Origin of the sequence: Amycolatopsis sp. NPDC004079 (assembly GCF_040610415.1) — a bacterium.
GTDB classification, from domain to species: domain Bacteria; phylum Actinomycetota; class Actinomycetes; order Mycobacteriales; family Pseudonocardiaceae; genus Amycolatopsis; species Amycolatopsis halotolerans.
In genome coordinates this window covers 1-115,343 of the sequence record NZ_JBEXMH010000008.1, presented here as the reverse complement: position 1 = coordinate 115,343, position 115,343 = coordinate 1, and the positions used below count along the sequence as shown (strand labels likewise).

96 protein-coding genes and 1 riboswitch (1 of these 97 running past the window's edge) are annotated in these 115,343 nt (G+C 69.8%); of the genes, 36 read left to right on the top strand and 60 right to left on the bottom strand.

Annotation, left to right across the window (positions count from 1 at the left end; all coding sequences use genetic code 11):
* From ABZX37_RS11580 to ABZX37_RS11570, 3 genes are all read right to left on the bottom strand, one after another.
* A protein-coding gene (locus tag ABZX37_RS11580; RefSeq protein WP_354738464.1) for an acyclic terpene utilization AtuA family protein crosses the window boundary here: on the bottom strand, window positions 1-630 show its start. It extends 1,065 nt beyond the left edge of the window; the window shows 630 of its 1,695 coding nt (coding positions 1-630); the start codon lies at window positions 628-630; its stop codon lies off the left edge, out of view.
* Complete coding sequence (locus tag ABZX37_RS11575) at window positions 627-1,418, bottom strand: TIGR03084 family metal-binding protein (RefSeq protein ID WP_354738463.1); 792 nt, start codon at window positions 1,416-1,418, stop codon at window positions 627-629. Before ABZX37_RS11575 ends, ABZX37_RS11580 begins: the two co-directional genes overlap by 4 nt.
* A 162-nt stretch (window positions 1,419-1,580) precedes the next feature.
* Entirely contained in the window at window positions 1,581-1,946 is a 366-nt protein-coding gene (locus tag ABZX37_RS11570; protein WP_354738461.1) for a VOC family protein, read from the bottom strand.
* Window positions 1,947-2,026: 80 nt separating this feature from the next.
* Between ABZX37_RS11570 and ABZX37_RS11565 the strand changes: the two genes are divergently transcribed.
* The 8 genes from ABZX37_RS11565 (at window position 2,027) to ABZX37_RS11530 (ending at window position 14,817) form a co-directional block, all read left to right on the top strand.
* Entirely contained in the window at window positions 2,027-2,860 is an 834-nt protein-coding gene (locus tag ABZX37_RS11565) for an enoyl-CoA hydratase-related protein (protein ID WP_354738459.1), read from the top strand.
* Window positions 2,857-3,468: an acetoacetate decarboxylase family protein gene (locus ABZX37_RS11560; protein WP_354738457.1), complete on the top strand. Its 612-nt coding sequence runs from the start codon at window positions 2,857-2,859 to the stop codon at window positions 3,466-3,468. Before ABZX37_RS11565 ends, ABZX37_RS11560 begins: the two co-directional genes overlap by 4 nt.
* Window positions 3,469-3,684: 216 nt before the next feature.
* Window positions 3,685-6,660 carry a ribonucleoside-diphosphate reductase subunit alpha gene (locus ABZX37_RS11555; RefSeq protein ID WP_354738455.1) on the top strand — a complete coding sequence of 992 codons (2,976 nt, stop codon included), beginning with the start codon at window positions 3,685-3,687 and terminating at the stop codon, window positions 6,658-6,660.
* Window positions 6,661-6,674: 14 nt separating this feature from the next.
* The gene (locus ABZX37_RS11550) at window positions 6,675-7,748 is read left to right on the top strand and encodes a ribonucleotide-diphosphate reductase subunit beta (protein ID WP_344267107.1); all 1,074 of its coding nucleotides are present in this window, start codon (window positions 6,675-6,677) and stop codon (window positions 7,746-7,748) included.
* A 214-nt stretch (window positions 7,749-7,962) separates the two neighbouring features.
* Window positions 7,963-8,110: riboswitch (cobalamin riboswitch) on the top strand.
* A 120-nt stretch (window positions 8,111-8,230) separates the two neighbouring features.
* The gene (gene metE, locus ABZX37_RS11545) at window positions 8,231-10,495 is read left to right on the top strand and encodes a 5-methyltetrahydropteroyltriglutamate--homocysteine S-methyltransferase (protein WP_354738453.1); all 2,265 of its coding nucleotides are present in this window, start codon (window positions 8,231-8,233) and stop codon (window positions 10,493-10,495) included.
* A gap of 144 nt (window positions 10,496-10,639) precedes the next feature.
* Window positions 10,640-12,190, top strand: a complete 1,551-nt coding sequence (locus ABZX37_RS11540) for a cytochrome P450 (protein WP_354738451.1) — start codon at window positions 10,640-10,642, stop codon at window positions 12,188-12,190.
* A gap of 247 nt (window positions 12,191-12,437) precedes the next feature.
* Window positions 12,438-14,291 carry a diguanylate cyclase gene (locus ABZX37_RS11535; protein ID WP_354738449.1) on the top strand — a complete coding sequence of 618 codons (1,854 nt, stop codon included), beginning with the start codon at window positions 12,438-12,440 and terminating at the stop codon, window positions 14,289-14,291.
* A 67-nt stretch (window positions 14,292-14,358) separates the two neighbouring features.
* On the top strand, window positions 14,359-14,817 hold the full coding sequence (locus ABZX37_RS11530; protein ID WP_354738447.1) for a peroxiredoxin: 459 nt from the start codon (window positions 14,359-14,361) through the stop codon (window positions 14,815-14,817).
* Here the strand turns inward: ABZX37_RS11530 and ABZX37_RS11525 are convergent.
* Together ABZX37_RS11525 and ABZX37_RS11520 are read right to left on the bottom strand one after the other, a co-directional pair.
* On the bottom strand, window positions 14,762-15,514 hold the full coding sequence (locus ABZX37_RS11525; protein ID WP_354738445.1) for a hypothetical protein: 753 nt from the start codon (window positions 15,512-15,514) through the stop codon (window positions 14,762-14,764). The two genes, ABZX37_RS11530 and ABZX37_RS11525, sit on opposite strands and share 56 nt — an antisense overlap.
* A gap of 231 nt (window positions 15,515-15,745) precedes the next feature.
* Window positions 15,746-19,249, bottom strand: coding sequence for an ALF repeat-containing protein (locus ABZX37_RS11520; RefSeq protein ID WP_354738443.1), 3,504 nt, complete (start codon window positions 19,247-19,249; stop codon window positions 15,746-15,748).
* Window positions 19,250-19,582: 333 nt separating this feature from the next.
* Between ABZX37_RS11520 and ABZX37_RS11515 the strand changes: the two genes are divergently transcribed.
* Together ABZX37_RS11515 and ABZX37_RS11510 are read left to right on the top strand one after the other, a co-directional pair.
* Entirely contained in the window at window positions 19,583-20,098 is a 516-nt protein-coding gene (locus ABZX37_RS11515; RefSeq protein WP_354738442.1) for a hypothetical protein, read from the top strand.
* Window positions 20,099-20,192: 94 nt separating this feature from the next.
* Window positions 20,193-21,797, top strand: a complete 1,605-nt coding sequence (locus ABZX37_RS11510; RefSeq protein WP_354738440.1) for a tachylectin-related carbohydrate-binding protein — start codon at window positions 20,193-20,195, stop codon at window positions 21,795-21,797.
* 132 nt (window positions 21,798-21,929) lie between these two features.
* Here ABZX37_RS11510 and ABZX37_RS11505 read toward each other — a convergent pair whose 3' ends face one another.
* From ABZX37_RS11505 to ABZX37_RS11490, 4 genes are all read right to left on the bottom strand, one after another.
* Complete coding sequence (locus tag ABZX37_RS11505; RefSeq protein WP_354738438.1) at window positions 21,930-22,451, bottom strand: GNAT family N-acetyltransferase; 522 nt, start codon at window positions 22,449-22,451, stop codon at window positions 21,930-21,932.
* 74 nt (window positions 22,452-22,525) lie between these two features.
* The gene (locus ABZX37_RS11500) at window positions 22,526-23,716 is read right to left on the bottom strand and encodes an LCP family protein (RefSeq protein WP_354738436.1); all 1,191 of its coding nucleotides are present in this window, start codon (window positions 23,714-23,716) and stop codon (window positions 22,526-22,528) included.
* A gap of 110 nt (window positions 23,717-23,826) precedes the next feature.
* Window positions 23,827-25,080 carry a cyclopropane-fatty-acyl-phospholipid synthase family protein gene (locus ABZX37_RS11495; protein ID WP_354738434.1) on the bottom strand — a complete coding sequence of 418 codons (1,254 nt, stop codon included), beginning with the start codon at window positions 25,078-25,080 and terminating at the stop codon, window positions 23,827-23,829.
* 89 nt (window positions 25,081-25,169) lie between these two features.
* On the bottom strand, window positions 25,170-25,895 hold the full coding sequence (locus ABZX37_RS11490) for an alpha/beta fold hydrolase (RefSeq protein WP_354738679.1): 726 nt from the start codon (window positions 25,893-25,895) through the stop codon (window positions 25,170-25,172).
* A gap of 81 nt (window positions 25,896-25,976) precedes the next feature.
* On the opposite strand from ABZX37_RS11490, the gene ABZX37_RS11485 reads away from it, so the two are divergent.
* A complete protein-coding gene (locus tag ABZX37_RS11485) occupies window positions 25,977-26,705 on the top strand; it encodes a sugar isomerase domain-containing protein (RefSeq protein WP_354738432.1) in 729 nt (242 codons plus the stop codon).
* A 94-nt stretch (window positions 26,706-26,799) separates the two neighbouring features.
* Here ABZX37_RS11485 and ABZX37_RS11480 read toward each other — a convergent pair whose 3' ends face one another.
* On the bottom strand, window positions 26,800-28,665 hold the full coding sequence (locus ABZX37_RS11480) for an ABC transporter ATP-binding protein (protein WP_354738430.1): 1,866 nt from the start codon (window positions 28,663-28,665) through the stop codon (window positions 26,800-26,802).
* A 245-nt stretch (window positions 28,666-28,910) separates the two neighbouring features.
* Between ABZX37_RS11480 and ABZX37_RS11475 the strand changes: the two genes are divergently transcribed.
* Window positions 28,911-30,221: a glycosyltransferase 87 family protein gene (locus tag ABZX37_RS11475; RefSeq protein WP_354738677.1), complete on the top strand. Its 1,311-nt coding sequence runs from the start codon at window positions 28,911-28,913 to the stop codon at window positions 30,219-30,221.
* Here ABZX37_RS11475 and ABZX37_RS11470 read toward each other — a convergent pair.
* The 8 genes from ABZX37_RS11470 to dgt all read right to left on the bottom strand — a co-directional run bounded on the left by ABZX37_RS11470 (window position 30,208) and on the right by dgt (window position 39,297).
* Window positions 30,208-30,417: a helix-turn-helix domain-containing protein gene (locus ABZX37_RS11470; protein WP_003071237.1), complete on the bottom strand. Its 210-nt coding sequence runs from the start codon at window positions 30,415-30,417 to the stop codon at window positions 30,208-30,210. The genes ABZX37_RS11475 and ABZX37_RS11470 overlap by 14 nt on opposite strands.
* Before the next feature lie 179 nt (window positions 30,418-30,596).
* Complete coding sequence (locus tag ABZX37_RS11465; RefSeq protein ID WP_354738428.1) at window positions 30,597-32,225, bottom strand: ABC-F family ATP-binding cassette domain-containing protein; 1,629 nt, start codon at window positions 32,223-32,225, stop codon at window positions 30,597-30,599.
* 167 nt (window positions 32,226-32,392) lie between these two features.
* On the bottom strand, window positions 32,393-33,070 hold the full coding sequence (locus ABZX37_RS11460) for an acVLRF1 family peptidyl-tRNA hydrolase (protein ID WP_354738426.1): 678 nt from the start codon (window positions 33,068-33,070) through the stop codon (window positions 32,393-32,395).
* Between the two features lie 50 nt (window positions 33,071-33,120).
* Entirely contained in the window at window positions 33,121-35,928 is a 2,808-nt protein-coding gene (locus ABZX37_RS11455; RefSeq protein ID WP_354738424.1) for a S8 family serine peptidase, read from the bottom strand.
* 268 nt (window positions 35,929-36,196) lie between these two features.
* Window positions 36,197-36,907, bottom strand: a complete 711-nt coding sequence (locus tag ABZX37_RS11450; protein WP_354738422.1) for a barstar family protein — start codon at window positions 36,905-36,907, stop codon at window positions 36,197-36,199.
* Between the two features lie 46 nt (window positions 36,908-36,953).
* Window positions 36,954-37,181, bottom strand: coding sequence for a hypothetical protein (locus ABZX37_RS11445; protein WP_354738420.1), 228 nt, complete (start codon window positions 37,179-37,181; stop codon window positions 36,954-36,956).
* Between the two features lie 21 nt (window positions 37,182-37,202).
* Complete coding sequence (locus ABZX37_RS11440; RefSeq protein ID WP_354738418.1) at window positions 37,203-37,694, bottom strand: GNAT family N-acetyltransferase; 492 nt, start codon at window positions 37,692-37,694, stop codon at window positions 37,203-37,205.
* 40 nt (window positions 37,695-37,734) lie between these two features.
* A complete protein-coding gene (dgt, locus tag ABZX37_RS11435; protein WP_354738416.1) occupies window positions 37,735-39,297 on the bottom strand; it encodes a dGTP triphosphohydrolase in 1,563 nt (520 codons plus the stop codon).
* A gap of 38 nt (window positions 39,298-39,335) precedes the next feature.
* On the opposite strand from dgt, the gene ABZX37_RS11430 reads away from it, so the two are divergent.
* Together ABZX37_RS11430 and ABZX37_RS11425 are read left to right on the top strand one after the other, a co-directional pair.
* Window positions 39,336-40,442, top strand: coding sequence for a lycopene cyclase family protein (locus tag ABZX37_RS11430; RefSeq protein WP_354738414.1), 1,107 nt, complete (start codon window positions 39,336-39,338; stop codon window positions 40,440-40,442).
* A 144-nt stretch (window positions 40,443-40,586) separates the two neighbouring features.
* On the top strand, window positions 40,587-42,266 hold the full coding sequence (locus ABZX37_RS11425; protein WP_354738412.1) for a GGDEF domain-containing protein: 1,680 nt from the start codon (window positions 40,587-40,589) through the stop codon (window positions 42,264-42,266).
* On the opposite strand, the gene ABZX37_RS11420 is transcribed toward ABZX37_RS11425, so the two are convergent.
* Window positions 42,250-42,894 carry a response regulator transcription factor gene (locus tag ABZX37_RS11420; RefSeq protein ID WP_354738410.1) on the bottom strand — a complete coding sequence of 215 codons (645 nt, stop codon included), beginning with the start codon at window positions 42,892-42,894 and terminating at the stop codon, window positions 42,250-42,252. The two genes, ABZX37_RS11425 and ABZX37_RS11420, sit on opposite strands and share 17 nt — an antisense overlap.
* Window positions 42,891-44,090, bottom strand: coding sequence for a histidine kinase (locus ABZX37_RS11415; protein WP_354738408.1), 1,200 nt, complete (start codon window positions 44,088-44,090; stop codon window positions 42,891-42,893). Before ABZX37_RS11415 ends, ABZX37_RS11420 begins: the two co-directional genes overlap by 4 nt.
* An 83-nt stretch (window positions 44,091-44,173) precedes the next feature.
* Here ABZX37_RS11415 and ABZX37_RS11410 point away from each other — a divergent pair, with 83 nt between their 5' ends.
* Window positions 44,174-44,899 carry a methyltransferase domain-containing protein gene (locus tag ABZX37_RS11410; protein WP_354738406.1) on the top strand — a complete coding sequence of 242 codons (726 nt, stop codon included), beginning with the start codon at window positions 44,174-44,176 and terminating at the stop codon, window positions 44,897-44,899.
* A gap of 54 nt (window positions 44,900-44,953) precedes the next feature.
* Here ABZX37_RS11410 and ABZX37_RS11405 read toward each other — a convergent pair whose 3' ends face one another.
* Complete coding sequence (locus ABZX37_RS11405; protein ID WP_354738404.1) at window positions 44,954-45,496, bottom strand: snapalysin family zinc-dependent metalloprotease; 543 nt, start codon at window positions 45,494-45,496, stop codon at window positions 44,954-44,956.
* A 171-nt stretch (window positions 45,497-45,667) separates the two neighbouring features.
* Here ABZX37_RS11405 and ABZX37_RS11400 point away from each other — a divergent pair, with 171 nt between their 5' ends.
* Window positions 45,668-47,599: an AarF/UbiB family protein gene (locus ABZX37_RS11400; RefSeq protein ID WP_354738402.1), complete on the top strand. Its 1,932-nt coding sequence runs from the start codon at window positions 45,668-45,670 to the stop codon at window positions 47,597-47,599.
* Here the strand turns inward: ABZX37_RS11400 and lepB (ABZX37_RS11395) are convergent.
* From lepB (ABZX37_RS11395) to ABZX37_RS11350, 10 genes are all read right to left on the bottom strand, one after another.
* Window positions 47,514-48,284: a signal peptidase I gene (gene lepB, locus ABZX37_RS11395; RefSeq protein WP_354738400.1), complete on the bottom strand. Its 771-nt coding sequence runs from the start codon at window positions 48,282-48,284 to the stop codon at window positions 47,514-47,516. The genes ABZX37_RS11400 and lepB (ABZX37_RS11395) overlap by 86 nt on opposite strands.
* Window positions 48,285-48,384: 100 nt before the next feature.
* Complete coding sequence (lepB, locus tag ABZX37_RS11390) at window positions 48,385-49,248, bottom strand: signal peptidase I (protein ID WP_354738398.1); 864 nt, start codon at window positions 49,246-49,248, stop codon at window positions 48,385-48,387.
* A gap of 29 nt (window positions 49,249-49,277) precedes the next feature.
* Window positions 49,278-49,703 carry a hypothetical protein gene (locus ABZX37_RS11385; RefSeq protein ID WP_354738396.1) on the bottom strand — a complete coding sequence of 142 codons (426 nt, stop codon included), beginning with the start codon at window positions 49,701-49,703 and terminating at the stop codon, window positions 49,278-49,280.
* Between the two features lie 127 nt (window positions 49,704-49,830).
* The gene (locus ABZX37_RS11380; RefSeq protein ID WP_354738395.1) at window positions 49,831-50,229 is read right to left on the bottom strand and encodes a metal-sulfur cluster assembly factor; all 399 of its coding nucleotides are present in this window, start codon (window positions 50,227-50,229) and stop codon (window positions 49,831-49,833) included.
* Window positions 50,226-50,675, bottom strand: a complete 450-nt coding sequence (sufU, locus tag ABZX37_RS11375) for a Fe-S cluster assembly sulfur transfer protein SufU (protein ID WP_354738393.1) — start codon at window positions 50,673-50,675, stop codon at window positions 50,226-50,228. The genes ABZX37_RS11380 and sufU overlap by 4 nt, the downstream gene beginning before the upstream one ends.
* Window positions 50,672-51,973: a cysteine desulfurase gene (locus ABZX37_RS11370; RefSeq protein WP_354738391.1), complete on the bottom strand. Its 1,302-nt coding sequence runs from the start codon at window positions 51,971-51,973 to the stop codon at window positions 50,672-50,674. Before ABZX37_RS11370 ends, sufU begins: the two co-directional genes overlap by 4 nt.
* 49 nt (window positions 51,974-52,022) lie before the next feature.
* On the bottom strand, window positions 52,023-52,793 hold the full coding sequence (gene sufC / locus ABZX37_RS11365; protein WP_354738389.1) for a Fe-S cluster assembly ATPase SufC: 771 nt from the start codon (window positions 52,791-52,793) through the stop codon (window positions 52,023-52,025).
* 33 nt (window positions 52,794-52,826) lie between these two features.
* Entirely contained in the window at window positions 52,827-53,999 is a 1,173-nt protein-coding gene (gene sufD, locus ABZX37_RS11360; RefSeq protein WP_354738387.1) for a Fe-S cluster assembly protein SufD, read from the bottom strand.
* Window positions 54,000-55,448, bottom strand: a complete 1,449-nt coding sequence (gene sufB / locus ABZX37_RS11355) for a Fe-S cluster assembly protein SufB (RefSeq protein WP_354738385.1) — start codon at window positions 55,446-55,448, stop codon at window positions 54,000-54,002.
* Complete coding sequence (locus tag ABZX37_RS11350) at window positions 55,445-56,221, bottom strand: metalloregulator ArsR/SmtB family transcription factor (protein ID WP_354738675.1); 777 nt, start codon at window positions 56,219-56,221, stop codon at window positions 55,445-55,447. Before ABZX37_RS11350 ends, sufB begins: the two co-directional genes overlap by 4 nt.
* Before the next feature lie 381 nt (window positions 56,222-56,602).
* Here ABZX37_RS11350 and mptB point away from each other — a divergent pair, with 381 nt between their 5' ends.
* The 5 genes from mptB to ABZX37_RS11325 all read left to right on the top strand — a co-directional run bounded on the left by mptB (window position 56,603) and on the right by ABZX37_RS11325 (window position 62,115).
* Window positions 56,603-58,231, top strand: a complete 1,629-nt coding sequence (mptB, locus tag ABZX37_RS11345; protein WP_354738673.1) for a polyprenol phosphomannose-dependent alpha 1,6 mannosyltransferase MptB — start codon at window positions 56,603-56,605, stop codon at window positions 58,229-58,231.
* Between the two features lie 6 nt (window positions 58,232-58,237).
* Window positions 58,238-59,164 (top strand): ABC transporter ATP-binding protein, encoded by a 927-nt coding sequence (locus ABZX37_RS11340; protein WP_009075909.1) that lies wholly within the window; start codon window positions 58,238-58,240, stop codon window positions 59,162-59,164.
* A complete protein-coding gene (locus ABZX37_RS11335; protein WP_354738383.1) occupies window positions 59,161-59,949 on the top strand; it encodes an ABC transporter permease in 789 nt (262 codons plus the stop codon). Before ABZX37_RS11340 ends, ABZX37_RS11335 begins: the two co-directional genes overlap by 4 nt.
* Before the next feature lie 148 nt (window positions 59,950-60,097).
* A complete protein-coding gene (locus tag ABZX37_RS11330; protein ID WP_354738381.1) occupies window positions 60,098-61,069 on the top strand; it encodes a COX15/CtaA family protein in 972 nt (323 codons plus the stop codon).
* A gap of 104 nt (window positions 61,070-61,173) precedes the next feature.
* Complete coding sequence (locus ABZX37_RS11325) at window positions 61,174-62,115, top strand: acyl-CoA desaturase (RefSeq protein WP_354738379.1); 942 nt, start codon at window positions 61,174-61,176, stop codon at window positions 62,113-62,115.
* On the opposite strand, the gene ABZX37_RS11320 is transcribed toward ABZX37_RS11325, so the two are convergent.
* Both ABZX37_RS11320 and ABZX37_RS11315 read right to left on the bottom strand, forming a co-directional pair.
* Window positions 62,112-62,975 carry a hypothetical protein gene (locus ABZX37_RS11320; RefSeq protein ID WP_354738377.1) on the bottom strand — a complete coding sequence of 288 codons (864 nt, stop codon included), beginning with the start codon at window positions 62,973-62,975 and terminating at the stop codon, window positions 62,112-62,114. The two genes, ABZX37_RS11325 and ABZX37_RS11320, sit on opposite strands and share 4 nt — an antisense overlap.
* Window positions 62,972-63,289: a hypothetical protein gene (locus ABZX37_RS11315; protein WP_354738376.1), complete on the bottom strand. Its 318-nt coding sequence runs from the start codon at window positions 63,287-63,289 to the stop codon at window positions 62,972-62,974. Before ABZX37_RS11315 ends, ABZX37_RS11320 begins: the two co-directional genes overlap by 4 nt.
* A gap of 92 nt (window positions 63,290-63,381) precedes the next feature.
* Between ABZX37_RS11315 and ABZX37_RS11310 the strand changes: the two genes are divergently transcribed.
* Complete coding sequence (locus ABZX37_RS11310) at window positions 63,382-64,353, top strand: quinone oxidoreductase (protein ID WP_354738374.1); 972 nt, start codon at window positions 63,382-63,384, stop codon at window positions 64,351-64,353.
* A gap of 123 nt (window positions 64,354-64,476) precedes the next feature.
* On the opposite strand, the gene ABZX37_RS11305 is transcribed toward ABZX37_RS11310, so the two are convergent.
* From ABZX37_RS11305 to ABZX37_RS11295, 3 genes are all read right to left on the bottom strand, one after another.
* A complete protein-coding gene (locus ABZX37_RS11305; RefSeq protein ID WP_354738372.1) occupies window positions 64,477-64,983 on the bottom strand; it encodes an FKBP-type peptidyl-prolyl cis-trans isomerase in 507 nt (168 codons plus the stop codon).
* A gap of 9 nt (window positions 64,984-64,992) precedes the next feature.
* Window positions 64,993-67,242 carry an AAA family ATPase gene (locus ABZX37_RS11300; protein WP_354738370.1) on the bottom strand — a complete coding sequence of 750 codons (2,250 nt, stop codon included), beginning with the start codon at window positions 67,240-67,242 and terminating at the stop codon, window positions 64,993-64,995.
* 173 nt (window positions 67,243-67,415) lie between these two features.
* Window positions 67,416-68,396: a heme o synthase gene (locus tag ABZX37_RS11295; RefSeq protein WP_354738368.1), complete on the bottom strand. Its 981-nt coding sequence runs from the start codon at window positions 68,394-68,396 to the stop codon at window positions 67,416-67,418.
* Window positions 68,397-68,824: 428 nt separating this feature from the next.
* On the opposite strand from ABZX37_RS11295, the gene tkt reads away from it, so the two are divergent.
* From tkt to pgl, 6 genes are read left to right on the top strand one after another with little or no spacing between them, the layout of a single operon-like run.
* Window positions 68,825-70,924 carry a transketolase gene (tkt, locus tag ABZX37_RS11290; protein ID WP_354738366.1) on the top strand — a complete coding sequence of 700 codons (2,100 nt, stop codon included), beginning with the start codon at window positions 68,825-68,827 and terminating at the stop codon, window positions 70,922-70,924.
* An 18-nt stretch (window positions 70,925-70,942) separates the two neighbouring features.
* Complete coding sequence (gene tal, locus ABZX37_RS11285) at window positions 70,943-72,052, top strand: transaldolase (protein ID WP_354738364.1); 1,110 nt, start codon at window positions 70,943-70,945, stop codon at window positions 72,050-72,052.
* Between the two features lie 10 nt (window positions 72,053-72,062).
* Window positions 72,063-73,682 carry a glucose-6-phosphate isomerase gene (locus ABZX37_RS11280; protein WP_354738362.1) on the top strand — a complete coding sequence of 540 codons (1,620 nt, stop codon included), beginning with the start codon at window positions 72,063-72,065 and terminating at the stop codon, window positions 73,680-73,682.
* On the top strand, window positions 73,679-75,208 hold the full coding sequence (zwf, locus tag ABZX37_RS11275) for a glucose-6-phosphate dehydrogenase (RefSeq protein ID WP_354738360.1): 1,530 nt from the start codon (window positions 73,679-73,681) through the stop codon (window positions 75,206-75,208). Before ABZX37_RS11280 ends, zwf begins: the two co-directional genes overlap by 4 nt.
* Window positions 75,205-76,227 (top strand): glucose-6-phosphate dehydrogenase assembly protein OpcA, encoded by a 1,023-nt coding sequence (gene opcA, locus ABZX37_RS11270; protein WP_354738358.1) that lies wholly within the window; start codon window positions 75,205-75,207, stop codon window positions 76,225-76,227. The genes zwf and opcA overlap by 4 nt, the downstream gene beginning before the upstream one ends.
* Window positions 76,224-76,997, top strand: coding sequence for a 6-phosphogluconolactonase (pgl, locus tag ABZX37_RS11265; RefSeq protein ID WP_354738356.1), 774 nt, complete (start codon window positions 76,224-76,226; stop codon window positions 76,995-76,997). The genes opcA and pgl overlap by 4 nt, the downstream gene beginning before the upstream one ends.
* 187 nt (window positions 76,998-77,184) lie before the next feature.
* On the opposite strand, the gene ABZX37_RS11260 is transcribed toward pgl, so the two are convergent.
* Window positions 77,185-77,844: a GntR family transcriptional regulator gene (locus tag ABZX37_RS11260; RefSeq protein ID WP_354738671.1), complete on the bottom strand. Its 660-nt coding sequence runs from the start codon at window positions 77,842-77,844 to the stop codon at window positions 77,185-77,187.
* Window positions 77,845-77,934: 90 nt separating this feature from the next.
* On the opposite strand from ABZX37_RS11260, the gene ABZX37_RS11255 reads away from it, so the two are divergent.
* Together ABZX37_RS11255 and ABZX37_RS11250 are read left to right on the top strand one after the other, a co-directional pair.
* Window positions 77,935-78,474, top strand: a complete 540-nt coding sequence (locus ABZX37_RS11255; RefSeq protein ID WP_354738354.1) for a YbhB/YbcL family Raf kinase inhibitor-like protein — start codon at window positions 77,935-77,937, stop codon at window positions 78,472-78,474.
* Window positions 78,475-78,909: 435 nt separating this feature from the next.
* On the top strand, window positions 78,910-80,112 hold the full coding sequence (locus tag ABZX37_RS11250; RefSeq protein ID WP_354738352.1) for a histidine kinase: 1,203 nt from the start codon (window positions 78,910-78,912) through the stop codon (window positions 80,110-80,112).
* A 677-nt stretch (window positions 80,113-80,789) separates the two neighbouring features.
* On the opposite strand, the gene ABZX37_RS11245 is transcribed toward ABZX37_RS11250, so the two are convergent.
* From ABZX37_RS11245 to ABZX37_RS11215, 7 genes are all read right to left on the bottom strand, one after another.
* Window positions 80,790-81,134: an RNA polymerase-binding protein RbpA gene (locus ABZX37_RS11245; RefSeq protein ID WP_116206838.1), complete on the bottom strand. Its 345-nt coding sequence runs from the start codon at window positions 81,132-81,134 to the stop codon at window positions 80,790-80,792.
* A gap of 76 nt (window positions 81,135-81,210) precedes the next feature.
* Window positions 81,211-81,441, bottom strand: a complete 231-nt coding sequence (gene secG, locus ABZX37_RS11240) for a preprotein translocase subunit SecG (protein ID WP_354738350.1) — start codon at window positions 81,439-81,441, stop codon at window positions 81,211-81,213.
* A 134-nt stretch (window positions 81,442-81,575) separates the two neighbouring features.
* Window positions 81,576-82,361 (bottom strand): triose-phosphate isomerase, encoded by a 786-nt coding sequence (gene tpiA / locus ABZX37_RS11235; protein ID WP_354738348.1) that lies wholly within the window; start codon window positions 82,359-82,361, stop codon window positions 81,576-81,578.
* Complete coding sequence (locus ABZX37_RS11230) at window positions 82,362-83,576, bottom strand: phosphoglycerate kinase (protein ID WP_354738346.1); 1,215 nt, start codon at window positions 83,574-83,576, stop codon at window positions 82,362-82,364. It abuts the gene before it with no gap.
* Window positions 83,577-83,581: 5 nt separating this feature from the next.
* Entirely contained in the window at window positions 83,582-84,583 is a 1,002-nt protein-coding gene (gene gap, locus ABZX37_RS11225; RefSeq protein ID WP_354738344.1) for a type I glyceraldehyde-3-phosphate dehydrogenase, read from the bottom strand.
* A 1,229-nt stretch (window positions 84,584-85,812) separates the two neighbouring features.
* Window positions 85,813-87,093, bottom strand: coding sequence for a winged helix DNA-binding domain-containing protein (locus ABZX37_RS11220; protein WP_354738669.1), 1,281 nt, complete (start codon window positions 87,091-87,093; stop codon window positions 85,813-85,815).
* A gap of 54 nt (window positions 87,094-87,147) precedes the next feature.
* A complete protein-coding gene (locus tag ABZX37_RS11215; RefSeq protein WP_354738342.1) occupies window positions 87,148-88,044 on the bottom strand; it encodes a LysR family transcriptional regulator in 897 nt (298 codons plus the stop codon).
* A 112-nt stretch (window positions 88,045-88,156) separates the two neighbouring features.
* On the opposite strand from ABZX37_RS11215, the gene ABZX37_RS11210 reads away from it, so the two are divergent.
* Window positions 88,157-89,137, top strand: coding sequence for a YncE family protein (locus ABZX37_RS11210; RefSeq protein ID WP_354738340.1), 981 nt, complete (start codon window positions 88,157-88,159; stop codon window positions 89,135-89,137).
* Between the two features lie 48 nt (window positions 89,138-89,185).
* Here the strand turns inward: ABZX37_RS11210 and ABZX37_RS11205 are convergent, their stop codons facing one another.
* The 3 genes from ABZX37_RS11205 to ABZX37_RS11195 are packed head-to-tail and all read right to left on the bottom strand — an operon-like array spanning window position 89,186 to window position 95,937.
* Window positions 89,186-93,658 (bottom strand): hypothetical protein, encoded by a 4,473-nt coding sequence (locus ABZX37_RS11205; RefSeq protein ID WP_354738338.1) that lies wholly within the window; start codon window positions 93,656-93,658, stop codon window positions 89,186-89,188.
* Window positions 93,659-93,670: 12 nt separating this feature from the next.
* The gene (locus tag ABZX37_RS11200) at window positions 93,671-94,474 is read right to left on the bottom strand and encodes a hypothetical protein (protein WP_354738336.1); all 804 of its coding nucleotides are present in this window, start codon (window positions 94,472-94,474) and stop codon (window positions 93,671-93,673) included.
* The gene (locus ABZX37_RS11195) at window positions 94,474-95,937 is read right to left on the bottom strand and encodes a hypothetical protein (protein WP_354738667.1); all 1,464 of its coding nucleotides are present in this window, start codon (window positions 95,935-95,937) and stop codon (window positions 94,474-94,476) included. Before ABZX37_RS11195 ends, ABZX37_RS11200 begins: the two co-directional genes overlap by 1 nt.
* A 77-nt stretch (window positions 95,938-96,014) precedes the next feature.
* On the opposite strand from ABZX37_RS11195, the gene ABZX37_RS11190 reads away from it, so the two are divergent.
* Both ABZX37_RS11190 and ABZX37_RS11185 read left to right on the top strand, forming a co-directional pair.
* Complete coding sequence (locus ABZX37_RS11190) at window positions 96,015-96,455, top strand: PPOX class F420-dependent oxidoreductase (RefSeq protein WP_354738334.1); 441 nt, start codon at window positions 96,015-96,017, stop codon at window positions 96,453-96,455.
* 183 nt (window positions 96,456-96,638) lie between these two features.
* Window positions 96,639-98,714: a PQQ-dependent sugar dehydrogenase gene (locus tag ABZX37_RS11185; protein ID WP_354738326.1), complete on the top strand. Its 2,076-nt coding sequence runs from the start codon at window positions 96,639-96,641 to the stop codon at window positions 98,712-98,714.
* Between the two features lie 55 nt (window positions 98,715-98,769).
* Here the strand turns inward: ABZX37_RS11185 and ABZX37_RS11180 are convergent, their stop codons facing one another.
* The 5 genes from ABZX37_RS11180 to uvrC all read right to left on the bottom strand — a co-directional run bounded on the left by ABZX37_RS11180 (window position 98,770) and on the right by uvrC (window position 105,123).
* Window positions 98,770-99,747 carry an LLM class flavin-dependent oxidoreductase gene (locus tag ABZX37_RS11180; RefSeq protein WP_354738324.1) on the bottom strand — a complete coding sequence of 326 codons (978 nt, stop codon included), beginning with the start codon at window positions 99,745-99,747 and terminating at the stop codon, window positions 98,770-98,772.
* 445 nt (window positions 99,748-100,192) lie between these two features.
* A complete protein-coding gene (whiA, locus tag ABZX37_RS11175) occupies window positions 100,193-101,182 on the bottom strand; it encodes a DNA-binding protein WhiA (RefSeq protein ID WP_093574335.1) in 990 nt (329 codons plus the stop codon).
* A 36-nt stretch (window positions 101,183-101,218) separates the two neighbouring features.
* Window positions 101,219-102,181 carry a uridine diphosphate-N-acetylglucosamine-binding protein YvcK gene (yvcK, locus tag ABZX37_RS11170; protein ID WP_354738665.1) on the bottom strand — a complete coding sequence of 321 codons (963 nt, stop codon included), beginning with the start codon at window positions 102,179-102,181 and terminating at the stop codon, window positions 101,219-101,221.
* 1 nt (window position 102,182) lies between these two features.
* Window positions 102,183-103,040 carry an RNase adapter RapZ gene (gene rapZ / locus ABZX37_RS11165; protein ID WP_020658140.1) on the bottom strand — a complete coding sequence of 286 codons (858 nt, stop codon included), beginning with the start codon at window positions 103,038-103,040 and terminating at the stop codon, window positions 102,183-102,185.
* A 52-nt stretch (window positions 103,041-103,092) separates the two neighbouring features.
* Window positions 103,093-105,123 (bottom strand): excinuclease ABC subunit UvrC, encoded by a 2,031-nt coding sequence (uvrC, locus tag ABZX37_RS11160; protein WP_354738322.1) that lies wholly within the window; start codon window positions 105,121-105,123, stop codon window positions 103,093-103,095.
* A gap of 189 nt (window positions 105,124-105,312) precedes the next feature.
* On the opposite strand from uvrC, the gene ABZX37_RS11155 reads away from it, so the two are divergent.
* Window positions 105,313-106,104 (top strand): exodeoxyribonuclease III, encoded by a 792-nt coding sequence (locus tag ABZX37_RS11155; protein WP_354738320.1) that lies wholly within the window; start codon window positions 105,313-105,315, stop codon window positions 106,102-106,104.
* A 4-nt stretch (window positions 106,105-106,108) separates the two neighbouring features.
* On the opposite strand, the gene ABZX37_RS11150 is transcribed toward ABZX37_RS11155, so the two are convergent.
* The 5 genes from ABZX37_RS11150 to rpe form a co-directional block, all read right to left on the bottom strand.
* The gene (locus ABZX37_RS11150; protein WP_354738318.1) at window positions 106,109-106,555 is read right to left on the bottom strand and encodes a PH domain-containing protein; all 447 of its coding nucleotides are present in this window, start codon (window positions 106,553-106,555) and stop codon (window positions 106,109-106,111) included.
* A gap of 5 nt (window positions 106,556-106,560) precedes the next feature.
* Window positions 106,561-107,067 carry a 6,7-dimethyl-8-ribityllumazine synthase gene (ribH, locus tag ABZX37_RS11145; RefSeq protein ID WP_067579223.1) on the bottom strand — a complete coding sequence of 169 codons (507 nt, stop codon included), beginning with the start codon at window positions 107,065-107,067 and terminating at the stop codon, window positions 106,561-106,563.
* Window positions 107,064-108,335 carry a bifunctional 3,4-dihydroxy-2-butanone-4-phosphate synthase/GTP cyclohydrolase II gene (locus ABZX37_RS11140; RefSeq protein ID WP_354738663.1) on the bottom strand — a complete coding sequence of 424 codons (1,272 nt, stop codon included), beginning with the start codon at window positions 108,333-108,335 and terminating at the stop codon, window positions 107,064-107,066. The genes ribH and ABZX37_RS11140 overlap by 4 nt, the downstream gene beginning before the upstream one ends.
* Window positions 108,336-108,428: 93 nt before the next feature.
* Window positions 108,429-109,034 carry a riboflavin synthase gene (locus tag ABZX37_RS11135; protein WP_344267282.1) on the bottom strand — a complete coding sequence of 202 codons (606 nt, stop codon included), beginning with the start codon at window positions 109,032-109,034 and terminating at the stop codon, window positions 108,429-108,431.
* An 83-nt stretch (window positions 109,035-109,117) separates the two neighbouring features.
* Entirely contained in the window at window positions 109,118-109,801 is a 684-nt protein-coding gene (gene rpe, locus ABZX37_RS11130; protein WP_354738315.1) for a ribulose-phosphate 3-epimerase, read from the bottom strand.
* Window positions 109,802-109,970: 169 nt separating this feature from the next.
* Here rpe and phoA point away from each other — a divergent pair, with 169 nt between their 5' ends.
* Window positions 109,971-111,374, top strand: coding sequence for an alkaline phosphatase (gene phoA / locus ABZX37_RS11125; protein WP_354738313.1), 1,404 nt, complete (start codon window positions 109,971-109,973; stop codon window positions 111,372-111,374).
* Between the two features lie 66 nt (window positions 111,375-111,440).
* Here the strand turns inward: phoA and ABZX37_RS11120 are convergent, their stop codons facing one another.
* The 3 genes from ABZX37_RS11120 to fmt are packed head-to-tail and all read right to left on the bottom strand — an operon-like array spanning window position 111,441 to window position 114,291.
* Entirely contained in the window at window positions 111,441-111,947 is a 507-nt protein-coding gene (locus ABZX37_RS11120) for a flavoprotein (RefSeq protein WP_354738311.1), read from the bottom strand.
* Window positions 111,944-113,368: a transcription antitermination factor NusB gene (locus tag ABZX37_RS11115; protein ID WP_354738309.1), complete on the bottom strand. Its 1,425-nt coding sequence runs from the start codon at window positions 113,366-113,368 to the stop codon at window positions 111,944-111,946. Before ABZX37_RS11115 ends, ABZX37_RS11120 begins: the two co-directional genes overlap by 4 nt.
* A complete protein-coding gene (gene fmt, locus ABZX37_RS11110; protein ID WP_354738308.1) occupies window positions 113,365-114,291 on the bottom strand; it encodes a methionyl-tRNA formyltransferase in 927 nt (308 codons plus the stop codon). Before fmt ends, ABZX37_RS11115 begins: the two co-directional genes overlap by 4 nt.
* Before the next feature lie 125 nt (window positions 114,292-114,416).
* Between fmt and ABZX37_RS11105 the strand changes: the two genes are divergently transcribed.
* Window positions 114,417-114,875: a GatB/YqeY domain-containing protein gene (locus ABZX37_RS11105; protein WP_354738306.1), complete on the top strand. Its 459-nt coding sequence runs from the start codon at window positions 114,417-114,419 to the stop codon at window positions 114,873-114,875.
* Window positions 114,876-115,343: the final 468 nt, after the last annotated feature.

Sequence of the window (115,343 nt, the reverse complement as noted above, 5' to 3'; positions counted from 1 at the left end):
GATCGGCTGTTCGCGGAAGAACGAGTAGTTGCCGCCGGTCGCCTGCGCGCCGCATTCGATGACGTGGCCCGCCGCGACCGCTCCGGCGAGCGCGTCGTAGTCGTCACGGGCCCAGCCGAAGTGCGCCGCCGCCGGTCCGACGATCACCGACGCGTCCGTGACCCGCCCGGTCACCACCACGTCCGCACCGGCCTTGAGGCATTCCGCGATCCCCCAAGCGCCGAGATAAGCGTTGGCAGTCAACGGATTCTCGAAGCCGAACTCATCCGCACGCGCGATCAGGTCGTCGCCCTCGACGTGCGCGACGCGGACGTCGAGACCGAGCTTCGCGGCCAGTTCCCGCAACGCGTCCGCGAGCCCGGCCGGGTTGAGCCCGCCCGCGTTCGCGACGATCCGGACGCCTTTTTCCTTAGCCAGCCCGAGGTTCTCCTCCATCTGCCGGAGGAACGTCTTGGCGTAGCCGCGCGCCGGGTCCTTCATCCGGTCGCGGCCGAGGATCAGCATGGTCAGCTCGGCGAGATAGTCGCCGGTCAGGACGTCGAGCGGGCCGCCGGTCAGCATTTCCCGCACGGCGGAGAAGCGGTCGCCGTAGAACCCGGACGCGTTCCCGACGCGCAACGGCGCGCTCACGCGAACTGCCCCGGCTCGCGCCCCGCTCCGGGCGGCCCGGCGAACGCCTGCGCGATGCCCAGCCACTCCTCGACATCCGCGCCCGTCGCGACCAAGTCAGTGTCCGCCGGATGCCGCCGCTGCGTCGCGACCAGGCAGAAGTCGAGCGCGCTGCCGGTCAGCCGCTGCTCCGCGTCCTCCGGCCCGAACGCCCACGTGCTGCCGTCCGGCGCGGTCAGTTCGACCCGGAATTCCTCGGTCGGCGGCGCGAGCGAGTGAAGTTTGTACGCGAAATCGCGAGTCCGCGTGCCGAACCGGGCGATGTGCCACAGCCGTTCGGTGGGCTCGCGCGTGACGCCGAGCGCGTCGGCGATGTCCTGACCGTGCGCCCAGGTTTCCATCATCCGCGCACTCGCCATGGACGCCGCGCTCATCGGCGGGCCGTACCAAGGAAGCTTCTGCCCCTCCGGCACCGCAGCCAGCGCCTCGGCCAATGCGGCCCGGCCCTCGCGCCACTGCGCCAGCAGCTCGTCCGGGGGCGCCTCAGCCCCCTCTTCGGCACCCGCGTCGACGTAGTTTTCGCCGATGCTCAACAGGTTCTCGACCTCGGACTGCCAGTCCTGCGGCCGGCTCGCGGAGATCAGCGATTTGCCGTCGGTCCACGCCAGGTGCGCGACCTGATGCGCGACGCTCCAGCCGGGCGCCGGCGTCGGCCGCGCCCACCCGTCGGCGGGCAACCCGGCGACCAGGTCGTCGACCGCCTGCGATTCGGCCGCGAGATCCCGGAGGATCCCCGCGAGATCAGCCATTCCTGCGCCTCCCTGCGTTCGCCGCACCACCTCGTGCGGACCCAGCGTGGACCCTGGCCCCGGAAAAATCAAGCGCGCCTGATTGTTTTTGCCCCGGCCGCGTGCCGTGAAGGACTCCATAGGGGAATCAGATTCCCTCAAGGAGTCCTTCACGGACCTCAGTCAGCCGTGCGCGGTGTCGATGACGCAGAACCGGTTGCCTTCCGGATCCGCCAGGACCACGAAGTCCGGATCCGCTGGATAGTGCGGCCAATCCACCCGCCTCGCCCCCAGCCCCACCAACCGCTCGACCTCCGCCGCCTGGTCCGCGGCATCCCCGGCGTACAGGTCCAGGTGCACCCGCGGCACCTCCTGCACCGGCGCCGAACTCCGCTGGAACGCCACCCCCGGCCCCGCGCCGTCAGGAGGCAACAGCACCACGAAATCCGTCGCGTCATCCCGCCGCGCGTACCCCAGCGCGTCGCTCCAGAACGAAACCGCGCGCTCCATGTCCTCGACTCCCAGCACCGCCGTGCCCACCTTCAGCATGATCCGAGCATGCCCAGCCACGACCGCCCCACCGTTATTGACACATTGAAAACAAGGCTCCGGCGCCCTACCTTCCTCCCATGGACTCCTACGCGGAGATCGCCTACGAGGTCGCGGGCAAGGTCGCGACCGTCCTGCTCGACCGGCCCGAGGCCCGCAACGGCTACACGACCCGGATGGCCGACGAACTCGCCCGCGCGCTCGACCGCGCCGACCGGGACGAGGACGTCCGCGCGGTCGTGCTCGGGACCGCCGGCAGGGACTTCTCCGTCGGAGCCGATCTCTCGTCCGGCGGGTTCGACTTCGGCGACCGTCCGCCGGACGACTGGCAGGAACCCGCGGGCCGCGTCTCGAAGCGGATCTTCACCATGAACAAGCCGGTGCTCGCCGCGTTGCGCGGGGCGTCGGTCGGCGCGGGGATCACCATCACGCTGTCCTGCGACTACCGGTTCGCCTCGACCGACTCCAAGTTCGGCTTCGTCTTCACCCGCCGCGGGATCTACCCCGAGGGCGCGTCAGCGTGGTTCCTCCCCCGGCTCGTCGGGATGGGCGCGGCCGTCGACTGGATGGTCAGCGGACGGCTCTTCGGACCCGACGAAGCGCTCCAAGCCGGTCTCGTCCACCAGATCCACGACCCCGAAGACGTGCTGAGCCAGGCCCAGGCGAAGGCGCGGGAAATCGCCGAGACCACCGCACCGGTGGCAGTCGCGGTCACCCGCCAGCTGCTCTACCGGATGGTCTCGGCCCCGTCGCCGTTCGACGTCCACCAGGTGGACTCGAAGCTCATCTCCCAACTGGGCTCGAACCCCGACGCCGTCGAAGGCATCGCCTCGTTCTTCCAGAAACGCCCGCCGCAGTTCCCGTTGCGCGTGGACCGAGATCTGCCGCCGTACCTGCCGTGGACCGGCGAATGACCGAGTACCCGCCCGAACCGTGGCACCTCGCCGCCGACGCCTGCATCTCGATCTGGCGAGTGCCGGTCGACGAGCTGCCCGCGCTGCCCGACGGTGCCGAGCCGCTGCTCCTCGGCAACCAAGCCGCCGTCTTCACCGCCTGGATCGACTACCTCGCCTCTGGTCAGCTGAGCTACCACGAACTCCTCTCCTGCGTCGCCGTCCGCGGCCGCGGGCTCGCCGCGTCGATCACCGACATCTGGGTCGACAGCGAGGTCTCGCGCGCGGGCGGGCGCGAGCTATGGGGCATCCCCAAGGAACTCGCGGCCTTCACCTTCACCGGCGGGCGCACCTTCACCGCCGCGACCTCCGACGACTGGATCGCCACCGCTGCCTTCACCCCGCGCGTCGGGCTCCCGATCGCACTCCCGGTACGCTTCGAGATCGCTCAAACCCGAAACGGCAGCCCGCTGCGTACCCCGGTCGAGTGGCGCGGGAAACCCCGCGCGGCGGCCGCCGACTGGTCGGTCAACCCGGCCGGACCACTGGCCTGCCTGGCCGGGAAACGGCCCGTGGCCAGTGCGGCACTGGGCGCCACGAAGCTCCGCTTCGGATCTTGCCCTCGGTGATCGGATAACCCGCCAGGGTGAGAGTGACACGCCATACCTTGGGGCGCGTGCGAGCCTGAACCCCAAGATGTAGTCTCTGGGAACCGGCAGCCCCCAGCGACGGGGAGACCGCTTGACGAGGGCGGCCGGGCTGTTTCGACGAAACCGCAGCGCATGGCCTTGACCGGCTGTGTGCCGCTCGAACGCGCCCATTTCGAGGAACTGTTGGAGACACGCATGTCAGTGGAAACCGGTCAGCGGCCGCCGTCGGCGGCGGAGGGGGCCCCGAGCGCGGTCCGCGTGATCCGGCGGGACGGAAGCGTCTCGCCCTTCGACGCGGGCAAGATCTCGGTGGCGCTGACCAAGGCCTTCCTCGCGGTCGAGGGCGGCGACGCCGCCGCGTCCTCCCGCGTGCACCACGTGGTCGCGGAGCTGACCGGGCAGGTCGAGGCGGCGCTGCTGCGCCACACCGGCCCGGAGACCGCGCTGCACATCGAGCAGATCCAGGACCAGGTCGAACTCGCCCTGATGCGCGGCGGGCACCACAAGGTCGCCCGCGCCTACGTCCTCTACCGCGACGAGCGTTCGAAGGCCCGCGAGGCCGCCGCGCCGGCGTCGACCGAGGTCGCGCTGAGCGTCAAGAGCGCCGACGGAACGCTCCGCCCGCTCGACTGGGCGCGCGTTTCGCACGTCGTCGGCGAGGCCGTCGCCGGGCTCGAGGACGTGTCCGCCGAGCCGGTGCTGGCCGAGGCCAAGCGCAACCTCTACGACGGCATCACCGCCGACGAGCTCGCGCTCGCGCAGATCATGGCCGCGCGCGTGCTCGTCGAGCAGGAGCCGAACTACTCGTTCGTGTCCGCCCGGCTGCTGCTGGACAAGCTGCGCGGCGAAGCGCTGAGCTACCTCGCGCGGAAGCCGCGTCAGGCCAGCCAGGACGAGATGGCCGGCGAATACCCGGCGTACTTCCGCGCCTACCTGCGCCGCGCGGTCGAGCTGGAACTGGTCGACGGCGAACTGCTGGGCTTCGACCTGGACAAGATCACCGCCGCCATTCACGCCGAGCGCGACCTCGACTTCGGCTTCCTCGGCCTGCAGACGCTGTACGACCGGTACTTCCAGCACCACAACGGCGTGCGGTTCGAGCTGCCGCAGGCGTTCTTCATGCGCGTCGCGATGGGCCTGGCGATCCGCGAGGACGACCGCGAAGCCCGCGCCATCGAGTTCTACGAACTGCTGTCGACGTTCCACTTCATGGCGTCCACCCCGACGCTGTTCAACAGCGGCACCAACCGCGCGCAGCTGTCGTCCTGCTTCCTGACCACTGTGGACGACGACCTGGACTCGATCTTCCAGGCGTACAAGAACAACGCGCTGCTGGCCAAGTACTCGGGCGGCCTCGGCAACGACTGGACCCCGGTCCGCGGCCTCGGCGCGCACATCAAGGGCACCAACGGCCAGTCCCAGGGCGTCGTGCCGTTCCTGAAGATCGCCAACGACACCGCGGTCGCGGTCAACCAGGGCGGCAAGCGCAAGGGCGCGGCCTGCGCGTACCTGGAGACCTGGCACGTCGACATCGAGGAATTCCTCGACCTGCGCAAGAACACCGGCGACGACCGGCGGCGCACGCACGACATGAACACCGCCAACTGGGTCCCGGACGAGTTCCTGCGCCGCGTCGAGGCGAACGCCGAGTGGACGCTGTTCTCGCCGAACGAGACGCCGGACCTGCACGACCTCTACGGCAACGCGTTCGCGCAGCGCTACCGCGAGTACGAGGCGGCCGCCGCGCGCGGCGAGATCAAGGTGTTCCGCAAGGTCCGCGCGGTCGAACTGTGGCGGCGGATGCTGACCATGCTGTTCGAGACCGGCCACCCGTGGATCACCTTCAAGGACCCGTGCAACCTGCGCTCGCCGCAGCAGCACGTCGGCGTCGTGCACTCGTCCAACCTGTGCACCGAGATCACGCTGAACACGAACACCGAAGAGGTCGCGGTCTGCAACCTCGGCTCGGTGAACCTGCTCAAGCACGTCACCCCTGAAGGGCTCGACACCGAGCGGCTCGAGAAGACCGTGCGCACCGCGGTGCGCATGCTCGACAACGTGATCGACATCAACTTCTACACGATCCCGGAGGCGCGGCGTTCCAACCTGCGCCACCGTCCGGTCGGCCTGGGCATCATGGGCTTCCAGGACGCGCTGTTCGAGCTGGGCGTGCCGTTCGCGTCCGCCGACGCGGTGAAGTTCGCCGACACTTCGATGGAGCACCTCTCCTACTACGCGATCTCGGCCTCGACCGATCTCGCGCAGGAGCGCGGCCAGTACCAGACGTTCGAGGGTTCCTTGTGGAGCAAGGGAATCCTGCCGATCGACTCGATGCAGCTGCTCATCGACGCCCGCCAGGGCGACGGCCTCGACGTCGACACCTCGACGACGCTGGACTGGGCCCCGCTGCGCGAGCGCGTCAAGACCGTCGGCATGCGCAACTCCAACGTGATGGCGATCGCGCCGACCGCGACGATCTCCAACATCTCGGGCGTCGGCCAGTCGATCGAGCCGCTGTTCCAGAACCTGTACGTCAAGTCGAACATGTCCGGCGACTTCACCGTCGTCAACCCGCACCTGGTCAAGAGCCTCAAGGCGCGCGGCCTGTGGGACGAGGTCATGGTCAGCGACCTGAAGTACTTCGACGGCAGCCTCGGCCAGATCGACCGCGTTCCGGACGACCTCAAAGCGCTGTACGCGACGGCCTTCGAGATCGAGTCGAAGTGGATCGTGGACGCCGGTTCGGTGCGGCAGAAGTGGATCGACCAGGCGCAGTCGCTGAACCTGTACATCGCGGCGCCGAGCGGGCGCAAGCTCGACGAGCTGTACCGCTACGCCTGGCACAAGGGCCTCAAGACCACGTACTACCTGCGGGCGCAGTCCGCGACGCACGTGGAGAAGAGCACCCTGCGCGGCACCGACGGCAAGCTGAACGCCGTCTCCGCCACTCCGGCCCCGGCCGCTCCGGCTGCCGCCGCCCCCGCCGCGGCTCCCGCTGCCACGCCGTCGCCGTCGCCGTCCGCCGCGGTTCCGGCCGTCTCCCCCGCACCGTCGCCTGCCGCGGCTGTTCCCGCGGAGCCGAAGGAGATGCCGAAGACCGACGTCGACTTCGTCGCCACCGAGGGCGCTGCCTGCCGGATCGACGACCCCGACTGCGAAGCCTGCCAGTAAGGAATCCCTGAACCATGACGAACGTGGAAACGACGGACGCGACCGGCCTCGGCGAGATCGAGGTCGGCGCGGCCCGGATCAACGTCGACGACAAGCGCATGATCAACGCGCGGGCCGACGTCAACCAGCTGCTGCCGATGAAGTACCGGTGGGCGTGGGACAAGTACCTCGCGGCGTGCAACAACCACTGGATGCCGACCGAGGTCGCGATGCAGGCCGACATCGCGCTGTGGAAGTCGCCGGACGGCCTCACCGAGGACGAGCGGCAGATGCTCAAGCGCAACCTCGGCTTCTTCGCGACGGCGGAGTCGTTGGTGGCCAACAACATCGTGCTCGCGGTGTACCGGCAGATCACCAACCCGGAGTGCCGCCAGTACCTGCTGCGCCAGGCCTTCGAGGAGGCCGTGCACACGCACACCTTCCAGTACATCTGCGAAAGCCTCGGCCTGGTCGAGGGCGAGCTGTTCAACATGTACCGCGAGGTCCCGTCCATTTCGGACAAGGACGCGTGGGCGCTGAAGTACACGCAGAACCTGGAAAACCCGGACTTCGAAACCGGCACGCCGGAAGCCGACCAGGCGTTCCTGCGCGACCTCGTGGCGTTCTACGTGATCTTCGAGGGCATGTGGTTCTACACCGGTTTCGCGCAGATCCTGTCGCTGGGCCGCCGGAACAAGATGGTCGGCATCGCCGAGCAGTACCAGTACATCCTGCGCGACGAGTCGATCCACCTGAACTTCGGCATCGACTGCATCAACCAGATCAAGATCGAGAACCCGCACCTGTGGACCGAGGAGTTCCAGGCCGAGATCCGCGGGATGCTGCAGGACGCGTGCGAACTGGAGGTCAAGTACGCCCGCGACACCATGCCGCGCGGCATGCTCGGCCTGTCGGCTGACCTGTGCGAGCAGTACATGCACTTCATCACCGACCGCCGCGCCCAGCAGATCGGCCTGACCCCGATCTACGGCGAGAACGAAAACCCGTTCCCCTGGATGTCGGAGGCGATGGACTTGAAGAAGGAGAAGAACTTCTTCGAGACCCGCGTCATCGAGTACCAGTCCGGCGGAGCGCTCGACTGGGACTGATCCCGAACCGCTGAAACTCGGCCACGCTCTGGTTCGCCAGGGCGTGGCCGAGCCGCGTTCTGGCAAGCCGCGCTCAGAGCACCGTGACGATCCCGCACTTCGGGACGCCCGCCCGGATTGTGCCGCGCACCGGCCGCAACCGCTAAGCTCGGTCCCGCCACTGGTTCGCCTGTGCGGGGCCGAGCTTTTTCGCGCGGCCCCGCACCGGCGAGGCAACAGGGAACCCGGTGCGATTCCGGGACTGCCCCGCAGCGGTAAGTGGGAACGAAAGCTGTCACCGCGAACGCGGTAAAGCACTGGGCACCAGCCCGGGAAGCGACAGCCAGTAGGCACGAGCGCCACGCCCACGAGTCCGAATACCTGCCAATGGCACGCACGCCGACGGCGTGCGTGAGTCCGGGCCTCGCGGGAAAGGGCACCGACCGAAGCACAGCGTTTGCGCGTGCCCGGACTCTTCCGGCGAGCACGTGAGGATGCATGCTGTGAACACGATCGGCACCACAGTTCTCGGTTACCCGCGCATCGGCCCAGCCAGGGAGCTGAAGCGAGCCCTCGAGGCCTACTGGGCAGGCACCACCACCGAGGAAGAACTCCAGACCACCGCCCGACGACTGCGCGAACAAACCTGGACAACCCTGCGCGACCAAGGCCTGGACTCAATCCCCTCCAGCACCTTCTCCTTCTACGACCAGGTACTGGACACCACCGCCCTCTTCGGCGCGCTGCCGGAACGCTTCACCCGCCTAGGGCTCTCCCCCCTGGACACCTACTTCGCCGCCGCTCGCGGGGTCCCAGACGCCCCCGCGCTGGAAATGACGAAGTGGTTCGACACCAACTACCACTACCTCGTCCCGGAACTGGGCCCGAGCTCCCGGTTCGCCCTCACCGGCACCGCCCCGATCGACGAGGTACGCGAAGCCCGCGCCCTAGGCATCACCCCGCGCCCGGTGCTCGTCGGCCCGGTCACCTTCCTGGTGCTGGCCAAGGCAACCGAGCCCGGATTCAGCCCGCTGGAACTGCTGGACGAACTGCTGCCCGCATACGCCGAACTGCTGAGCGAACTGGCCGACGAAGGCGTCGAGTGGGTCCAGTTGGACGAACCAGCATTCGCCGCAGACAGGACGACCTCGGAGTTCAACGCCCTCACCCGCGCATACCACTGGCTGGCCAAGGAAAAGCATCGCCCCAAGCTGCTGGTAGCCGGGTACTTCGGCGGACTGGGCCGAGCGCTGGGCGTACTGGCCCGCTCCCCCATCGAAGCGTTGGCCGTCGATCTGGTAACCGATGCATCCTTTGTAGACAAAGCAGCAGCAGAAGGAGCGTTGCGAGACAAGGAAGTCCTCGCCGGAATCGTGGACGGCCGAAACATCTGGCGCACCGACCCCGACGTAGCACTGGCCCGCGCCGCACAACTAAAAGCCACCGCGGCACACGTAAGCGTATCGACGTCGTGCTCCCTCCTGCACGTCCCTTACGACGTGGGAGCAGAGACAGATTTCAACCCACGCGTGAAGAACTGGCTAGCCTTCGCACAACAGAAGGTGGATGAGGTCGTCCTGCTCGGCCGAGTGTTGAACGGCGAGAACGTCGACCTCAACCCGGCGCGGGCCGCCGTCGCCGACCGAGCCAGTGCTGAGGAGCTCAACGACGCCGACGTCCGGGCGCGCGTCGCAGCACTCCAACCGGAAGACACCGTCCGCATCCCGTACCTAGAACGCGCTGCAGCACAACAAGAATCCCTGAACCTCCCCCCGCTCCCCACCACCACCATCGGCTCTTTCCCGCAAACCAGCGAGGTCCGCCGAGCCCGGGCCGCCCACCGCACAGGCAAACTCGACGACAACGCCTACCGCACCGCGATGCGTACCGAAATCGACCGCGCAGTGCGTTTGCAGGAAGACCTAGGCCTGGACGTCCTCGTCCACGGCGAACCGGAACGCAACGACATGGTCCAGTACTTCGCCGAACAACTCACCGGATTCGCCACGACCGACTTCGGCTGGGTCCAGTCGTACGGATCCCGATGCGTCCGCCCGCCGATCCTGTTCGGCGACGTTTCCCGCCCGAACCCCATGACCGTCGAATGGACCCAGTACGCGCAAAGCCGCACCGACCGTCCGGTGAAAGGCATGCTGACCGGCCCAGTGACAATCCTGGCCTGGTCATTCGTCCGCGACGACCAACCACTGACCGACACCGCACGCCAAGTCGCGCTGGCAGTCCGGGACGAGGTCGCCGACCTGGAAGCCGCCGGAATCCGCGTCGTGCAAGTCGACGAACCAGCATTGCGCGAACTGCTCCCGCTACACGCGGCGGACCGCGAGGCGTACTTCGACTGGGCCGTGCCCGCGTTCCGCCTGGCCACCTCAGGCGCGGCGGCAACCACCCAGATCCACACCCACATGTGCTACTCGGAATTCGGCGACGTACTACCCGCGATCGACGCCCTCGACGCCGACGTCACCAGCATCGAAGCCGCTCGCTCAAAGATGGAAGTCCTCGCCGACCTGAACGACGCAGGCTTCGCCCGCGGCGTCGGCCCCGGCGTATACGACATCCACTCACCACGCGTGCCGGACCAGAACGAACTGACCAGCCTGGTGCGCACAGCACTCAGCGCAGTTCCGACGGAACGCCTGTGGATCAACCCGGACTGCGGCCTCAAGACCCGCGGCTACGCCGAGGTCGAGCCAGCACTGCGACACCTGGTCGACGCAGCCCGGGAACTGCGCGCCGAACCTCGCTGACCCCGCCGGTGCCGGGCGGCGAAAGACCAGCCGCCCGGCACCGCCCCGAGGATCACCCGAACGGCAGCCCCGCAAGGTATTGTCATGTTGTCAATAACAGGGGACCGTGGACGCGACCGATACCCTTGCCGGGAGGTGGTCGTCATGGCGGACGTGACCGGAAAAGCGGGAATCCCGACGACTGGCGGCGCGCTCGGCCGGGCCGCCCGAGTAGGTCCCGACGCGCTCGGCACCCTCGCGCACGCCGGGAGCGACGGCGTCACCCGGCTCTCGGAGAACCTGCGCGGCCGGATGCCGCCGCTGACCGCGATCCCGTTGCCGCGCAAGGTGGACGAACGCTGGCTCGGCGCGCGCTGGCCGGTCCGCGAACTCGCGGCTCCCCCGGCGGGCAGCGGCCTGAAGCCCATCCTCGGCGACGACGGACCGCCGTTGATCGGCCACACGCTCGACGGGATGAGGTTCGGTCTCGACTTCAGCCTGCGCCGCTTCGAGCAGTTCGGCCCGGTGTCGTGGATGGGCGTGTTCGGCCAGCGGATCGTCACGCTGTCCGGGGCCGACGCCACGCAGGCCGCGCTCGTGAACAAGGACAAGGCGTTTTCCCAAGAGGGCTGGAAGTTCTTCATCGAGCGGTTCTTCGAGCGCGGGCTCATGCTGCTCGATTTCGGCGAGCACCACCTGCACCGCCGGATCATGCAGGAGGCCTTCACCCGCGACCGGCTCCGCGGCTATGTCGCGCAGATGGGCCCGGCGTTGCGCGAAGGCGTCGCGGCGCTGCCGTCCGGCCGTCCCCAGTTGTATTGGGCGTTCAAACAGCTGACGCTGGACGTCGCGACGCAGGTTTTCATGGGCATGCGCTCCGCCGCCGACGCCGAGCGCATCAACCGCGCGTTCGTGGCCGCTGTGCGCGCCGGTACCGCTGTGGTGCGATATCCGGTGCCTGGCGGTCGCTGGGCCGCGGGTTTGCGCGGCAGGCGGGCGCTGGAGCGCTATTTCGGCGAGAATCTGGCGGCGAAGCGCGACGCGGACGGCGACGACCTGTTCTCCGCGCTCTGCCACGCGGCCTCCGAGGACGGCGACCGGTTCAGCGACGCCGACATCGTCAACCACATGATCTTCCTGATGATGGCCGCGCACGACACGACCACCATCACCGCCAGCGCGATGGCCTACTACCTCGCGAAACACCCGGAATGGCAGGAGCGCGCCCGCGAGGAGTCGCTGCGCCTCGGCGACGACCTGCCGGACCTCGACGCGCTGGAAAGCCTCGAAACGCTGGATCTGGTCATGAAGGAGGCGCTGCGGCTGCGCGCGCCGGTGCCGTCGCTGGCCCGGAAGACCACAAAGGACACTGCCGTCCTCGGCCACTACCTGCCGGAAGGCACGATGGTCGCGGTTTCGCCGACGCTGAACCACTACTCCCCCGAGCACTGGACCGATCCGCCGCGCTTCGACCCCGAGCGGTTCGGCCCGGACCGTCGCGAGGACAAAGCGCACCGGTTCGCGTGGATGCCGTTCGGCGGCGGCGCGCACAAGTGCATCGGGCTGCAGTTCGGCGGCCTTGAGGTCAAGGCGCTCATGCACGAGCTGCTGCGGGCGCACCGCTGGTCGGTGCCCGAGGACTACGTCGCCAAGTGGGACTACGTCTCGCTTCCGGTGCCCGCCGACGGGCTCCCGGCCCGCCTGGCCTATCGTTGACGGCCGCCGAGCGGGACAGAAAGGTCGACAGCTGGAGACAAAACCGCAGTACAGGCCACCTTCGTGTACTCAAGGTGACTTGATGTCACCAGTTGTGTAGTTGCCCATCACTCGTTCAGCCGGTAGACACCCTGTTAGGTCCGTGATGCCGTGGCATCACTTATGGCCAACTCGTACCCAGTGTGGGTCCTCGGACCCTCCGCACCGGGCCTGAGCTGGTCTTTGTCCGCGTATGAAGAGGTGGAGTGTGCCGGAGCCTGGTGCCACGCCAGGGTTGGTCGACGTCGCGCGCAAGTACGCGGCGGCGCTGACTGACACCAACGGAGTAACGCTCCCGCCCGCCGAGGTGGAGCGGATCCTGCTCGACTTCGCCGGCGAGGTCGCCGAGCGGCCCGAGGACACCGGCGCCACGCGCCGGTTCACCGCGCTTTTCTCCTCCGCGCCGATCGGCATCGCGCTCACCGGCCCGGACGGCACCGTCGTCGAGGCGAACGCCGCGCTGGCCCGGCTGCTCGGCACGTCCACGATCGAGTTGCGGGACAAGCACATCGCCGATCTCGGAGCCGGCCCACAGGATTCCGTGCGGCTGCGCTCCGCGCTCGAGGGCCTGCCGCTCACCGCCGACGGCCGCCGGGCCGTCCAGAGCGTGCAGCTCGGCCACAGCCTCGACGGCGAACTCACCACGAACGTCACGATCGCGACGCTGCCCGGCGACCGTCCCGGGACGTACTTCCCGGTGTTCATGGCGGCCGATGACGACGACCTGCACCTGCTCGGCGAACGGCTGCGCCACCAGAACCTGCACGACCCGCTCACCGGGCTGCCCAACAGCGCCGCGTTCACCGCGCAATTGGAGGCCGCGCTCGGCTCGGGCAGCTCCGCCGAGATCGCCCTGCTGTACCTGGACATCGACGGCTTCAAGGTGATCAACGACGGCCTCGGCGCCGGCATGGGCGACCTGGTGCTGAAGGCGATCTCGGGGAAGCTGAACGCGGTGTTCGCCGGCCAGCACGAGGGCTACGTCGCCCGGCTCTCCGGCGACGGGTTCGCGGTGCTGCTGCGCGGCCCGGAGCTGACCGGGCAGAAGACGGTCGTGCTGGCCGACCGGGTGCTGGAGGAACTCAGCGAGCCGGTGTACGTCGACGGGCACGGCATCGGCGTGAGCGCGAGCATCGGGATCGTCGTGCGCCCGGCGAACGAAGGCAGCCACGAGGGCCTGCTGCGCGCGGCCGAACTGGCGCTGCACCGCGCGAAAGAAGCGGGCAAGGCGCAGTGGATGCTGTTCGATCCGCAGCTCGACGAGCGCGACCGCAACCGTTACCAGCTCGGCGCCGTGATCGCCGGAGCGCTGGAGAACGGCGAGTTCTCGCTGATCTACCAGCCGCCGGTCAAGCTCGCGAAGCCGGACGAGATCGCCGCGGTGAACGCCGGTCTGCTCTGGAGCCACCCCGAACGCGGCGAACTCGGCCCCGAGGAGTTCTACCCGCTCGCGCAGACCACCGGCATGACCGTGCCGCTCGGCAAATGGCTGCTGCAGGAATCGCTGGGCGCGACCGCGCGCTGGCGCGAGCAGTACGGCCCCGCCGCGCCGGACGTCTGCATCCGGCTGCCGAAGCGCCTGGCCATCGACCCGGATCTGGTGCTGCTGGTCAAGAACCAGCTCGACCGGCACCACCTGCCCGCGCGGGTCCTGCGGCTGTGCACGGACCGCGCGTCGATGTTCGACGAAGACGGCGAGGTGCTGGACTCGTTCACCGTGCTCGCCGACCTGGGCGCGCAGCTGGTGCTCACCATCTCCGGATCGTCCGACCTGGAACTCATCCCGCAGCACCGGCTCCCGGTCAAACACGTGATCCTCAGCGGCCCGGTCATCGACGCACTGGCCGGTCCTGACCCGGCGGAGACCGACGTGCGGCACCTGTCGCACCTGGTCACGCGGGCCAAGGAGCTGGGCCTGCGCATCGGCGCGGAGGGCGTGCGCGATGACGACCACGCGGACCGCTTGCGGGAACAGGGCGTCCTGGCCGCGAGGGGTTCGTTCGTGGCAGAGTCCGCGACCGGCGACGAGGTCGACGAAATGATCGCCCGGCACGCCAGCTGACCCATCCGCCGCCTGCCCGGCGCCGAACTCCCGGGTACGACGACCTTTCTGGAAGGACCTCTCCGCGATGCAGCCTGGCGACCTCGCCCCCGACTTCACCCTCCCCGACGACCAGGGCGTCGAACGCACCCTGTCGGCACTGCTCGCCGACGGCCCGGTAGTGCTGTTCTTCTACCCGGCCGCGATGACGTCCGGCTGCACCGCCGAAAGCTGCCACTTCCGGGACCTGGCCGCGGAATTCGCGGAGGCGGGCGCGCAACGGGTCGGGATCAGCCCGGACGCGGTCGGCAAGCAGCGCGAGTTCTCCGCGAAGCACGATTTCGACTACCCGCTGCTGTCCGATGTGGACGGTGTGGTGGCGAAGCAGTTCGGCGTCTGGCGCAAGATCCTGCCCCTGCACACGAAACGGCAGACGTTCGTGATCGCGGAAGACCGGCGGGTGCTGGACGTGATCAAGAGCGAACTGAACTTCACGGCGCATGCTGATCGGGCGTTGAAGGTGCTGCGGGAACGCGCGGAGGCGTGAGCGGCGTGCTGAACCCCGTCACTAGAAAAATAATTCCGGACGGAAGCAGATAAACGAAGAACCAGAAGAACCCGAGCACGGAGAAAGCGACGAGCGCCGTGCCCGCGACGAGGCAGGCGACGCGGAACTGCCGAAGCCCGATCGCGAAAACCGGCACCGCGGCAACGAGGGTGAAGAACCAGTAGAACCCCGCTGTGCCGACTGCGACATTCGCCGAGGTGGCCATCACGACGCTCGCCAGGACTGCCAGAACGGCTCCGGCGACCGCCCACCCTCGGCGGGAAGCGGAGACAAGGCCGCGTTCTGCCGCGGGCCGGGAAGGAAACCGCCGGGTCAGCAATCGGGCCGCGGCCACCAGGATCAGCGCCAGCAAGCTCACCCCGGCCATGATCGCGACGCCGGTGACCGCGGGGCCGGACACCGCTGCCTCCTCGGCCAGCAACGGCCCGCCTTCGCAGGAAATCGTCGCCCTTACCTCACGTCCGCTGAAAACGGACGTGAGGTAAGCGAACGCATGGCCGTCGTAGACGACCTGCTGAGGCGGATTGCGAAACCCGCCAGAGGACTCCCCGGTGCGTTCCAGTTCCGGCGACAACTGATTCCCCGCCGAGAACCGGCATACCCTGCCAATCTTTTGACCTTTATTGTCTTGAAATAGTCGATAAGTAACCCCGGGATTCATCTCCAGCGTGAGCACGGAACCCGGGCTGGCCGCCGGCTCCGCCGCACGCTCGGCGATCCCGGTTCCATGCGCGCGAGCGAACGGTCCGCACAAAACCGTCAACGCGATCAAGCTGAACGGCAGCAAGTACCACCACGCCGAAACACGCCGACGGATTTTATCCACGATTTCAGTCTAACCGCAGATTGCGTTGCGCGCGATCGGCCGTTCCGGTCACGCGCCACGCAATCCCGCTAGACAAATCCTTTACTGCGGTTGCCCATTATTCCAGAAGAGGTTGCGGTGGGACATCGCAGGTGCCGTGCCGACGCCTTGAAGCGGCCCCATGCTGTCGGAGCCAAGCCCTCGCGGTGCCTCGTGCTGCCAGTACTGGATGATTTCGAAGTCTGGGTAATCGTCACCGCCGATGTAGGTTCTCGTGCCCACCTGGCTGTCGATCTTCGCCTCGACTCGTCCGCGAACGTGGAACAACGGAAGCAGTCCGTTGAGCCCCACGTAGTTGGCCGCGAGATAGCCGTCCGAGGTCTGCCGGACGATCTGCAGATCGTTGTCGCCGCCCGGGACGATCGGATGCGCGGGGTAGATCTTGTCGGGATTGTAGTGGGCTCCCCCGCCGACGTTGGAGATCCACCCGCCCTTCTTCGAACTGCGACTGACGGTGAAGCTCACCCTTCCCGTGTCGGTGTCCCAGGCGACGACCATTCGCGACGACGCGCCGGGATCAAACGAGAACCCGCGATTGTCCCCGTCGAGCAGGCCGAACGCGGCGTCGTCGGTGTGGATGAAGAACCGCATGACGATGATTCCCCTGCCGGGTGCGGTGGGTCCGTCACCCCACTCGACGTGCTGATCACCTTCGGGCAACTGAACGCCACCGAAAAAGTTCCGTTTGGCCTGATCATAGCCGGAGTCGTTGGGGCGCGGCTGGTTCGGCGGCGGCGAGGGCTGCCGCGCGGCGTCGTCGGCTTTCCGCTTGGCCTCGTCCTCCTTTGCTTTCAGAGCGGCTGCAATGTCAGCCGCGTCTTTCGCGAGTCGGGCGGCCTCAGCCGCGGACTTGCCTGCTTCGATGGCGTCGGCGCGAGCGCGGTCGGCAGCCGCCTTCGCCGATTGAGCCGAATTTCGTGCCTGCGTTGCGGAATCTGTTGCCCGCGCCGCCGATTGGCTTGCCGACTGGGCACTGCGGTGCGCCGCCGCCTCGGCGTCGCGCGCTCGCTGTGCGGATTGCGCGGCGGCGGCAGCGGACTGTGCTGCTTGGTCGGCCGATGCCTTCGCCTGATTCGCACTGTCCCGTGCCGCGTCGGCCGAGCTGCGCGCCTGCTGAGCGTAGGCCGCCGCCTCGTCGGCAGCGTGGCGAGCGGTTGCCGCGTAACTCGCGGCCAGGTAGGCGTTCTGGTGGGCAGTCGCGGCCGATCGCGCCGCAGCGGCGAGATATCCGCCGATCTCCGCGACGTGCACCGCAGTATCGGCATCGCGTTGCTGCGCTCTGGGCAACCCGGAAGCGAGGAAAGTCTCCACGTAGCTGTCAGGGCCGGACAACGCGGCTTGCGCGGCGGCCTGGACCTCCGGGCCTCCGGTGGCGAGCGCACGGCCGACCAAGACCGTGTTGTCGTCATGCCTCGCTTTGAACTGCCCCGCGGCGAGGAAAGCCCGCACGTCGTCGATGGTTCCGCTGAGCGCCCGCTGAGCGGCGGCTTTCACCCCAGGTCCGCCGGCGTCCATGACGCGCGCCGCCTCGATGCGGTCGTCGTCATCCTTGCCGGGATAGTTCCTGGTCCTCAGGAACTCCTTTACTTGGTCGTAAGTACCCGCCAGGGCCGCCTCCGCAGCGGTGCGCTGCGCCGGTTTGCCGGTCGAATCGGCGATCGCCGCGACACTCGCTCGGTCATCGCGTTCAGTCGCCGCCGCGAGGCCGGCGAACACGAACGCGGAGACATCCGTTTCGCCGCCTGTCAAAGCGTGCGCGGCCGATCCCTTCACCCATGGTCCCCCGGTCTTCAGCAGCCGGGCGGCCACCTTCCGGCCGTCGGCGACGACGACGGCGGAGCCGGTCGCGGGATCGCGCGCCTCGGCGAGCAACCGCTGGGTTTCGGCGTCCAGCCGGGCGGCCTGCCCGGCTTCCCAGGCCGCAGCCGCTGCCTTGTCGGCCTCGGTCTGCTTGGCTTCCTGCGCCTCGCTCATCTCCTTGTTCTGTTGTGCGGTAAGGCGTTCCGCGTCCGCCCGGCGTGCGATGTCGTTGACTTTGCGAGCTGCGTTGGACGCTGTGTCCGCGTCAACCGCTGCCTGCTGCGCGGCGTCCGCAGCTGCCTGCGCCTTGTCCGCTTGGCCAGCAGCTTCACCGGCGTGCACGTAGGCGTCATAGGCGGCGTCGCCGGCCGCGTTCGCGTGCTGCGCCGCCGCGTTCGCGGCGTCGCGTGCTTCGGCTGCCGCGGCGGCCGCCTCGCCGGCGATCGCTTCTGCCGTATTCGCCGCACGAGTCGCTTCCGCGGCGGCACGTTGCGCGGCCTGTCCCGCACGCCGCGCCTGCTCGGCATCGGCCCCTGCCTGCTGCGCGTAACCAGCAGCTGCCGCAGACGCGTTAGCAGCGCCCGCCGCATTGCCGGCCGCCGACTTCGCCGCCGTCGCGGCTGCTCCGGCCGCCCTGGCGGCGTTCGCCGCAGCATCAGCGGCTTGTGCGGCCTGCTGTGCTTCTTGCGCGACCCTGTGTGCGGCTTCGGCTGCGTCGCGGGCCTGGTTCGCCGCGTTCTTGTCGCCCGCGGCCGCTTGCGCCGCCCGGCGAGCTTCGGCGGCTGTCTGTCCTGCCATTGCCGCCGCGTGTGCCGCTTGAGCCGCGGCGTTCGCCGCGACCCGGGCGGCTTCGTTCGCCGCCCGCGACGCGTCCACCGCGACTTGAGAGGCAGCAGCCGCACGCCACGCGGCGTCAGCGGCCCGTCCGGCCGCATTGCCGGCACGGACAGCCGAGTCGTGCGCAGCGGCCGCTTCGTCGGACGCGCGCTGCGCTGCTTCCCTGGCTAGCCGAGCGGCCTCGACCGCCTTGTCCGAAGCTTCTTTCGCGATCTGGGTCTGCTCGGCGGCACGTACGCCTGCCTGGCGGGCGAGGTCGGCCAGTTGCGCGACCGAGATAGTCTCCTGGTCTTTCGCGGCCGCCACCTGATAGCCGCGGAGAAGAAATTCGCGGACGTCGTCGGCGTTGCCGTTGAGCGCTTCCTGCGCGGCGCGTTTGACCTCCGGCCCGCCGACGTTCATGATCTGGCCGACCCGTACCAGGTTGTCGTCGTTCTGCGCCTTTGTCCGCCCGTCGCCGAGGAAACCCATCACGTCTTCCGTGGAACCGCTCAGCGCCCGCTGCGCGGCGGCCCGCACTCCGGGCCCGCCGACGTCCCCAATCCGCGCGACGTCGATGCGCATATCGTCTTCCCACGGCTTCTGCCAGCCTGAAGCCAGGAAAGCGCGCACGTCGTCGATCGAGCCGTTCAGCGCCGCCTGCGCGGCTTTCTGGGTTCCGGCACCGCCCTGAGCCAGCAGTTGTCCCACCCTGACCTGGAGATCCGCAGTCTCGGCCGGTCCGAACCCGGTGGCAAGGAAGGCCCGGACGTCATCGTCCGAACCGGTGAGCGCCACCTCCGCGGCTCTCGCGACGCCCGGACCGCCCGCCTGCATGATGTCCAGGACTTTCGCCCGGTCGGCCAGCGCGTCCTGCGGCGAGACACCGGCCCCGTACGCGGCCGGCGGAGCGGCGATCCCCAGGAACATTATTGCCGCGCCCGCAAGTAAACCACTCGTCCGAAATCTGTTTCTTCGTCGCCGAAATCTGTGCACGTTTCATCGACCTCTCATTATCGGCAGCACAAAATGACGGAAGGGTGCCACGTGGCCGATACCGCTGAGGGGCGCGCGACAGACGTCGATCCTTCAGAGACCCCCTGCCCCCTCATGGAATGCACCGCATCCCAACCCTCCGCCCTCAACGTAGCGCAGGCAAGTGCACAGGTAAGCCGCCAAACGGACTATGGCGGACAAAGTTCGGCGATGGGATGCTCGTCTTCCGGAATCCGGAAATCTCCTTGAACCAATGATGGGAACTCGATGAAATCTAACGTCATGCGCGGTGCCGGAAAACCGGCACTGGTCGGAGTCCTCATGCTCGCCGCCGCGGGAGCGACCGCCGGAATCACCAGCGCCGCCCCGGATCGGCAGAATTCGAAGCAAGAGATACATGCGAGATCGGATACCCCAGAAAATCTCGTCGAAGACTTCAATTATCCGGGGGCCGACAGCATTCTCGCCTCGCGAGGAATCGTCCTCAGGAGAGGTGACGGGCGCATCATGCTGGCGGACTGCGGGGCTGCGGGCCTCATTCAATTGAAGAGCCGCGACAAGGGCGACGTGTGCTTCCGGGCGACCGGTAAAGACGGTTTCCTGACGATGGAGATCCCGAGCGTCTTCCTCATCTACGGCGGAGACCACAATCTCGCCGCGACCCTGACGCCGGACGCTGGCCCGTCCAAAACCTACGACGTGCCGGCGAACCTGTGGAAGTCGGTCGGGGAAACCGACACCGGGACCCCGGCGAAACTGGTCGAGATCAGGATAGCCAAATAGCGCATCCGCCCGCTCCGCCGCACCGGCCCTCGACGCGCGTTTCACCGCGCCGGGCCTGCGGAGAACTTGTCCGAAGAGGGGACCTGAAACGATCATGAGACGCACCCGTTCGTCCAGATTGGCCGCACTGAGCGCGGCCGCCGCCGTCGCCGTGACCGGCTTGGCCGCTCCTGCGGCCCACGCGGTCACCGGCGGCACCACGGCAGGGGGCTGGGACGAGCCCCTTCAGATAGTCGCGCGGATCACCGTCGGCGACCTCGGTCGCGGCTGCTCGGGGATAGCCATCGCGAGGCGCTGGGTGATCACCGCAGCGAGCTGCTTCGCGACCGATCCGGCGAAAGGCTTCCAGATCCCGCCAGGCCCGCCGCCGATGCCGACTGTCGTCAAACTCGGCACCTACGCGATTCCGGCGACCATGAAACCCAATGGCGGCAGCATCGACGGCGCTACCGCCAACGCGGTGGAACTGATCCCGCGAACCGATCGAGACGTCGTGCTGGTCAGAGTCGACGCGGATCTCCCCCAATCCGGAGCGCGCATCGCGCCCAAACCGCCGGTGCCCGGAGAGCAGCTCAGCATCGCCGGATTCGGGCGCACCGAGAACGAGTGGGTGCCGACGAAACTGCACGTGGCGAAGACTGCCGTTACCTCGGTCTCGACGAATTCCATCGAGGTCGCCGGCACGTCCAGCACCTGCAAGGGCGACGCGGGCGGCCCCACCATGCGCGGGGACTACCCCGAACTCGTGGCGACCCACGGGCCGTCCTCGCAGCACGGATGTCTCGCCGAGACCGGGACCAGCAACGGCTCGACCGAAATCCGCCTCGACGACATCTACACCTGGATCCTCGACAAGGTTCCCGATATGCGGGCCTTCTGCGGGTACCCGACATCAGTGCTCGCGATGCGCGGCGGCAAGGCGTGGGAAAGCAAGCACGAGAACGACACCCCCGACCTGGAGCCGCTGGCGTCTCTCACCGGAACCGGCCACTGGACCGACCTCGCCCCTTCCAATGCCGCCCTGACGCCGAACGGAACCGTCCGGCAAGGCTGGGCACTCTGGGAGGTGCATCGCAAGACCGGTCCGCAAGATCCGCTCGCCGACGGCGATCTGCGTCGCTGGATCTACAACACCACCCCCAGCATCGCCGCGAAAGGGTGGCAGCGATTCCTCGACCCCGCGCACGAAAACCAGATAACAGCGACGAGCTCGTACTACGAGGACCGCATCTACACCATCGGAGCGAACGGCGAACTGCGAGTCTTCCGATGGAACAACTACAACAATACCTGGGACAATCCCGACGGCGAAGTGATCGACACCGGCTGGGACAAATACGACTCCATCACCGCCTCGGACAGCGGAGTTCTCTACGCCCGCACCACCGACGGCAGGCTGATCAGGTTCCGTTACGACTTCGGCTCCCACCGCTGGACCCAACGCGACAAGCAGATCGGCACCGGATGGAACGTCATGCGGCAGATCTTCTCCCCAGGCGGGGACATCATCTACGCATCTGGTGCGAGCAAGAACGGGACTCCCACGCTGCGCTGGTATCAGTACTACTCGGAACTCGACTCCTGGGCGCCGGGCGACGCCGACGGAATGGGCAAGGTCGTCGGCCAAGGCAGCCGCTGGGATTCCAGTTACCGGTTCACCACGGACTCGAACAACTGCGGAGCCAAGCACACTACCTGAGCTGACGGCGAGCGGGCGGGAACACCGGTTTCCCGCCCGCTCAGCAGCTTTCCAGTCAGCCGAGCCGAGAACTGACAACCTCTTGCATCCGGCCCGGCGCATCCCTTTCTCAACCCGGGAAACGCACGACGGTCACGGCCGCTCAAGCCGCCAAACCACATTCACCCCGCTGCAAGCCGACGGAATCCGCCCCTCCGCTGGTTCCTCCCCCACCCGGGAAAACCCCAGCCGAACCGGAACCGCGCCGCTGCGGGCATTCTCCGAATCGTGCTTGATCAACACAAAAGTGGCGTCCAGCCGCCAAGCCAAAGCGACCAGCAACGCACTCGCCCGCGTCACAAAACCCTTGCCAGTCTGGGTTTTCGTGAGCCAGTACCCGATCTCCCACCCGTCGCCACGACGCATCAAGCCGCAACTGCCCGCCAGTTCGTCATCCGGCGTGTAGATCGCGTAGTTGTATTCCTCGCCGCTCTCCCATTGCGAGGCCACGCGCGTCAGGAACTCGTCTCCCTTGGCCTCGTTGTAGCCGTCGATCGCCCAGGGCATCCACGCGGACAGGTGGTCCAGGGATCCCACGACGGCGGCCACCTGTGCGTCACGATGCTCCGGGCGCCAGCGAACGAGGGTGACCACACCGTCGGTGAGAGTGTCCATGCGAGCCATCCTGACAGCAGAAACGGCGGCAGGCTCGCGAATTTCGCGAAGCTGCCGCCGTTTCACAAGCCCGGTCAGTGCATCACGACGTCCGGGGGCACCTCGGTGTCGTTCTTCAGCGCGTCGAACAGCTGCCCGGACTTCTTCTTGTCCCAGTGCTGCGCCGACGCGTCGGTGATCGGCATCGTCGTGGTCGTGACGCCGTCGGAGGAAATGCCGCGCATCGCGATCGCCAGGCCGGCCAGGTTGTGCACGTGGTCGCCGGTGTCCATGGTCAGCGCGTCCGGCGCGGAACCCAGCAGCGGGAAGAAGTCGAACGGGTTCAACAGGGTCCCGGGGCTGGCGATCTGGCTGACCAGCGCCCCGATGAACTTGCGCTGGTTCGCCACCCGGTCGAGGTCCGAGCGCGGCGTCGCGTCCGCGTGCCGCATCCGGACGAAGCCGAGCGCCGAGCGTCCGTCGAGCTTCTGGCAGCCCGCCTTGATGTCGATGCCGGTCATCGGGTCGTTCATGTCCTTGTCGATGCACATGTCGACGCCGCCGATCGCGTCCACGATGTTCGCGAAGCCGCCGAAGCCGATCTCCGCGTAGTGGTCCATGCGCAGCCCGGTGGCCTGCTCGACCGTCTGGACCAGCAGTTTCGGCCCGCCGAGCGCGAACGCGGCGTTGATCTTGCTCGTGCCGTGGCCGGGGATCTTCACCTGCGAGTCGCGCGGCAGGCTCAGCAGCGTCGGTTTGGTCGAATTGTCCGGGATGTGCGCGATCATGATCGTGTCGGTGCGCTGCCCGCCCGCCTCGCCCGTGTCACCGGTGGCCAGGCGCTCCTCGTCCGCGGCGGACAGGCCCTGGCGGCTGTCCGACCCGACGATCAGCCAGTTCGTGCCCGACGCCGCGGCCGGGCGCCCGGAGTAGTCGGCGATCGCGTCCACCCGGTTGATGGTGAACTCCAGATACGCCCAGACCGCGCCGAGGAACAGCACGAACACGATCAGCAGCGTCATCAGGATCTTGCCGACGCTCCACCGGCGGCGACGGCGCGGCCGCGGCTGCTGGCCCCCGTACTCCGGCGGGTCCTGCCGCGGCGGCACGGGCGGCGGCGGGGCCTCGCCGCGCGCTCCCATCGGCCGGGTGCGGGCGTCGTAGGGGCTCTGCCCTCTGCCCGGCAGCGGCATCATCTGCGCCCGCTGCTGCTGGCGCGGGCGTGCGGGGGGCTGCGGTGGGCCGGGCGGCATCCGCCGCCTGCCGTCGTCGCCTCCGTACGTCATGGGCCTGTCTCCCCGATCCGGTGGTGCGTGGCCGCGCAGGCTCCTGCGCAGTCCTCCTGCGGTGGACGTGCGGGACCCTACGCGGGTTGTCCCGGCGGGGAGAGACGGCCTCAGCGCGGGTCGGCGAACCCGAACTGGTGGACCTTCAGATGCCCCGACCGGAACCCGGCCTCGGAGTAGGCGAGGTAGAACTCCCACATCCGCCGGAACACGTCGTCGAACCCGAAGCCGCGGATGTCGTCCCAGCGCTGCTGGAAGCGGTCCCGCCACAGCTTGAGCGTGCGGGCGTAGTCCTGGCCGAACTCGCGCATCCCGGCCAGCTTCAGCCGGGTGTTCTCGCGCATCCCGTCCTCGATCGCCTGCACCGACGGGATGATGCCGCCGGGGAAGACGTACTTGTGGATCCACGTGTAGGACTTGGCCGAGGCCAGCATCCGGTCGTGGTCCATGGTGATCGCCTGCAGGCCGAACTGCCCGCCGGGGCGCAGGCGCTTGCCGATCGTGGAGAAGAACGTCGGCCAGTAGGACGCGCCGACCGCCTCGATCATCTCCACGCTGACCACCGAGTCGTACTCGCCGGTGGCCTCGCGGTAGTCGCACAGCCGCACGTCGACGCGGTCGGAAAGGCCCGCTTCGGCGATCCGCGCGTCGGCGAGCACCTTCTGCTCCTGCGAGATGGTCAGCGACGTGACCTTCGCGCCGCGCGAGGCCGCGCGGATGGACAGCTCGCCCCATCCGGTGCCGATCTCCAGCACCTCGCTGCCTTTGCGCACGCCGGCGTAGTCGAGCACGCTGTCGAGCTTGCGGTGCTGCGCCTGGGTGAGCGTGTCCCCGGGGCCGAACAGCGCCGAGGAGTACATCATCGACTCGTCCAGGAACGCGCTGAACAGGTCGTTCGACAGGTCGTAGTGCCGGTGGATGTTCGACCGCGCGCCCTCGACGGTGTTCTCCTCCTCGGACGGCTGCATGCGCTCGGCGATCCGGCGGAACCGCTGCAGGAACGGCGGCACGAGCGTGGCCAGCCGCTCGGCGAACGGCGTGAGGACGCCTGCCAGGTCGTCCGCCGTCCAGTCGCCGACCAGGTACGCCTCGCCGAAGCCGATCTTCGCGTCGGCCCCGAGCCGGTGGAAGAACGCCGCGGGCCGGTGGATGCGCATCTCCGGCGCGTCCGGGCCGCCCGCGCCGAGCACGGTGCCGTCCGGGAACGTGACGCGCACGTCCAGCGATTTCACCGCGTGCCGGAACAGCGCCTCGGCCGCGCGCGCCCGCAACGGCGAGTGCGGCGGCGTGGCGAGACCGGGCCATCGGGATTCGCCGGGCACCGGCTGCGAGACCACTGTCGGATCGACTCGTGACGTGGACAAGACACTCCCTCCGAACGGGCTTTCGAGCCCTTCCCCATGATATTCCCGCTTCGTCCCGACTGCCTTCGCGACCGGGCCGCGCCCTCCGGTTACCCCGGGATGCGCAACCGGTCGCCGGAAGGGCGGGACCAGGCCTGACGGAGAGTCTCGTCCGTCTCGCCCACTCCGATCCGGTCCAGTGTGAAAGCACACATCAGCCGGGTCCAGACCGCGGGACGGCGGAGCATCGAATGGCCTTCCCCGGCGATCTCGAACCGCGCCACCAGGTCGGTGACCTCGCGGGCGCGCGCGGCGAAGGCGTAGGACTCGGCGGGCGAGGTCATCCGGTCGCGGGTGCCGTGCGCGATGAGCACCGCGCGGCCCGCGACGGCGTCCACCGGCTCGCCCTGCGGCGTCCACGGGGCCATCGCGCACACCCCGGTCACCGCCGGATCGTCGGCGACCCGCAGCGCGACGCGGCCGCCCATGGAATGGCCGACGAGGACCACCGGGAGCCCGGGATGGTCGGCGCGGATCCGGTCCAGGGCCCAGCGGGCGTCCGGCACCGGGCTTTCCATCCGGTCGTTCCAGCCGTACAGCCGGTTCCGCATCAGCCGGACTTCCAGGCCATGCCGTTTTCCGGCCCGGTGCAGCGAACGGGCCAGCGGCACCATGCGCTGATACGCCAGCCGCCACGGCTGGACGACCGCGGTGCTGCGCTCGGCCCCGCCGTGCAGCACGAGCGCCACCGCGCGGGTCTGCCCGGGGGCCCGCCACACCCGCACGGCCGGATCCGTCCGGCCGCCTTGCCGTTTCCCGTTCACCGGCACCCCCATTCCGATCAACTCCACGGTAATCCACCACGAAGCGTGTCCACCCGATAGATTCGGTGCCCGGACCCGCGAGGAAGGGCAGGTGTGGTGAGCGCCACGGATCTCGTGAAAAGCACTTCGGACCAGCTTGCGGCGGCGGAGGAGGCCAATGCCGCGCAGGTGTCCGCCGCCGCGGACCTGCTGCTGGGGGTGATCCGGGCCGACGCGCTGGTCTTCACCGCGGGTGCCGGGCACTCGCTGGCCGCGGTCGCCGAGACGTTCTACCGCGCGGGCGGGCTCGCCTGCGTGTATCCGGTGTACCACCCGGAACTGCTGCCGCTGCACGGCGCGCAGCACAGCACGCGCACCGAACGCCGTTCCGGGCTCGCCGAAGAGGTGCTGGCCGAACGCGCGCCGGGACCCGAGGACGTGCTGGTCGTGTTCTCCACGTCCGGCGTGAATCCGTACCCGGTCGAACTGGCCGCCGGTGCGCGCCGCCGGGGAGCCGCGGTGATCGCGGTGACGTCGCGGGCGTGCGTGGCCGCCGCACCGCGCCGGTCCGCCACGACGTTGGCCGAGGAAGGCACTGTGGTGCTGGATTCGCTGGTGATTCCCGGCGACGCCAGCTATCCGGCGTCCGCGCCGCGCACCGGGCCGCTGTCCACTGTGGTCAATGCGTTTCTGTGGAACCTGATCCTGGCCGAGGTTTACGACCGGGGCACCGCCGAAGGGCTCGACGTTCCGCTGTGGCGCAGCTCCAATGTGGAGGGCGGCGACGCGGCGAACGCGGCGCTGCTGGCCAAGTACGAGCCTCGCGTGCCCGCCCTACGCTGACCCCGCTCCCCGCGCAAGAGTGCACAAGGTACGTGAGGGGAACCCTGAGGGAATCTGATTCCCTCAGGGTTCCCCTCACGTACTTCCCGCAGGGTTATGCCGCGGCGGGTTCTTCCGAGAACTGCGTGTGGTACAGCTCCGCGTACCGGCCTTCCTTCGCCAGCAGTTCGTCGTGCGTGCCGCGTTCCACGATGTCCCCGTTTTCCACCACCAGGATCAGATCCGCCGCCCGCACGGTCGACAGCCGGTGCGCGATCACCAGCGACGTGCGGCCTTCCAGGGCTCCGGTGAGCGCTTCGCCCACCGCGGCCTCGGATTCCGAATCCAGGTGCGCGGTAGCCTCGTCCAGCACCACGACCTTCGGCTGCGCCAACAAAAGCCGCGCGATGGTGAGCCGCTGCCGTTCGCCGCCGGAGAGCCGGTAGCCGCGCTCGCCGACGGTCGTGTCCAGTCCGTCCGGCAGCGAGCGCACCAGATCGCCCAGCCGCGCCTTTTCCAGCGCGGCCCAGATCTCGTCGTCCGTGACTTCCGGGCGCGCGTAGCTCAGGTTGGAGCGGATCGTGTCGTGGAACAGGTGTCCGTCCTGGGTCACCACGCCGACGGTTTCCCGCAGCGAAGCGAAACTGAGGTCCTTGACGTCCACATCGGACAGTCGCACCGAACCGGCGTCCACGTCGTACAGCCGCGGCAGCAGCGAAGCGATCGTCGATTTGCCCGCGCCGGACGAACCGACCAGTGCGACCATCTGCCCGGCTTCCGCGCGGAAGCTGAGGCCGTGCAGCACCTCGTCGCCGCCTCGGCTGTCCAAAGTGGCCACGTCCTCCAGCGAGGCGAGCGAGAACTTGTCCGCCGCCGGGTAGCCGAACCGGACGTCGGAGAACTCGACTGAAACGCCGCCCTCGGGCAGCTTCTTCGGCTCGGCCGGCTCCTTGATCATCGGCTCCAGGTCCAGCACCTCGAAGACCCGCTCGAACGACACCAGCGCGGTCATCACGTCCACGCGCACGTTCGCGAGCGCGGTCAGCGGCGTGTACAGCCGGGTCAGCAGCAGCGCCAGCGCCACCACGGTGCCCGGTTCGAGCTTCCCGGTGAGCGCCAGGTAGCCGCCGAGGCCGTAGACGAGCGCCTGCGCGAGCGCCGACACGAGCGTCAGGCTCGTCATGAACCAGCGCGTCAGCATCGCGGTCCGCACGCCGATGTCGCGCACGCGTCCGGCGCGGAGGCCGAAGTCGGCGACCTCCTGGCGCGGCCGGCCGAACAGCTTCACCAGCGTGGCGCCCGGCGCGGAGAACCGTTCGGTCATCTGCGTGGTCATCCCGGCGTTGAGTTGCGCGGCCTCGCGCTGCAGTCCGGCCATGCGACGGCCGAGCCGCCGGGCGGGCAGTACGAAAATCGGCAACAGCACCAGCGCGAAGAGCGTGACCTGCCACGAGAGCGACACCATCACGATCAGCGACAGCACCAGCTGGATCACATTGGTGACCAAACCGGACAAAGTCGCGGTGAAGGTGCGCTGCGCGCCGATCACGTCGTTGTTGAGCCTGCTGACCAGCGCACCGGTGCGGGTGCGGGTGAAGAACGCGATCGGCAGCTTCTGCACGTGCTCGAACACCGCCACGCGCAGGTCGAGGATGATGCCCTCGCCGATCCGCGCGGACTGCCAGCGTTCGGCGAGGCCGAGCCCGGCGTCGAGGATCGCCAGCACCGCGATCACGACCGACAGCCAGATCACCACGTTCAGCTCGTGCTTGCCGACGATCGCGTCGACCACCTTGCCCGCGAGCACCGGCGTCGTCACGGCGAGCACCGCCGAGATCACGGTGAGCACCAGGAAGGCCAGCAGCCGCACCCAGTGCGGCCGGGCGAACCGCGCGACCCGGCGGACCGTGCCCCGGGTCAGCGCTTTCGGCGCGTCGCCCGCCCGCATGGCGGAGCTCAGCAGCGCCCAAGTGTTGTCCATTGGAGTGTCCCCCAGCTCGTGAAAACCTCTAGATTAGTTGAACTTTTTTCCGGAGATGACCTGCACAACACCGGGACGCCCGGCATTCTTCCCGATGTCGGCGAGGCGAACCCGCGGGGACTCCGATTCCCCCGGGGTTCCCCTCCCGGACCTGGGCCCGGGCGGTGCGGGCCGAGGCGGCGGGGCTCGGTAGCCTGGCGTTTCGGGGTCGGCGAGCCGGGGAGGAAACGCGGGTGCAACTGCTGATGGCCCCTGCGCGGGCCGGAACAGCCCATCCCGTGCGCGTCGTCGCGTGGGATCTCGTCTTCTATCTCGGCTGCTTCGCCTTCGCGCTCGGCACCGCACTCGCTTCGGAGTTCTACGGCTACCGGATCTGGGGCAATTTCGCCGTCGCCGGATACGGATTGGCCGCCGCGCACAGCGCCTGGCTGACGATTTCCGCGCGCCGCGGAATGCAAACTGACGGCAAATTCGGGTCGCGCTGGATCGGTATCGGCGCGGTTGTCGTGTTCGCGATGTGCGCGCCGTTGGCGATGCTGGTGATCCGGCGGCTGACCGGAACGGACTGGCTGATCACCCCGTTCTCCTGGGCCGCGCAGCCCGAGGTGTGGGTCATCGAACGCAGCGCGGATCTGTTGCTGCGGCACGGAACCCCGTACGTCGACTTCGCGACGCTCGGCCGCGCACCGGAAGTGAACGACTACACCCCGTACGGGCCGGTGATGACCGTCTTCGGGCTGCCGCGCGCGCTGCTCGGCGGCAATCCAGTCCTCAATGCACTGACCGACGCGCGCTGGATGTTCGCGCTCGCCGCGGTGATCTGCGCGTACGCGTCCTGGCACCTGCTGAACCGGCCTCGCATTCCGGTTTTCGCCGCACAGCTCGCGATCGCCTGTCCGCTCACCGCCCTGACCTGGGCGGTAGCCGGTCCGGACCTCGCGATCGTGGGCCTGCTCGTGCTGACGTTCGCGCTCGCCGCTTCCGGCCGTCCAGGATGGACTGGTTTCGTGCTGGCGCTGGTGATCAGCGCGAAACTCATCGTCGCGCCGGCTGCCGCGGTGCTCGCGGTCTTCGTTTACCGGCGAGCGCGCGGCGAAAATCCTTGGGCCGCAACGGGTCGCTTCGCGGGCGCGCTGGCCGCGACGACGATCGCGCTGCATCTGCCGGTGTATCTGGCGAACCCGGCGGCGTTCACCGAGCACGTGATCCGTTTCCCGCTCGGCATGGGCGCGGTCCGCTCCCCCGCGGCGAGCCCGCTGCCCGGGCATCTGATCACGGAGTTCGTCCCCGCGGGCACCGCGATTTCCCTGGTGCTGGTGGGTCTTGCGGCAGTGGCGATGCTGATCTGGCTGGCACGCCGGCCCCCCGCGACGGGATCCGCTGCACTGACGCGAACCGCCGTCGGACTCGGCGCGTTGATCCTTCTCACTCCGGCCACCCGGTACGGCTACCTGGTGTACCCGCTGGTACTCCTCGGCGCCGCGCTGACCTTCCGGGATTCCGGACCGACCGCGCGCCCCCCGCGCAACGGCCGCGCTGACGCTACTTCTTCTTGACCCGCGTGGCCCCGCCGCGCCCCCGCAGCTGGACCCCGGACTCCGACAGCACCCGGTGGACGAACCCGTAGGACCGTCCGGTGGATTCGGCCAGCGCCCGGATGCTCGAGCCCTTCTCGTATTTCTTCTTCAGGTCAGCGGCCAGCTTGTCGCGCGTGTTGCCGGTGATCCGCGCGCCTTTCTTGAGATCAGCCACGTCGATCGCCTTCCCGCCGAGTGGTTGTTCCGGGCCATTCGCGGCCCCTGCCGGGGCAATGATCGAACACTACGCGCCGGATTGCCAGACGACAGCCGTAAAACGATCGAAACCGCGATCACATTGGGCCATTCCAGTGCTTTGCCCGACACGGTAAGCACCCGAACGGACGCACTCGGTCAGGCAAGCTGGACAAGTTCAAGATAATCCGGGGACCAGTGGTCCTCGGTTCCGTCCGGAAGCAGGATCACGCGCTCGGGTTCGAGCGCCTCGACCGCGCCCGGGTCGTGCGTCACCAGCACGACGGCTCCGGCGAAGCTGCGCAGCGCGTCGAGAACCTGCGCGCGGCTGGCCGGGTCCAGGTTGTTCGTCGGTTCGTCCAGCAGCAGCACATTGGCTTGGCTGGACACGAGTCCAGCGAGTGCGAGCCGGGTCTTCTCGCCGCCGGACAGCGTCCCGGCGGGCTGGTCGAGCTGTTCGCCGGTGAACAGGAACGAGCCGAGCAGGTTCCGCAGCTCCTGCGCGCCGGTGTCCGGCGCGAGATGGCGGATGTTTTCCCACACCGACGCTTCGTGGTCGAGAGTTTCGTGTTCCTGTGCGTAATAGCCCAAACGCAATCCGTGACCCGGTTCGACGGATCCGGTGTCCGGCGTTTCCATTCCGCCGAGCAACCGGAGCAATGTCGTCTTTCCGGCGCCGTTCAATCCGAGCACCACGACCTTCGAGCCGCGGTCGATCGCCAGATCGACGCCGGTGAAGATCTCGAGCGAACCGTACGACTTGGACAATCCGTCCGCGGTCAGCGGCGTGCGCCCGCACGAGGCGGGTTCCGGGAACTTGATCCGGGCGACCTTGTCCGCCTGGCGCGTCTCGTCGAGCGAGGAGAGCATCTGCTCCGCGCGCCGGGCCATGTTCTTGGCCGCGACGGCCTTGGTCGCCTTCGCACCGAGCTTCGCGGCCTGCGCCTGCAGCGCGGACGCCTTCTTCTCGGCGTTCGCGCGCTCGCGGCGGCGGCGCTTCTCGTCGGTGGCGCGCGCGTCGAGGTAGCGCTGCCAGCTCATGTTGTAGATGTCGATCTCGCCGCGCGTGGCGTCGAGGAACCACACCTTGTTCACGACGTCGCCGAGCAGCTCGACGTCGTGGCTGATCACCACGAGGCCGCCTTCGTGCTGCTTGAGGAAGCCGCGCAGCCAGTTGATCGAGTCGGCGTCGAGGTGGTTGGTCGGCTCGTCCAGCAGCAGGATCGTCTCGGATTTGCCGCCCGCGCCCGCCTCGGCGGCGGCGAAGAGGATCCGCGCCAGCTCGACGCGGCGGCGCTGGCCGCCCGACAGCGTGCTCAGCGTCTGGGCGAGGATGCGGTCGGCGAGGCCGAGGTTCGAGCAGATCCGCGCCGCTTCGCTCTCCGCGGCGTACCCGCCGAGCGAGGAGAACCGCTCCTCGAGCCGCGCGTAGCGGTTGATCGCCTTGTCCCGTAGCTTCTCGTCGACCAGCTCGGACATGGCGGTCTGCGCCTTTTCCATGTCGCGCAGCAGGCTGTCGAGGCCGCGCGCGGACAGCACGCGGTCCTTCGCGGTGACCGACAGGTCGCCCTCGCGCGGGTCCTGCGGCAGGTAGCCGAGTTCGCCGCTGCGGCGGACGTCGCCGGCGTGCGGTTCGCCCTCGCCCGCGAGGACTTTGAGCGAGGTGGTCTTGCCCGCGCCGTTGCGGCCGACGAGGCCGATGCGGTCGCCGGACTGGATGCGGAGGGTGGCGCCGTTGAGCAGGATGCGCGAACCGGCGCGCAGCTCAAGGCCGGTGGCCGTGATCAAGAGAACTCCCGGAGACGGGGGCGGTCAGATGGACGTGCTGGAGTGCCCCGGCACCGCGTGCGATGCGGGGCGGGCGGTTATTCTCTCTGAATCCGCACCAATGCCCTGATGACCACGAGCCCAGTGTACGGGTCGGCGTCGAACGGTTTTCGCGGCCGTGTCCGGATTCACTCAGGCCCCGCTGTCGGCTCCCTCACCACCAGCTCCACGGCGCGTGCCCGCTGTGCCGCCTCGGCCAGCACCTCGCGGCGCGGTTCGGGGATCTCCAGCACGCGCGGCTCGGCCCGGTCGAACAGCTTGGCGAGCCGTCGGTCGGCGCGCAGTTCGCCGAGTGCCCGCCGGTCTCCGCCGAGCACCACAGCGTCCACTTCGGACAGTCTGGACAGCAGGACTTCGTACGCGTCCTGAGCGGCCGAGTGCAGTGCGGCCCGCGTCTGGCCTTCCCTGCGGCGCGCGAAGCGTTGCTGCGACCAGCCGCCCGCCGCGGTTCGGCCTTGCACGTGGTGGCGGTCTGTTCTGGAGAGGACCACGCGGCCGTCGTAGGCGAGTCCGAGCGAATGGCCGCCTTTGCGGACCAGCAGCAGCGCGATGAGTCTTGGCGTTTGTGCGTGCCGGATCAATGGCTCCACGGCCAGCCCGGGGTGCTCGCCTTGAGCTGCCAACGGTCCAAACGAGACAGTCGCGGTGGCCGTGGTGCCGTTCTCCGCGGTGATTCGCACTTCGGTCGCGGTGAGAAGCGTGGTGCGCACGCCGTCGTTGCGTTCGGCGAAGCGCGCGAACCAGCCGTCGAGCCGTTCGGGCGGGACTTCCACCGCCCGCCCGCCGCCCGCGACCTGCCGTGCCATGCCGGAAACGGTACGGGGCCGCCGCGCTTGGCGACGGCCCCGCATCCTTCTCAGGCGAGCTGAGGCCGCACCGGCCCCGTGGTCACCGTCTTGTGCACGTCCGCCGGATGCCCGGCCGGGACGTACCCGTTGACGTGCAGCGAAACGCTGCGGATCGAACCGGTGTCGCCGCCCGCGGTGTCGACGACCTTGAACGTCCAGGTGCCGTCCGCCGAGACGCCCGCCTGGGTCTGCGGCGTCACCGGCCGGTAGGTGCCGGTGAACGGCGCGTCCGCGGACCCGGTCGAGCTGAACAGCTTGGTCGCCGAATCGTCGAAGACCACCTGGCAGAGGTTGTTGCCGCTGCCGCCGCCCTTCTGGAACAGCGTCGCCGTCGCGCCGGACGGCGACGTCAGCGTGCCGACCAGGTCGTTCACATAGGTGTGGTCGATGCCGACCGTGGTCGCCTTCTCCGCAGCGGTGCAGGTGGCGCCGTCGATCGAGAGCGACACCTTCGAGGCGGGGCCAACACCGCTGACCACGAGCGGGACCGAAGCGCCGAGCGGCGAGTTGTCCGGAATCGCGACCACCGGGCCCGCGTAGGCGAACGCCTGCGAAACCGGCGACGGCGTGCCGACCGGCAGCGAATACGTGCTGGTGCGCGGCGAGTACGACCCCGCGAACGTCACCTTCGCGTTGAGCACCACCGGCGAGCCGAGCTGCTGGTTCACCGGAACCGTGACGGTGAAATCGTTGATTCCGGTCTGTCCCGGGCTGATCGTGCCGTACGACTTCGCCCGCGGTTCGATCGTGACGCCCTGGGTCGGCGAAGTGAGCACGACGCTCGTGGACACCGCGGCACCGTCGCCGTTGTTCTTCACCGGCAGCGTGACGGTCGCGGTGTCACCGGGGTTGAGCGTGCTGCCGCCGTTGGGGCCGCGGACCGTCGGCTGGCCGGCCTCCGCGTACGGCTGCGGGCTGGCTCCGGTGTACGCCAACACCTTGTCCGCCAACAACACTCCGGCACCGGTGAGGTTGTCCGTTCCCGGCGCTTCGATGTCCACCGCGGTTTTCAGGAACGCCTCGCGAATGTCCGAAGAGGACAGTCCGGGGTTGCCGGACAGCACCAGGCTCGCGATCGCGGCCGCGTGCGGGGCGGCGGCCGAGGTGCCGAAGAACGGGTCGAACCCGCTCACCGAGGTGTGCACGCCGTCCGCCGCGGTGATTTCCGGCTTCTGCCGTACTTCTCCGCCGGTCGAGGACACGTCGCCCGGCGTGATCGGCGTTCCGTTGGCTTCGTAGAACACGCGTCGCGGACCGTCCGAGCTGAACCGTTCCGCCTTGCTGGCAGCGGAATACGCCGCCGGATACGGTCCGGTCGGGTTCGCCGGGTCGCCCGGTTCGAGCGGCCGTCCGAACGCCGCTTCGGCCGGTGCCGCCGCCACCGCGAACGCCTTGCGCGCCGCCGCGTGGCCGACGACCGCGCCCGGTGTGGAGTACGCCTTGAGCCCGTCCGCGGAATCGCGGAACCGGCTGCCGAACGCGGTCAGGGAGAGATACCGGCTGGCCCCGGAGAACTTCACCACGGCGAGCCGCAGGCCGGTGCCGCCGAACAGCGGGGTGGCCAGCTGCTCGTACGGGTCCTGGGTGCCGTTCTGGACGTCCTGGCTGAAGCTCACGACGTTGCCGCGCGCGTCGAGGAGGTAGAGGTCGTAGTCGTCGGCGGCCGCGCCGAGCGGGTCGGACCAGTGCAGCGTCACCGGGATGTTGGCCGACGACGCGTCCGAGATCGGTTCGAAGACCTGCTTTCCGGCCGCGCCCGCGAAGTTGTGCGCCGTGCCGGCGTATTTGCCGATCGAGGTTCCGGAATCGACAAAGTCGCCTTCCCAGTGTGCCGCGGTGCCGTCGGCGACGTTGCCCTCGTTGCCCGCGGAGGAGAAGTAGAGCGCGCCGTCGGCCGTCACGTCGTTCACCGCTTGCGCGATGATCCAGTCCTGGAAAGGGGATTCCTTGAAGTAAATGACGTCGTCGACGATGACGTCGCAATGCGCTTCGAAACGCAGCTTGCGGATGTTGTCGGCGAAACTCGCGTCGGAGGTGAACGCCGTGGCGAAACCGAGCTTCGCGTTCGGGGCGAGGTCGTGGATGATCTCCAGCATCGCCGTGCCCTCGTCGCCGCTGCCGGCTTGTCCGGTCAGGACATCGACCGCCGGAAGCTCGCCCTTGGCGCGGGAAACCTCGAGCGAATCGACCCCGTCGGACAGCGCGCACGCCTTCACGCCGGTGCCGGTCACGCCGAACTGCTGGCGCGCTGTGTCCGCGTTGTGCGCCCGGTCGCCCGCGCTGACTACCTGCGTTTTGGTTCCGATCGCTTCCTTGAGCTGCCGGTCGATGCGGTCAGCCTTCTGCTGCTTGGTTTCCTTGTCATCCTTGGTGTTTTCCCGCTGCCGCGCCGTCATCGCCTGATCCGCGGCCTCGACATGCTTCACGTCGTCGCGCTTCGCGATTTCCGGCAAGGCGGTCAGCGGAACCTCGGCGCGGATGCTCGCCGCCGTGCTCGACACCGCGCGCACCTCGGCCCCGGCCTCGCGCAGGTCGTTGACGAGCCCGTCGCTGACCTTCGTGACGCGGATGTCGACCAGCGCTTTGTCCGCGGCCTTGGCGATTCCCGGCAACGCGGCCGCGCTCAGGCTCCGCGTGCGCATCTTCTCCTGGACGAGCAGTTTGCTGTCTATTTTGGACTCAGTCGCGGTCTGTCCGGCTTTGACCGCCTGCAATGCCGAGATCTGGCTTTTCGCAGTGGCGTCCGCAGTGGACTCCTGCGCTCCGGCGATGGGCGGTGTCGCCAGCCCGGCGGCGAGCACCGCCGCGGCGACCACGCCCGTCCGTCTTCTGGCGGTCCTTGTCGAGGCTCTAGGTGAACGGGTACGACGCACGTGCGCCTCCGATCTCACACCGCGTGCCCCGACTCACGCTGGCCAACGCCGGTGATCACCGGCTGGATCCAGCTAAGTACCACTTCTGTCCGGGAAAAACGGCCGTTGGGGTGACGTTGGTCAGGCAATATCCGTTGCCCGCCGGACGTCGTAGGCCGTTCGGCCGAGCCAGCCGTCTCCTGTCCGCGCGGCCGGGCACCGGATTCGCCGGTCAGCGCAGTGCGACTCGGTGCGCGCCGAAGATTTCCGTGACCGCGGTCACGAAGTCCTCGCCCAGGACCCGGCGGGAGGTTTCGGCGGCATTCCAGACCACCGAATAGTGGTGTCCTGTCTCGGATCCGTTCCGGACACAGTCGTCGAGCGCGTCCAAGTTGCTGCCGAAGTAACCGCCTGGGCCGTTCGCCGCCTCGCCGATGGCGCAGTAGAACGAATCCTCCGACGACAGGCCCTGCCCGTCGATGACGATGTCACCTGTGCCGTATCGCAGCGCGCGCTTTCCTGAGGTGAACCACGCGTTTTGTACGACGTGCAGCCAGTCGCCGTGCTGGGTCGCGGGATACCGCGTCCACTCGCGAGGCAGGATCGAGCCGCGGCTCCATCGCGCCCAGATCTCCTGCGCGTGGGGATACGGTTCGCCGCCACCGCACCGGACTTCGAGGCTGATCGACCCGTCGGGCGCCTGGGAAATGTTCTTCGGCCGCAGTTCGAGACGGCCGAGGCAGTAACTGCCGATCGCTTTTCCGGAATCGCCGACCACCTCGATGACCGCATCGTCCACAGTCACCGGCGGGGCCGCGCCGCTGATGCCTTCGAGGACTGCCTTTCCGGCGGTTGTCTCGTCGACAAAGAAACCGGAGAGCGACTCGAAGGCGAGCACGAAGTCCGGCCGGTCTTCCTCGGAGACGACCCGATACAACGGCATCCGAGATCTCCCGCTTCCCATTCCCCAGCCGCTCAAGGCGCGCCGTTCACCCGGTCCCGTAGTTCTCTGCCAGCGCAGCCGCGTACTCGTCCGGAACCGGCCCTCGCCCGCCGAGCGCCACCTCGGTACCGCGTTCGCCCCAGCAGCCCCACTTCCCGGACGGACCCGTCACCGCGATGACGTCCGCCGACACGGCGATCGAGTCCAGGAAGTCGTCGTCCGATCCGTGTCCGATCGCGGTCCAGTAATCGTCCTCGTCCGCATGGGCGGACAACGAAACCGCCCGCGAAGCGAATCACAAGTCCAGCCACATGATGCGCAACCCGACCCGCCCCTCCACCGGATGCCGAAACGCCCCCGGCGCGACGCCCAACGTCACGAACCCCAAACTCTCGTACAACCGGATCGCGTGCACATTGGTCTCCACCACCGCATTGAACTGAACCGCCGCGAACCCGGCCCGCCGCGCCCACGAGATCAGGTCGGCAACCAACGCCCGCCCCACTCCGGAGCCGCGCGCATCACGGGACACCATCAAGCTCCCCGACGCGACATGGCTTCCCGGGCCCGGCCGGTTCGCGTACATGTTCGCCGTGCCCAGCACCCGATCCCCGGCAACAGCGACCACGACCCGCGCCGGGGCGGGCACCAGCCACTGCCAACGTGCGTCCGCTTCACTCATGGCCGGGTCGTAGGGAAAGGTCTGCTGCTCGGTCACTACATCCCGGATGATCGGCCAGATCCCCGGCCAATCGTCGGCACCGGCTTCCCGGATCACCAAAGACATCCGCCTACCGTGCTGATCAGACACCGCCCCCGCAACCTATTTACAGCACAAAGGAATCCGACCAAGGCTGGCTCGACCGCCCCGACAACGCGTCCAGCAGCGTCACTGCCTGCTTGTCCGTCAGCGAAGCCACGAAGTCCACGACTGCCCGGCCGCGAGCCAGCCCGCGCACCGCGTCCGCGCCCTCGATTCGCTCGCCGGTCGCGCCGACGAGCAATTCCGGCGAGGTCCGGGCCAGGTCCGAGTACTCGCCGTGCGCCAGTTCCAGGAGGTCGTGCAGTCGACGGGGCAGCCGGGAGGCCTCGTCGCGGTCCAGGAGCCAGGCGTCCAGCGCGTCCACCAACGTCGTGACCAGACTGGCCTGGCCGCGCTGATGCAGGGCGAGATCGGGGCGCAGCAACACAAATCGCCGGTGGACGAACTTCAGGACCTGCACCTCGTGCCACTGCGCGGGCCGCAGCGAGACGTGGCCGGACCGCGTCGGGGGCGACGACAGGACGAAAACTCCGTCCACCAGCCGCGCCATCCAGTTCGCGGAAAACGCGGCGGTCGCTTGTTCGGCTTCGGTCGAGCCGTCGAAACCGTCTGCGAGCAAGCCGTCGACGAGTTCACGCTGGACTCGGGCGACGGCCGCGGCGAAGGCGTCGTCGTCCACGATCCAGCTGTCCTTCAGGTGCATCCGGCGGCGCATCCGCTCCAGGGAACGGCCTGGGCGGCGGATTTCCGCGGTCAGCCGGGCATCGTCCAAAGAGGCCAGATCGACGGCGTGCGCCAGCCACTCCCCCAGCTCCGCGGCAACCGGTGCATGCTGCAGGACGCCGATGCGGTGGAAGTCCTGCAGGTCGTGGATCGCGTACGCGATGTCGTCGGCAGTGTCCATTACGGACGCTTCCACCGTCTGCTGCCACGGCTCGATCCGCCCGGCGAACGGGGCGCGCGCCTGTTCGAAGTCGTCCAGTTCCGTGACATAGGCGGAAAACTTGCTCGCGCCGGTGCCGGGAGCATCGTCCGGCTCGGCGGCGCCACGGGGCTGTGACGGCATCTGGGTCGGGTGCGGCTGCGGGTAATGCAGGCGGGCCCACGGGTATTTCAGGACCGCGGCACGGACCGCGGTGGTCAGGTCCAGGCCGATGGCGGACGGGCCGCGCACGTCCGTCGTGGTGATGATGCGGAAAGACTGCGCGTTGCCCTCGAAACCGTCGGCGAGGCCGAAGCGGTGCCGCGCGATCCGGTCCAGGGTCTGTTCGCCGAGGTGGCCGAACGGCGGGTGCCCGAGGTCGTGCGCGAGCGCGGCGGCCTCGCACGCGTCCGGGTCGCAGCCGCCGAGTTTCGCGGCCAGTTCGGCCGACTCGCTCGACCCGGTGATCCGCTCCGCGATCCCGCGCGCGACCTGCGCGACCTTCAGGCTGTGCGTCAGCCGGTTGTGCAGCAGCCCGGCCCCGCCCGCGCTGACCACCTGGGTGACCCCGCCGAGCCGCGCGAAGAACGGCGACGCGGTGATCCGGTCGCGGTCGACGCGGAACGGGCTGGTCGCCAGATCGGTGAACCCGCCTGCCCCGTTCGCCGGGTCCCGGCGCGCTGCCCTCGGATCGGTCTCGTCCATGTGTCCCACCGTATCCGGCCGTCCGGCAGGATTGCGGGATGACCGACGTGCTGGTGGCGGGCGGCGGCCCGGCCGGACGGGCGCTGGCGGCCGCGTGCGCCCGGCGAGGGCTGGAAACGGCCGTGCTCGACCCGGTTCCGCACCGAAGGTGGCCGAACACTTACGGACTGTGGGCGGACGAAGTGCCTGAGCTGCCGGACAAAGCCATCGCGGCGGCTCCGGCGACGACGCTCGCGTTCGGGACCCGCGAGCACCGGGTCGACCGGGCCTATCGGGTACTCGACAACGCCGGTCTGCGCGAGTGGCTCACCGAGCCGAAGGTCCAGGTCGTCCCGGGCAAGGTGACCGGCGCGGAGCACGGGCCGCACGGTTCGACGGTCCTGCTCGCCGACGGTCGACGGCTGGCGGCCGCGGTGTTCGTTGACGCGTCCGGCGCGCCCAACCTGCGTGCCCCGCGCGCCGAGCAGACCGCATACGGGCTCGTGCTGCCCGCAGACCAAGCAGCGCGACTGGCTCCGGCCGACACCGCGGTGTTCATGGACTGGCGCGACGGCACGGACAGCTTTCGCTATCTGCTGCCCCTCGGCGACGGCTCCGTACTCGTCGAGGAGACGTCTCTGGCCCGCAAACCCGGGCTCCCGGTGTCCGAACTGGCCCAGCGGCTGCACACCCGGCTCAAAGCGGAGGGAATCCGTCCCGCGGGCCGGGTCGAGCGGGTGCGGATCGTGCTCGACGTCCCGCTGCCGAAGCGCGGCCAGGCGGTGCCGTTCGGGGTCGCGGGCGGACTCGTGCACCCGGCGACCGGCTACAGCCTCGCGACCGCGTTGCAGCTCGCGCCTCGCGTCGCGGATGCGCTCGCGGACTCGTTCGACGCGGGTCCAGCAGCAGCGGCCAGCGCTGCCCGGAAGGCATTGTGGCCGGCCGAAGCGCGCGCTGTGCATGCCTTGCGCCGCCACGGACTCCGTGCATTGTGCGGAATGTCACCCGCCCAGTCGGCGCAATTTTTCGACCTGTTCTTCGATCTTCCGGTCCCGGCGCAGCGCGCGTTCACCTCCGGTCGCGCCGACCTTCCCGGCACCGCCGCGACCATGGCAAACCTGTTTCGCACCGCTCCGGCCGGGATCCGCCGGAGGTTGCTCGGCTGACACGGTGCCGGGAATTTTCCCGTTCCCGATCGAGGGAACGCGAAAGCATTTTGTTAGGCCGTTCCGGTGGCCAAAGTGCCGCCCTGGTGAACATCAGCTGACAACGGTTTCGCAGCCCCCTTCGGCGATGCGAGTATCGCCCCCGTGACGACGCTGCGAGCGGTCCGATTCGCCTTCCAGCCGATGTACAGCCTGCACACCGGCGGGGTCGTCGCGTACGAAGCGCTGGCCCGGCCGGGCCGGGGCACGGCGCACGAACTGCTCGCCGAGGCCCGTCGCGCGGGCAGACTCACCGAGGTCGACCTCGGGCTGGCCGCCGCCGCGGTGCGCCAGGAAGCCGAGCGGCCCAGCGCGCTCCCGCTGCACCTCAACCTCTCCGCGCGCACGCTCGCGTCGCCGACGGAGGCGTTCGACGAGCTGATCGCCGAACTCGGCGCGGCCGGACGACGCACCCGCGACGTGGTGCTCGAGGTCGGGCCGCCGTTCACGCATCTGCCCACCGGCCGCCTGCTCGACGGCATGCGCGCGCTCACCGAGCAGGGCTTCCGGCTCGCGCTCGACGGGCTCGGCCGCGGCGACCTGCCGCTGGCGCTGCTCGCGCAGTCCCCGGTGGACCTGGTGAAACTCGACCGCAGCGTGCTGCGCGGCCTGCCCGGCGACCCGGCGTCGACAGCGGTTGTCGAGGCGCTGCTGCACTTCACGACGCGCACGAACATCCGGCTGGTCGCGACCGGGATCGAGACGGAGTCGCAGCTCGACGCGGCGCAGCACCTCGGCGTCCGGATCGCGCAGGGCAATCTGCTCGCGCCGCCCGCCGCGCACCGGTCCGCGCCCGCCGCCGGCGCGGTCGTCCCGGAGGACCGGCGCTCGCCCGCGCCGCCGCAGGCCCCGCGCGTCGGTGATTTCCTGCGCCCGGCCACCACCTTGCCGGTCGACGCCACCTGCGACGACGTCCGCGAGGTGCTCGCCGCCGCGGACGCGCCGAGCGGCGTGGTCGGCGTCGACGCGGACAACCGTCCACAGTGGTCAGTCGACCGGACGCGCTTCCTCGTGACCATCACCGGTCCGTACGGGCATGCGTTGCACGCGAAGCGTTCCGCGGCAAGGCTTGCGGACAAACCGCACCTGATCGAGGCGGGCGCGAGCGCGCTGGAGTTCCTCGAACTGGTCACCGACGCCGACTGGGGCCGCACCGGGGACGACGTCGTGGTGGTCGACGCGTCCGGGCATTGCCTCGGCGTGGTGCTGGTGACCGAGGTCGTGCGTGGCGTCGCCGAGGCGAAGGTCGAGGAGGCGGTGACGCTCAGTCCGCTCACCCGGTTGCCGGGCAGCGAAGCGGCGGCGCGCGACGTCGAACGCCGGATCGCCAGCGGGGAGCAGTTCGTGGCGGCTTGGCTGGACGTCGACGCGTTCAAGTCGGTCAACGACAACGCCGGTTTCGCCGCGGGCGACGACCTGATCCGCGCCCTGGGCGAAGCTCTCACCGACCTCGCCGGACGGCTGCCGCGCATGCGCGTGAGCCATGTCGGCGGGGACGATTTCCTGATCGTGTGCGATGTCGACGAGATCGGGACGGTCGCCGCAGCTTTGCTGGACACGCACTGGTCTGCCGAGGGCATGCCGGTCACGGTGTCGCTGGCGACGCTCGTGTGCGGGAGCGGCGCCATTCCGTCCTATCGGGACGCTTCCCGGCTGCTCGCACCGCTGAAGAAACGCGCCAAAGCGGTGCCCGGATCCAGCTGGGTCCTCAGCCGCCCCGGCAGCGACCGGGTCGAGGTGCTGCGCGGCATCGGCCGGGACGTCGCCATCAGCCGGTCGGCGTGACGAAGCCCGACTCGTAAGCCCGGATCACCGCCTGCGTGCGGTCCCGCGCGCCCAGCTTCGACAGCACGTTCCCGACGTGCGTTTTCACCGTCTGCAGCCCCAGGAACAGCTCCGCGGCGATCTCCCCGTTGGACAGTCCGGCCGCCATCAGCCGCAGCACGTCGCGTTCCCGTTCGGTCAGGAAGTCCAGCGGAGCGACCGCACCCGGGGCGCGGCGCGCCGCCATTCCCCGGATCGCGGCCGGGAACAGCAGCGAATCCCCCGCCAGCACCGTCCGGATCCCGGCCACGATCTCCTCCGGCCGAGCGCGTTTCAGCAGGAATCCGCTCGCTCCGGCGAGCAACGCGTCGTACACGTAGTCGTCGTTTTCGAAGGTGGTCACCACGATCACCTTCGGTGGTTCGTCCATAGTGGACAGAAGATGTCCGGTCGCGCGGATTCCGTCCACCGCGGGCATCCGCACGTCCATCAGCACGACGTCCGGCCGCAGCTGCGCGACCAGTCCGGGCACCTCGGCGCCGTCGGAGGCCTCGCCGACCACGGTCAGGTCCGGTTCGCTGTCCACGATCGCCCGCAGCCCGGCCCGGATCAGCCGTTCGTCGTCCACCAGCAGGACTCGCACGCTCACCGGTTCCCCCAAGGCACCGTCACCACGACCTCCCAGTTTTCGCCCACCGGTCCCGCCGACAGCTTGCCACCCACCAGTTCCGCCCGCTCCGCCATGCCTCGCAGACCGCGGCCGCCCCGGGCGCGCGACGGCCGGGCCGAGCCGAGCGGGTTCGCGACCGCGGCCCGCACCTGCCCGTCCGCGACCGCCAGTGCGACGCTGACCGGCACCTTCCCCGCGTAGCGCACCGCGTTGGTGAGGCATTCCTGCAGAATTCGGTACACCTCACGGGAAACCACCGCCGGCACCGCGGCGACATCGCCCCGCACCTCGTAGCGGCAATCCGTGCCGGACTGCTGCGTCACGGTGATCAGCGCGGGCAGGTTGACGAGACCCGCGTGCGGCGTCCGGTCGCGGGCTTCGTCGCGGAGCAGGCCGAGCACGTGGTCGAGGTCGTCGAGCGCGGTGCGGGCCGATTCCTCGATCGCGGTGAGCGCTTCCTCGGTGAAGCCGGGATCGGTGTGCAGCGTCCGCCGCGCGGCTCCGGCTTGCAGCGTGACCACGGAAAGCGCGTGGCCGACGGAATCGTGGAGTTCGCGCGCGAGCCGGGTGCGTTCGGCGAGCAGATCGGTGCGGCGTTCGAGCTGTGCGATGCGTTCGGCGGCGGACCAGCCGAGCAATCGGGCCGCCGCGCGGCGCAGCAGTCCGCCGACGCCCCACACGACGTAGATCAGCACGACGAAAGCCGCAATGAACGCCGCGGGCAGCCACGCCGAGGCCCAGCCGCGCGGAACCGTCAGCTGGAAATCCGGCGTGTCGACAAGCCGACCGGTGAAGACCGCGTTGATCGCGAACCCGAATCCGGCAGGCACCGCGAGCGTCGCGAGGCCGGCAATCAGCCCGGACCCGACGTGCAGCACGAACATCGCCGCGCACCGCAGCCGTCCGCGTCCGGGCGCGGGCTGGGCGAGCAGTTCCCGCACCGCCGCCGCCTCCAGCACTCGCACCGCGGGCAGGAACGCGGTCGCGGCCAGCACGGCGAGCGTCACGACGAATCCGGCGAGGCTCGCCCATCCCACGGTCGTGGTGAACGGCATCAGCGACGGCATCGCGATCATCGCGAGAAGCAGGTACGGCACGCTGAGCGCCGCGCCGAGGATCAAGTACACCCACCGGCGATAGGTGACCCCGCTGACCAGCGGACGGATGAAACGCACCCGCCAATCCTGACAGGCGGCCCCGGCGGGCGCCTCCCTCCAGGGCGGGACCCGGCCGCCGATTTTCTGGCACTGTGGGTCGCATGCCTCCGGAAGAAAGCGCCGTCGTCAACGATTACGATCTGCTGGCCGAGAGCTACACCGCCATGTCGGACACCGAAATCCAGAACGCCTACTACGAGCGGCCCGCCGTGCTGGCGCTGGCCGGGGACGTGGCCGGGCGGCGGATTCTCGACGCGGGCTGCGGCGCCGGGCCGCTGACTGTCTCGCTGCGCGAACGCGGCGCGGAGGTGTCCGGATTCGACCTCAGCAGCAGCATGCTCGAGATCGCCCGCCAGCGGCTCGGCCCCGACGTGGACCTGCGCGTCGCCGACGTCGCCGAGCCACTCCCCTACGCGGACAACGCGTTCGACGACGTCGTCGCCTCGCTCGTGCTGCACTACCTGGAGGACTGGGGCCCGACGCTCGGCGAGTTCCACCGCGTCCTCAAGCCCGGCGGACGGCTGATCGTGGTGGTCGACCATCCGTACGCGATCCACATGCTGCAGCGCCAAGCCGGGCAGAAGACCGACTATTCGGCGACTTACGAGTGGACCGAGACCTGGGAGATCGACGGCCGCACCATGCCGATGAGCTTCTGGAACCGGCCGCTGCACGCGATGACCGACGCGTTCACCGCCGGCGGGTTCCGGATTTCGGTGCTGAGCGAGCCGAAACCGGTGCCGGAGGCGGAGGCGTTGTTCCCGGAGGACTACCGGATGTTGTGCGTGAGCCCGAGTTGTTTGTTCTTCGTGCTGCAGGCGGAGTAGGGGGTGTCGTGAGTGCTGCCGCCGGTTCTCACCGGCAGCAGCACTCACGAGTCCTCAGTAGACAGTCGTCGTGACCCGAGTCCCCACAGCCCGGACCCCGTTGGCCCACAACTGCTGCACCTTCGCCGTTTCCTGCGCGTCCGGCTTGGCATTCGTGCAGGACGTGCCCGGCCCGTGCCCCGACATCAGCTCCGTGCACGGCCCCTCGTAGTGGTCCGGCAGCCCGAGGTTGTGGCCGAGTTCGTGCGCGGCGATGCGGGTCGGGTCGTAGCCCTCGGCGACCTGGCTCGTGTCCAGGTAGACGTCGCCGTTGCCGTGCCCGTCGGTCTGCGTGTACGAACCGCCGCTGGTGACCTCGTGGATCTTCACCGTCGCCTTGCCCTCGTCCTTCACCAGCTGGACGTCGCTGACCGCGGCGTTCCAGTTGGCCGCGCCCTGGTCGATCTGGGCGACGTAGTCCGGCGCGCCCGCCGAGCTGTAGTAGACGGTGGTCGCCGCGGCGGCGGACGCGGCGGGTGCGGTCGCCAGGCCGAAACCCAGCGGAGCGGCGGTCGCCACGGCCAGTGCGGCGATCCGCCGGAACCCTCGTGCGTGCATCGTGTCCTCCGTACCTCATCGAGAAAGCAAGCAACCCTTGTCCGCTCGACGACGTTAGAAGTTCACCACCGGGGCGACTACGTCCGAAAGTAGGACGCTCCCCCGCGAGAGGGAGGTCCGTCCCGCCCCGGCTGGATCCGCGGGAGCCGCCGCGATGGTGTGCTTTTCGGCATGCAAACGCTGCTGCTCGGCCTCCTGGCCTACGTCGTCGTGCTGTGGCCGCTCGTCGCCGCGGCCCGCAAAGTGCTCGGGGTGCGCGTCGGTCTCGTCCGGGCGCTCGGCGCGGCGCTCGCGGGCTGGCTCGTCGCGGGCGCCGTCATCCGGCTGTTCCCGATCGCCGTGCTGACCAACGCCGGGGTCGCGATCGGACTGCTGATCCCGCTGGCCGGCAGCGCGCTCGCGGTGACGCTGTTAGTCCTTTTCGTCGCCGAAATCGCGGTTCCGTCCGGCGGGCCGGGCTTGTTCGCCCGGATGCGGTCGCTGCGGTCCCGCGCGGCCCGCGCCCGTCGCTACTCGCGGATCATGCGCATCGCGATCCGCCACGGCCTCGGCTCGTTCCTCACCGGCCGCCGCACCGCGGGACCCGACGGCTCCGCGAAACTCGCCCGGTCGCTGCGGCTGGCGCTCGAAGAAGCGGGCGTGACGTTCGTGAAGCTCGGCCAGTTGCTCTCGACGCGAGCGGATCTCCTGCCGCCGGTGTACATCCGCGAACTCAGCCGGCTGCACGATCAGGTCCCGCCCGCGCCCGAAGACGAGGTGCGCGCGTTGCTGCGCGAGGAAATCGACCTCACCGCCTTCGCCCACATCGACGACGAACCCCTTGCCGCGGCGTCGATCGCGCAGGTTTACGGCGCGCGGCTGCGGTCCGGCGCCGAGGTCGTCGTGAAGGTGCAGCGGCCCGGGATCCGTGAGCAGGTGGAACGCGACATCGACATCGTCCGCCGCCTCGCCGCCGTGCTGTACGAACGAGCTGGCTGGGCACGTTCGCTCGGCGTACTGGACCTGGCCGACGGATTCGCCGAGTCCCTTGAGGACGAACTCGATTTCCGCACCGAAGCCTCGAACATCGACGCCATCGCCGCACATCCGGTCCCCGGCATCACCTTGCCGACTGTCCACAAAGCACTGTCCACAGAGCGCGTTCTGGTGCTGCGTCGGCTCGACGGCAAACCGCTCGCCACCGGTTCCGCCCGTTCCCGCGAGGAACTCGCCCGCACCTTCCTGCGCGGCCTGCTCGACCAGGTGCTGCTCGGCGGGGTGTTCCACGCGGATCCGCACCCTGGCAACGTTTTGCTGCTCGAAGACGGCACCCTCGGCTTGCTCGACTTCGGGTCCGTCGGCCGCCTCGACACCGGCCTACGCGCCGGTCTGCAAGCCCTGCTGCCTGCCATCGACCGAGGCGACCCGGCCGGTGTCCGCGACGGGCTGCTGGAGATCGTCGACCGTCCGGACGATCTCGACGAACAACGCCTGGAACGCGCGCTGGGAGCCCTGCTCGCCCGGCACTTCGGACCCGGCCGGAGCCCCGGCCTCGACCTGTTCACCGGCCTGTTCCGGGTCATCGCCGAATTCCGCCTGGCCGTACCGCCGCCGATCGCCGCCGTGTTCCGCGCGTTGGCGACGATGGAAGGCACCCTCGCGACGCTGGCCCCGGACTTCGACCTCGTCGCCGAATCCCGCGCGTTCGCCACCGAACGCATCGGCCTGCGCCCGGAAACCCTGCGCCGCACCGTCACCGACGAATTCACCGCCCTGCTGCCGGTGCTCCGCCGCCTGCCCCGCCGCGTCGACCGGATCGGCGCGGCCCTGGAAGAAGGCCGGCTGTCGGTGAACATGCGGCTGTTCTCCGACGAACGCGACCGCGACCTGGTGACCGGCCTCGTGCACGAGGTGCTGCTGGCGCTGGTCGGCATCGCGACCGGGCTCATGGCTGTGCTGCTGCTGTCCAGTTCGAGCGGCCCGCAGCTGGTGCCCGGGCTGACGCTGAACCACGTGTTCGGCTACAACCTGCTGATGATCAGCGCACTGGCGGGGCTGCGGCTGCTTTTCGTCGTCTTCCGGCGCTCCGGACGACAGTCACGAGCAGGCCGACGAACCCGATGAGGAACACGCCCGCCCCGACCCCGGCGGTGATCCGGCTGGTGACCGGTCCGGAATCCGGCTCTGTCGTACCGGGCAATCCGGCGTCGGTGAACGCGGTGGTCGCCGGGAATTGCTTGACCCAGAACAGATTCCCGGTCGCTGCGACGACTCCGTACACTTCGGAAAGCGGCACGGAACCACCGCCGGACTGGTTGATCCACCACCGGGAATCGAACGAGTTGTCGCGCTGGTCGCCCGCCACGAACACCGAACCCTGGGGCACTTTCGCGTGGAAGGTCTCCTGCTTGCCGACCACGTAAGGCTCGTCGACCGGCTTGCCGTTCACCTTGATCCGGCCCTGGTCGTCGCAGCATTCGACCTCGTCGCCGCCGACGGCGATCACCCGTTTCAGGAACTTCACGGACCTCCCGCCGACGAACCCGCTCGCCTCGAACACGACGAGGTCGCCGCGGTGGATCTCCTGGCCCTCGTTCAGCCCGAAGACGACCCGTTCGCCCGGCGCGATGGTGTGCGCCATCGACCCGCCCGGGATGCTCACCATGCGGTAGCTGAACACCTTGAGGAGCCCGGTCGCCGCCAAGACCGAGCCCGCGATCGCGAGCACGACGAAGATCGCGATCAGCCAGGGAAACCGGCGCGGCGCACGCACGGCCGGAGGCGGAGCAGCAGGAAAGCCTTCTGTCACGAGACGATCATCGGAACAGTTCGGACAATTGTTACCCGCCCGGAAGCCACCCCGGCCCGGCAACCTCCCGACGCCGCTCCCGGCCCCGGCGCATCGCCTGTCACCGCCCCTGCCCGGCAGCCTCCCGACGCCGTTTCCTGCTCCGGCGCACGCCCGTCACCACCGCGCCCAGGAACCCGGTCAAGAACACCCCCGCGCCCGCTCCGACGAGCACCCGCCCCAGGAACGGCCCTTGATCCACCTCGGGCGCACCAGGCAATCCCGCGGCGGTGAACGCCGTCGTCGGCGGCAGCGTGCGCACCCACCACCGGTTCGGCCCGGTGGCGACGACTACCCCGTACACCTCGGACACCGGCACCGAGCCGTCCATTCCGGTGGCCTCCTCGTTCCGGGAGTCCCAGCTGACGTCGCGCCGGTCACCGGCCAGGAAAACGCCGTCCTGCGGGACGAGCGCGCGGAACACGGGGCCGTCGCCGCTCGCGTAAGGCTCGTCGACGGATTTGCCGTTCACCACGATCCGGCGCTTCTCGTCGCAGCAGCGCACGTCGTCGCCGCCCACGCCGATCACCCGGCCCAGCAGGAGGTAAGCCCGGTTGCCCTGGTGCGCGGGCATGCGCGCCAGCACGACGTCGCCGCGGCGGTAGGCCTGCCCGTCCCGCTTGCCGAGCACGATCGCCGTCCCGGCGGGCACGGCGGGCGCCATCGCGTTCGTCGGCATTTTCGCCAGGCGATAGCTGAACACCGTCACCAGCCCGTACCCGCATCCGGCCACCCCGGCCAGCGCGAGCACGACGAACAGCGCCAGCGCGGGCGAAAACCGGCGAGGGGCGCGGGAAACCGGCGGCGGGGCCGGAAAACCGTCGATCACCTCGCGAGGATCGGCGAGCACCGCGGATCCGTTACGCGGCCCCGGATCGTCGGGGCGGATTGTGCCGGTCTGTCCATAATGGACAGCCGGAATCATCCGCCGCCGTATAGGTCGTTATACGGACTTCATCCCCTAAGGATCGAATTGAGCGGCCGCCCGCCGTCGCTGTAGGCGGGCATCAGGCCGGGACTCACCGTGAACGCGATGGTCCCGGCCAGCGCCACCACCACCGTCAGCCCGCCGAGCAGCGCGCCCGTACGGGCCAGGTCGCCGCCGGGCCGTTTCGCTCCCCCGAGCCGCCCCAGCACCACCGCCAGCACCCCGGCCAGCAGCGCCGCGAACCACAGCGCGCCCAGCACCAGGACGAACACCTCGGCCACAAGCGGGTAGACGCCGCTCACGAGGAGCCGGGGCCGGACCAGCAGCCAGGCCAGCCAGGTGAGCACCGCGAGCGAGAGGCTCACCGCGGCCACCGACACCGCTCCCACGGCCAGGCCGCGGCTGGGTCTTTCTTCGGTTTCGGACACGGATTCGGAGTCAGGTTCGGTCATTGATCAGTAATAGCACCCGGCCCCGACAGAATCCGGCGTTCCGCCCGGCAGCGCCCGAACGCACCAATCCGGGATACGCCGAAGGCCGCCCCCGGCGAACCGGGAGCGGCCTTCGAAAAAGCAAGCCTCAGACCGTGAAACCGAGCGCCCGCAACTGCTCGCGGCCGTCGTCGGTGATCTTCTCCGGGCCCCACGGCGGCATCCAGACCCAGTTGATCCGGAAGTCGTCCACGAGACCGCCGGACGTCAGCGCCGCCGACGTCTGGTCCTCGATCACGTCGGTCAGCGGGCAGGCCGCGGACGTGAGCGTCATGTCGATCGTCGCGGTGTTGTCGGTCTCGACCCGGATGTCGTAGACCAGGCCGAGGTCGACGACGTTGATGCCGAGCTCGGGGTCGACGACGTCGCGCATCGCTTCCTCGACGTCCTCGATCTTGGCGACGTCGGCGGGGACGGCGGCGGTCTGCTCGGGCAGGTCCGCGGCGGTGCGCCCCTCGCGCGGGTCGGTAACCGTCTCTTCGCTCATGCCTTCTCAGCTCCTGTGGTGGTGCTGGACACCGCGTCCTTGAACGCCATCCAGCCGAGCAGGGCGCACTTCACGCGCGCCGGGTACTTCGCGACGCCGGCGAACGCGACGCCGTCCTCCAGTACGTCCTCGTCCGGTTCGACCTTGCCCTTGCCCTGCATCAGTTCCACGAACGCGTCCATGGTCGCGAACGCCTCGTCGACCGTGTGCCCGACGACCAGGTCGGTCAGCACCGAAGCGGAGGCCTGGCTGATCGAGCAGCCCTGCCCGTCGTAGGACACGTCCTCGACCAGCTCGCCGCTGACCTTCACCCGCAAGGTGATCTCGTCGCCGCAGGTCGGGTTGACCTGGAACGACTCCGCGTCGAACGGATCGCGCAGGCCGCGCCCGTGCGGGTTCTTGTAGTGGTCCAGGATGATCTCCTGGTACATGCTCTCCAGGTTCACTGGTCCACCCCGAAGAACTTCTGCGCCTCGCGGATCCCGGCGACCAGAGCGTCCACTTCGGACAGCGTGTTGTACAGGTAGAAGCTCGCCCGCACGGTCGCGGGCACCGAACAAGCCCGGTGCAGCGGCCACGCGCAGTGGTGTCCCACCCGCACGGCGATGCCGAGGCTGTCGAGCACCTGTCCGGCGTCGTGCGGGTGCACGCCGTCGATCACGAACGCGACGGTCGCGCCGCGGTCCTCCAGGTCGGTCGGCCCGACGATGCGCACGCCCGGGATCGCGCTGATGCCCGCGATCGCGGCCGCGGCCAGCTCGTGCTCGTGCGCCGCGACGCGGTCCATCCCGATGGCCGAGAGGTAGTCCACCGCCGCGCCGAGGCCGATCGCCTGCGACGTCATCGGCACCCCGGCCTCGAACCGCTGCGGCGGCGCGGCGAACGTGGTGCGCTCCATCGTGACCAGCTCGATCATCGAGCCGCCGGTCAGGAACGGCGGCATCGCTTCGAGCAGTTCGGTCCGGCCGTACAGCACGCCGATCCCGGACGGGGCCAGCATCTTGTGTCCGGAGAACACTGCGAAGTCGACGCCGAGGGCGTGGAAATCCACCGGGAAGTGGGGCACGGACTGACAGGCGTCGAGGACGGTCAGCGCGCCGACCTCCTTCGCCTTGGCCACCAGCTTGTCCACCGGGTTGACCGTGCCGAGCACATTGGACTGGTGCGCGAACGCGACCACCTTGGTACGCGGTGTGATCACACTGTCCATATCGGACAGATCGAGGCGGCCCTCGGAGGTGACCTTGAACCACTTCAGCGTCGCCCCGGTGCGCTGGCACAACTGCTGCCACGGCACCAGGTTCGCGTGGTGCTCCATCTCGGTGATGACGATTTCGTCGCCCTCGCCGATCCGGAACCGCTCAGCCTCCGGACCGGCCGTGGCGGCGTTGCTCATCGCGTACGCCACGAGGTTGATGCCCTCGGTCGCGTTCTTGGTGAACACCAGCTCTTCCGGGTCCGCGCCGACGAATTCCGCGGTCTTGGCGCGCGCGGATTCGTAGGCGTCGGTGGCCTCTTCGGACAGCTGGTGGGCACCGCGGTGCACGGCCGAGTTCGACGTGAACACGTACCGCCGTTCCGCGTCGAGCACCTGCACCGGCCGTTGCGAGGTCGCTCCGGAGTCCAGGTACACCAAGGGTTTCCCGTCGCGCACGGTGCGCGTCAGGATCGGGAAGTCGGCACGCAGTGCCGCCACGTCAAGGGGAACAGAGTTGGTCGGGCTGTTCGAAGCCGTGGTGGTCATCGAGCCAACTCCTCTCTCTCGGTGTCGTCGGGAACGGGAACGCGGGACGTCAGGCCTTGGCGGGCTCGGCGGAGCCGACGTACTTGACGTAGCCGTTCTCCTCCAGCTCGTCGGCCAGCTCGCGGCCGCCGGACTCGACGATGCGGCCGTCGGCGAAGACGTGCACGAAGTCCGGGGTGATGTGCCGCAGGATGCGGGTGTAGTGCGTGATCAGCATGACGCCGACCTCGTTGCCCGCCTTGTACTCGTTGACGCCCTCGGACACGACGCGCAGCGCGTCGACGTCCAGGCCGGAGTCGGTCTCGTCGAGGATGGCGAACTTCGGCTTGAGCAGCGCCAGCTGCAGGATCTCGTGGCGCTTCTTCTCGCCGCCGGAGAAGCCCTCGTTCACCGAGCGCTCGGCGAATTCCTGGGAGATGCCGAGCTTGCCCATCTCCTCCTTGACCTCCTTGACCCAGTGGCGCAGCTTGGGAGCCTCGCCCCGGACCGCGGTGGCCGCGGTGCGCAGGAAGTTCGACATCGAGACGCCGGGCACCTCGACCGGGTACTGCATGGCGAGAAAAATGCCCGCTCGACTGCGTTCATCCACGCTCATCTCGAGCACGTTCTCGCCGTCCAGCAGCACCTCGCCGGAGGTCACCGTGTACTTCGGGTGGCCGGCGATCGCGTAGGACAGGGTGGACTTGCCGGAGCCGTTCGGGCCCATGATCGCGTGCGTCTCGCCGGACCGGATGGTCAGGTTGACGCCCTTGAGGATCTCCTTGGCGCCCTCGTCGGTGGTGACCGAGGCGTGCAGGTCCTTGATTTCCAGGGTAGCCATTCTTCGTTTCCTAAAGTCTGCGGTGGAGGGGCGTCAGACGCCGACGGCTTCGAGTTCGGCCTCGATCGCGGCTTCGAGGCGTTCGCGCACCTCGGGGACGTCGATCTTCACCAGGATTTCGTGGAAGAACCCGCGCACGACCAGGCGCCGGGCGGCTTCTTCGGCGATCCCGCGCGACTGCAGGTAGAACAACTGCTCGTCGTCGAACCTTCCCGTGGCGCTCGCGTGGCCGGCGCCTTCGATCTCGCCGGTCTCGATCTCCAGGTTCGGCACCGAGTCCGCGCGCGCCCCGGGCGTGAGCACCAGGTTGCGGTTGAACTCGTAGCTGTCGGTGGCCTCGGCCGCGGCCCGGATCAGCACGTCGCCGATCCACACCGCGTGCGCGCCGTCACCTTGCAGCGCGCCCTTGTACCCGACCCGCGACTTGCAGTTGGGCACCGCGTGGTCGACGAAGAGGCGGTGCTCCTGGTGCTGGCCGCCGTCGGCGAAGTACACGCCGAGCATGTCGACGTCGCCGCCCTTGTCGGTGAAGGTCGCCGTCGGCGAGACGCGGACCAGGTCTCCGCCCAGGGTGATCACGGTGTGCCGCAGCGCGGCGTCGCGGCCCAGCCGCAGGTGCTGCTCGGAAACGTGCACCGCGTCGTCTGCCCAGTCCTGGACGCTGACCACGGTGACCTTGGCTCCGTCGCCGATGACGAACTCGACGTTGTCCGCGTAGGTGCCGGAGCCGACGTGGTCGAGCACGATGACGGCCTCGGCGAACGCCTCGGCGCGGACCTGCAGGTGCCCGTAGGCGACCTTGCCCTCGCCCGGACCGTGGATGCGCAGCACCGACGGCGTGGACGCCTTCGTCTCCTTGGGCACCGTCACGACGGTGGCCTTCGTGAACGACGAGTACGCCTGCGCCGCGATGCGGTCGCTCGGCACGCCCGCCTCGCCGAGGCGCGCGTCGTCGCGGCCGACGGTCTCGATCTTCAGCTCGGGCGCGGCCTCGGTCTCCAGCGTGATCTCGCCGGAGGCGACGGCGGAACCGTCGTGCAGGCCGCGCAGGCGCTTCATCGGAGTGAAGCGCCAGTTCTCCTCACGACCGCCGGGGACCTCGAAGGCCTCGACGTCGTAAGAAGTGAACCGCTCCGCGCGGGAGGCCGCCGGAACGACGGCCCCCTCGCGAAGGGCTTCAGAAACGTTGTTCTCTGCCACGGACATTTAGCCGACGGACCCTTCCATCTGCAGCTCGATCAGGCGGTTCAGCTCGAGCGCGTACTCCATCGGCAGCTCGCGCGCGATGGGCTCGACGAACCCGCGCACGATCATCGCCATCGCCTCGGCCTCGTCGAGGCCGCGCGACATCAGGTAGAACAGCTGCTCTTCGCTGACCTTGGACACGGTGGCCTCGTGGCCCATGGACACCTCGTCGTTGCGGATGTCCACGTACGGGTACGTGTCCGACCGGGAGATGGTGTCCACCAGCAGGGCGTCGCAGACCACGCTGGAGCGCGAGTGGTGCGCCCGCTTCGCGACCTTGACCAGGCCGCGGTAGGAGGTCCGGCCGCCGCCGCGCGCGACCGACTTCGACACGATGGTCGAGGACGTGTGCGGCGCGAGGTGCTCCATCTTGGCCCCGGCGTCCTGGTGCTGGCCCTCGCCCGCGAACGCGACCGAGAGGACCTCGCCCTTGGCGTGCTCGCCCATGAGGAAGACCGACGGGTACTTCATGGTCACCTTGGAGCCGATGTTGCCGTCGACCCACTCCATGGTCGCGCCCTCTTCGCACTTGGCGCGCTTGGTGACCAGGTTGTAGACGTTGTTCGACCAGTTCTGGATCGTCGTGTAGCGGCAGCGGGCGCCCTTCTTCACGATGATCTCGACGACCGCGGAGTGCAGCGAGTCCGACTGGTAGATCGGCGCGGTGCAGCCCTCGACGTAGTGGACGTAGGCGTCCTCGTCGACGATGATCAGCGTCCGCTCGAACTGGCCCATGTTCTCGGTGTTGATCCGGAAGTAGGCCTGCAGCGGGATCTCGACGTGCACGCCCTTCGGCACGTAGATGAACGAGCCGCCGGACCACACCGCCGTGTTCAGCGCGGAGAACTTGTTGTCGCCGGCCGGGATCACGGAGCCGAAGTACTCCTGGAAGATCTCCGGGTGCTCCTTGAGCGCGGAGTCGGTGTCCAGGAAGAGAACGCCCTGCTCCTCCAGGTCCTCGCGGATCTGGTGGTAGACGACCTCGGACTCGTACTGCGCGGCGACGCCGGCCACGAGGCGCTGCTTCTCCGCCTCGGGGATGCCCAGCTTGTCGTAGGTGTTCTTGATGTCCTCGGGCAGGTCTTCCCAGCTGGTCGCCTGCTTCTCGGTGGACCGCACGAAGTACTTGATGTTGTCGAAGTCGATCCCCGAGAGGTCGGCGCCCCAGTTCGGCATCGGCTTGAGGTCGAACAGCTTGAGCGCCTTCAATCGGGCGTCGCGCATCCACTCGGGCTCGGACTTCTTGCCGGAGATGTCGAGGACGACGTCCTCGCTCAGGCCGCGGCGGGCGCTGGCGCCGGCCTCGTCGGAGTCCGCCCAGCCGAAGGCGTAGTTGCCAAGGGACGCGATGGTCTCTTCCTGGCTCAACGGCTCGGTGGTGGGAGTGCGCTGCTCGGCAGCGGCAGTCATGCGGGTTTCCCTCCATTCGGGATCCGTGGTGCGTGCCCGTCGGGCGGCGCGGCCGCGTCTCCGGGCGTCGTGCGGTCCGGCTCGGGATGGGCCGGGATACCCGCCGGTCCGGCGGGTACGTGTGTGGTGCACGCGTTGTCTCCGCGCGCGATGGTCGCCAGCCGCTGGACGTGGGTGCCCAGCAGCTTCGCGAACGCTTCCGTTTCGGCCTCGCACAGCTGCGGGAACTCCGCGGCCACGTGCGCGACCGGGCAGTGGTGCTGGCACAGCTGGGCGCCTACTCCCGCCCCGACCGTGCCGACCTCGCGGGTCGAGGCAGCGTAGCCTTCCCTGCTCAGCGCGGTGGCGAGGGCCTCGGCGCGCTCGACCGGATCAGCCGATCCGGTGATCGCCTGCCGGTGCGGCCCGACGAGCCCTTCGACCCGGCGCTCGGCGAACGCGCGCACCGCGTCCGGGCCGGCGTGCTCGGCGAGGAAGCGGATGGCCGAGGACGCGAGGTCGTCGTAGGCGTGCCCGAACCGGGCGCGGCCCGCTTCGGTGAGCAGGAACAGCTTGGCCGGGCGGCCGCGTCCGCGCGGGCCCTTGCGCGGGGCGTCGCGGGTCTCGGCCTCGCCGTCGGCCTGCAGCGCGTCGAGGTGGCGGCGGATCGCCGTCGGGCTGATGCCGAGCTGCTCCGCGACCACCACGGCGGTCATCGGGCCCTGCTCCAGCAGCAGCCGGGCGACCTCGTGCCGGGTGCGGCCCTCGGCGACGTTCACCGCGCTGACCTGCACGGGAACGCCGACGGCCGCGGCGCGCGGCTGGTCGCCGCGCCCCTCGCCGGTGGTCCCGTTCTTTTTCACAACACAAGTGTGTCTTATTTCCGGCCGGCGGGCAAAGGCGGGGTGTCGGGCAGTGACCCGACTCACCTCCGGACGCGCCCCGCCGCGGCGACGCCCGCCCCAGGTCCGTGAAGGACTCCTCGAGGGAATCAGATTCTCTCAAGGAGTCCTTCACGGACCATCGGGAGCAATCCCGGCACCGGGGACTGAACGGCGCGATACATCGCCAGAACCGGAGTCGATACGCTTCCGGGCGTGGCAGTCGGCGAACACCCGGACCAGCGGGCACCGGAACCGGACTTATCCGGCGAACCGGGCGACGCTGACGGCGCCGTGGCCGCTCCCCCCGCCCCCGGCGCCGCGTCCCCGGTCGGCCCGCGCCGCACCGATCCGCTGAACGCCGCCGAGACCCGCGGCCTCGACGCGGTCCGCCGTTTCGGCACGGTCGGTTCGCTGTTCCTCGCGCTCGGCTCGCTCGGCGCCGGGGCCGCGCCGGTGATCAACCCGGTGCAGGACCTGCCGGTGCTGCGGCTGTTCATCCGAATCCCGACGGTCTCGCTCGCGATCGCCTTCTCCGGCATGGGCATCCTGGTGCTGAGCTGGCTCATGCTCGCCCGGTTCGCCCGTCCGGCGAGCGCGCGGCTGGCCACCAGCGGGCAGCTCGCCCGCACCGTCGCGATGTGGGTCGCGCCGCTGCTGCTGATCCCGCCGCTGTTCTCCCGCGACGTCTACAGCTACCTCGCGCAGAGCGAGATCGTGCACCGCGGCATGGACCCCTACCAGCTGGGACCGGCGCAGGCGCTCGGCGTCGCCGACCCGCTCACCTCGGGCGTCACCAACATCTGGCGCGAGACCCCCGCCCCGTACGGCCCGCTGCTGCTGCGGCTGGGCGGCTGGCTGGCCCCGGTCGGCGGCAACAACATCGTCGTCGGCGTGCTGCTGCAGCGCGGCCTCGCGATGGTCGGCGTGCTGCTGATCGTGTGGGCGGTGCCGCGGCTCGCCCGGCGGTTCGGCGTGCAGCCCGCCACCGCGCTGTGGCTCGGCGCGGCGAACCCGTTGCTGATCTTCCATTTCGTCGCGGGCGCGCACAACGATTCGCTGGCCATCGGGCTCATGGTGGCCGGGCTGGAGATCGGCATCCGGCGGCTGCCGGTGCGGGTGAAGGGCGACAGTCCGCCGCCCTTGGCGAAGGGCGAACTCCTCTTCATCGCGCTCGGCGTCGTCATCATCACGATCGGCGCCACGGTGAAGATCCCGGCCGTGCTGGCGTTGCCGTTCCTGTCGGTGATGGTCGCGCGCAGATGGCACGGGCGGCTGAAGGACCTGGTGTGGGCGGGCGCGCCGATGGCGGTGCTGTTCGGCGTCGTGCTCACCGCGATCTGCGTCGGCACCGGGCTGGGCTTCGGCTGGATCGGCGCGACGGCGAGCACGCCGGGGCTGGTGCGGTCGTTCATCTCCCCCACCGCGGAGGTCGCGAACCTCGGCGGCGTCCTCGGCATCACGCTCGGGCTCGGCAACCACACCGACGCGCTGGTGCCGATCCTCGGCACGCTCGGCAACGTGATCACCGCGGCGGTCACGATCAAATTCCTGTGGGCCAGCTTCAAATGGCGCTACCGGCCGATCATCGGGCTCGGCGTCTCGCTGGGCGCGGCGATGATCCTGCAGATCAACCTGCAGCCGTGGTACCTGCTGTGGGCGGTGATCCCGCTCGCCGCGGCGGCCGGGACGTCGCGGTTCCGGGTGGTCGCCACGGTCATCAGCGCCGGGCTGCCGTTCCTGCTTCCGCCCACCGGCGGCACCTTCGACGGCCGCTCCTACGTCCTGCCGTGGGCCTACGGCGCGGCCGCTCTGGTGACCCTCGGCGGGCTCGCGATCGTGTACCGGGTTTCGCCGCTGCTGTTGTCCAGGACACCTCCGGCGTCCCCAGCACCGCGCGCGCCCGCCGACGTCGTATCGTGATTCGTTGTGGACAACCCCGCCGTCGAGATCTCCGGCTTGGCGAAAAGCTACGGCTCCACCACCGCGGTCGACGGCATCGACCTGCGCATGGAGCGTGGTTCCCTGCTGGCCCTGCTCGGGCCGAACGGCGCCGGAAAAACGACCACTGTCGAGATTTGCGAGGGTTTCCGCAGACCTGACGCGGGCCGGGTGCGCGTGCTCGGCCTCGACCCCGTCGCGGACAGCTCCCGGCTCCGCCCGCGCGTCGGCATCATGCCGCAAGGCGGCGGCGCGTACCCGGGCGTGCGCGCGGAGGAAATGCTGCGGCTAGTGGCTTCCTGCGCGGCGAACCCGCACGATCCGGCGTGGCTGCTCGACGTGCTCGGCCTCGCCGGCGCCAAGCGGACGCCGTTCAAACGGCTCTCCGGCGGGCAGCAGCAACGGCTTTCGCTGGCGTGCGCGCTGGTCGGCCGTCCGGAGCTGGTGTTCCTGGACGAGCCCACCGCGGGCATGGACCCGCAGGCGCGGCGGCTGGTCTGGGACCTGCTCGCGGCCCTGCGCGCGGACGGTGTGAGCGTCCTGCTCACCACCCACCTCATGGAGGAAGCGGAAACGCTCGCCGACCAGGTGGTGATCGTGGACCACGGCAAGGTCGTCGTCGAGGGCACGCCGCATTCGCTGACGCTGGAGGCGGGCGAGGCGGCGCAGCTGCGGTTCCGCGCCCGCACCAAGCTCGACACGACGCTGCTCGCGGCCGCGCTGCCGGAGGGGTACCGGGTCAGCGAAACCGCGCCCGGTTCGTACCTGGTGGAAGGCGCGGTCGACCCGCAGGTGGTCTCCGCCGTCACCGCCTGGTGCGCGCAACAGGGCGTACTGCCCGAACAACTGCAAGTCGGACGGCGGACGCTCGAAGAAGTGTTCCTCGAACTCACCGGACGGGAGCTGCGCGCATGAGTTCTCCGTTCCCCGCAGGCACTTTCGCCCCCGCGCCCGGCCGCGGTTCGCTCGGCAGGATGCTGCGCACGCACGCACGCGTCGAGGCCGCGCTGACGCTGCGGCACGGCGAGCAGCTGCTGCTCACCCTGATCATCCCGCTCGCGCTGCTGATCGGCCTGAGCTCGCTGGACATCCTGCCCGCGAGCCAGCTCGGCTCGACGTCCAAAGTGGACTGGATGACGCCGAGGATCCTCGCGCTGGCGGTGATGTCGTCGGCCTTCACGGGCCAGGCGATCGCCCTCGGCTTCGACCGCCGCTACGGCGTGCTGAAGCGGCTTTCGGCGACCGCGCTGCCGCGCTGGCTGCTCGTGGCCGGACGGGTCGTGGCGGCGCTGGTCGTCGTCGCGCTGCAGTCCGTGGTGCTCGGCGTGGTGGCGGCTTTCCTGGGCTGGTCGCCGTCGGCCGCCGGGATCGGCTCCGCGGTGGTGCTGCTGTTCCTGGGGACGCTCGCTTTCGGCGCGCTGGGCGTGCTGCTGGGCGGCGCGCTGCGGGCGGAAGCGGTGCTGGCGCTCGCGAACATCGTGTGGTTCGTGCTGCTGCTCGCCGGGGGGATCCTGCTGGCTCCGTCGGCGTTGCCGTCCGGGGTCGGGGTGATCGTTTCGCTGCTGCCCTCGGGCGCGCTGGCGGAAGGCATGCGCGCGGCGCTGGTGGACGGGCAGTTCCCGCTCGGTCCGGCGGCGGTGCTGGTGGTGTGGGCCGCGGTGGCCGGAGTGCTGGCGACGCGGACCACGAAACTCACCTGAATCCCACATCGAATTACCGGTCATCGCGCGGAATTCAGGCCGCTAATGTGACGGCCGCCGCACCCGATTCCTTGCGCACGCTGGCGAATCCGTCCGGAACAATACTGCCGCGTGCAGGCGGGAAAACGCGCGCGAGTATTCTTTCCGCGTGTCCCTTCGCAGTTTGATCGCCCGCCTGCCGTATCCGTCCGCCGCGGTCCAGCGCGGCGTCGGGATCGCCGCGGTGGTCACGCAGGCAGGCATCGGCGTCACCGGTTCCGTGGTGCGGGTGACCGGGTCCGGGCTGGGATGCCCGACCTGGCCGCAGTGCGTCGCGGGCAGCCTGGTGCCGGTGCGGCACTCGGGCATCGACGCGGTCACGCAGTGGATCGAGTTCTCGAACCGGATGCTGACCGGCGTCGTGATCGTGGTGGCGGCGCTGGCCGTGCTCACCGCGTGGCGGATCCAGATCGACCACCCGGAGCGCAAGCGCCTGGTGAAGCTCGCCTGGACGATGCCCGGCGGCGTCGTGCTGCAGGCGGTCATCGGCGGGCTGACCGTGCTGGCGAAACTGGAATGGTGGACGGTCGCGATCCACTTCCTGGCCTCCACGCCGCTGGTGTGGCTGGCGGTCATGCTGCTGAAGGCGTTCCGCGAAGGAGACGAACCGGCGCGCCCGCTGGTCCCGAAACTGGGACGGCAGATGCTGGTCCTGCTGACAGTCCTGATGTGGGCGGTCCTGATCGCCGGCACGACAGTCACCGGCGCGGGCCCGCACGGCGGCGACGTGAACACGCATCGCCTCGACGCCCCGATCGAGCAGCTGGCCCGGGTCCACAGCGGCTTGCTGATCGCTTACCTCGTGGTGCTGGGGGTCTTCGGGCTCACGCTGATGCGCGTCGGTGCGCCTAAGAGCGTGTGGCAGCGGTATGCGTGGGTGTGGATTGTCGCGCTGCTGCAGGGGGTTCTGGGGACGGTGCAGTACGCGCTGGGCGTGCCCGAGGCGATGGTGTCGTTCCACGTGCTGGGCTCGGCGCTCGTGATCGTGGTGACGGCGGTGCTGTGGACGGGAACCCGCGACCGCGGTCCGGTGACGTCGCTGGAGCCCGCGGAGAAGCGGGAACTCGCCACCGCGAACTGACGGTCATCCGGGCGTAACTGCGCGTCGGCCCGGCGGACAGGTCGGCGGCTTACCGTCGTCGCCGACCGGCTTTCCGCAAGCCCCGCGAAGCCCGAGGTGCCGCCATGCCGACCGCCCCTGCCCGTACCGGCAAACCCCTTCTCTCCGGCCGGCGCGGGACCGCCGAGATGATCGTGCTCAAGACGTTCCTGCTCGTGCCGTTCGCCGCGCTGATCGCCGCCGTGCCGCTGCTGTGGGGGTGGGGCATCGGCTGGACCGACCTGATCCTCGCGACCGTCTTCTACGTGCTCGCGACGCTCGGCGTGACCGTCGGGTACCACCGCTACTTCACCCACGGCGCCTTCAAAGCGAGCCGCCCGCTGCGGATCGCGCTCGCGATCGCGGGGAGCATGGCCGTGCAGGGGTCGGTGATTTTCTGGGTCGCGAGCCACCGCCGCCACCACGCGTTTTCCGACCGCGAGGGCGATCCGCACTCCCCGTGGCTCTTCGGCACGTCGCCCGCCGCGCTGCTGCGGGGGTTCTGGCACGCGCACATGGGCTGGATGTTCCAGCGCGAGGTCACCAACGCCGACCGCTTCGCGCCGGACCTCGTCAGCGACCGCGACCTGCGCCTGGTGAACCGGTTCTTCTGGCTGTGGATCACCCTCAGCCTCGCCCTGCCCGCCGCGCTCGGCTGGGCGTTCAGCGGCACCTGGCAGGGCGCGCTGACGGCGTTCTTCTGGGCCGGTCTGGTGCGGATCGCGTTCCTGCACCACGTGACCTGGTCGGTGAACTCGGTGTGCCACCTGATCGGCGACCGGCCGTTCGCGAGCCGCGACCGCGCGGCGAACTTCTGGCCGCTGGCCCTGCTGTCCATGGGCGAGTCGTGGCACAACTCCCACCACGCCGACCCGACGTGCGCCCGGCACGGCGTGCTGCGCGGACAGGTGGACGTCTCGGCGCGGGTGATCTGGGCGTTCGAGCGGTTCGGCTGGGCGAGCGACGTCCGCTGGCCCCGAGCGGAACGGCTGGCGGCGAAGCGGCGAGCAGCCGCCGAACCCAGCTAGGCCAACTGCTGCCGAACCGCAGACGCGAACCGCAACGGCGCACCCGCGTCCGCGTGCCGGAAACCCAGCGACGGCTCAGTCAACTCCAGCTCCAGCACCAGCGGACGCCCGTCGTCCCCGCGGACCAGATCCACCCGCGCGTACAAGAGTTCCGCCCGCAAAATGCCGAGCAGCCCGCAAGCAGCGTCCAGCGCGTCTTCCGCCACCGCACGCACCTCCGGAGCCGGGACAGCGGCCGCCAGCCGCTCCTCGCGATACAACCCCGAGGTGTCCATTGAGGACTCAACCGGAGCGAATTTCGTGAAGGCATGCGAATAAACGCCGCCGAAGTACGTCACCGCGATCTCACCCTGAGTGTCCACACTGGACTGATACGGCTGGATCAGACCCGTGCGCCCGTCGTCGTGCAAAGCGCGCAGATGCCGCTCCGCCTCCGCACCGGACGACGAGAACCGGGCGGCGTCGCGGCCTCCCGCGCCCACCGAAGGCTTCACCACGAACGGTTTCTTCGGCCAGCGCGGCTTCTCCCCCGGCGGCACGATCTCGACCGGCACCGTCGGCACGCCCGCGTCGAGCAGCTCGCCCAGATAAGTCTTGTCGGTGTTCCACCGCACGACCGCGGCCGAGTTGCTCAGCCCGGGCACGTCTTCGCACCAGCTGAGGAATTCTTCCCGACGCGAGGGGTAGTCCCAGGCAGCACGCAACACCACGATGTCCGCGGAAGCGAAGTCCGCAGCCGAATCCCAAGCCGCCCAGCTCACGGTGAATCCGAGGTCCGCGAGCGCGGGCAGCACCGCGGCCTCGTCGCCGTCGCCCTCGGGCAGCGCGGCGCAGCCGACGAAAATCGCCGAGCGCGTCACCGGCCCGCTCGCGGCCCGGCCATCTTGCGCCGGTGCGCGGCACCGATCTTGACCGTCTTCACGGTTTCGCTGTCCCACTCCGCTGCCTCGAGGTCGTCGACCTGCTCGACCAGCGCGGCACCGGTCTCGACCCCGGCGACCAGCACGTCGCCCATCGCCCCGTCCGGGCCCACGAGCACGACCCGCGCGCCGGCCAGCCCGATGTTCTCGACCACGGCGCGCGCCGGTTTGCCGTGCTTCGCCACGAAGCCGCGGGCGGAGGCCAGCTGGCGGGCGGTCGGCGCGGTCGGCGTGTTTTCGGTCTCCTCAGCCACGTCCGGAGCTTAACCCGAGACCCCCGCCCCCGCGGCCCGACCGTGTTCTCGGCCATAGTGGACGCCAGACGCGCACATCTCGAGGAGGAACCATGCCGACCGCAGTGCAGGTGACCCGGACCGGCGGCCCGGAAGTGCTGGAACTGGCCGAGATCGAGCCCGGCCCGCCCGGCGCGGGCGAACTGCTGGTCGACCTCGCCGCCGCGGGCGTCAACTACATCGACACCTATCAGCGCCAGGGCATCTACCCGATCGACCTGCCGTTCGTCCTCGGCTCCGAGGGCGCCGGGACGGTCATGGAGACCGGCGAGGGCGTCACCGAATTCGCTCCCGGCGACCGCGTGACCTGGCAGGGCGTGCTCGGCAGCTACGCCCAGCGCGCTGTGGTCCCGGCCAGCGCCACGGTGAAGGTGCCCGAAGGCGTGTCCGACGAGACCGCCGCGGCCACGATGCTGCAGGGCCTGACCGCGCACTACCTGGTGCGTTCGACCTACGAAGTGCAAGCGGGCGACGACATCCTCGTCCACGCGGCGGCCGGCGGCGTCGGTTTGCTGCTGGTGCAGCTGGCGAAGTCGCGCGGCGCGCGAGTGCTGGCCACGGTGTCCACCGACGAGAAAGCAGAGCTGGCCCGCGGCGCCGGCGCGGACCACGTGATCCGCTACGACCGCGAGGACTTCGCCGCCGCGACCCGCGAGCTGACCAACGGCGAGGGCGTCGCAGCGGTCTACGACGGCGTCGGCAAGAGCACCATCGACGGCAGCCTCGCCAGCCTCAAGATCCGCGGCACGCTGGCGCTGTTCGGCGCGGCCAGCGGCCCGGTGCCGCCGATCGACCCGCAGCGGCTCAACTCCGGCGGCTCGCTCTTCCTGACCCGCCCGACGCTCGGCCACTACCTGCGCACCCGCGAGGAACTCGACTGGCGCGCCAGCGAACTGTTCGCCGCCGTGCAGGACGGTTCGCTGAACGTCCGCATCGGCGGCCGCTACCCGCTCGCCGACGCCCGCAAGGCCCACGAGGACCTGCAGGGACGCCGGACGACCGGAAAGCTGCTGCTGATCCCCTGACTCAGCACACCGGCAGCGCGCCGGCCGCGAACACCAGCGAACTGTTCGCGGCCGGGCACGACGGCTCGCGCAGCGTCCGCAAAGCCAACGAAGACCGGCGAGGACGCCGCACGGCCGGAAAGCTCAGCCGACCGAGAGGGCGTCGGTCACGAACACCAGCGTTTCGTTGGGCGCGATGCCGCGTCCGCCGTCCTTGTAGGCGAGGGCGGGCGGGATGATCATCAGCCGCCGGCCGCCCTGCTTCACGCCGACGAGACCCTGGTCCCAGCCGTCGATGACCTGTCCGGCGCCGAGGTCGAGGCCGAACGGCTCGCCGCGGTCGAACGAGCTGTCGAGCTTCTTCTTGTTCGACCAGGTGACGACCAGGTAGTTCATCGACAGCTTCGACCCGGCGGCCGCGGCCTTCCCGGTGCCCGCCGAGAGGTCCTTGGTGAGCAGCTTCTTCGGCGGGGCGCAGTCGTCCGGGATGGTGATCGTCGGCGGCTGGCCGAAGTTCCCGGTGGTCTTGATGTCGTCCGCGGTGCACTCGCGGCTCGGGGCCGCGCTGCTGTCGCCGCCGCAGGCCGTGAGGCCAAACGCGGCGACAGCCGCGACCGCGCCGAGGACAGCTGTCCTGCCGATGTTCTGCATGGCGGAAGATTAACCAAGGCCGCCGAGCGCGGGCACCGCCGGACCAGTCCGCACGACGCCGAGCCGCTGCGTCGCCCTGGTCAGCGCCACGTACAGGTCGTTGAGCCCGCGCGCCGAGCCCGCGACGATCTCGTCCGGCGACACCAGCACGACCCCGTCGAACTCCAGCCCCTTGGAACGGTCGACGGTCAGCACGCTCAGCCGCTCGTCCTCGGGAAGCAGCTTCCGCACCTCGTCCAGGCGACCGCCCGGCACCAGCACCGCCACGGTCCCACCGTCCACAGCGGACAGTTCGGCGGCCACCAGCGCGGGCAGTTCCGCGTCCAGCGAAGCGACTTCCACGCCCCACGGCGGCACCCCGGTCTCGCGCACCGACGCCGGCGCGGCCAGGTCCACGTCGAGTTCGGCGAGCACGCCCGCCGCGACCGCCATGATCTCCGCCGGGGTCCGGTAGTTCACTGTCAGCTGCTCCAGCCGCCAGCGGTCCGCGACGTACGGCGACAGCACCTCGTCCCACGTCCGCGCTCCCCCGGCGGCCCCGGTCTGCGCGACATCGCCGACCAGCGTCATCGACCGGTTCGGCGTGCGGCGCATCAGCAGCCGCCAGTCCATCGCGGACAGTTCCTGCGCCTCGTCGACGATCACGTGCCCGAACGTCCACGTCCGGTCCTGCGCGGCCCGCTGCGCCGCGGTCAGCTGGCTGCGCGCCTGCTGCCGTTCGGCGAACAGCTCGGCGTCCAGCACGTCGGACACCCGCAGGACCTCCTCGTCCTGGATTTCCTCGTCCTGGTCCAGGATGTCCAGCACGCCCTCGGCGTACGCGCGCTCGACGCGTTCGCGACGCTTGTCCTCGGCCTCCTCCTCGGAATCGTCGGTGCCGAGCAGTTCGGCCAGTTCGTCGAGCAGCGGCACGTCGGCGGGCGTCCACTTCGTGGTGCGGCCGCTCTCCAGGTGCTTGCGGTCCTCTTCGGACAGCAGGTCGCCCGCCGCCCGATCGAGGTGTTCGCGGTCGGCGAACAGGTCGTCGAGCAGGCCTCCCGGGGTGAGTTTCGGCCACAGCGAGTTCAGCGCGGCAGCGACCGCGGGGCTCGAGGTCAGTTCGGCGCGGATGTCCTGGACGTCCTGCGCGTCCAGCAGGTCCTCGCCCAACGCGCGGGCGGCCTGCCGGGTGAGCGCGTCGAGGACGTCGGAGATGAACAGTCGCCGCGCGAGGTTGTGCGGCCGGCGCGAACGCCGTGCCCGGGTGCGGGCCTGCGCGCAGGTCTTCCGGTCGAGCTTGAGGATCTCGCGTTCGTGCTCGATTTCGATCACCGGATCGGGTACACCTTGCCGATCCCGAACGGCCTTGGCGAGCACGTCGGCCATCACCAGCCGGCCCTTCACCTCGGCCGCTTCCGGAGACTCGACCCCGTCGGCGTCCAAGCCCGGCCACAGCTGGCCGATGGTCGACAGCAGCACGCCGGTCTCGCCGAGCGACGGCAGCACCTGGCCGATGTAGCGCAGGAAGGTCGAGTTCGGGCCGACGACGAGCACGCCGCGCGTGGTCAGCTGCTGGCGGTGCGTGTAGAGCAGATACGCCGCGCGGTGCAGCGCGACCGCGGTCTTCCCCGTGCCCGGCGCGCCCTGCACGACCATCACCCCGCCGAGCGGCGCGCGGATGATCCGGTCCTGCTCGCCCTGGATGGTGGCGACGATGTCGGCCATCTCGCCGGTCCGGCGGCGCTCCAGCGCGGCCAGCAGCGCGGCCTCGCCGGCGAGCCCGAGATCCTGGCCCTGGTCGGCGGCGGTCAGGTCGAGGATCTCGTCGTCGAAGCCGGTGACGCGACGGCTCAGCGACCGCAGATGCCGGCGGCGGCGCACGCCGTCCGGCGACGCGGCGGTGGCGAGGTAGAAGGGTCGCGCGACCGGGGCGCGCCAGTCGATCAGCAGCGGCCGGTAGTCGTCGTCCTCGTCGAACAGGCCGAGCCGTCCGATGTAGGCGGTCTCCTCGGTGTCTTCGGAGGCGCTGCCCGGCACGAAGTCCAGCCGCCCGAAGCACAATCCCTGCTCGACCGACCCGAGCTGGGCGAGCCGGTCGCTGTGCAGGTTCGTGGCGGCTTCGCGTTCGGTCCGCGCCTGCGGCGTCCCGCCGGTCTGGCGCAGGGTCTCGTCCAGCCGGCGCTGGGTCTGGGTGCGTTCGGAGTCGAGCTTCGCGAACAGTGCGTCGGTGTAGGCCTGTTCGCGGCGCAGCTCGGCTTCGTAGGCCGGTTCCTCGGGCAAGGAAAGGTCCTGCTTTCAGGTCGGGATCGGGGCCGGAAGAGTGCAACCGGCGAGGATCCCGGGCCATTCCTGCCAGCGCCCCCATGTGGCATTGGGTGCATCTGACGCACCGAACGCCACATTGGGTGCGTCTCACGCACCCAATGCCACATTGGGGCGTTCGGCGGAACGGGTCAGAACGGGAGGCCGAGGACCGGCAAGCCGATCGCCGAGTCGACCGCCAGCGCGACGAACACGATCATCAGGTACGTGTTCGACCGGTGGAACAGCGCCATCGGCTTGGTCTCCTCGCCGCGGTGCACGGCGGCCTGCAGCCGGTGCGCGTAGAAGAGGAACCAGCCGCCGGCGAGGATCGCGAAGGTCGCGTACAGCCAGCTGGTGACCGGGAGCAGCAGCAGCGTCCAGGCGACCATCACCCACGAGTAGATGACGATCTGCCGGGCCACGTGCTCGGCGGTCGCGACGACCGGAAGCATCGGCACGCCCGCGCGCTCGTAGTCGTCGCGGTACTTCATGCCCAGCGCCCAGGTGTGCGGCGGCGTCCAGAAGAAGATCACGCCGAACATCACGAACGCCGGCCACTGCACGGTCCCGGTGACCGCGACCCAGCCGATCAGCACCGGCATGCAGCCCGCGGCCCCGCCCCAGACCACGTTCTGCGACGTCCGCCGCTTGAGGCCGAGGGTGTAGACGAAGATGTAGAACAGGATCGTCGCGATCGCGAGGACCGCCGCCAGCAGGTTCACCGTGAAGTACAGGACGGCGAACGAGGCGACGCCCAGCACGAGGCCGAAGATCAGCGCGTTGCGCCGCGGCACCGCGTCCTTCACCAGCGGACGCCGCTTGGTGCGGTTCATGACCTTGTCGATGTCGCTGTCGATCACGCAGTTGAGCGCGTTCGCGCTGCCCGCTGCCATCGTGCCGCCGACCAGCGTCGCGACCACCAGCCACGGGTTCGGCACCTCGCGCCCGGCGAGGAACATCGCGGGGATCGTGGTGACGAGGAGAAGCTCGATCACGCGCGGCTTCGCCAGCGCGGCGTACGCGCCGGCCACCTGGCGGAAGCTTCGCCGGGCCCCGCTCGGCCGTCCGCCGTCCGGGGGTACGGCGCTGGTGTCTTCACTGCGTCCGTGCGCAGCGTTCACCAACGACATTTCTCTCCCTGAGTCAGTCCTGGGCCGGGCGGCCCGGAAGAAACAGGTGGTGCTGTGTGAGAACTTCCGTGCCTGGCCCGCGATCGATGTTAGACGTGGCGGATGGGCTCGACGCCCGCGGGTCCGGGACACGCCCGGCGATGTCTCGTCCGTCACGTCGCCCCGCGAGTCGCGAAGGCCCGCGACGGGTAGCCGGGGAAGGACAGGCGGGCAGGATCACCTCACCCGCGGGGCTGTCGCCCGCGCTCGCGCGCACGCGTACGCACTAGGGTGACAGCGTCGGGCCGCTCGCTCCGCCTGCACAGCGCCGCCAGCAGGAATATCGTCCCTTCGGGATCGATTGAGATAACTGAGGGCGCACACCGCAGCACTTGAGCGGCACGCACGGAATACAGCCACCACTTCACCGACGCAGGAGTTCGAGTTCAGTGTCCGAAACCTCTAGCAGCGAGACCAACCCCTTGCTCCGGCGCAATGTGCCGGCCGACTGGACCGAGACCGACACCCGCGCCGTAGACACCGCCCGCGTACTGGCCGCGGACGCCGTCGAAAACTGCGGCAGCGGACACCCGGGCACTGCGATGAGCCTGGCGCCGCTGGCGTACACGCTGTTCCAGCGCACGATGCGGCACGACCCGGCCGACCCGGAGTGGCCCGCCCGCGACCGGTTCGTCCTCTCCGCCGGCCACTCCAGCCTGACCCTCTACATCCAGCTGTACCTGGCCGGCTTCGGCCTGGAGCTGGAAGACCTCGAGCAGCTGCGCCGCTGGGGCTCCAAGACCCCGGGCCACCCGGAGTACCGGCACACCAAGGGCGTCGAGACCACCACCGGCCCGCTGGGCCAGGGTCTCGCGAACGGCGTCGGCATGGCGATGGCGGCCCGGCGCGAGCGCGGTCTGCTGGACCCGGACGCCCCGGCCGGCGAGAGCATCTTCGACCACCACATCTACGTGATCGCCTCCGACGGCGACATCGAAGAGGGCGTCACCTCCGAGGCCTCGTCCATCGCGGGCCGCCAGCAGCTGGGCAACCTGATCGTCTTCTACGACGACAACAAGATCTCCATCGAGGACGACACCAACATCGCGCTGTCCGAGGACGTCGCGAAGCGGTACGAGGCCTACGGCTGGCACGTGCAGACCGTCGAGGGCGGCGAGGACGTCGTCGCGATCGAGGCGGCCATCAAGGCGGCGCAGGCCGAGACCGGGCGGCCGTCGTTCATCCAGCTGCGCACGATCATCGGCTACCCGGCCCCGACGAAGATGAACACCGGCAAGGCGCACGGCGCGGCGCTGGGCGCGGAAGAGGTCGCGGGCGTCAAGAAGGCGCTGGGCTTCGACCCGGAGAAGAACTTCGACGTCGACGACGCGGTTCTCGCGCACACCCGCCAGCTGATCGAGCGCGGCGAGAAGGAGCGCGCCGAGTGGCAGGAGCGCTTCGAGGCGTGGGCCGCGGCGAACCCGGAGCGCAAGAAGCTGGCCGACCGGCTGTCCACCCGCACGCTGCCCGAGGGCTTCGCGGACAACCTGCCGTCGTGGGAGCCGGACGCCAAGGGCATCGCCACCCGCAAGGCCTCCGGCGAGGTGCTCAACGCGCTGGCCGAGCCGCTGCCCGAGCTGTGGGGCGGTTCCGCGGACCTCGCGGAGAGCAACAACACCACCATGAAGGGCGCCGACTCGTTCGGCCCGGCCGAGGCCGGCACCGACATGTGGAAGACCAACCCGTACGGCCGCACGCTGCACTTCGGCATCCGCGAGCACGCGATGGGCTCGATCCTCAACGGCATCGCGCTGCACGGCGGCACCCGCCCGTACGGCGCGACGTTCCTCACCTTCTCCGACTACATGCGCCCGCCGGTCCGGCTCGCCGCGCTGATGAAGGCCCCGGTCATCTACGTGTGGACGCACGACTCGATCGGTCTCGGCGAGGACGGCCCGACGCACCAGCCGATCGAGCAGGTCGCCGCGCTGCGCGCCATCCCGGGCCTCAACGTCGTCCGCCCGGCGGACGCCAACGAGACCGCGTACGCGTGGAAGGCCGTTCTTGAGGACGTGCACCACCCGTCCGGCTTCGCGCTGACCCGGCAGAACGTGCCGGTGCTGGAGGGCACGAACGCCGAGGGCGTCAAGAAGGGCGGCTACGTGCTGGCCGAGGCGTCCAACGGCACCCCGGAGGTCGTGCTGATGGCGACCGGCTCCGAGGTCCAGCTGGCCGTCGAGGCACGCAAGACCCTCGAGGCCGACGGCATCCCCACCAGCGTGGTCTCCATGCCGTGTGTCGAGTGGTTCGACGCGCAAGACCAGGACTACAAGGACGCGGTCCTGCCGCCGTCGGTCAAGGCCCGCGTTTCGGTCGAGGCCGGGATCGCGATGCCGTGGCAGCGCTTCACCGGCGACGCCGGCGAGAACGTTTCGATCGAGCACTACGGCGCCTCGGCCGACGCCGCGACGCTGTTCCGCGAGTTCGGCTTCACCGCCGAAGCCGTGGTCGACGCCGCCCGCCGCTCGATCGCCAACACCAAGAACTGAATTGAAGGGAGTGCACTCATGACTGACCGACTCGCGCAGCTCTCCGAAGCAGGCGTCTCGATCTGGCTGGACGACCTTTCGCGGGAACGCCTGGAATCGGGCAACCTCGCCGGGCTCGTCCGCGACAAGCACGTCGTCGGCGTGACCACCAACCCGACGATCTTCGCGAACGCCCTGTCGAAGGGTGCCGCTTACGACGCGCAGGTCAACGACCTCGCCGCCCGCGGCGCGGACCTCGACGGCACTGTCCGGGAGCTGACCACCACCGACGTGCGCAACGCCGCGGACCTGTTCCGCGACGTGTACAACGCCACGAACGGCGTCGACGGCCGCGTGTCCATCGAGGTGGACCCGCGCCTGGCGAAGGACACCGAGAAGACGGTGGCCGAGGCCAAGGACCTGTGGAAGACCGTCGACCGGCCGAACGTGATGATCAAGATCCCGGCGACCGAAGAGGGCCTGCCCGCGATCACCGCCGTGCTCGCCGAGGGCATCAGCGTCAACGTCACGCTGATCTTCTCCGTCGAGCGCTACGAGGCCGTCATCAAGGCCTTCTTCGCCGGCCTGGAGCAGGCGAAGGCCAACGGCCACGACCTCAAGGGCATCCACTCGGTGGCGTCGTTCTTCGTGTCCCGTGTGGACAGTGAGGTCGACAAGCGGCTGAACGCGATCGGCACCGACGAGGCCAAGGCCCTGCTGGGCGAGGCAGCCATCGCCAACGCGCGGCTCGCGTACTCGGCCTTCGAGAAGCTGTTCGCCACGGACCAGTGGAAGGCACTCGCCGAAGCCGGCGCGAACGCGCAGCGTCCGCTGTGGGCCTCCACCGGCGTGAAGGACCCTGCCTACTCCGACACCCGGTACGTCGACCAGCTCGTGGTCAAGGACGTCGTGAACACGATGCCCGAGAAGACCATGGACTCGGTCGCCGACCACGCCGAGATCACCGGCGACACGGTTTCCGGAAAGGGCGAGCAGGCGCAGGCGATCTTCGACAAGCTGTCGGCAGCAGGCATCGACGTGCCGGACGTGTTCTTGACGCTGGAGACCGAAGGCGTCGAGAAGTTCGAGAAGTCCTGGCAGGAACTGCTGGACACGGTAACCGGGCAGCTGAACAAAGCGAGGGGCTGAACCAGAGACCATGAGCGGGGACGAAACCGGCGTCGTGATCGTCGACGCCGAACTGGCAGAAAAGGCAGCGCCGCTGGCGCAGCGGCTGGCCGAAGACGGCGCCGCTGCCAAGCTCGCCGCCAAGGACTCCACTTTGTGGGGTCCGGACGCCGAGTCCGAAGCGTCGATCCGATTGTCCTGGACGACGTTGCACAAGTCGTCGCGTCCGTTGATCGGGGAAATCGAAGCGCTGCGCGCGGAACTGCGCAGCGAGGGCGTGGACCGCGTGGTGCTCGCCGGCATGGGCGGCTCGTCGCTCGCGCCGGAGGTCATCACCGCCACCGCCGGCGTCCCGCTCACGGTGCTCGACACGACCGACCCCGGCCAGGTGGCCGACGCGCTCGCGGGCGACCTCGAGCGCACCGTCATCGTGGTGTCGTCGAAATCCGGCGGCACCGTCGAGACGGACAGCCACCGCCGGATCTTCGCCAAGGCGTTCGCGGATGCCGGGATCGACGCGGCGCGGCGCGTCGTCGTCGTCACCGATCCCGGCTCCCCGTTCTCCGAACTGGCGGAGAAAGAGGGCTACCGCAAGACCTTCCTGGCCGACCCGCACGTCGGCGGCCGCTACTCCGCGCTGACCGCGTTCGGCCTCGTGCCGGCCGGTCTCGCGGGCGCGGACGTCGCGCGGCTGCTCGACCAGGCCGCCTCGGTGGCGGAAACGCTCGCCGAGGACACCGCCGAGAACCCGGCCGTGCAGTTGGCGGCGGCTTGGGGCGCGGCGCACGAAGCAGGCGCGGAAAAGGTCGTGCTGGCCGACACCGGTTCCGGGATCAAGGGCTTCCCGGACTGGGCGGAGCAGCTGATCGCCGAGTCCACTGGCAAGCTCGGCACCGGCCTGCTGCCGGTGGCGGTCGACGGGCCGGACGCGCCCGGGTTCGCCGACCACGGCAAGGACGCGACCGCGGTCGCGATCGGCGCCGCGGAAGGTGCGGCGCAGATTTCGGTGACCGGCCCGCTCGGCGCGCAGTTCCTGTTGTGGGAGTTCGCGACCGCGCTCGTCGGACGGCTGCTGAAGATCAACCCGTTCGACCAGCCTGATGTCGAGGCAGCCAAGAAGGCGGCTCGCGCATTGCTGGACGACCCGGAGAAGCTGAAGGGCGGCGAGGAACCGGCCACTGTGGACGGTGCCGTCGAAGTCTTTGGCAGCGATGGAGTTTCCACTGAAGGCAAGCTCGCTGACGTGCTCCGCGCGTTCTTCGGTTCGGTGGCCGACGGCGGTTACATCGCCGTTCAGGCCTACTTGGACCGGCTGGACGACGCGTCGACTTCGTTGCTGCGCGGCGAAATCGCCAAGCGGACCGGCGTGCAGACGACGTTCGGCTGGGGCCCGCGGTTCCTGCACTCCACCGGGCAGTACCACAAGGGCGGCCACCAGAACGGCAGCTTCCTGCAGATCACCGGTGCCGTCGACGAAGACCTCTCGGTGCCGGACCGCCCGTACACGCTCGGGCAGCTCCAGCACGCGCAGGCCCTCGGCGACGGCCAGGTGCTCGCCGAGCACGGCCGTCCGGTGCTGCGGCTGCACCTGACCGACCGCGCCGCCGGGCTCGCCGAGCTCGTCCGGGCAGTGCAGGAGGCCGCTCAGTGACCACGTGGCGCAACCCGCTGCGGGATCCCCGCGACAAGCGGCTGCCGCGGATCGCCGGTCCGTCGAGCCTGGTGATCTTCGGCGTCACCGGCGACCTGGCGCGCAAGAAGCTCATGCCCGCGATCTACGACCTCGCGCACCGCGGGCTGCTGCCCGCCGGGTTCTCGCTGGTCGGCTTCGCCCGCCGGGACTGGGAACACCAGGACTTCGGCGAGCTGGTGCACGATTCGGTGCGGGAGCACGCGCGGACGCCGTTCAAGGAGTCGGTGTGGAACCGGCTCGCCGAGGGAATCCGGTTCGTCCAGGGCACTTTCGACGACGACGACGCCTTCGACCGGCTCGCGCAGACCGTGCGCGAACTGGACGAGGAACGCGGCACCGGCGGCAACACCGCGTTCTATCTGTCGATCCCGCCGGGCGCGTTCCCGGTGGTGACCAAGCAGCTGGCGCGTTCGGGCCTCGCGCAGGCCGACGAGAACACCTGGCGGCGCGTGGTCATCGAGAAGCCGTTCGGCCACGATCTCAAGAGCGCCAAGGAGCTCAACGCGATCGTGAACGACGTCTTCCCCGAGGAGTCGGTGTTCCGCATCGACCACTACCTCGGCAAGGAGACGGTGCAGAACATCCTGGCGCTGCGCTTCGCGAACCAGCTGTTCGAGCCGATCTGGAACGCCAACTTCATCGACCACGTGCAGATCACCATGGCCGAGGACATCGGCCTCGGCGGCCGCGCGGGGTACTACGACGGGATCGGCGCCGCGCGCGACGTCATCCAGAACCACCTGCTGCAATTGCTCGCTTTCACCGCGATGGACGAGCCGCTGTCGTTCGAGCCGAAGGCGCTGCGCTCGGAGAAGGCCAAGGTGCTGGCGGCGACCAAGCCGATGCGGCCGCTCGACCAGACCTCGGCGCGCGGGCAGTACGCGGGCGGCTGGCAGGGCGGCACGAAGGTGCCGGGGCTGTTGCAGGAAGCCGGGTTCGCGAAGGACTCGACGACCGAGACCTACGCCGCGGTGACGCTGGAGGTGCAGAACCGCCGCTGGGCGGGCGTGCCGTTCTACCTGCGCACCGGCAAGCGGCTCGGCCGTCGCGTCACCGAGATCGCGGTTGTGTTCAAGCGCGCGCCGCACCTGCCGTTCGACTCCACCTCCACTGAGGAGCTGGGACAGAACGCGCTGGTCATCCGCGTGCAGCCGGACGAGGGCATCACGCTGCGGTTCGGGTCGAAGGTGCCGGGGACCACGATGGAGGTCCGCGACGTCACGATGGACTTCGGCTACGGCCACGCGTTCACCGAATCGTCGCCGGAGGCCTACGAGCGGCTGATCCTGGACGTGCTGCTGGGCGAGCCGTCGCTGTTCCCGGTGAACGAGGAAGTCGAGCTGTCGTGGGAAATCCTCGACCCGGTGCTGTCGCACTGGGCGAAGCTCGGCACCGCGCCGGAGCAGTACCCGCCGGGCAGCTGGGGACCCAAATCGGCTGACGAAATGCTGGAGCGTACCGGCAGGCACTGGAGGCGTCCGTGATCATCGACCTGCCGTCGACCACGACGTCGGCGCTGAACAAGAAACTGGTGGAGATCCGCGAGCAGGGCGGCCAGGTCGCGCTCGGCCGGGTGCTGACGCTGGTGATCGTCGCGGACGACGACGCCAAGCTCGAGGACGCCATCGAGGCCGCGAACGACGCCAGCCGGGAACACCCGTCGCGGGTCATCGTCGTGGCGAAGGGCGCGCGCACGGCCGCGCCGCGCATAGACGGTCAGATCCGCGTCGGCGGCGACGCCGGCGCGAGCGAGGTCATCGTGCTGCGGCTGTACGGTCCGCTGGCCGCGCAGGGGCAGAGCGCCGTCGTGCCGCTGCTGCTGCCGGACGCGCCGATCGTCACCTGGTGGCCCGGGGCCGGTCCGAAGGCTCCCGCGGAGGACCCGCTCGGCCAGCTGGCACAGCGGCGGATCACCGACTCGGCCGCGGAGAAGAGCCCCATAAGGTCTCTCACCACGCGTGCGAAGTCCTATGTGGAGGGTGACACCGACCTGGCGTGGACCCGGCTGACCCGCTGGCGGGCTCAGCTGGTGTCGGCGCTGGACCTCCCGCCGTACGAGAAGATCACGAGCGCGACGGTGACCGGCGAAGCGGATTCGCCGTCCACCGAGTTGCTCGCGGGCTGGCTCGCCGAGTATCTCAAGGCACCGGTGCACCGGGTCAAGAGCTCGAGCGCGCAGGGCATCATCTCGGTGAAGCTGGAACGGAAATCGGGCGCGGTGGAGCTGACGCGGCCGGACGGACGGGTCGGCACGCTGACCCAGCCGGGCCAGCCGACGCGGCGGATCGCGTTGCAGCGGCGCAGCAATCCCGAGTGCCTCGTGGAGGAACTGCGGCGGCTCGACCCGGACGAGATCTACGAGGCGGCGCTGCACGGGCTGCACAAGATCGCCGCGTCCAACGGGTCGAAACCCGCTGCTGCCAAGGCTTCCGCTTCGGCTAAGCCCGCTGCCGCCGCGAAGCCGAAGACGGCCCGCAAGACCGCGGAAAAGAGCACCTCATGAGCCGGACCGAGGTCGTCGTCTACGAAAACCCGGACCTGCTCGCCGCGGCCGCCGCGGCCCGCCTGGTGACCCGGATCGTCGACGTGCAGGCAGCCCGGGGTGCCGCGTCGGTGGTGCTCACCGGCGGCGGCACCGGCATCGCCGTGCTGCGGGAACTGCGGGAGTCGAGCGCGCGGGACGCGATCGACTGGTCGCGGCTGGACATCTACTGGGGCGACGAACGGTTCGTCCCGGCGGATTCGGACGAGCGCAACGAGAAGGGCGCGCGCGAAGCCCTGCTCGACCACGTGCCGCTGGCTCCGGAGCGAGTGCACGCGATGGCCCCTTCGGACGGCGAATTCGGCGACGACGTCGACGCGGCCGCCGAGGCCTACGCGAAGGTCCTCTCCGACGCGGCGGGCCCTGATGCCGACGTGCCGGAGTTCGACATCATGCTGCTGGGCCTCGGCGGCGAGGGCCACACCGCGTCGCTGTTCCCGGAAACCGCCGAGGTGCGCGAAACCCAGCGCTCGGTGGTCCCGGTCCGCGACTGCCCGAAGCCCCCGCCGACGCGCGTTTCGCTCACGCTGCCCGCCATCCGCCGCGCCCGCGAGGTGTGGCTGATGACGGCGGGAACGGCCAAGGCGGACGCGGTCGCGCAGGCGCTGGCCGGTGCGCCGGAAACGCAGATCCCGGTCTCGGGCGCTCGCGGGTACCGGCGGACGCTGTGGCTCTTGGACCGCGAATCGGCTGGGAAGCTGACGAAGGTGTATCAGCCACCGGCTGAGTGAGACAGTTTGCAGGGAAGGGCTCCTCGCGCGTTGGCGCGGGGAGCTTTTTTCTTTGTGGGACAAGGGAAGCGGGCTTATCCCGGCGCCGCGCTCACGAGCCCTGCTCCCCCGCCAGGTGGTTCGCCGCCAATTCCCCGCGCATTGCCACCGGGCCCCCTCTCCGTTTCACGGCAAGGAATTCCCGCCGCTACTCCCCCGCTGACTCCGCACCCGTCAACAGCGTCGCCGTCGCCCCCAGATGAGCAGTCAGCAGCCCCGCCGCCACCTCCGGATCCCGGCTCAGCGCCGCCCGCTCCAACTCCTCGTGCTGAGCGAGCACCTCTTCCACCGGAAGCCGGTATGCCGGGTGCACCGTCCACCGCCGAGCCAGTTCGCTCGCCATCCACATCCGGTCGAAATTCTCCAACAGCACCGCGTTTCCGCAGCCGTCGAGCAGCGTGCGGTGGAACAAGCGGTGCGCCTCCGCCCAAGCAGCGGAGTAGTAGCTGCCTTCGTCCGGCACATACATCGGCGTCCGGGCGAGCCGGTGTCCCGCCGCACGCACCCGCGTCTCCCACTCCAAGTCTCCGCGCGCGACGGACAACCGCAGCATCGCGGGCTCGACCGTCTGACGCGCCTCGACGATCTCCTGCCACCGCCGATCGGCGAGCGCCGGCACCGCGAACCCGCGGTTCGTCAGCCGTTCCGCCAGTCCCTCGCCGACCAACCGCACCAGCGCCTCCCGCACCACGGCGAGGCTGACCTCGTACCGCGCCGCCAACTCCTGCGGTTTCAGCGCCTGCCCCGGCTCGACCTCGCCGCGCATGATCGCGGCGCGGACCTGGTCGTAGATCTGCTCGGACAGCATCTGCTTCATGCCCTCAGGATAGACGATCTGACAAATCATCGATTATTAGTGTTATCGTCGATGAGGTACCGCTTCCAGCGAGAGGAACCCATGTCCGCCAACTCCCCGTTCGCGCGCCTTCCCGAGGTGCCGAGCTTCACCGTCACGAGCACGACCGTCGCCGACGGCGCGGCCTGGTCCGCCGAGCAGTTCTCCGGGATCTTCGGCGTGCCCGGCGGCGAAGACACGTCGCCGCAGCTGTCCTGGACCGGCGCGCCGGAAGGCACGAAGAGCTACGCCGTCACGGTCTACGACGCCGACGCGCCGACCGGCTCCGGCTTCTGGCACTGGGCCGTCGCCGATCTCCCGGCCACCGTCACCGACCTGCCGGAAGGCGCGGGCGACGACACCGGCTCCGGGCTGCCCGAGGGCGCTTTCCAGCTGCGCAACGACGCCGGAGCCGCACGTTTCATCGGCGCGGCCCCGCCCGCCGGCCACGGCGAACATCGCTATTTCGTCGTCGTGCACGCCTTGGCTGTCGAGTCGATCGGCGTCCCGGCCGACGCGACGCCCGCCGTCCTCGGGTTCACCATGTTCGGCCACGTGCTCGGCCGCGCAGTGCTCGTCGCGACCGCGGAGACGCCCGCGTAAGCCTCGGCAGGCTGATCACTCGAGGCCGTCGCGTCGTGCTCGCCACGACGCGGCGGCCTTCGACTGCGCTCCGACACTTCCCACCCACCCGCACGGGTGATCTGTCGCCTGTTCGCGTGGCTAAGACCTGGTCCCGACCTGGGCGGCAAATGGAGTAACTGACACTCCGCCAAAAAGCGGCTCACCAGTATGTGGGAACCGCCGTATGGTGAACATAAGGTGATGTGATCGACACATGGTGATGTCGCCCGCTCTTCGTTCATCCTGTTGGAGCAGTTGTGGAGATTACAACACCACAAGAACCACTCTGGGTGAAACTTACTGGCAACACACACGTTCCCGTTAGCATCCGCACATTTGTTCACCGCCGCGCGTCCCGATCGGGTGGCCGGAGCATCTCATCACTAAGTCCACAAGACGAATGGGGTCGCCGCGATGAGCACTGAGGGACTCTCGATTCCTGGCATCTCGATGAGCAGCTCCGCAGCGGGAGCAGCTCGACGGGCCAGGCGCGCCAGCCTGACCGGCGTGTTCGCCGTGTTCCGGAAACCCCTCGTCGCGACGATCGCCGTCGAAGCGGTGGTCGTGCTGCTGGCGGTGCTCGACGTCTGGCTGGTCGTGCCGCCGAAAGCACAGCCCTATTCGCTGTACCTGTCGGCCGCCGCGTGTCTCGCGGTCGTGGTGCGGCGGCGCTTCCCGTTCCTCGCGGTGCTCGCCGCGGTGCCGGGATTCTTCGCCGGATGGGCGCAGCTGGCGTCGATGCTCAACCTCGGCATGCTCGCGACGCGGCGGCAACTGCACTGGCAGACGTGGGTCGGCGCGGGTTTGGTGTTCACCTGCCGGTTCGTGCGGTGGCCGCTGCAGGAGTTCGCGGAACTGAGCTGGCGCGAACACGTCCTCGACGGGATCTACGGCGTCCTGGTGGCCGGAATGCCGATCGCGATCGGCCTGCTGATCGGGGCGCGCGCGGAGATCTCGACGAAACTGCGCGAGCTGGCGAAAAGCCGCGACCGCGAACGCCGCTTCCACGCCGACGCGGTGCGCGCCGAGGAACGCGCGCGGCTGGCCCGCGAGATGCACGACGTGGTGTCCCACCAGATCACGCTGATCGCCATGCAGGCCGGCGCGCTGCAGGCGCAGGCCAAGGACGGTCCGGCGCTGGAAACGGCGCAGGTCATCCGCCAGCTCTCGACGCGGACGCTGGAGGAACTGCGCTCGCTGGTGAGCGTGCTGCGTTCCGGTTCCGGCGACGACGGCCCTCGGCCCGGGATCGGAGAACTGGACCACCTGATCCGCGAGTGCGACGTGCCGGTGCACCTGACCGTCGAGCAGTTGCCGGACACCCTGCCGAGCCAGGTCTCGGCGGCGGCGTACCGGACGGTGCAGGAATGCCTGACGAACGTCCACAAGCACGCCCCCGGCGCGACGGCCACGATTCGCATCCACGCGGCGAGCGGCGCGCTGGACATCGAGGTGGAGAACGCCCGTGCTTGTCGCGCCGGAGAAGCGTTCCCGTCGGGCGGCCACGGCCTGACCGGACTCGCCGAACGCGCCCGGCTGCTGGGCGGAAGCTTCGAAACGTCCGGGACGGAGGACGGCGGATTCCGGGTGCGGGCGCGGTATCCGCTGGACCGCTGACGAGGCACGCGAGAAGTGAGTTCCGGCTGCGGAAGGGTGCGTGGCTGAGTCAGCGCCTCGGCCGGGCCTCCCTCCCCTGCTCGCGAACGCCGGATCCCGCGCCGCGCCGTTTCCGGCCGCCGGACCGGTGCCGACATTGGTCTGGACCGGTCAAGGACCGCCCCCGCGGGGGCCACTGACACCGAGCCGCGAAACCCGGTCCGCAATCCGGAAACCCACTGCACTGGCCCGGATCTCCGCCCCCGGCCCCGGCACCAAAACCCACCACACCGGCCCGGATCCCCTCCCTGGCTCAGGTCCGCGGTCCGAAAACCCACCACACCCGCCCGGACCTCCTCCCCAGGCCCCGGCCCCGAAACCCACCACACCGGCCCGGATCCCCTCCCCCGGCCTGAAACCCGGCCGGAACAGGTTCAGACCTCTGCGGAACAGGAGACGTGGCGGAGACTGCTTCCGCCTGGGCGACGAGGCGCGGTTCGGGCGGCCTGGACCCGAGGGCAGCTCCGGGTGAGAGTCGGCGCGGCGGAGATCGTCTCCGTTCGGACAGAGGGAACGAGGTGTCGTTCAAGTGGTCTGAACCTGTCTCCGTCAGGTCCAGACCATCCCCGGGAACTAAAAAACCACCGGCCCTCGCCCTCGCGGACGGGAAGCCGGTGGTCCCGGAGAAAAACCGTGCCTCAGATCAATTCGCGGCGTTGGCGGAGGCGCTCGAGCGCTTCGGCGAGGATGGCCTCTCCGTCGGCGTCGCTGCGGCGTTCCTTCACGTAAGCCAGATGCGTCTTGTACGGCTCGGTACGAGGCGCGGCGGGCGGACTCTGCTCGTTCTGCCCGCCGGGAAGCCCGCAGCGCGGGCAATCCCATTCTTCGGGGACCTCCGCGTCCATCGCGAACGACGGGCGGGCTTCGTGCCCGTTCGCACACCAATAGGACACCCGGCGCCGTGGCGCCGATTCACCCCGCTCCGATTCGCCCGAAGGACCGGCACCCACGCGGGTGCCGCGAATCGCGTTACCGCCAACCATGAATCCTCACCCGTTGGAATCGGCGGCGCGCCCCCCAATAGGCACGCCGATCGCACATCCCCTGCAGGGGATCCGGTCAGACCTTGAGCAGCAGGCCGATGCCCACGATGCTGATCACCCAGACCGCGGCCAGCAGCAGCGTGATCCGGTCGAGGTTCTTCTCGGCCACGCTGGACCCGGCCAGGCTGGACTGCATCCCGCCGCCGAACAGCGACGACAGGCCGCCGCCCCGGCCGCGGTGCAGCAGCACGGCGACGACCAGCAGCACGCTGGAGACGATCAACAGGATTTGCAGGAACAGCTTCATGTCATCCTCTGTGCTTGTCGGAGCATGCAGGGGTACGGCCGGATCCGCAGTATGCAGATCTTCACCGTACCCCTGGACTCGTCCACTGTTCTAGTGACGGACCGAACACACAGGCTACCCGGTAGTGCCCACTATCAGGGCAGCGGGCCACCCGCGGCGAGCGCGCAGAGCTTGGTGAACTCCTCGCCGTCGAGGCTCGCGCCGCCGACCAGCGCACCGTCGATGTTGTCCGAGCCCACCAGCTCGGCGACGTTGCCGGATTTCACCGAGCCGCCGTACAGCACCCGGACCGCCGTGGCGACCTCGTCGCCGTACTTCTCCGACAGCGTCCCGCGCAGGGACTTGCAGACCTCTTCGGCGTCGGCCGCGGTCGCGACCTTGCCGGTGCCGATGGCCCACACCGGCTCGTACGCGACGACGACCGCCTGCACCTGCTCGGCCTTGAGCCCCTTGAGGGCCTCGACGAGCTGGTTGCGGGTGTGCTCGAGGTGCTCGCCCGCCTCGCGGACCTCGAGCTCCTCGCCCACGCACAGGATCGGCGTGATGCCGTGCTTGAGCGCGGCCTTGACCTTCTTGTTGACCAGTTCGTCGGTCTCGCCGTGGATCGCGCGCCGCTCCGAGTGCCCGACGGTGACGAAGCTGCAGCCCAGCTTCGCCAGCATCAGGCCGGAGACGTCGCCGGTGAAGGCTCCCGAGTCCTGCGGCGACAGGTCCTGCGCGCCGTAGGTGAGCGAAAGCTTGTCCGCGTCGATCAGGGTCTGCACGCTGCGGAGGTCGGTGAACGGCGGCAGCACCGTCACGTCCACCTTCGCGTAGTACTTCTCCGGCAGCGCGAAGGCGATCTTCTGCACCAGGGCGATGGCCTCGAGGTGGTTGAGGTTCATCTTCCAGTTGCCTGCCACCAGGGGCTTGCGTGCCACTTAGTTCTTCCCCTCCAGCGCCGCCACGCCGGGCAGCTCCTTGCCTTCCAGGTACTCCAGCGAGGCGCCGCCGCCGGTGGAGATGTGCGAGAAGCCGTCCTCGGGCAGGCCCAGCTGCCGCACCGCGGCCGCCGAATCGCCGCCGCCGACGACGGTGAACGCGTCGCTCTTGACGAGGGCCTCGGCCACCGCGCGGGTGCCGCCGGCGAACGCCTCGAATTCGAAGACGCCCATCGGCCCGTTCCAGAAGACCGTCGCCGCGTCGGCGAGCTTCTCCGCGAACAGCTTCGCCGAGCGCGGGCCGATGTCGAGGCCCATGCGGTCGGCCGGGATGGCAGTGACGTCGACGGCCTCGTACGCCGCGTCGGCGGCGAAGCCCTCGGCCGCGAGCACGTCGACCGGCAGCACCAGTTCGACGCCGCGCTTCTCGGCCTCGGCGAGGAAGCCCTTGACCTGGTCGAGCTGGTCCTCCTGCAGCAGCGACGTGCCGACCTCGTAGCCCTTGGCCTTGAGGAACGTGTACGCCATGCCGCCGCCGATGAGCAGCCGGTCGACCTTGGTGAGCAGGTTCGCGATGACGCCGAGCTTGTCGGACACCTTCGAGCCGCCGAGCGCGACCACGTACGGCCGCTTGACGTCGTCGGTGAGCTTCTTCAGCACGTCCAGCTCGGCCAGCACGAGGCCGCCCGCGTACGCCGGGAGCACCGCGGCGATCTCGTAGACCGAGGCCTGCTTGCGGTGCACGACGCCGAAGCCGTCGGAGACGAACGCGCCGCCCGGCGCCAATGCGGCCAGCTCGGCCGCGAGCTCGGAGCGGTCGACCGCGTCCTTGCTGGTCTCGCGCGCGTCGAAACGCACGTTCTCCAGCAAGACGACACCGCCGTCGTTCAGTCCGGCCACGAGCGCCTTCGCCGACTCGCCGACGAGGTCACCGGCCAGCGGGACCTCGGAGCCGAGCAGCTCGCCCAGCCGCTTCGCGACCGGCGCGAGCGTGAACTTCGGGTCCGGCTCGCCCTTGGGGCGGCCGAGGTGCGCGGTGACGACGACCTTCGCGCCCGCCTCGGCGAGCTTCTCGATCGTCGGCAGCGCGGCCCGGACCCGGCCGTCGTCGGTGATGGCCGACCCGTCGAGCGGGACGTTCAGGTCGCTGCGCACCAGCACGTAGCGGCCCTGAACGCCCTCGCCCAGCAGGTCTTCCAGGTTCTTGACGCTCATCAGGTTCAGAGCTTCGAGCCGACGAGCTTGATCAGGTCGGCGAGGCGGTTGGAGTAGCCCCACTCGTTGTCGTACCAGCCGACGACCTTGACCTGGTTCCCGATCACCTTGGTGAGCGGCGAGTCGTAGATGCAGGACGCCGGGTCGGTGACGATGTCCGAGGACACGATCGGGTCGACCGAGTACTTCAGGATGCCGGCCAGCGGGCCCTCGGCGGCGGCCTTATAGGCGGCGTTGATCTCCTCGACCGTGGCGGACTTCTTGAGGGTCACGGTGAGGTCGGTGGCCGAGCCGGTCGGGACCGGGACGCGCAGCGCGTAGCCGTCCAGCTTGCCGAGCAGCTCCGGCAGCACGAGGCCGATCGCCTTGGCCGCGCCGGTGGAGGCCGGGACGACGTTCAGGGCGGCGGCGCGGGCGCGGCGCAGGTCCTTGTGCGGGCCGTCCTGCAGGTTCTGGTCCTGCGTGTAGGCGTGGATCGTGGTCATCAGGCCCTGCTCGATGCCGAAGGCGTCGTTGAGGACCTTGGCCAGCGGGCCGAGGCAGTTCGTGGTGCAGGACGCGTTCGAGATGATCGTCTGCGAGCCGTCGTACTTCTCGTCGTTGACGCCGAGGACGACGGTCAGGTCCTCGCCCTTGGCGGGCGCGGAGATGATGACCTTCTTCGCGCCGCCGGCGATGTGCGCCTTGGCGGCGTCGGCGTTGGTGAAGAAGCCGGTCGACTCGACGACGACGTCCACGCCGAGGTCGCCCCAGGGCAGGTTGGCCGGGTCGCGCTCGGCGAGGGCCTTGATGGTCTTGCCGTCGACGACGATGCCCTCGTCGGAGACGCTGACCTCGCCCGGGAAGCGGCCGAGAATCGAGTCGTACTTGAGCAGGTGGGCCATGGTGGCGACGTCGCCGAGGTCGTTGAACGCGACGACCTCGATGTCGTGACCGCTCGCCTTCACGGCACGGAAGAAGTTGCGGCCGATCCGGCCGAAGCCGTTGACACCTACGCGAACGGTCACTGCTGCCACTCCTCTGGTGTTGATCACGGCGGCGGCGCGCCGGCCGCCGACCGTGGGGTTGGACACTGCTGAAGTTCTCCCGGGGCGCCCGCCCCGGAGAGCGCTTCCGCGACTTCCGGTTTCGGCGCAACCCTAGCGTGCGGGCACCATTGCCCCGGACTGCCCTGACGAGACTTCCACCACTGCCGGGAGACGTCAAGAATCGATTAAGAACCCAGCTCAGCCGGGTGAGGCCTCGAAACGGGGCGACCGCTCCCGCGGCGGTCCGGGGCCGGGGCGGACCACTGGCTTGATCGGTCTTGGTGCCCCGGTTCACGCTGTCGGGCAGCCCCGGCGGGCTCGCGCGAGTTCGGCGGAGCCGGTTCCAGGCTGCGCGGGCGAGTTGGGCGAGCGGAGCGCTTGCGGCGGGAGCGCAACGCGGCGCACCGAGGGCGCTGCCGAACGCGGGCTGGGCGAACCGGCCAGCGGTGCCACGGAACAAAGCGGGCGCAGCTGGACAGGAGTTGGACGCGGGCAGTGCTGGCGGATCGCGTCAGCGCGGCACCGGTCATCGCGGAGCCACAGACGAGCGGGACGGCGGAGCGCTGCGGACCTCTTGCACGCGGAACGTGGAGTCATGCAGCACCCCGCCGCATGCCAGGGGCTTAAGGCGGCGCTGCGGGGGCGGTTTGCCCAGGCCTAAGGACCTGGGCGGGGCCCGTCGTCAATGCCAGGGGCTTAAGGCGGCGCTGCAGGCGCGGTTTGCCCAGGCCTAAGGACCTGGGCGGGGCCAGGCGTCGATGTCAGGAACTTAGGGCTGTGATGCGGACGCGCTTCCGGCGGGTTTCCGCAGCTCAGCTGTCTCGGTCCGGTTGAGCGCACGTCGCGGTGGATGCGGAACCGGGAGCGGAAGCCGGGTTGTGGTCTGTGAGGGACTCCTTGAGGGAATCTGATTCCCTCAAGGAGTCCCTCACAGACTTCAAGACGCGGCCACATGGCGACAAATCGGGCATTCCGACACTGTTGGCGTCCTTTGTGGACGGGCACCATACGTGGGCTGCGCAGCTTGAGTCCCTGGCCGACGGCAATCAGCAAAGCGGCAGCGGCCCGGCGACCTCGGCTCGATCGCGGTCACCAGCCTCACCGCCGCCCAGCTGACCGCGAACGGCGAGCAGTCGCCCACGTTCTCGCGACCCACGACCGAACGCAGCTGAAGCCTCCCCGATCTGCCGGGCTGCCCGCGGAGGCGGCTATCCGGACAGCTCCTTCTCCGCCGGGGTGCGGAACTTCGGCACCACTCGCGCCTCCCCCAGCCATTCGCTCAGCCGGGCTGCTTCGGCGTCCACCGCGGCAGTCTTCTCGGCTCCGATGTCGTCCAGCAGACGGACCGCGACTTCGCCGGACGGGCGGTGGGACCAGGCTCCGACGATCCGGCCGTCGCTCCAGACCGTGGGGCCGATATTGCCGCTGCGATCGAACAAGGCGGTGCGGTGCGGGCCGACATACCAGTCTCGCGACTGCCAGCCCATCGCCGTTGGGTCCAGGGCCGGGAGCAGGGCGATCCACGGGTCGGGTGCGGGGACCGGGGCGAGGTCGTCGGGCAGGGCGATTGCCGGTTCGCCGTCCAGGTCCACCTCTGCCGGGCCGACGGCGGTCAGCGCCTTTTTCGTTTGGCCCGCATTCCAGCCGGTCCACCAGCGGAGGTCGGCGACCGGGGCGGGACCGAAGGCGTAAAGCCATCGCCGGGCCAGGGCGGCTCGGGCTTCGTCTTCGGAGAGGGCTGGCCAGTCAGCGGAGCCAGGGGCGGGACGAGGTAGCCGGGCATCGGAGCGGCCCGAACGGGCACCGGCGGCGGGGCGGCCCGGGTTGTCGTCAGGTCCAGAGCCGGATCCGGCGGCGCCTTCTGCCAGCCAATCGGTCAGCGGGGACCAGTAGTACTGCGTGCTTTGCCAACTCCCCCGCGGGCGGCCCCGCACGATGTGTCCCTCTGCGGCCAACTGGAACAACACCCGGCTGGTCACGTTGCCGATCGACTCGTACGGCTTTCCCTTAGCCATCTGCAGTTGCTGGCGCAGGCGCGGTTCGTCGTCCGCCAGTTGCTGGGCGGTTGCCGATCCTCTGGCGCGCAAGGCTTTTTCGACGCTCGCCATCACCTCGTCCAGCCATTCGGCGGGATTCGGGACGTTGTCCGGGTGGCCCAGGGTGCCCAACTGCTTTTCCAGCAGGCGGCGTTGGCGGGCGGCGATGTCGTAGGAACAGGCCGCCTGTACCTGGGCGGCGGTGGCGACATCGGTGACGAACACGGTGCGCCGCATGCCCAACAACCGCAAAAGGGTGCGCCGGGAGTACAGGGCTTCCTCGACATCGGCGACCGAGGCCCCCTGCACGCGCGACCACGAAGACAGGTACACCGAGGCGGGATCGGTGGCGTGCAGCGCGACGACGCCGTCGACTGCTTCCTCGACGGTCGTCGTCCGGGCCGCCAGGTGGTGGCGTACGCCGAGGCGGGCCCGGCGCTGGGCGAGGGTCATCTTCACGACTCGATTCCTACCAGGAGGGTCCGACAGAAATCGCCTCCGCGCTGGTCAAGTGGACATACCGGCGAGCATGGCGGTGCGTACACGAGCCCGGAACCACAGTTGGGCGGGGTCGGCGGCGGTGCGCGGGTGCCAGGCCAGGCCCAGTTCGATCGGGGGCAGGTCCAGCGGGATGTCGAAGGTTCGCAAGCCCAGAGCGGTCAGGAACGGGTCCAGCCAGCCCGCGATGCCGATGGTCACGAGATCGCTGCTGCTCGCCAGGATCAGGGCACTCGGGTGGCCGGGGACTACTACGGCGACTCGGCGATGCAGGCCCAGCTGAGCCAGCGCGGTGTCGATCGGGCCGGATTGCTTGCCTCGGCGCGAGATGCCGATGTGCTCGGCGGCGGCGAAGCGCGCTGGATCCACCCGCGCGTCGAAGAGTGGATTTCCTTGCCGTGCAATGCCCAGGACTGCCGATTGCACCAGAGGTTCTGTGCGGGTTTCGGGGTCGTGATGACCGGCGGCACCGATCTCGAGGTCTACCCGGCCATCGCGCAGGGCACCACTGTCCTCAGTGGACTCAGGCAGGAAGACGACCTCGACGTGCGGGGCTTCGGCCCGGATGCACGCGGCAAGGGGGCCAGCTAGGCCGCTGACCACCAGGTCGGCGGCTTGGACGGTGAAGGTGCGACGCAAGTCCGCGGGGGTGAAGCCGGGGCCGGGGCCCAGGATGCGGTCGGCGCGGTGCACCAGGGCGGTGACTTCGTCCTTCAGTTCCAGCGCGCGCGGGGTCGGGACCAGGCCTTGGCCCGCGCGCACCAGCAGCGGGTCACCGGCGGCGCGGCGCAGTTTGGCGAGGGTGCGGCTTACCGCGGCGGGTGAGCTGCCCAGTCTGGCCGCGGCGCGCGTGACGCTGCCTTCCTGCAGAAGGACGTCCAGTACGCGCAAGAGGTTGAGGTCCATGGCCATCCGGAAGGTTTGCGTGCAGCGGAAGAATTCCGTGCCGATTCTTGCATCGACGCGCAATCCACGACAGCCCAGAGTGGAGCTGGCAAGCCACCAGAGGAGAAAACTTATGCGAGAAGCGATACTCGCGGTCGCGGGAGCGAAGGGGCCCGCGGTCGCGTTCTTCGACGTCGGGTCCGGGAAGCATCTCGGCACCGTCGAAGTGCCTGCCCAGCCGCACGATCTCTGCTTCGACCCGGTCCACCGGCTGGTCTGGTGCGCGAGCGCGTACCGCGCCGGGGCCTATCACCGCCACGGCGAGCGGGCGACCGAGCTGACGGCGATCGATCCGGATTCGCGTGAGATCGTGGAGGTCGTCGATCTCTCGCCGGATCACGCGCCGCACGGGTTGGCGATCGACCCGATGCGCGGGCTGCTGTACGCGACCGTCGAGGCCGGGCCGGGGAGCGAAGGCGGTCTCGTGGTGGTCGATACCGCGACGCGGCGACCGGTGCGGCACCTCGCGACCGGCGCGCCCGGGCCGCATTGGGTCGCGATCAGCCCGGACGGGCGGCGCGGGTTCGTGACCAACAAGGAAGCGCCGTTCGTGTCCTTTGTGGACTTGGACAGTGGCGAGGTCGAACGCGTCTCCGTGCCGGGCAGCGAGGGGCTGGAGGTTTCCCGGGACGGCAAGCGGTTGTACGTCGCGACGCCGTATCTGGACAACGGCACCGAGCCGGTTCGCGCGACGCCCGGAGTCCGGGTGTTCGACGCGGTTGCCGGGTCGCTCGAAACCATCCTTCAGACGGAACGTCCGGTGCTGCCGATCCAGTGCACAACCGCGGGCGAGGTGCTCGCCGCCGAGATGGGCGGGCGGTTGCTGGCGTTTTCGGCTGCCAGCAACGAGTTGCTCGGCTCGATGGAGCTGCGGACGGAGTTTCCACTGGCCATTCTGTCCGATCCGGAGGGCCGGATCGCTTTCGTGTCCGGAGCGGCATCGACCGCGGTGGAGGTCATCGACCTCGAGACCCGCACCCTGGTGACCACTTTGGACACCGAAGCGGCGGGAGCACCTGGCGGACACGGGCTGGCGTACGTGCCCGTCGGCTGACGGGTCTCGGCGCGCGGTGTGCCGGCAGGACAGACCGCGCGCCAGCCGTCAGGCCAGTTGTTCTTCTTCGGCAGGCGAATCCACCGAAGGAGAAGTAGATGCCCGGCTGAACATCCGCGTCGCCGAAAGCCGTGCCACCCCGTCCGGATCCCCGAGGTCGTCGAGGGAGTTCCGGATCGTCGCGTCCACCGACAGGTACTTCCGCCCGGCGCGCAGGTCCGCGTCGTTGCGCAGCCGCACGATCAGCGGGAATTCCGCCAGCGCGCCCGCGTCGAACAGGCCAGTCGTGTAGATCAGCTGCACACCCAGCGCCTCCGCGACGGCCCGCTGCAGTTCCAGCAGGTACCCGGCAGAAGCACGGCCGATCGGGTTGTCCAGGAACAGCACACCCGAATGCCGGTTCCGCGCCTTGCCTCGGTTGTTGGCCCGCAACGCCGCCAGCGTGCAGTACAGGATGATCGCCGCGGTCAGCTGCTGGCCGCCGGAGAAGACGTCGCGGATTTCGGACACCCGCTGACGTTCGGTGCGCAGCACGGAGTCCGGCTTGAGCATGTCGACCCGGTACCCCTTGGGCGAGGCGACGTGCACCCCGCGCAGCACCAGCGACAGCCCGTCGCGCTTCACGTCGCGGCCGTCGGCGGTCTTGCCCGCGGCCGCCTCGTCGACGACCTCGCCCAGTTTTTCCGCCAGCACATGGTCTTCCAGCTCGGTGAACCGGATCCGCAGGAATTCCTGGCCGGACCAGTCGCCGAGCCCGTCGGGCAGCCGCGACACCCGCTGCGCCGAGCGCAGGGTGCGCAACGCGCCCTCGACCATGCCCTGCAGCCGTGTGATGATGCCGCCGCGGTGCCGGTCGATCTGCGCGAGGTCGTCGGTGAGCGTCCGCAACCGGGGCCGCAGCGCCTCGCCCCATTCCGCCGCGTGCGCGGGAAGCTGGTCCCGCTTGACGGAAATCACCTGCTGCCGCACCGGCGTGCTGAGCTTCTCGAACCGCTTCTCGGTCGCGTACTGCGCCAGCTGGTCCGCCGCCGCGCGCACCCGCCGGTCGCCGGAGTCGGCCGCCGACTGCGCGTCGTTCAGCACGGTGTTGAGCTGGTTGTACCGAGTCCGCGCGGACTCGACATCGCCGTCGTACGCATCGGCCGGATCCTCAGAACGCAAGTGCGCCAACGATTCCGACAGCAGTCCGAAGCCCGACGCCGAAGCCTTGGCCGCGTCCAGCGTCGCGTCCGCCGCCGCTCGGCGTTCCTGCAGCTCTTCCCACTTCCGGGCCGCCGCGGACACTTCCAGCGAGGCCGCGTCGATCAGCTCGAGACCGTGCTCGATGTCGCGCGGTCGCTCGGCCGGAGAAGCGACGCCGGTCTGCAACGGCAGGACGTCCAGCTCGGCCCGACGCGTCGACACCTGGCCGATCGCCTCGGTGCGCTCTTCCTCCAAAGCGTCGACGACCCGCCGCGCCCGCGCCAACGCCGCCGCCCGCGCGGAAGCGTCCGAACCGTCCGCTGTCTCCAGCAACGTCGCCGCACGCGCTCGGACCTCTTCGTCCAGTGCCTCCAGCGCGGACGAGGCCGCCGCCTCAGCGGATTCCGCCTGCTCCAACTCGGCGCGGAGGTCGCTGCCGACCTCGACCTTCGCATACGACTCCGACGCCGACGCAAAGGTGCGCCGCAAGGCATCCACCGGTTCCGAAGGCGCTTCGACGTCCTCCGGCAGCTCCGCCGCGCCCGGCACCTCAGCCAGTTCGGAACGCGCGGTGGTGACGGTGCGACGGTGTCCGTCGGCGGTCCGCTGCTCCTCCCCCGCCTGCTCGCGCAACCGCGCCGCCCGCGCCGACGCCTCGGCTGCCGACGTCTCCGCGCGTTCCGCGATTTCCGTTGCCCGCTCGACTTCTTCGGTCCATTCCGCGACCCGCGCGGCCCGAGTGGACAGCTCGCCGAGCCGACGCGCCTTCTCCTCGGCTTCCGCGGCAGCCGTCCGCAATGCCGGGACACGTTCCCGCAAGGAGGTGGCTTTTTCGCTCAACCGGGCGAATTCCGCCTCCGCCTGCCCGAGCGCGGTCTGCGCGGTCTCCCGCGCGACGCGAGCGGTTTCGGCCTGCTCAGCGAGCGTCCCGATCGCACCGGCCGGGTAGTCCTCGCGCCAGGTGGTGAGCTTCCACGTCAACGCGCCGTCGTTGGCCAGCGACTCCGACAGCTGCTCCAGCCGACGCTGCCGTTCCGCATGCCGCTGCGCCACGGCTTCCCGCTCGGTGTCGGCGGCTTCCTCGTCGTACATCGCCGGGTTCGGCGGCACGAGGAACTCGACGCCCGCCGCGGCCGGGACATCGGCATCCTGGAACGCGTCCGTGGTGCCGACCGCCACGACCGCGCTCGGCAGCAGCCGCTCGGAGGACAGCACCTCACGCGCCCGCTTCACCTGCGCCGCGTCGTTCAGCAGCACCCCGGCGACGAGCTGCGGCATCCGCTCCAGCACCTCGTCGCGCCGCACCGAGTCCAGTTTGGACAGATAACGCCAGCCCGACCACGCGGTGATTCCGGCCTGCTCCAACGCATCCAGCGCGGCCTGCACGTCCTCCGGCGGCGGCAGCAGCCCGCCCGAACCGAGCGCGGCGAGCGCGCGTTCGTCGGCCGACTCCTCCATCCGCAGCGCGGTCTGTTCCTTCTCCACCGCCGCGCTCGCGTCCCGTAAACGCTGCAGCAGCACCGGAAGATCGCTCTCCAGCTTGACGTCGTCCGCGCCGAGCAGCTCCATCAACCGCGGCTCAGCGGCCAGCGCGTCGGTACGCCGGTGCGCGCGTTCGAGGTCTTCGGCCGCGCGCACGAGACGGTCCTGAGTGGACCCGGCGAGCTGGTGGGCCTCGTTGACCGAGCGCTGCGCCGCCTGCAGGTCCTCGCCGACCCGGTCGAGTTCCTGTTCCCGGCGAACGGATTCCGCCGTCGTGGCCTCCGCCTCGGCCCGCGCCGCCCTGGCCGACTCGGCGACGTCCGCACCGGACGTCAACAGTCCACTGCGGACCGACTCCGAGATCTCCTCGCGCAGCTCAGCGATCCGCGACGACAGCCCGCGCGCCTCAGCCCGACGGCCAGCAGCCAGGTTCGCCGCCTCGTCCCGCTCGGTCTGCGCCTTTTCCGCTTCAGCGCGCAACGCGTCCGCGTGCGCCTCGGCTTTGTCCGCCTGCCGCTGGGCATCACGCGCCAGCGAAATCAACCCGCGCCCCAACGCGACCGCCGCCGCATCCCGCGCGGCCAGCGCCGGTTTCGCCTTCTCCTCGCGGTTTCCGACCAGCTCACGCAGGTCTTTCGCCTTGCGCGCGGCGTTCAACCGGTTCAGCACGGTCGCGGTTTCGCGCCACGCCTCGGCTTGCGTCTTCGCCTCGGCCAGCTCGCCGTCGACGCGCTCCCGTTCGATCTGCGCTTCTTCCAGCCGCAGCACCGCGACCAGCCGACGCAGCTCGGTGACGCCCGCGGTCAGCCGCCGGTGGTCGCCCTCGGCGAGCTTTTCGGCGGACCGCACCTCCTCGACGTGCTCCTCCAGACCCGACAGCCGCGCGTTCTCCAGCTCGTTGCGCGCGTGGATCCGCCCGGCCAGCTCGCCGAGGTCTTCCCGCGCCGATTCCGCGATCCGCCGCGACGCCGCGGCCACGCCCTCTTCCTCGGCCAGCGGGCCCAGCAGTTCCAGCGCACCCTCGACGAAGTCCTTCTCCGCCATCAGATCGCCGCGCTGCGACAGGTTGTTCGCGTACGTCGACACGACCTCGGCGAGGTCCTTCGGCTCGTCCTCGGACAGCACCGCGCGCAGCAGGAACTCCACGAACGCCTCGTCGGTGGAGAACTGGAACGCGTCAGCCGCCTCGCCCTCGCCCGCGTTCATCGCGCGCTGGTAGCGGAACAGCTCCGTGTCCAGGCCGAGCAGGTCGAGCCGCCCGGTCCACTCGTGGTGCCGGCGCGTCCAGAACAGCTCCAGCTCCGGTTCGGCCATCGCCGCGCCCGCGATCCGGTCGTGGAACCCGGACATCGTCAGCAGCCTGCCGTCCTCGGTCAGCGGCAGCGAATCGAGCGCGACGTCGGCGGTCGGGCGGAAGCAGTACCAGGAGTCGACCAGGTTCTCCGAGTCCGCGGACGTCACGTGCCCGCGCCACTCCGACACCTTGCCGGTGATCACCCGCTGCCCGGTCTCGACGTGCAGCCACTCCAGCACCACGTGCGCGACGTCCTTGGCCGTCACGAACTTCTCCAGCACCTTCGTGCTCGTGGTGCCCACGACCTGGCGCCGCCCGGGCAGCATGACCGAGAAGATCAGCTTGATCAGCACCGACTTGCCGCCGCCGTTCTCCAGGAACAGCACGCTCGCCGGCGACGGGCGGCGCACCGGGCCGCCCGCGTGGATGCCCGCGGAGAACAGCGCGTCCTGCTTCGGCGCGGTGATCGTGGCCCCGACGCCGCTGAAGTCCAGCACCACGTCCTGGTACCGGGCGCCCGCCGGGCCCACCGAATGCAGGCGGACCCGCGAAAGCTCGTACATTCCCGTCCCCTCTTACTGCAGCGTGTCCGAGGCGGTCGCGCGCAGCGTTCCCCCGGCCCCGGCGACCGCGACGACGTCGAGCGCGAGCAGGTCGTCGAACGCGGCGTCCGCGGCCAGCTCCCGCACCTGGATCTGATACCGCGGCGTCGTCCGGTAAGTGCCGCCCTGTTCGTCGCTCACCTGCACCAAAAAGCCTTGATCGGCAAGGAAACGCAGCGCTCGCGACACCATGCCGCGCGTGGTGTCCGCCGCCATCCGGCCGTCCTTCGTCGCCGCGGCTGCGGGACGGCGGGCGTACGCGCGCCATGCCTGCTCCAGCTCCGGCGCGTCCGCGAGCGGGTCGTTGTTCGCCTCGGCCAGCTGCGCGCGCTCGTCAAGCACGCGTGCGGCTTCGCGGACCATCGCGTCGACCTGCTCGACGCTCACGCGGCCGATGTAGGTGTCGTTGGCCAGGTCGTCCGGCCGCGGGTAGCCGAGCGCGGCCGCCGCGAGGTGGATCAGGCCGTGCAGTACCTTTTCCGTCTCGCGCCGCTCGCGGATCTTGGCTTGCCGCGCGTAGCTGTCCATCTTGATCTCGAAGACGGACTCGTCGGTGGCCGCGAGCACGCAGCCGGCCTGCTGCGTCACCTCCAGCACCATCAGCCCGAGCCCGGACGCGACGGCGTGGGTGAGCGCCTTGAACGCGTTGTCCTCGCCGTAGCGGCGCACCAGCTCGCCGTACACGACGTCGCGGGCGGGCAGTTGCTTCGGGCGCATGCCGAAAGCGACGAGGCGCGCGGCGGCCTCGGCGTCGACGCTCGTGTGCGTCACGGGCATCAAGCGACCTCCTCGGTCTCGTCGTCAGCTCGTTCGACCTCCGCGGTGGACAGCAGCAGATCGGCCCCGCCGAAGTCCGGGTCGTCGAGCAGGGTGCCGTCGTCGACGGCGAGCAGCACGTGGCGTTCCCCCTGCCGGCGCGCCGCGCCGACCTCGGGACTGTAAGCGTGCACCGCGCGCAGCGCGACCAGGGACGCCAGGTTCGGCTGTCCGGAGCGGCGCGCGTCCTCCAGCAGCCCGGACAGCCGGCGCGGCACGTCGGGCAGGTCGAGCAGTTCGTCGGCGAGCCGCCACACGTCGTCGCCGAAGCGGTCGGTCACCTCGGCGGGCACCAGCTCCGGTTCCGGCACCTCGCCGACCAGCTGGTCACGTTCCGGGGCGGGCCGCAGCAGCAGCGACACCAGCGAGGACAGCGACGGCACGACCGGCGTCGTGATGCCCGCGACGGCGTGGAAGAAGTGCTCGGCGGGCGCGGTGGCGTCGGCGAGCGGCAGCCCGAGCGTCGGCAGCAGGAGCTGGCCGAACAGGTCGATCGTGGCCCGCTGCGGCGGTCCGGAGAACTGCTGGCGGTCCTGTTCGGCGCGGAAGACCGCACCGGCGTCGGCCAGCCGCGACTGGAGCCGGGTGTGGCGGCGGATGCAGTCGGCGACGATGTCGACCAGCTCGGCGGCGCGGCGCTTGTGGTCGGCGTCCTCGGATTCGTCCCGTGCGGTGGTGATGTTCTTCAGGATCGCGTTCTCCGCGCGGAACCGGGACTCGATGTGCCCGAGCGCCGATTCGATCAGCTCCGGCACCTCGCTCTCCCAGTCGACCGCGCGCACGTCGCGGCGGGTGGCGTCGAGCTTCGCGCGCAGCGTCTCGCCGTACTGCACGGTGCGGTAGCGCGCCTGTTCCGCGGCGAGCTTCGCGTCGGCGAGGCGGCCGCGGTTGATCAGGTTCTCCAGCTTCACCTCGGCCGCGATCTGCGCCGACTCGACGTCCGTGTCCAGCGCGCCGACCAGCACGTTGATCGCCTCGTCGGTGGCGCGCAGGTACACCTCGCCGTCCGGAGCGGCCAGCTCGACCAGGAGCTTGAAGTCGAACTGGCGGCGCTGGTAGCCGCCGGGACCGAGCGAGCCGTAGACGCGCCGGAAGCCGCGGTCGGTGGTGCCGACGTTGATCAGGTTGTCCAGCACCCACTTCGCGACGCGCACGTGCTCTTCCGGCATCCGCGAGGGCGCCTGCAGCGAGATGAACGGCAGCAGCCGGTCGATGACCTGGTCGTGGCCCGCGCCGGTGTCGAAGTCCATCGCGATGGTGACCTGGTCGATCGTGTGCAGCGCGATCTCGGCCATCTGGTAGACGGTGGCGTCGGCCCAGTCGAGCTTCGCCTTGCGCGCGTCGAGGTCGTGCAACGGCGCGGTGCAGGCGAGCGCCTTCAGCCGACGGGTCAGCCCCTCGTCGGCGAGCCCGGCCGCGCCCATCTCGTCGTATCGCACAGCAGGTCAGGCTAGTCGGCCTTGCCGAGCGCCCGCACACGCGGACGGCTAGCGTGGCGGGCATGCGGGAGATGACCAGGGCGGAGTGGTGGAAGTTCGCGAGCGAGGGCACGCGGACCGGGATGCTGGGGATCGTGCGGGCCAACGGGGCACCCGTCGTCACGCCGGTGTGGTTTCTGCTGAACGAGGGGCCTGCCGGTGACGAATTGATCTTCACCACCGGCACGGACACGCTGAAAGGCAAGGCCCTGCGCCGCGACGCGCGGCTCTCGCTGGCCGTCGACGACCAGCGGCCGCCGTTCTCGTACGTGCAGTTCACCGCCGAAGCGGAGCTGCACCACGACCTCGACGAAATGCGGGAGTGGGCCACCCGGCTCGGCGCGCGGTACATGGGCGAGGAGAACGGCCCGGCCTACGGCGAGCGCAACGCCGTCCCCGAAGAATCCCTCGTCCGGGCGAGGATCACGAAGGTGATCGCGCGGGCGGACATCGCCGGCTTCTGACCTTCGGTTCACCCGGCATCACGCTCCGCGGCACTCGCTGCGGAGCGTGATGCCGCGATCGCACTATTGACACCGCACCTGCCGAGGGTGTGTGATCTGTCCCGATAAATAGGAAACTTTCCTAACGAAGACTCTTGAGCATTTTCCGCCGCCGCCCCGATCCCCCTCAAGCAGGAGGCCCCCGTGGCACGACGCTCGACGTTGAGCGCGCTGTTCGCCGGTACCGCGGCGACCGCGCTCGGCTGCGCACTGCTGACCCCCGTGACCGCGACCGCGGCGACCGGGGACTACGAGTCCGAGGACGCGACACTCTCCCAGGCCAAGATCGCCACGAACCACTCCGGGTACTCCGGCAAGGGATTCGTGGACTTCGACAATCTCGTCGGCAGTTACGCCGACTACTCGGTCAACGCGGCACAGGCCGGCACGCACACGCTGACTTTCCGCTACGCCAACGGAACCGCCGACGACCGGCCGATGAAGCTCGTGGTCGACGGCGGCGACAAGGGCACGGTTTCCTTCCCCGCCACGGGTTCCTGGACGACGTGGAAGACCGTCACCGCGACGGTGCAGCTCACCGCGGGCGTCAACCACGTCCGCACCGTTTCGGCGTCCGCGAACGGCGGGCCCAACACCGACAAGATCACCGACAGCTTCAGCGCACCGGCCGACAACGAGCCGCCGACGCCGCCGAAGAACTTCCAGGCGTCGAACATCCGGCCCACCGCGGCCGATTTCCGCTGGGACCCGGCGACGGACAACGTCGGCGTCACCCGGTACGAGATCAACCGCGGCGGCAACACGCTGAAGGTCGTGGACGGCAAAACGACCTCGGCGACCGTCGACCAACTGACGCCGAACACGTCGTACGACATCTCGGTGATCGCCTACGACGCGGCGGGCAACCCGTCGCAGCCGAGCAACGTCGTCGGCGTGAAAACCCCGCCCAGCGACGACAAAACCCCGCCGAGCGTGCCCGGTTCGCTCAAGTCCACCGGCAGCACGTCGGACAGCATCTCGTTGTCCTGGAAGGCTTCCACCGACGACAGCGGCTCGATCGCGGGCTACGACGTGTACCAGGGCAAGGACGTCGTCTCGACCACGACGCAGACCTCGGCGACGGTCACCGACCTCAAGCCGAACACGTCCTACACGTTCACCGTGAAGGCGCGTGACCCCAACGGAAACGCGTCCGCGGCGAGCAACGCGGTCACCGCGAAGACCACCAACAGCAGCGGTGCCGGCGGCGGAATCCCTTCGTACGACAAGGACATCGCGAAGGTCGACCTCGGCTGGGCAGTCGGTTTCCTGCCGAACGGCAACGCGCTGGTGACCGAACGGGACCGGTTCGAACTGCTGCAGATCACCCCGGACGGCAAGAAGACGACGCTCGGCAAGATCCCCGGCGTGGTCACGACGAACGGCGAGGGCGGCCTGCTCGGGCTGGCGATTTCGCCGCAGTGGAACACCGACCACGCGGTGTACCTGTACCACACGTCGTCCAGCGACAACCGGATCGTGAAGGTCACCTACGACGGCACCACGCTGTCGAAGACCACCACCCCGGTGCTGACCGGCATGTCGAAGAACCAGTACCACAACGGCGGCCGCATCGCGTTCGGCCCGGACGGCAAGCTGTACGCGACCGTCGGCGACGCGAAGGTGAAGGCCAACGCGCAGAACAAGAGCTCGCTCAACGGCAAGATCCTGCGGCTCAATTCCGACGGTTCCGCGCCGAGCGACAACCCGTTCTACGCCACCGGCGGCAACGCCCGGTACGTCTGGAGCTACGGGCACCGCAACCCGCAGGGCCTCGCCTGGGATTCGCAAGGGCGGCTGTGGTCGTCGGAGTTCGGCGAGAGCAGCCAGGACGAGCTGAACCTGATCCAGAAGGGCGGCAACTACGGCTGGTCGGCCTGCGAGGGCACGATCGGCGACTGCAGCGGGACGATCGCGCCGAAGAAGACGTGGCCGACGTCGCAGGCCGGGCCGTCCGGGATCGAGATCGTGAACGACTGGATCTACATCGCGGCGGTGACCGGCAAGCAGCTGTTCGCGACGCAGATCAAGGGCGACAGCATCGGCACGGTGTCCGCGGTGTTCTCCGGCCGCTGGGGCCGCCTGCGCTCGGTGACCAAGACCCCCGACGGGCACCTGTGGGTGACCTCGACGAACAACGACAAGCTCGGCGGCACGCCGGACACCATCGACAACGTGGTGGTGCAACTGAAGTTCCCCGGCGCGGCTATCGCCGGATAAGCCGCGGCAGGGGTGACCGGAGCGGCGCCGGTCACCCCTGCCGCACCTCATTCTTTCAGGCTCCGGCAACCAGTTCGTAACAGCGGATGCGCGCCTTCGCGTCGAAGACCGGCACTGTGACCATGATTTCGTCCGCACCAGTCTGCTTCGCCAGCTCAGCCAGCCGCGCTTGGACCTGTTCCGGTTCGCCGTACGCCTGCGCCGCGCGGAAGTGCGCGAGCTGCGGGACCATCTCCGGCGCGAACTCGTACTCGGCGGCCTGCTCCGGCGTCAGCATCGGCTGGTCTCCCCCGCCGCCGGTGAGCAGGTGGGATTTGAGGACGTTCATCGGCCCGGACAGGTATTCGGCCTCGGCGTCGGTGTCCGCGCAGATCGTCTCGACGCACAGCAGCACGTACGGCTCGGACCGCCACTTCGACGGCTGGAACTTCTCCCGGTACCGCTCCAGCGCGGACGCGGTGTTGTCCGGCCGGATGTGATGCGCGAACGCGATCGGCAGCCCGCGCTCGGCCGCGACCTCCGCGCCCGCCGGGCTGGAGCTGAGCAGCCACGGCTCCGGAACGGTCACTCCGCCCGGGAGCACCTTCTCGCTGCCGAGATGCCTCAGCAACTCGTCGACATCCGCGTGGTAGTCGGCCTCCCCCGCCGGTTCGGCTCCTCGGCGCAGCGCCCGGATGATCTCCGGATCGAGCGCGCCGGGCCCGCGTCCGATACCGAGGTCAACACGGCCGCCGCTAAGGGCGGAGAGCGTGCCGAACTGCTCGGCCAGCGCGAACGGCGCGTGGTTCGGCGCGAGGACCCCGCCGGACCCGACCCGCACCTGCGACGTCACCGCGGCCGCGTACGCCGCGAGCACCTGCGGGGACGCGCTGGCGATGGCCGGGGAGCCGTGATGCTCGGCGAACCAGAGGCGGTGGTAGCCAAGGTCGTCGAGCCGCCGAGCGACTGCGGAAAGCGGCCCGAGCGCCGCCGTGGCCGACTGCCCGGCTTCGACGAGCGCGAGTTCAAGTGCGGAAAGCGGCACATCGATCATGGCCCCCACGGTAGCGAACCCGGTGGTGTGGCGGGGGTGATTTGTCCACTGTGGACGGGGTTTTGCCGAGGCGACGCCGCTGAGCTGGGCGGGGTGCGGTCCGGTGCCCTCGTGAGTGCTAATCCCGGTTCTCACCGGCATCGCCACGCACGAGCCCCGCCTGGCAGCGGACCAGGGCTTCCTCGCAGGCTCGTCGCGGCTGGGAGCGCGGGCGTTGCGCGCCTCTCGCCTTGGCTGGCACCGGCTGCCGTCCTTCTTCTCGGCCGCAGCACCAGCCGCCCTCAGCCAGGTGCCAAGCGCCTCTCGCCTTGCCTGGCACCGGCTGCCGTCCTTCTCCTCGGCCACAGCACCAGCAGCCTCGCCGCCCTCAGCCACGTGCCGAGCGCCTCTCGCCTGCCAGCGCCGCAGCCGTCGTTCCCCTCGGCCGCAGCGCCAGCAGCAGCCGTCAGGCTTCTTCTTCCAGCATTTCCGGCGTCACCGCTGATTCGGTGTCCGGGATGCTCAGTTCCTTCGCCCGCTTGTCCGCCATCGCCAGCAGCCGCCGGATTCGTCCGGCTACCGCGTCTTTCGTCATCTGCGGGTCGGACAGCTGGCCCAGTTCCTCGAGCGACGCCTGGCGGTTCGACAGCCTCAAGCGGCCGGCGGCGAGCAGGTGGTCCGGGGCGGTGTCGCCCAGGATCTCCAGCGCGCGCTCCACCCGGGCAGCCGCCGCGACTGCCGCGCGGGCCGAGCGGCGCAGGTTCGCGTCGTCGAAGTTGGCGAGGCGGTTGGCGGTCGCGCGGACCTCTCGGCGCATCCGGCGTTCTTCCCACTGCAGCACGCTCGTGTGCGCGCCCAGGCGGGTCAGCAGGGCTCCGATGGCGTCACCGTCGCGGACCACGACCCGGTCCGCGCCCCGTACCTCGCGGGACTTCGCCTGGATGCCCATCCGGCGGGCGGCACCGACCAACGCCAGCGCCGCTTCCGGGCCCGGGCAGGTCACTTCCAGCGACGACGAACGGCCCGGTTCGGTCAGCGAGCCATGCGCCAGGAAGGCACCGCGCCAGGCCGCTTCGGCGTCGGCCACCCCGCCGGACACCACGGCGGCGGGCAGGCCGCGCACGGGGCGTCCGCGCTGGTCGATCAGGCCGGTTTGCCGAGCCAAGCCCTCGCCGTCCTTCACCACGCGCACGACGTACCGCGTCCCCTTGCGCAGGCCGCCGCTCGCGGTGATCACGTGCACGTCCGAATGATGCCCGTACAGCTCGTGGATCTCCTTGCGCAGCCGCCGCGCGACCGAACCCGTGTCCAGCTCCGCCTCGACCACGACGCGGCCGGCCACGATGTGCAGCCCGCCCGCGAAGCGAAGCAGCGACGCGACCTCCGCCCGGCGCGGCCCGATCTTCGTGATCTCGAGCCGGCTCAGTTCGTCCTTCACCGCGGCGGTCATCGCCATGTACTGCCCCTCCTGCCTTTCGCTGCGCGCCCGCCGTCACCCACAGTGCTCCCCGCCGAGGCCTAGTGCCTCTCGCATGCACTGGGCGAGCGCACCAGGATCATGCCGTCCCGCCACGACCGGGTCGGCCACCGCCCCCAGGCAGGCCCTCGCTCCCAGGCGTTCGGCCGCCCGGCGCAGGCTTGCCGGGTCAGGGACGGAATCACGGTCCGCGACGACGGCGTCGACCCGCAGCGCGGGCGCGTGCTCGAAGAGTACGTCCAGATGCCGCTCCGGGGAGAATCCGCCGGTTTCCCCCGGTTGGGGGACAAGATTCAGCACGACGACCTTGGTGGCGCTCGTGCGCACGAGCGCGTCGTGCAGATCCGGGACCAGCACATGCGGCAGCACGCTGGTGAACCACGAGCCGGGGCCGAGGAACACGACGTCCGCCTCCAGCACCGCCTCGATCGCCTCCGCGCAGCCGCGCGGCGGGCGTTCCTGGCGGCCCGCCGGGTGCAAGGTGATGCGGTGCACCTGGCCGGGCGTGCTGGCGACCGCGACCTGGCCGCGGATCCGCCGGATCGCGTCCGGGTTCTCGCTGTCGAGGCCGCTGACCTCGCCCTCGATCTCCAGCGGCTCCGGCGACATCGGCAGCACGCGGCCGGAGATGCCCATCAGCCTGCTGGCCTCGTCGAGCGCGGCCACCGGGTCGCCGAGCACCTCGAACAGCCCGGCGAGCAGCAGGTTGCCCACGGCGTGCCCGGCGAGCGCGCCGTCGCCGCCGAAGCGGTGCTGGAACACCTCCGCCCACAGCCGCCCGCCGTCCTCCGCGGCGAAGGCGGCGAACGCCTGGCGCAGGTCGCCCGGCGGCAGCAGCCCCAGTTCGCGCCGCAGCCTGCCGGACGACCCGCCGTCGTCGGCCACCGTCACCACCGCCGTGACGGCGCGGGTGATCCGCCGGAGCGCGGTCAGCGTCGCGTGCAGCCCGTGTCCCCCGCCCAGCGCCACCGCGCGCACGTCACTCCCGGCCAAGATCCCGGTGCACCACCTTTACTGCCATGCCGTCCTCATTGGACAGTCGCTGGGCGAGTTCCTCGGAGATCGCGACGCTGCGGTGCTTGCCGCCGGTGCAGCCGACCGCGAGCGTCAGGTACCGCTTGCCCTCGCGCTTGTAGCCCGCGCCGATGAGCCGCAGCAGCTGGTGGTAGCGGTCGAGGAATTCCTCGGCGCCTTCCTGGGACAGCACGTAATTGCGCACCTCGCCGTCGAGGCCGGTGTGCTCGCGCAGCTCCGGGATCCAGAACGGGTTCGGCAGGAACCGCACGTCCATCACCAGGTCGGCGTCCATCGGCAAACCGTACTTGTAGCCGAAGGACAGCACGGTGACGCGGGTCTGCGTGCTGGCCTCGGAGCCGAACGCGTCCTCGATTTTCGCGCGCAGGTCGTGCACCGACAGCGCGGACGTGTCGAGCACCAGGTCGGCCTCTTCGCGCAGCGGCGAAAGCAGCTTGCGCTCGGCGGTGATGCCGTCGGCGAGCCTGCCGTCGCCCTGCATCGGATGGCCGCGGCGGACCGATTCGAAGCGGCGCACCAGCACCGCGTCGGTGGCCTCGAGGAACAGCACGCGCGGCTTGTACCCGCGCGCGTCCAGGTCCTTGATCACCGAGGCCAGGTCGTCGGTGAACGCGCGCGAACGCACGTCCATCACCACCGCCACCTTCGTGATCGCCCCCCGCGCCTGCGCGCCGAGCTCGACCATCGTGGCGATCAGCTCCGGCGGCAGGTTGTCGACCACGAACCAGCCGAGGTCCTCCAGGCATTTGGCCGCCGTGGAGCGGCCCGCGCCGGAGAGGCCCGACACGACCGCGACCTCCATCCCGCTGCCCCGTTTTTCCTCTTCCGCACTCACTTGTGTGCTTCCTTCCCGATCACGACCCCTGGTCCCCTCCCGGTACTGCCCGCGGTGCGGCGCCGGTCTCCCCGGCCAGTGCCGCCACCACGGCCTCGGCGGTGCGCCTGCCGAAACCGGGCACCGCTTCGATTTCCTCGACCCGAGCCTCTTTGAGCTTCTTCACCGAGCCGAAGTGCTTGATCAGCGCGGTGCGCCGAGCCTGCCCGAGTCCGGGCACACTGTCCAATTCGGACGTCTGCATGCGCTTGGCGCGTTTTTCGCGGTGGTAGCGAATGGCGAACCGGTGCGCCTCGTCGCGCAGCCGCTGCAGCAGGAACAGCGCGTCGGACGTGCGCGGCAGGATCATCGGATCCGGTTCTCCGGGCAGCCACACCTCTTCGAGCCGCTTCGCGAGCCCGACGACGGCGATGTCGGTGATGCCGAGTTCGGCGAGCACGTCCGCGGCCGCGGTGGCCTGCGGGCCCGCGCCGTCGACGACCAGCAGGTTCGGCGGATAGGCGAACTTGCGCGGGCGGCCGGTCTCCGGGTCGATCCCGGCGCGCACCGGGCGGACCGCCTCGTCCCCCGCTTCCTCGGCGGTCTCGTCCGCGATTTCCGTTGTCTCGGCGGCGTTTTCTGCGGTTTCCTTGAGATAACGGTGGAATCGCCGACGCACGACCTCCGCGATGGACGCGACGTCGCCCTCGGTCGCCGCCTCGCGCAGCGCGAACTTGCGGTACTCGGACTTGCGCGGCAGCCCGTCCTCGAACACCACCAGCGACGCCACGACGTCGCTGCCCTGGATGTGGCTGATGTCGATGCATTCGATGCGCAGCGGCGCGGTGTCGAGCGCCAGGTAGTCCTGGAGTTCCTGCAGTGCCGCGGACCGCGCGGTGAGATCGCCCGCGCGGCGCAGTTTGTGCTGGGTGAACGCCTCCTTGGCGTTGCGCTCCACCGTTTCCGCGAGCGCCTTCTTGTCGCCGCGCTGCGCGACCCTCAGCCGCACGCGCGACCCGCGCAGGCCGGACAGCCACTCGGCGACCGCGTCGGCGTCCGCGGGCAGCTCCGGCACCAGCACCTCGCGCGGGACGACCGGGCCGGTCTCGACGTCGTCGCGGCCCACGCGGTCGGATTCCTCGCCGTAGAACTGGGTGAGGAAGTGGTCGACCAGCGCCTGGACGTCCATCTCCTCGGCCTTGTCGATCACCCACCCGCGCTGCCCGCGCACGCGCCCACCGCGCACGTGGAACACCTGTACGGCGGCCTCGAGTTCGTCGTGCGCGAAGGCGACGACGTCCGCGTCCGTGCCGTCGCCGAACACCACGGCTTGCTTCTCCATCGCGCGACGCAACGCGCCCAAGTCGTCCCGCAGCCGCGCGGCGCGTTCGAACTCCAGCTCCTCTGACGCGGCGGCCATCTCGCGTTCGAGCCGCTTCACCATCGCGTCCGTGCGGCCGGCGAGGAAGTCGCAGAAGTCCTCGACGATCGCCCGATGCTCGTCCGCGGACACCCGGCCCACGCACGGGGCCGAGCACTTGTCGATGTAGCCGAGCAGGCACGGCCGCCCGATCTGCCCGTGGCGGCGGAAGACGCCGGTGGAACAGGTGCGGGCCGGGAAAACGCGCAGGAGAAGGTCGAGCGTCTCGCGGATCGCCCACGCGTGCGAGTACGGCCCGAAGTAGCGGACGCCCTTCTTGCGCGCGCCGCGGTAGACGTGCAGCCGGGGGAATTCCTCGTTCAGCGTGACCGCGAGGACCGGGTAGCTCTTGTCGTCGCGGTAGCGGACGTTGAACCGGGGGTCGAACTCCTTGATCCAGTTGTACTCCAGCTGGAGCGCCTCGACCTCGGTGCCGACGACGGTCCACTCGACGCTCGCCGCGGTGGTGACCATCTGCCGCGTGCGCGGATGAAGGCCGGACAGGTCGGCGAAGTACGAGTTCAGCCTGCTGCGCAGGCTCTTCGCTTTGCCGACGTAGATGACCCGCTTGGCGTCGTCGCGGAACTTGTAGACGCCAGGCGAGTCCGGGATGCTCCCCGGCTGAGGTCGGTAGGTGGTCGGATCAGCCACGTGCCCCACTGTATGGCGAGGGTCCGACAGTTTCCGTGAGACCCCTTAATGCGGGCGGGGGCCATGCCCGTGGCTGAAGGCGCGGCTCTTGCCGGTTCGGATCCCCGTGCCGGTCGGGCACAGTCGGGTGAGCAGCGAGCATGTCGTAGCCTGGGCCTCGCCGGCCCGTCGAACGATCAGGGAGCAGCCATGACCGTCCGCGTCGCCACCTGGAACGTCAACTCCATCGTTCCCCGGCTGCCCCGCGTGCTCGACTGGCTCGACCGCACCGCGCCGGATGTCCTCTGCCTGCAGGAACTCAAGAACACCACCGAAGCCTTCCCCGCCGAAGAGATCACCGCCCGCGGGTACGAGGTCGCCGCGTATGGGCTGGGACGATGGAACGGCGTCGCGATCCTCTCCAAGATCGGGCTCGACGACGTGGTGCGCGGGCTGCCGGGCGAACCGGGCTTCGACGGGCAGGCCGAGGCGCGCGCGATCGGCGCGACGTGCGGCGGGATCCGCATCTGGTCGGTGTACGTGCCGAACGGGCGTGAGCCGGAAAACCCGCACTACGCCTACAAACTCGAGTGGTTCGATAAGCTCAGCGACCTCGTCTGCGAAGAACTGAACCACGCCCGTCCGTTCGCGGTGCTCGGCGATTTCAACGTCGCGCCAACCGACCAGGACGTCTGGGACATCTCGGTTTTCGCCGAGTCCACGCACGTCACCGAGCCCGAACGAGCAGCGCTGAAGAAGCTCCGCGACGCGGGACTGTCCGACGTTTTCCCGCGGCCGCTGAAGTACGACCACCCGTTCACCTACTGGGACTACCGCGGCGGGAACTTCCCCAACAACAAGGGAATGCGCATCGACCTCGTCTACGGGAACGAGGTTTTCGCCAAGGCGGTCACCAATTCCTACGTGGACCGCGAGGCCCGCAAGGGCAAGGGACCGTCCGACCACGCGCCGATCGTCGTGGATCTGGAACTGGAACTGTAAGAACTCAGGCCTCGGTGGCGGCCCGGTGCAGCTTTCGCAGCGCGCGCACCGCCAGCACCGCGCGTTCCCGGTCCACGGCCTGCACGGCCATCACCGAGAAGTACTCGTCGTCCGGCAGTTCCAGGCGGGCCCACGAGGCGCCGTCCGGGAAGCTGATCGACAGCACCTGATCCCAGGTGAACACGCGCCGCGCGAGGACGTTGCGGACCTCGATGCCGGTGGCGTCCGCGCGGACGCGGGCGTTGCCGAACAGCATCGTGCCCGCCGACAGCGCGATGCCGATGCCGATCATCGCGATCTGGTCCGACACCTCGAACACGGCTCCGGTGTGCGAGCCGCGCAGCAGGACCGCGACCACCACGAACGCCGCGAGCAGCGCCACCGCCAGCACGCTGCACATGACGAGCGCCCGGCGCGGCCGGATCACGAGGGTGGTCTGCTGCTCGGTCATCACGCTCACACGAATCCCCGCTCGGTCCACGGCTTGCCCAGACCGCGCAGCACGTGCGCGGTGTCGAGCGCCGCCACGGCCGCTTCGTAGCCTTTGTCCTCCACGGAGCCGGGCATGCCGGAGCGGTCGAGCGCCTGCTGCTCGGTGTCGCAGGTCAGGACGCCGTTGCCGACCGGGGTGCTCTCGTCGAGCGCGACCCGGGTGAGGCCCGCAGTGACCGCGTCGCACACGTACTCGAAGTGCGGGGTGCCGCCGCGGATCACGACGCCCAGCGCGACGACCGCGTCGTGGTTGCGTGCCAGCGCCTGCGCCGCGACCGGAAGCTCCACCGCGCCCGCGACGCGGACGACCGTGGGCTCTTCCTCCAGCTCGGCGTCCTTGGCCGCGGCGAGCGCGCGTTCCAGCAGCACGTCGGTGATCTTCGCGTTCCACCGCGTCGCGACGACCGCCAGTCGCAGGGACTTGCAGTCGCGCAGGTCGAGCGCGGCTTCCGGCCGCCCCTCGCCGCTCATCGCGTGGTGTCCTCCTCGGTGCCCTGGTCGGACGCCCCGACCTGGTCGTAGTGCTCGAGCTGGCTGAGGTCGTGCCCCATCCGGTCGCGCTTCGTGCGCAGGTACCGCAGGTTTTCCGGGTTCGGCGAGATCGGCAGCGCGACCCGGCCGGTGACGCGCAGGCCGTAGCCCTCGAGGCCGACCCGCTTCGCCGGGTTGTTCGTGAGCAGCCGCATCGACCGGACGCCGAGGTCGCACAGGATCTGCGCGCCGGTGCCGTAGTCGCGCGCGTCGGCGGGCACGCCCAGCGCCAGGTTCGCGTCGACGGTGTCCGCGCCCGCGTCCTGCAGCTGGTACGCCTGAAGCTTGTGCAGCAGGCCGATTCCGCGGCCCTCGTGCCCGCGGATGTACAGCACGACCCCGCGGCCCTCGTCGGCCACCTTCTGCAGCGCGGCGTCGAGCTGCGGGCCGCAGTCGCAGCGCAGCGAGCCGAAAACGTCGCCGGTGAGGCATTCGGAGTGGACGCGGACCAGGATGTCCTCGCCGTCGCCGATCTCGCCGTACACGAAGGCGACGTGCTCGATCCCGTCGAGCAGGCTGTCGTACCCGACCGCGCGGAACTCGCCCGCGGGCAGCGGGATCCGCGCCTCGGCGACGCGCTCGACCTGCTTCTCGGTGCGCCGCCGGTAGGCGATCAGGTCCGCGATCGAGATGATCTTCAGGTCGTGGTCGGCGGCGAACACTTCCAGCTCGTCGCGCCGGGCCATGTCGCCCTCGTCCTTCTGCGACACGATCTCGCAGAGCGCGCCCGCCGGGTGCAGGCCCGCCAGCCGGGCCAGGTCCACCGCGGCCTCGGTGTGCCCGGGACGGCGCAGCACGCCGCCTTCCTTGGCACGCAGCGGCACCACGTGCCCGGGGCGGCGGAAGTCCTTCGCGGTGGCTTCGGGATCGGCCAGCAGCCGGGTGGTGTGCGCGCGGTCAGTGCCGGAGATGCCGGTGGTGATGCCCTCCGCCGCGTCGACCGTGACGCTGTACGCGGTCCCGCGCTGGTCCTGGTTCGTGTGGTACATCGGCGGCAGGTCGAGCCGGTCCGCCTCGGACTCGGTCAGCGCGACGCACACGTAGCCCGAGGTGTAGCGCACCATGAACGCGAGCAGCTCCGGCGTCGCCTTCTCGGCGGCGAAGATCAGGTCGCCCTCGTTCTCGCGGTCCTCGTCGTCGACGACGACCACCGCTCGCCCAGCGGCGATGTCCGCGATCGCGGCCTCGATGGCGTCAACGTCCACCACCGCGCCCGCTCCGCACGGGGTCCAACCGGTCTGCGGCTCGGCCGCCTTCGTCTCGCTCACGGGTGCTCCTTCGCTGCCGCCGCCGGGTGGATGTCACACATTGTGCGCGTTCGCCGCCACGTGTGGCGCAGTGAGCTTCTCCACGTACTTCGCGACGACGTCCACTTCGAGGTTCACGTGGTCGCCTTCTTCCCGCCTGCCGAGGGTCGTCACCTCGAGCGTGGTGGGGATCAAAGCGACCGAAAACCGGTCCTCCGAGACGCTCGCGACGGTGAGCGAAACGCCGTCGACGGCGATCGAACCCTTCTCCACGACGTACCGCGACAAGGCCGGGGGCAGGGAGAACGTCGTCACGCCGCGCTCGTCGCGGGAAACGAAAACGCCGGTGCCGTCCACGTGGCCCTGCATGATGTGCCCGCCGAGCCGCCCGCCCGCCGGGGTCGCGCGCTCGAGGTTCACCGCGTCGCCGACAGCCACCTTCGCGAGGCTCGAACGCTGGAGTGTTTCGTTCACCACATCGACGGTGAACTCGCCGCCGGAGACCGTGACGACGGTCAGGCACACGCCGCTGACCGCGATCGAATCGCCGTGGCCCGCGTCCGAAGTGACCAACGGGCCGCGCACGGTGAGCCGAGCCGCGTCGGTGAGCTGCTCGACCGCGGTGACCTCGCCGACCTCTTCGACAATTCCCGTGAACACTGCTGCCTCCTCGCCCGGCCACCGCCCTCGGTGGCCCTTCCATCCAACACCCGTCCGGTCCCGGGGGCTTCCCGGGCCGTACGTCAGCTGACGCGGAGGCGAGCGGCCTGCGCACGCAGGGCGGCGACGGCGCGGCCCGGGTCCTCGGCGCCGTAGACAGCCGAGCCCGCGACGAAGCAGTCGACGCCCGCTTCGGCGGCCTGTTCGATGGTGTCGGAGTTGATCCCGCCGTCGATCTCGACGACCAGCTTGAGGTGCCCGGTGTCGACCAGGCGGCGCGCGGTGCGCACCTTCTCCAGGACGTCGGCGATGAACGACTGCCCGCCGAAGCCCGGTTCGACGGACATGACGAGCAGCGTGTCGTAGTGCTTGAGGGTTTCGAGGTGCGGTTCGAGCGGCGTGCCCGGCTTGATCGACAGCCCCGCCTTCGCGCCCGCAGCGCGCAGGTTCTTCGCCAGCATGACCGGGTCCGCGGCGGCTTCCGCGTGCACCGTGACGTTGTACGCGCCGGCCTCGGCGTAGCCGATCGCCCAGCGGTCCGGGTCGTCGATCATCAGGTGGCAGTCGATCGGGACGTCGGTCGACTTGAGGATCGACTGGACCACCGGGAGGCCGAGGGTCAGGTTGGGCACGAAGTGCGCGTCCATGACGTCCACGTGCACCCAGTCGGCCCGGGTCTCCCCGGGGCGCGCGACGGCCGCGATCTCCTCGCCGAGCTTGGCGAAGTCGGCGGACAGGATGCTGGGTGCGATGAGAGGTGAAGCCACGGCCCGAGTGTAGGAGGACCCGGTTCCGGCCTGTTCACCGGCCGTGACCGCACCGGAGTTCGCTTTCCGGACACCGGGCGCTCATCCGGATTCTCCGTATCGAACACATCGGCGAGCACTAATGGGTCACCACCGGAAGTTCCGGACGAGAAGCACCCCGAGGAGAATCATGAGAACCGTCTTGGCAGGCCGCCGCAAGTGGCTGGCCGCGGGCGCGCTGGGCGTCGCGATGGTCGCCGCGGCCCCGGTCGCGATCGCCGCGCAGGGCAACCAGGACGACCAGGGCGCGCGCGCCGCTTCGGCCGGCGCGGGCGACCGCACGCAGGAGGTCCGCCAGGCGATCCAGGGCGGCCACGCGCGCAACGTCATCCTGTTCATCGGCGACGGCATGGGCCAGTCCGAGATCACCTCGGCGCGCAACTACGAGCGCGGCGCGGCCGGCCGGCTCGCGATGGACGAATTCCCGCTGACCGGCGACTACACCACCTACGCGGTCGAGAAGGGCAACCCGGCGAAGCCGGACTACGTCACCGACTCCGCGGCGTCCGGCACCGGCTGGGCGACCGGCACGAAGACCTACAACGGCGCGATTTCCGTGGATGCCTACGGCAACCCGGTCCCGACGCTGCTCGAGCTCGCCAAGCGCGGCGGCCTGCGCACCGGCGACGTGACCACCGCCGAGGTCCAGGACGCGACCCCGGCCGTGCTCGGCGCGCACGTCGTCGACCGCGACTGCAAGGGCCCGGACGAGACCACCAAGAAGTGCGCGCAGAACGCCAAGGAGAACGGCGGCGCGGGCTCGATCTCCGAGCAGCTCGTGCAGACCCGCCCGGACGTGCTCCTCGGCGGCGGCGCGAAGTACTTCGACCAGAAGGCGACCGCCGGGCAGTTCAAGGGGAAGCCGGTTCTGGAGCAGGCCAAGGCCGCCGGGTACAACGTGGTGAACACGGCTGACGACCTGGCGAAGGCTCGTCCGGGCAAGCCGCTGCTCGGCCTGTTCGCGTCGGGCAATATGCCGGTGAACTGGACCGGCCCGAAGGCGACGCAGGGCGGCACCGCGCCGACCCGCTGCACCCCGAACCCGGCCCTGCCGAAGACGCAGCCGAAGCTGGTGGCGCAGACGCAGAAGGCGTTGCAGTTGCTGGAGGACCGGCGCAGCAACAAGGGCTTCTTCCTGCAGGTCGAGGGTGCTTCGATCGACAAGCAGGATCACGCGGCCGACCCGTGCGGGCAGATCGGCGAGACGATCGACTTCGACGCTGCTGTCGCGGCTGGGCTTGCTTACGCCCGCAGCCACACGGACACGCTGGTTGTGGTGACCGCGGATCACGGGCACACCAGCCAGATCGTGTCCAACGACGCCAAGACGCCTGGCCAGACCGCGACGCTGATCACCAACGAGGGCGCGAACATGACCCTCAACTACGGCACCGCGCTGCCCGGTTCCTCGATGGAACACACCGGCACGCAGGTCCGCATCGCGGCTTACGGGCCGCAGGCGGCGAACGTCGTGGGGCTGACCAACCAGACCGACCTGTTCGGCACGGTGAAGCGCGCGCTTCGCCTGCGCTGAGCCTCTGAGGTCCGTGAAGGGCTCCTTCAGGGAATCAGATTCCCTGAAGGAGTCCTTCACGGCTTTCTACGCAGGCGAGGGCAGCAAGTCGAGCGGTTCCGACCAGGGGCGGCGCGGGTCGAGCCGGTGCAGCCGGACGCCAGCCTCGGTCAACGTGTCGAGGTGCCGCTGCCAGGCCGGATGGTGCTCCCGGGTCGGCTGGATCTGATAAGCGACGACGATGGTGATTCCTGGTGCGCCAAGGACATCGCCTAGCAACGTGAGTGCCTGATTGTCCGCGATCCCCAGCGCCAGCTTCGCTACCGAGTTCGCCGACGCGGGCGCGAAGAGGAACACCTTCGGGTCCGGGTGCGGACGAGGTTCGCCGGGCAGCCGGGACGTGCTGCGCACCGGAAGGTCCGTCGTGGCTTCGAGTTCGCCCAGGCCGCCGGTTGCTTTCAGCCAGCCCCAGGCCGTCGGGGTGAGCGTGATGGCGAGCCGCCAGCCTCGGGCGACCGCTGGTTTTGCCAGCTCGTCGGTGAACCGGGTGTCCAGTCCGCCGCACGAGCTGGCGACCAAACCTAGATCCGTCACGGTTTGCGCAGCACCGCGCAGAACATCGCGTCGGTGCCGTGTCGGTGGGGCCACAGCTGGACGTACGGGCCGTCGCCGAGGTGCGGGACGTCGGGGAAGAACCCCCGGGCGTCCACGATCTCGGACTTGGTGCGGCGGGCGGTTTCGCCTACCACGCCTTCGGTTTCGGCCAGGTGCGGCGAGCAGACGACGTACGTGACGATGCCGCCCGGGCGCACCAGGTCCAGCGCCGCCATCAGCAGTTCGCCTTGCAGCTTGGTGAGGTCCGCGACGTCCGACGGCTTGCGGCGCCACCGGGCTTCGGGGCGTCGGCGCAGTGCGCCAAGGCCGCTGCACGGGGCGTCGACGAGGATCCGGTCGTAGCCCGGTTCCAAGCCGGATTCGCGGCCGTCGGCGACGTGCACGGCGACCGGCAGGCCCTCGGTGGCGTTCTCGATCAGCCGGGCGCGGTGCGGAGCCTTCTCCACGGCGTCCACGTGCGCGCCGCTGATCTTGGCCAGTGCGCCGAGCAGCGCCGCTTTGCCGCCGGGACCCGCGCACAGGTCCAGCCAGCGTTCGTCGGAGCCCTTCAGCGGGGCCTTGGTGACGGCGATGGCGCACAGCTGGCTGCCTTCGTCCTGCACCGCGGCAAGGCGTTCGCGCACCGGTTCCACGTCGGCCGGGTCGCCCGCGCCTGCGGGCAGGTGCACGCCGTAGGGCGAGTACGGCGCGGGATCGCCGCCGGTGATCGCGGCCAGTTCGTCGGCGCTGATCTCGCCGGGGCGAGCGACCAAGTGCACCTCGGGGCGGGCGTCGTCCGCTTCGAGGGCGGCCTTCAGCTCAGCGCCCTTGTCCCCCAACGCTTCCGCGAACGACCGGGCGACCCAGCGCGGGTGCGCGGTGCGGAGCGCGTACGCGCCGATCGGGTCGGTGGCCTCGTCCGGCGTCAGTTCGTCGAGCCACTGCGCTTCGTCCTTTGCGGACACCGCGCGCAGAATGGCGTTCGTGAATCCCGTTGCCCACGAACCGGCTTCGGCGCGCACGAGGTCCACAGTGGACCCGACGGCGGCGTGCTCCGGGATCCGGGTGCGCAGCAGCTGGTAGACGCCGAGCCGCAGCGCGTCGAGGACCACCGGGTCGGTCTTCTCGATCGGCCGGTCGGCGCACGCGGCGATCACCGCGTCGAGCAGGCCCTGCGCGCGGGCCGAGCCGTAGGTCAGTTCGGTGGCCAGCGCGGCGTCGCGGCCGCTCACCCGGCGTTCCCGCAGCAGCTGCGGGAGGACGAGGTTGGCGTACGCGTCCTTCTCTCGCACGGCGCGCAGCACGTCGAACGCCACCTGGCGGGCCGGGTCGATCTCCGGCGGACGCCGCGGTCCTTCTTTGCGCGGAGCCGGACGGCCCCGCTGCGGCCGTGACGGCCGCCGTTCTCCACGCTCGTTCACCGCAGGCGCTCTCCTTCGTCGATCCTCGTGCCGCGCGCCCAGTCGGTGGCAGCCATTCGTTTCTTCCCGGCGGCCTGGACCTCGCCCAGCCGCACCGGTTTCGTCGCCGTGCCCACGAGCACGCGCTTGCGCTCGACCACCAGCTCGCCCGGCCGCGGACCGGGTTCGTCGAGCACTGTGACCGGCCCCAGCTTGAACCGCTCGCCGCGGAACTCCGCCCACGCGCCGGGATCCGGCGTCACCGAGCGGATGTGCCGGTCGACCGCCGAAGCCGGGTCCGCGAACGACACCCGCGCGTCCTCGACGGTCACCTTCGGCGCGTAACTCATGCCCTCGCCCGGCTGCTCGACCGCGCGCAGCGTGCCGTCCTCGATGCCGTCCACGGTGGACACCAGCAGATGCGCCCCGGACTCGGCGAGCCTGCCGAGCAGCGCGCCGGACGTGTCGGCCGGGCCGATCGCCTCGGTCACCACGCCGAACACCGGCCCCGCGTCGAGCTCCTTCACGATCCGGAAGGTGGACGCGCCGGTCATCTCGTCCCCCGCCCGGATCGCCGCCTGCACCGGGGCCGCGCCACGCCACGCGGGCAGCAGCGAAAAGTGCAGGTTGACCCAGCCGTGCGCCGGGATGTCGAGCGCGGACTGCGGCAGCAGCGCCCCGTACGCCACGACCGGGCAGACGTCCGGCTCCAGCTCGCGCAAGCGGGCGAGAAACGCCGGGTCACCGGCGCGGGCGGGCGTGAGCACCTCGATGCCGTGCTCGTCGGCGAGGGCCCCGACCGGGGACCGCAGCACCTTGCGACCGCGCCCGGCCTGGGCGTCCGGCCGCGTGACGACCGCGACGACCTCGTGCCGCCCGGACTCGATCAGCGCGCGCAACGACGGCACGGCGGGTTCCGGGGTGCCGGCGAAAACGAGACGCATCACCGCACCTCCGGAAGGGAAAAGGGGATTTCAGGCTGGTCGGACATCGGAAGCGAGTCTAGAAGACCCCGCCCCCGGCGGCGCGGCGCGGGCAGCCAGCCGGGGCTGGTGCCAGGATCGGGTATATGACCACGCTGAAGGCGACCCTGCACGACGACCTCACGACCGCGATCAAGGCAAGGGACCAGCTGCGCTCGGCGACCCTGCGCCTGACCCTCTCGGCGATCGGCTACGAAGAGACCGCAGGCGACAGCGCACGCGAACTCTCCGACGACGAGGTCCTGAAGATCATCACCCGAGAGGTGAAGAAACGCCGCGACGCCGCCGAGGCCTTCGAGAAGGCAGGCCGCGCGGAGTCAGCCGAACGCGAACGAGCCGAGGCGCAGGTCCTCACCGGCTACCTGCCCGCCCAGCTCTCGGACGACGAACTGCGCGGCTTGGTCACCGAGGCGGTGACGGAGACCGGTGCCTCGGGGATGGCCGGGATGGGTGCCGTGATGAAGGCCGTTCAGCCGAAGATCGCCGGACGCGCGGAAGGCTCCCGCGTCGCCGCCGAGGTGAAACGCCAGCTCTCCGCCGGATAACTCCTCGCCGCCCTCGCCCGCTGGCACTTCGGTCGCGCCCCGCAGTCCGTGAGGGCCACCTTCACGGACTCTGAGTCCCGCAGGGTTCCCCTCACGACCCGCCGATGTCCGTGAGGGGCCCCTTCACGGAATCAGATTCCCTCAAGGAGCCCTTCACGGACCACCCCCGCTCGCTCGCCCGCTCGCCGCCGCAATGCGCCCCAACGCCACATTGGGTGCATCACACGCACCCAATGTGGCGTTCGGTGCGTCACACGCACCCAATGCGGCGTTCGGTGCATCCAACGCACCCAACGCCACATTGGGGCGCTAGCCCCGCCCGAAACCGCAGCCGGTGCACCCAACCATCGAGGCACCCACACCACCCCCGCACCCCGATACGAAGCCAAAAACGCGGACGGCGGGTGCTTGTCAAGGCATCAATCCCGCCATGACAAAAACCCCCCCTGCGGGGTGACCCACAGCATG

What these genes read in the sequence shown, in the direction of transcription:
- sufB (WP_354738385.1), bottom strand. Translation starts at nt 55,448, where the DNA reads ATGACTGCCGCTGCCGAGCAGCGCACTCCCACCACCGAGCCGTTGAGC.
- fmt (WP_354738308.1), bottom strand. Translation starts at nt 114,291, where the DNA reads ATGCGTCTCGTTTTCGCCGGCACCCCGGAACCCGCCGTGCCGTCGTTG.
- ABZX37_RS11510 (WP_354738440.1), top strand. Translation starts at nt 20,193, where the DNA reads ATGAGACGCACCCGTTCGTCCAGATTGGCCGCACTGAGCGCGGCCGCC.
- phoA (WP_354738313.1), top strand. Translation starts at nt 109,971, where the DNA reads ATGAGAACCGTCTTGGCAGGCCGCCGCAAGTGGCTGGCCGCGGGCGCG.
- tal (WP_354738364.1), top strand. Translation starts at nt 70,943, where the DNA reads ATGACTGACCGACTCGCGCAGCTCTCCGAAGCAGGCGTCTCGATCTGG.
- ABZX37_RS11250 (WP_354738352.1), top strand. Translation starts at nt 78,910, where the DNA reads ATGAGCACTGAGGGACTCTCGATTCCTGGCATCTCGATGAGCAGCTCC.
- dgt (WP_354738416.1), bottom strand. Translation starts at nt 39,297, where the DNA reads ATGGACGAGACCGATCCGAGGGCAGCGCGCCGGGACCCGGCGAACGGG.
- ABZX37_RS11450 (WP_354738422.1), bottom strand. Translation starts at nt 36,907, where the DNA reads ATGCCGTTGTATCGGGTCGTCTCCGAGGAAGACCGGCCGGACTTCGTG.
- ABZX37_RS11325 (WP_354738379.1), top strand. Translation starts at nt 61,174, where the DNA reads ATGCCGACCGCCCCTGCCCGTACCGGCAAACCCCTTCTCTCCGGCCGG.
- sufC (WP_354738389.1), bottom strand. Translation starts at nt 52,793, where the DNA reads ATGGCTACCCTGGAAATCAAGGACCTGCACGCCTCGGTCACCACCGAC.
- ABZX37_RS11460 (WP_354738426.1), bottom strand. Translation starts at nt 33,070, where the DNA reads ATGGCACGGCAGGTCGCGGGCGGCGGGCGGGCGGTGGAAGTCCCGCCC.
- rapZ (WP_020658140.1), bottom strand. Translation starts at nt 103,040, where the DNA reads ATGGAGGTCGCGGTCGTGTCGGGCCTCTCCGGCGCGGGCCGCTCCACG.
- sufD (WP_354738387.1), bottom strand. Translation starts at nt 53,999, where the DNA reads ATGTCCGTGGCAGAGAACAACGTTTCTGAAGCCCTTCGCGAGGGGGCC.
- ABZX37_RS11205 (WP_354738338.1), bottom strand. Translation starts at nt 93,658, where the DNA reads ATGTACGAGCTTTCGCGGGTCCGCCTGCATTCGGTGGGCCCGGCGGGC.
- ABZX37_RS11505 (WP_354738438.1), bottom strand. Translation starts at nt 22,451, where the DNA reads ATGGACACTCTCACCGACGGTGTGGTCACCCTCGTTCGCTGGCGCCCG.
- ABZX37_RS11215 (WP_354738342.1), bottom strand. Translation starts at nt 88,044, where the DNA reads ATGGACCTCAACCTCTTGCGCGTACTGGACGTCCTTCTGCAGGAAGGC.
- ABZX37_RS11150 (WP_354738318.1), bottom strand. Translation starts at nt 106,555, where the DNA reads ATGACCGAGCAGCAGACCACCCTCGTGATCCGGCCGCGCCGGGCGCTC.
- ABZX37_RS11480 (WP_354738430.1), bottom strand. Translation starts at nt 28,665, where the DNA reads ATGGACAACACTTGGGCGCTGCTGAGCTCCGCCATGCGGGCGGGCGAC.
- ABZX37_RS11400 (WP_354738402.1), top strand. Translation starts at nt 45,668, where the DNA reads ATGCAAACGCTGCTGCTCGGCCTCCTGGCCTACGTCGTCGTGCTGTGG.
- ABZX37_RS11405 (WP_354738404.1), bottom strand. Translation starts at nt 45,496, where the DNA reads ATGCACGCACGAGGGTTCCGGCGGATCGCCGCACTGGCCGTGGCGACC.
- ABZX37_RS11260 (WP_354738671.1), bottom strand. Translation starts at nt 77,844, where the DNA reads ATGCTGTCCGAGCAGATCTACGACCAGGTCCGCGCCGCGATCATGCGC.
- ABZX37_RS11575 (WP_354738463.1), bottom strand. Translation starts at nt 1,418, where the DNA reads ATGGCTGATCTCGCGGGGATCCTCCGGGATCTCGCGGCCGAATCGCAG.
- ABZX37_RS11440 (WP_354738418.1), bottom strand. Translation starts at nt 37,694, where the DNA reads ATGTCTTTGGTGATCCGGGAAGCCGGTGCCGACGATTGGCCGGGGATC.
- ABZX37_RS11490 (WP_354738679.1), bottom strand. Translation starts at nt 25,895, where the DNA reads ATGGGGGTGCCGGTGAACGGGAAACGGCAAGGCGGCCGGACGGATCCG.
- ABZX37_RS11500 (WP_354738436.1), bottom strand. Translation starts at nt 23,716, where the DNA reads ATGACGTACGGAGGCGACGACGGCAGGCGGCGGATGCCGCCCGGCCCA.
- whiA (WP_093574335.1), bottom strand. Translation starts at nt 101,182, where the DNA reads ATGGCGATGACCGCCGCGGTGAAGGACGAACTGAGCCGGCTCGAGATC.
- ABZX37_RS11370 (WP_354738391.1), bottom strand. Translation starts at nt 51,973, where the DNA reads ATGACCACCACGGCTTCGAACAGCCCGACCAACTCTGTTCCCCTTGAC.
- ABZX37_RS11380 (WP_354738395.1), bottom strand. Translation starts at nt 50,229, where the DNA reads ATGAGCGAAGAGACGGTTACCGACCCGCGCGAGGGGCGCACCGCCGCG.
- ABZX37_RS11190 (WP_354738334.1), top strand. Translation starts at nt 96,015, where the DNA reads ATGCGGGAGATGACCAGGGCGGAGTGGTGGAAGTTCGCGAGCGAGGGC.
- ABZX37_RS11515 (WP_354738442.1), top strand. Translation starts at nt 19,583, where the DNA reads ATGAAATCTAACGTCATGCGCGGTGCCGGAAAACCGGCACTGGTCGGA.
- lepB (WP_354738398.1), bottom strand. Translation starts at nt 49,248, where the DNA reads ATGATTCCGGCTGTCCATTATGGACAGACCGGCACAATCCGCCCCGAC.
- ABZX37_RS11180 (WP_354738324.1), bottom strand. Translation starts at nt 99,747, where the DNA reads ATGATCGATGTGCCGCTTTCCGCACTTGAACTCGCGCTCGTCGAAGCC.
- ABZX37_RS11475 (WP_354738677.1), top strand. Translation starts at nt 28,911, where the DNA reads ATGGCCCCTGCGCGGGCCGGAACAGCCCATCCCGTGCGCGTCGTCGCG.
- ABZX37_RS11560 (WP_354738457.1), top strand. Translation starts at nt 2,857, where the DNA reads ATGACCGAGTACCCGCCCGAACCGTGGCACCTCGCCGCCGACGCCTGC.
- ABZX37_RS11520 (WP_354738443.1), bottom strand. Translation starts at nt 19,249, where the DNA reads ATGTTCCTGGGGATCGCCGCTCCGCCGGCCGCGTACGGGGCCGGTGTC.
- ABZX37_RS11255 (WP_354738354.1), top strand. Translation starts at nt 77,935, where the DNA reads ATGTCCGCCAACTCCCCGTTCGCGCGCCTTCCCGAGGTGCCGAGCTTC.
- ABZX37_RS11280 (WP_354738362.1), top strand. Translation starts at nt 72,063, where the DNA reads ATGAGCGGGGACGAAACCGGCGTCGTGATCGTCGACGCCGAACTGGCA.
- ABZX37_RS11230 (WP_354738346.1), bottom strand. Translation starts at nt 83,576, where the DNA reads ATGAGCGTCAAGAACCTGGAAGACCTGCTGGGCGAGGGCGTTCAGGGC.
- ABZX37_RS11555 (WP_354738455.1), top strand. Translation starts at nt 3,685, where the DNA reads ATGTCAGTGGAAACCGGTCAGCGGCCGCCGTCGGCGGCGGAGGGGGCC.
- ABZX37_RS11335 (WP_354738383.1), top strand. Translation starts at nt 59,161, where the DNA reads ATGAGTTCTCCGTTCCCCGCAGGCACTTTCGCCCCCGCGCCCGGCCGC.
- ABZX37_RS11410 (WP_354738406.1), top strand. Translation starts at nt 44,174, where the DNA reads ATGCCTCCGGAAGAAAGCGCCGTCGTCAACGATTACGATCTGCTGGCC.
- ABZX37_RS11155 (WP_354738320.1), top strand. Translation starts at nt 105,313, where the DNA reads ATGACCGTCCGCGTCGCCACCTGGAACGTCAACTCCATCGTTCCCCGG.
- ABZX37_RS11310 (WP_354738374.1), top strand. Translation starts at nt 63,382, where the DNA reads ATGCCGACCGCAGTGCAGGTGACCCGGACCGGCGGCCCGGAAGTGCTG.
- ABZX37_RS11530 (WP_354738447.1), top strand. Translation starts at nt 14,359, where the DNA reads ATGCAGCCTGGCGACCTCGCCCCCGACTTCACCCTCCCCGACGACCAG.
- ABZX37_RS11430 (WP_354738414.1), top strand. Translation starts at nt 39,336, where the DNA reads ATGACCGACGTGCTGGTGGCGGGCGGCGGCCCGGCCGGACGGGCGCTG.
- ABZX37_RS11385 (WP_354738396.1), bottom strand. Translation starts at nt 49,703, where the DNA reads ATGACCGAACCTGACTCCGAATCCGTGTCCGAAACCGAAGAAAGACCC.
- ABZX37_RS11245 (WP_116206838.1), bottom strand. Translation starts at nt 81,134, where the DNA reads ATGGTTGGCGGTAACGCGATTCGCGGCACCCGCGTGGGTGCCGGTCCT.
- ABZX37_RS11305 (WP_354738372.1), bottom strand. Translation starts at nt 64,983, where the DNA reads ATGCAGAACATCGGCAGGACAGCTGTCCTCGGCGCGGTCGCGGCTGTC.
- ABZX37_RS11195 (WP_354738667.1), bottom strand. Translation starts at nt 95,937, where the DNA reads ATGGGCGCGGCCGGGCTCGCCGACGAGGGGCTGACCCGTCGGCTGAAG.
- ABZX37_RS11210 (WP_354738340.1), top strand. Translation starts at nt 88,157, where the DNA reads ATGCGAGAAGCGATACTCGCGGTCGCGGGAGCGAAGGGGCCCGCGGTC.
- secG (WP_354738350.1), bottom strand. Translation starts at nt 81,441, where the DNA reads ATGAAGCTGTTCCTGCAAATCCTGTTGATCGTCTCCAGCGTGCTGCTG.
- ABZX37_RS11565 (WP_354738459.1), top strand. Translation starts at nt 2,027, where the DNA reads ATGGACTCCTACGCGGAGATCGCCTACGAGGTCGCGGGCAAGGTCGCG.
- ABZX37_RS11220 (WP_354738669.1), bottom strand. Translation starts at nt 87,093, where the DNA reads ATGACCCTCGCCCAGCGCCGGGCCCGCCTCGGCGTACGCCACCACCTG.
- ABZX37_RS11295 (WP_354738368.1), bottom strand. Translation starts at nt 68,396, where the DNA reads ATGTCGTTGGTGAACGCTGCGCACGGACGCAGTGAAGACACCAGCGCC.
- ribH (WP_067579223.1), bottom strand. Translation starts at nt 107,067, where the DNA reads ATGAGCGGCGAGGGGCGGCCGGAAGCCGCGCTCGACCTGCGCGACTGC.
- ABZX37_RS11540 (WP_354738451.1), top strand. Translation starts at nt 10,640, where the DNA reads ATGGCGGACGTGACCGGAAAAGCGGGAATCCCGACGACTGGCGGCGCG.
- ABZX37_RS11570 (WP_354738461.1), bottom strand. Translation starts at nt 1,946, where the DNA reads ATGCTGAAGGTGGGCACGGCGGTGCTGGGAGTCGAGGACATGGAGCGC.
- ABZX37_RS11550 (WP_344267107.1), top strand. Translation starts at nt 6,675, where the DNA reads ATGACGAACGTGGAAACGACGGACGCGACCGGCCTCGGCGAGATCGAG.
- ABZX37_RS11105 (WP_354738306.1), top strand. Translation starts at nt 114,417, where the DNA reads ATGACCACGCTGAAGGCGACCCTGCACGACGACCTCACGACCGCGATC.
- pgl (WP_354738356.1), top strand. Translation starts at nt 76,224, where the DNA reads ATGAGCCGGACCGAGGTCGTCGTCTACGAAAACCCGGACCTGCTCGCC.
- ABZX37_RS11200 (WP_354738336.1), bottom strand. Translation starts at nt 94,474, where the DNA reads ATGCCCGTGACGCACACGAGCGTCGACGCCGAGGCCGCCGCGCGCCTC.